The organism is Mycobacterium sp. AT1 (assembly GCF_002043095.1).
Lineage (GTDB): Bacteria > Actinomycetota > Actinomycetes > Mycobacteriales > Mycobacteriaceae > Mycobacterium.
In genome coordinates this window covers 1-115,343 of record NZ_MVOC01000010.1, presented here as the reverse complement: position 1 = coordinate 115,343, position 115,343 = coordinate 1, and the positions used below count along the sequence as shown (strand labels likewise).

At 64.3% G+C, this 115,343-nt stretch carries 110 protein-coding genes and 2 pseudogenes (1 of these 112 running past the window's edge); 48 read left to right on the top strand and 64 right to left on the bottom strand.

From position 1 onward, the window contains the following. A protein-coding gene (locus B1790_RS05895; RefSeq protein WP_079922277.1) for a succinic semialdehyde dehydrogenase crosses the window boundary here: on the bottom strand, nucleotides 1-345 show its start. Its footprint begins 1,209 nt before the window's first position; the window shows 345 of its 1,554 coding nt (coding positions 1-345); the start codon lies at nucleotides 343-345; its stop codon lies off the left edge, out of view. A 180-nt stretch (nucleotides 346-525) separates the two neighbouring features. On the opposite strand from B1790_RS05895, the gene pknB reads away from it, so the two are divergent. Beyond that, nucleotides 526-2,340, top strand: a complete 1,815-nt coding sequence (gene pknB / locus B1790_RS05890) for a Stk1 family PASTA domain-containing Ser/Thr kinase (RefSeq protein ID WP_079922276.1) — start codon at nucleotides 526-528, stop codon at nucleotides 2,338-2,340. Nucleotides 2,341-2,516: 176 nt separating this feature from the next. Here the strand turns inward: pknB and B1790_RS05885 are convergent, their stop codons facing one another. The 4 genes from B1790_RS05885 to B1790_RS35785 all read right to left on the bottom strand — a co-directional run bounded on the left by B1790_RS05885 (nucleotide 2,517) and on the right by B1790_RS35785 (nucleotide 5,585). Continuing rightward, nucleotides 2,517-3,266: a hypothetical protein gene (locus B1790_RS05885; RefSeq protein WP_079922275.1), complete on the bottom strand. Its 750-nt coding sequence runs from the start codon at nucleotides 3,264-3,266 to the stop codon at nucleotides 2,517-2,519. Between the two features lie 55 nt (nucleotides 3,267-3,321). Then, nucleotides 3,322-4,230 carry a spirocyclase AveC family protein gene (locus tag B1790_RS05880; protein WP_158083769.1) on the bottom strand — a complete coding sequence of 303 codons (909 nt, stop codon included), beginning with the start codon at nucleotides 4,228-4,230 and terminating at the stop codon, nucleotides 3,322-3,324. A 107-nt stretch (nucleotides 4,231-4,337) separates the two neighbouring features. After that, entirely contained in the window at nucleotides 4,338-5,063 is a 726-nt protein-coding gene (locus tag B1790_RS05875) for a hypothetical protein (protein WP_142271058.1), read from the bottom strand. Between the two features lie 180 nt (nucleotides 5,064-5,243). Beyond that, nucleotides 5,244-5,585: an oxygenase MpaB family protein gene (locus B1790_RS35785; RefSeq protein WP_369832293.1), complete on the bottom strand. Its 342-nt coding sequence runs from the start codon at nucleotides 5,583-5,585 to the stop codon at nucleotides 5,244-5,246. A gap of 122 nt (nucleotides 5,586-5,707) precedes the next feature. Between B1790_RS35785 and B1790_RS35780 the strand changes: the two are divergent. Beyond that, nucleotides 5,708-5,923 (top strand): annotated as a pseudogene (locus B1790_RS35780) (helix-turn-helix domain-containing protein); the annotation flags it as partial. A 24-nt stretch (nucleotides 5,924-5,947) separates the two neighbouring features. Beyond that, a complete protein-coding gene (locus B1790_RS35195) occupies nucleotides 5,948-6,352 on the top strand; it encodes a hypothetical protein (RefSeq protein ID WP_233164954.1) in 405 nt (134 codons plus the stop codon). 31 nt (nucleotides 6,353-6,383) lie between these two features. Here B1790_RS35195 and B1790_RS05860 read toward each other — a convergent pair whose 3' ends face one another. Genes B1790_RS05860 through B1790_RS05835 form a run of 6 tightly spaced genes read right to left on the bottom strand, consistent with a single transcriptional unit; the run spans nucleotide 6,384 to nucleotide 12,357 of the window. Continuing rightward, on the bottom strand, nucleotides 6,384-8,534 hold the full coding sequence (locus tag B1790_RS05860; RefSeq protein ID WP_233164953.1) for a molybdopterin-dependent oxidoreductase: 2,151 nt from the start codon (nucleotides 8,532-8,534) through the stop codon (nucleotides 6,384-6,386). Next, entirely contained in the window at nucleotides 8,531-9,343 is an 813-nt protein-coding gene (locus B1790_RS05855; RefSeq protein WP_079922269.1) for a hypothetical protein, read from the bottom strand. The genes B1790_RS05860 and B1790_RS05855 overlap by 4 nt, the downstream gene beginning before the upstream one ends. Before the next feature lie 53 nt (nucleotides 9,344-9,396). Then, nucleotides 9,397-9,684 carry a cytochrome C oxidase subunit IV family protein gene (locus B1790_RS05850; protein ID WP_079922268.1) on the bottom strand — a complete coding sequence of 96 codons (288 nt, stop codon included), beginning with the start codon at nucleotides 9,682-9,684 and terminating at the stop codon, nucleotides 9,397-9,399. A gap of 1 nt (nucleotide 9,685) precedes the next feature. Next, a complete protein-coding gene (locus tag B1790_RS05845) occupies nucleotides 9,686-10,270 on the bottom strand; it encodes a cytochrome c oxidase subunit 3 (protein ID WP_158083767.1) in 585 nt (194 codons plus the stop codon). Nucleotides 10,271-10,307: 37 nt separating this feature from the next. Next, complete coding sequence (locus tag B1790_RS05840; RefSeq protein WP_079922266.1) at nucleotides 10,308-11,402, bottom strand: hypothetical protein; 1,095 nt, start codon at nucleotides 11,400-11,402, stop codon at nucleotides 10,308-10,310. A gap of 25 nt (nucleotides 11,403-11,427) precedes the next feature. Next, nucleotides 11,428-12,357 carry a hypothetical protein gene (locus B1790_RS05835; RefSeq protein WP_079922265.1) on the bottom strand — a complete coding sequence of 310 codons (930 nt, stop codon included), beginning with the start codon at nucleotides 12,355-12,357 and terminating at the stop codon, nucleotides 11,428-11,430. A gap of 337 nt (nucleotides 12,358-12,694) precedes the next feature. Between B1790_RS05835 and B1790_RS05830 the strand changes: the two genes are divergently transcribed. After that, a complete protein-coding gene (locus B1790_RS05830) occupies nucleotides 12,695-13,702 on the top strand; it encodes an Lrp/AsnC family transcriptional regulator (RefSeq protein ID WP_079922264.1) in 1,008 nt (335 codons plus the stop codon). Between the two features lie 350 nt (nucleotides 13,703-14,052). After that, nucleotides 14,053-15,060: an Lrp/AsnC family transcriptional regulator gene (locus tag B1790_RS05825; RefSeq protein ID WP_079922263.1), complete on the top strand. Its 1,008-nt coding sequence runs from the start codon at nucleotides 14,053-14,055 to the stop codon at nucleotides 15,058-15,060. 12 nt (nucleotides 15,061-15,072) lie between these two features. On the opposite strand, the gene B1790_RS05820 is transcribed toward B1790_RS05825, so the two are convergent. The 11 genes from B1790_RS05820 to B1790_RS05770 form a co-directional block, all read right to left on the bottom strand. Beyond that, entirely contained in the window at nucleotides 15,073-15,477 is a 405-nt protein-coding gene (locus B1790_RS05820; protein WP_233164952.1) for a hypothetical protein, read from the bottom strand. Beyond that, nucleotides 15,474-16,112: a hypothetical protein gene (locus B1790_RS05815; RefSeq protein ID WP_142271057.1), complete on the bottom strand. Its 639-nt coding sequence runs from the start codon at nucleotides 16,110-16,112 to the stop codon at nucleotides 15,474-15,476. Before B1790_RS05815 ends, B1790_RS05820 begins: the two co-directional genes overlap by 4 nt. Before the next feature lie 24 nt (nucleotides 16,113-16,136). Next, complete coding sequence (locus B1790_RS05810) at nucleotides 16,137-17,093, bottom strand: MlaD family protein (protein WP_079922261.1); 957 nt, start codon at nucleotides 17,091-17,093, stop codon at nucleotides 16,137-16,139. Continuing rightward, entirely contained in the window at nucleotides 17,090-18,088 is a 999-nt protein-coding gene (locus tag B1790_RS05805; protein WP_079922260.1) for an MlaD family protein, read from the bottom strand. Before B1790_RS05805 ends, B1790_RS05810 begins: the two co-directional genes overlap by 4 nt. Beyond that, the gene (locus B1790_RS05800; RefSeq protein ID WP_079922345.1) at nucleotides 18,088-19,182 is read right to left on the bottom strand and encodes an MlaD family protein; all 1,095 of its coding nucleotides are present in this window, start codon (nucleotides 19,180-19,182) and stop codon (nucleotides 18,088-18,090) included. Before B1790_RS05800 ends, B1790_RS05805 begins: the two co-directional genes overlap by 1 nt. After that, nucleotides 19,176-20,135: an MlaD family protein gene (locus B1790_RS05795; RefSeq protein ID WP_079922259.1), complete on the bottom strand. Its 960-nt coding sequence runs from the start codon at nucleotides 20,133-20,135 to the stop codon at nucleotides 19,176-19,178. The genes B1790_RS05800 and B1790_RS05795 overlap by 7 nt, the downstream gene beginning before the upstream one ends. Next, nucleotides 20,132-21,139 carry an MlaD family protein gene (locus B1790_RS05790; protein WP_079922258.1) on the bottom strand — a complete coding sequence of 336 codons (1,008 nt, stop codon included), beginning with the start codon at nucleotides 21,137-21,139 and terminating at the stop codon, nucleotides 20,132-20,134. Before B1790_RS05790 ends, B1790_RS05795 begins: the two co-directional genes overlap by 4 nt. Further along, the gene (locus B1790_RS05785; RefSeq protein ID WP_079922344.1) at nucleotides 21,136-22,203 is read right to left on the bottom strand and encodes a Mammalian cell entry related domain protein; all 1,068 of its coding nucleotides are present in this window, start codon (nucleotides 22,201-22,203) and stop codon (nucleotides 21,136-21,138) included. Before B1790_RS05785 ends, B1790_RS05790 begins: the two co-directional genes overlap by 4 nt. A 12-nt stretch (nucleotides 22,204-22,215) precedes the next feature. Beyond that, nucleotides 22,216-23,022 (bottom strand): ABC transporter permease, encoded by an 807-nt coding sequence (locus tag B1790_RS05780; protein WP_079922257.1) that lies wholly within the window; start codon nucleotides 23,020-23,022, stop codon nucleotides 22,216-22,218. A 62-nt stretch (nucleotides 23,023-23,084) separates the two neighbouring features. Continuing rightward, nucleotides 23,085-23,903: an ABC transporter permease gene (locus tag B1790_RS05775; protein ID WP_233164958.1), complete on the bottom strand. Its 819-nt coding sequence runs from the start codon at nucleotides 23,901-23,903 to the stop codon at nucleotides 23,085-23,087. Between the two features lie 320 nt (nucleotides 23,904-24,223). Continuing rightward, nucleotides 24,224-24,784: a hypothetical protein gene (locus B1790_RS05770; protein ID WP_233164951.1), complete on the bottom strand. Its 561-nt coding sequence runs from the start codon at nucleotides 24,782-24,784 to the stop codon at nucleotides 24,224-24,226. Between the two features lie 178 nt (nucleotides 24,785-24,962). Between B1790_RS05770 and B1790_RS05765 the strand changes: the two genes are divergently transcribed. From B1790_RS05765 to B1790_RS05750, 4 genes are all read left to right on the top strand, one after another. Beyond that, nucleotides 24,963-25,547, top strand: coding sequence for a hypothetical protein (locus tag B1790_RS05765; RefSeq protein WP_142271054.1), 585 nt, complete (start codon nucleotides 24,963-24,965; stop codon nucleotides 25,545-25,547). Nucleotides 25,548-25,880: 333 nt separating this feature from the next. Next, on the top strand, nucleotides 25,881-26,369 hold the full coding sequence (locus B1790_RS05760; RefSeq protein ID WP_142271053.1) for a hypothetical protein: 489 nt from the start codon (nucleotides 25,881-25,883) through the stop codon (nucleotides 26,367-26,369). A 65-nt stretch (nucleotides 26,370-26,434) separates the two neighbouring features. After that, complete coding sequence (locus B1790_RS05755) at nucleotides 26,435-26,890, top strand: hypothetical protein (RefSeq protein ID WP_079922253.1); 456 nt, start codon at nucleotides 26,435-26,437, stop codon at nucleotides 26,888-26,890. Nucleotides 26,891-26,932: 42 nt separating this feature from the next. Beyond that, complete coding sequence (locus B1790_RS05750) at nucleotides 26,933-27,745, top strand: hypothetical protein (protein WP_079922252.1); 813 nt, start codon at nucleotides 26,933-26,935, stop codon at nucleotides 27,743-27,745. Nucleotides 27,746-27,750: 5 nt separating this feature from the next. Here the strand turns inward: B1790_RS05750 and B1790_RS05745 are convergent, their stop codons facing one another. Continuing rightward, complete coding sequence (locus B1790_RS05745; RefSeq protein ID WP_369832289.1) at nucleotides 27,751-28,377, bottom strand: TetR/AcrR family transcriptional regulator; 627 nt, start codon at nucleotides 28,375-28,377, stop codon at nucleotides 27,751-27,753. Between the two features lie 219 nt (nucleotides 28,378-28,596). On the opposite strand from B1790_RS05745, the gene B1790_RS05740 reads away from it, so the two are divergent. Further along, complete coding sequence (locus tag B1790_RS05740) at nucleotides 28,597-29,403, top strand: hypothetical protein (protein ID WP_079922250.1); 807 nt, start codon at nucleotides 28,597-28,599, stop codon at nucleotides 29,401-29,403. Between the two features lie 13 nt (nucleotides 29,404-29,416). Here the strand turns inward: B1790_RS05740 and B1790_RS05735 are convergent, their stop codons facing one another. After that, the gene (locus tag B1790_RS05735; RefSeq protein WP_158083765.1) at nucleotides 29,417-31,033 is read right to left on the bottom strand and encodes an NAD(P)/FAD-dependent oxidoreductase; all 1,617 of its coding nucleotides are present in this window, start codon (nucleotides 31,031-31,033) and stop codon (nucleotides 29,417-29,419) included. A 295-nt stretch (nucleotides 31,034-31,328) separates the two neighbouring features. Here B1790_RS05735 and B1790_RS05730 point away from each other — a divergent pair, with 295 nt between their 5' ends. Further along, nucleotides 31,329-32,510: an acyl-CoA dehydrogenase family protein gene (locus B1790_RS05730; RefSeq protein WP_079922248.1), complete on the top strand. Its 1,182-nt coding sequence runs from the start codon at nucleotides 31,329-31,331 to the stop codon at nucleotides 32,508-32,510. 75 nt (nucleotides 32,511-32,585) lie between these two features. On the opposite strand, the gene B1790_RS05725 is transcribed toward B1790_RS05730, so the two are convergent. The 6 genes from B1790_RS05725 to B1790_RS05700 form a co-directional block, all read right to left on the bottom strand. Further along, nucleotides 32,586-33,398, bottom strand: a complete 813-nt coding sequence (locus B1790_RS05725; RefSeq protein ID WP_079922247.1) for an SDR family NAD(P)-dependent oxidoreductase — start codon at nucleotides 33,396-33,398, stop codon at nucleotides 32,586-32,588. Continuing rightward, a complete protein-coding gene (locus B1790_RS34600; RefSeq protein ID WP_158083764.1) occupies nucleotides 33,395-33,862 on the bottom strand; it encodes an SRPBCC family protein in 468 nt (155 codons plus the stop codon). Before B1790_RS34600 ends, B1790_RS05725 begins: the two co-directional genes overlap by 4 nt. Then, nucleotides 33,859-35,364, bottom strand: a complete 1,506-nt coding sequence (locus tag B1790_RS05715; RefSeq protein WP_079922246.1) for an aldehyde dehydrogenase family protein — start codon at nucleotides 35,362-35,364, stop codon at nucleotides 33,859-33,861. The genes B1790_RS34600 and B1790_RS05715 overlap by 4 nt, the downstream gene beginning before the upstream one ends. Further along, a complete protein-coding gene (locus B1790_RS05710; protein ID WP_079922245.1) occupies nucleotides 35,361-37,142 on the bottom strand; it encodes a long-chain fatty acid--CoA ligase in 1,782 nt (593 codons plus the stop codon). The genes B1790_RS05715 and B1790_RS05710 overlap by 4 nt, the downstream gene beginning before the upstream one ends. Then, nucleotides 37,139-38,755, bottom strand: a complete 1,617-nt coding sequence (locus B1790_RS05705; protein ID WP_079922244.1) for an NAD(P)/FAD-dependent oxidoreductase — start codon at nucleotides 38,753-38,755, stop codon at nucleotides 37,139-37,141. Before B1790_RS05705 ends, B1790_RS05710 begins: the two co-directional genes overlap by 4 nt. 80 nt (nucleotides 38,756-38,835) lie before the next feature. Continuing rightward, nucleotides 38,836-39,948, bottom strand: coding sequence for an oxygenase MpaB family protein (locus tag B1790_RS05700; RefSeq protein WP_079922243.1), 1,113 nt, complete (start codon nucleotides 39,946-39,948; stop codon nucleotides 38,836-38,838). A gap of 311 nt (nucleotides 39,949-40,259) precedes the next feature. On the opposite strand from B1790_RS05700, the gene B1790_RS05695 reads away from it, so the two are divergent. From B1790_RS05695 to B1790_RS05685, 3 genes are all read left to right on the top strand, one after another. After that, nucleotides 40,260-40,895, top strand: a complete 636-nt coding sequence (locus B1790_RS05695; RefSeq protein ID WP_079922242.1) for a TetR/AcrR family transcriptional regulator — start codon at nucleotides 40,260-40,262, stop codon at nucleotides 40,893-40,895. Between the two features lie 156 nt (nucleotides 40,896-41,051). Then, nucleotides 41,052-42,041 carry a spirocyclase AveC family protein gene (locus tag B1790_RS05690; protein ID WP_158083763.1) on the top strand — a complete coding sequence of 330 codons (990 nt, stop codon included), beginning with the start codon at nucleotides 41,052-41,054 and terminating at the stop codon, nucleotides 42,039-42,041. Nucleotides 42,042-42,092: 51 nt separating this feature from the next. Continuing rightward, entirely contained in the window at nucleotides 42,093-42,680 is a 588-nt protein-coding gene (locus B1790_RS05685; RefSeq protein WP_158083762.1) for a TetR/AcrR family transcriptional regulator, read from the top strand. Here the strand turns inward: B1790_RS05685 and B1790_RS05680 are convergent. Further along, nucleotides 42,629-43,444, bottom strand: coding sequence for a hypothetical protein (locus tag B1790_RS05680; protein ID WP_079922239.1), 816 nt, complete (start codon nucleotides 43,442-43,444; stop codon nucleotides 42,629-42,631). The genes B1790_RS05685 and B1790_RS05680 overlap by 52 nt on opposite strands. 352 nt (nucleotides 43,445-43,796) lie before the next feature. On the opposite strand from B1790_RS05680, the pseudogene B1790_RS34965 reads away from it, so the two are divergent. Together B1790_RS34965 and B1790_RS34960 are read left to right on the top strand one after the other, a co-directional pair. Then, nucleotides 43,797-44,971, top strand: a pseudogene (locus tag B1790_RS34965) (acetyl-CoA C-acetyltransferase). Between the two features lie 4 nt (nucleotides 44,972-44,975). Beyond that, nucleotides 44,976-47,123 (top strand): 3-hydroxyacyl-CoA dehydrogenase NAD-binding domain-containing protein, encoded by a 2,148-nt coding sequence (locus B1790_RS34960; protein ID WP_198951922.1) that lies wholly within the window; start codon nucleotides 44,976-44,978, stop codon nucleotides 47,121-47,123. A 244-nt stretch (nucleotides 47,124-47,367) separates the two neighbouring features. On the opposite strand, the gene B1790_RS05670 is transcribed toward B1790_RS34960, so the two are convergent. Beyond that, nucleotides 47,368-48,825 (bottom strand): APC family permease, encoded by a 1,458-nt coding sequence (locus B1790_RS05670; RefSeq protein ID WP_142271051.1) that lies wholly within the window; start codon nucleotides 48,823-48,825, stop codon nucleotides 47,368-47,370. A 214-nt stretch (nucleotides 48,826-49,039) separates the two neighbouring features. Here B1790_RS05670 and B1790_RS05665 point away from each other — a divergent pair, with 214 nt between their 5' ends. Further along, on the top strand, nucleotides 49,040-51,442 hold the full coding sequence (locus B1790_RS05665) for an excinuclease ABC subunit UvrA (RefSeq protein ID WP_233164957.1): 2,403 nt from the start codon (nucleotides 49,040-49,042) through the stop codon (nucleotides 51,440-51,442). A gap of 141 nt (nucleotides 51,443-51,583) precedes the next feature. Further along, nucleotides 51,584-52,390: a DUF4239 domain-containing protein gene (locus tag B1790_RS05660; protein ID WP_079922235.1), complete on the top strand. Its 807-nt coding sequence runs from the start codon at nucleotides 51,584-51,586 to the stop codon at nucleotides 52,388-52,390. A 362-nt stretch (nucleotides 52,391-52,752) separates the two neighbouring features. Here B1790_RS05660 and B1790_RS05655 read toward each other — a convergent pair whose 3' ends face one another. Beyond that, the gene (locus B1790_RS05655) at nucleotides 52,753-53,244 is read right to left on the bottom strand and encodes a MarR family winged helix-turn-helix transcriptional regulator (RefSeq protein WP_079922234.1); all 492 of its coding nucleotides are present in this window, start codon (nucleotides 53,242-53,244) and stop codon (nucleotides 52,753-52,755) included. A 278-nt stretch (nucleotides 53,245-53,522) separates the two neighbouring features. On the opposite strand from B1790_RS05655, the gene B1790_RS05650 reads away from it, so the two are divergent. Both B1790_RS05650 and B1790_RS05645 read left to right on the top strand, forming a co-directional pair. Beyond that, entirely contained in the window at nucleotides 53,523-55,556 is a 2,034-nt protein-coding gene (locus B1790_RS05650) for a toprim domain-containing protein (protein ID WP_079922233.1), read from the top strand. An 8-nt stretch (nucleotides 55,557-55,564) separates the two neighbouring features. After that, nucleotides 55,565-57,703, top strand: a complete 2,139-nt coding sequence (locus B1790_RS05645; RefSeq protein WP_079922232.1) for a DNA gyrase subunit A — start codon at nucleotides 55,565-55,567, stop codon at nucleotides 57,701-57,703. A 20-nt stretch (nucleotides 57,704-57,723) separates the two neighbouring features. Here B1790_RS05645 and B1790_RS05640 read toward each other — a convergent pair whose 3' ends face one another. After that, nucleotides 57,724-58,182 (bottom strand): IclR family transcriptional regulator, encoded by a 459-nt coding sequence (locus tag B1790_RS05640; RefSeq protein WP_233164950.1) that lies wholly within the window; start codon nucleotides 58,180-58,182, stop codon nucleotides 57,724-57,726. A 53-nt stretch (nucleotides 58,183-58,235) separates the two neighbouring features. On the opposite strand from B1790_RS05640, the gene B1790_RS05635 reads away from it, so the two are divergent. Continuing rightward, a complete protein-coding gene (locus B1790_RS05635) occupies nucleotides 58,236-58,514 on the top strand; it encodes a hypothetical protein (RefSeq protein WP_233164949.1) in 279 nt (92 codons plus the stop codon). Nucleotides 58,515-58,529: 15 nt separating this feature from the next. Here the strand turns inward: B1790_RS05635 and B1790_RS05630 are convergent, their stop codons facing one another. From B1790_RS05630 to B1790_RS05620, 3 genes are read right to left on the bottom strand one after another with little or no spacing between them, the layout of a single operon-like run. Continuing rightward, nucleotides 58,530-59,909: an MFS transporter gene (locus B1790_RS05630; protein WP_079922230.1), complete on the bottom strand. Its 1,380-nt coding sequence runs from the start codon at nucleotides 59,907-59,909 to the stop codon at nucleotides 58,530-58,532. A 41-nt stretch (nucleotides 59,910-59,950) separates the two neighbouring features. Next, nucleotides 59,951-60,682: an enoyl-CoA hydratase/isomerase family protein gene (locus B1790_RS05625; RefSeq protein WP_233164948.1), complete on the bottom strand. Its 732-nt coding sequence runs from the start codon at nucleotides 60,680-60,682 to the stop codon at nucleotides 59,951-59,953. A gap of 1 nt (nucleotide 60,683) precedes the next feature. Next, the gene (locus tag B1790_RS05620; protein ID WP_079922229.1) at nucleotides 60,684-62,219 is read right to left on the bottom strand and encodes an aldehyde dehydrogenase; all 1,536 of its coding nucleotides are present in this window, start codon (nucleotides 62,217-62,219) and stop codon (nucleotides 60,684-60,686) included. A gap of 126 nt (nucleotides 62,220-62,345) precedes the next feature. Between B1790_RS05620 and B1790_RS05615 the strand changes: the two genes are divergently transcribed. Beyond that, on the top strand, nucleotides 62,346-63,041 hold the full coding sequence (locus B1790_RS05615; RefSeq protein ID WP_079922228.1) for a GntR family transcriptional regulator: 696 nt from the start codon (nucleotides 62,346-62,348) through the stop codon (nucleotides 63,039-63,041). A gap of 124 nt (nucleotides 63,042-63,165) precedes the next feature. Here B1790_RS05615 and B1790_RS05610 read toward each other — a convergent pair whose 3' ends face one another. After that, nucleotides 63,166-63,486 (bottom strand): EthD family reductase, encoded by a 321-nt coding sequence (locus B1790_RS05610; RefSeq protein ID WP_079922227.1) that lies wholly within the window; start codon nucleotides 63,484-63,486, stop codon nucleotides 63,166-63,168. A 381-nt stretch (nucleotides 63,487-63,867) separates the two neighbouring features. Here B1790_RS05610 and B1790_RS05605 point away from each other — a divergent pair, with 381 nt between their 5' ends. Then, nucleotides 63,868-64,497 (top strand): DUF2165 domain-containing protein, encoded by a 630-nt coding sequence (locus B1790_RS05605; RefSeq protein WP_369832288.1) that lies wholly within the window; start codon nucleotides 63,868-63,870, stop codon nucleotides 64,495-64,497. Between the two features lie 111 nt (nucleotides 64,498-64,608). Here B1790_RS05605 and B1790_RS05600 read toward each other — a convergent pair whose 3' ends face one another. From B1790_RS05600 to B1790_RS05590, 3 genes are all read right to left on the bottom strand, one after another. Continuing rightward, complete coding sequence (locus B1790_RS05600; RefSeq protein ID WP_079922226.1) at nucleotides 64,609-65,340, bottom strand: alpha/beta hydrolase; 732 nt, start codon at nucleotides 65,338-65,340, stop codon at nucleotides 64,609-64,611. A gap of 47 nt (nucleotides 65,341-65,387) precedes the next feature. After that, entirely contained in the window at nucleotides 65,388-66,230 is an 843-nt protein-coding gene (locus B1790_RS05595) for an alpha/beta fold hydrolase (protein ID WP_079922225.1), read from the bottom strand. 213 nt (nucleotides 66,231-66,443) lie between these two features. Beyond that, a complete protein-coding gene (locus tag B1790_RS05590; RefSeq protein ID WP_079922224.1) occupies nucleotides 66,444-67,403 on the bottom strand; it encodes a helix-turn-helix domain-containing protein in 960 nt (319 codons plus the stop codon). Nucleotides 67,404-67,943: 540 nt separating this feature from the next. Here B1790_RS05590 and B1790_RS05585 point away from each other — a divergent pair. After that, entirely contained in the window at nucleotides 67,944-69,014 is a 1,071-nt protein-coding gene (locus B1790_RS05585) for an aromatic ring-hydroxylating dioxygenase subunit alpha (RefSeq protein ID WP_079922223.1), read from the top strand. Between the two features lie 174 nt (nucleotides 69,015-69,188). On the opposite strand, the gene B1790_RS35775 is transcribed toward B1790_RS05585, so the two are convergent. Continuing rightward, nucleotides 69,189-69,485 (bottom strand): three-helix bundle dimerization domain-containing protein, encoded by a 297-nt coding sequence (locus tag B1790_RS35775; RefSeq protein ID WP_369832292.1) that lies wholly within the window; start codon nucleotides 69,483-69,485, stop codon nucleotides 69,189-69,191. 1 nt (nucleotide 69,486) lies between these two features. Next, nucleotides 69,487-70,083 (bottom strand): hypothetical protein, encoded by a 597-nt coding sequence (locus tag B1790_RS05580; protein ID WP_079922222.1) that lies wholly within the window; start codon nucleotides 70,081-70,083, stop codon nucleotides 69,487-69,489. Between the two features lie 147 nt (nucleotides 70,084-70,230). Here B1790_RS05580 and B1790_RS05575 point away from each other — a divergent pair, with 147 nt between their 5' ends. From B1790_RS05575 to B1790_RS05565, 3 genes are read left to right on the top strand one after another with little or no spacing between them, the layout of a single operon-like run. Further along, nucleotides 70,231-70,668: a nitroreductase family deazaflavin-dependent oxidoreductase gene (locus tag B1790_RS05575; RefSeq protein ID WP_079922221.1), complete on the top strand. Its 438-nt coding sequence runs from the start codon at nucleotides 70,231-70,233 to the stop codon at nucleotides 70,666-70,668. A gap of 57 nt (nucleotides 70,669-70,725) precedes the next feature. Beyond that, nucleotides 70,726-71,025: a hypothetical protein gene (locus B1790_RS34955; protein WP_079922220.1), complete on the top strand. Its 300-nt coding sequence runs from the start codon at nucleotides 70,726-70,728 to the stop codon at nucleotides 71,023-71,025. Further along, nucleotides 71,022-71,711, top strand: a complete 690-nt coding sequence (locus B1790_RS05565) for a hypothetical protein (RefSeq protein ID WP_079922219.1) — start codon at nucleotides 71,022-71,024, stop codon at nucleotides 71,709-71,711. Before B1790_RS34955 ends, B1790_RS05565 begins: the two co-directional genes overlap by 4 nt. Before the next feature lie 138 nt (nucleotides 71,712-71,849). Here the strand turns inward: B1790_RS05565 and B1790_RS05560 are convergent, their stop codons facing one another. The 5 genes from B1790_RS05560 to B1790_RS05540 form a co-directional block, all read right to left on the bottom strand. Next, the gene (locus B1790_RS05560; protein WP_079922218.1) at nucleotides 71,850-74,813 is read right to left on the bottom strand and encodes an aminotransferase class III-fold pyridoxal phosphate-dependent enzyme; all 2,964 of its coding nucleotides are present in this window, start codon (nucleotides 74,811-74,813) and stop codon (nucleotides 71,850-71,852) included. A 115-nt stretch (nucleotides 74,814-74,928) separates the two neighbouring features. Further along, entirely contained in the window at nucleotides 74,929-76,077 is a 1,149-nt protein-coding gene (locus B1790_RS05555) for an ABC transporter ATP-binding protein (protein ID WP_079922217.1), read from the bottom strand. Further along, entirely contained in the window at nucleotides 76,074-76,883 is an 810-nt protein-coding gene (locus B1790_RS05550; protein ID WP_079922216.1) for an ABC transporter permease, read from the bottom strand. Before B1790_RS05550 ends, B1790_RS05555 begins: the two co-directional genes overlap by 4 nt. Beyond that, nucleotides 76,876-77,775 carry an ABC transporter permease gene (locus tag B1790_RS05545; RefSeq protein ID WP_198951921.1) on the bottom strand — a complete coding sequence of 300 codons (900 nt, stop codon included), beginning with the start codon at nucleotides 77,773-77,775 and terminating at the stop codon, nucleotides 76,876-76,878. The genes B1790_RS05550 and B1790_RS05545 overlap by 8 nt, the downstream gene beginning before the upstream one ends. A 5-nt stretch (nucleotides 77,776-77,780) precedes the next feature. Continuing rightward, nucleotides 77,781-78,839 carry an extracellular solute-binding protein gene (locus B1790_RS05540; RefSeq protein WP_079922215.1) on the bottom strand — a complete coding sequence of 353 codons (1,059 nt, stop codon included), beginning with the start codon at nucleotides 78,837-78,839 and terminating at the stop codon, nucleotides 77,781-77,783. A gap of 163 nt (nucleotides 78,840-79,002) precedes the next feature. On the opposite strand from B1790_RS05540, the gene B1790_RS05535 reads away from it, so the two are divergent. Beyond that, the gene (locus B1790_RS05535) at nucleotides 79,003-79,593 is read left to right on the top strand and encodes a MarR family winged helix-turn-helix transcriptional regulator (protein ID WP_198951920.1); all 591 of its coding nucleotides are present in this window, start codon (nucleotides 79,003-79,005) and stop codon (nucleotides 79,591-79,593) included. Nucleotides 79,594-79,691: 98 nt separating this feature from the next. Here the strand turns inward: B1790_RS05535 and B1790_RS05530 are convergent, their stop codons facing one another. After that, complete coding sequence (locus B1790_RS05530) at nucleotides 79,692-81,014, bottom strand: aspartate aminotransferase family protein (RefSeq protein ID WP_079922213.1); 1,323 nt, start codon at nucleotides 81,012-81,014, stop codon at nucleotides 79,692-79,694. 40 nt (nucleotides 81,015-81,054) lie between these two features. Further along, nucleotides 81,055-82,533 carry an NAD-dependent succinate-semialdehyde dehydrogenase gene (locus B1790_RS05525; RefSeq protein WP_079922212.1) on the bottom strand — a complete coding sequence of 493 codons (1,479 nt, stop codon included), beginning with the start codon at nucleotides 82,531-82,533 and terminating at the stop codon, nucleotides 81,055-81,057. 185 nt (nucleotides 82,534-82,718) lie between these two features. Here B1790_RS05525 and B1790_RS05520 point away from each other — a divergent pair, with 185 nt between their 5' ends. Genes B1790_RS05520 through B1790_RS05495 form a run of 6 tightly spaced genes read left to right on the top strand, consistent with a single transcriptional unit; the run spans nucleotide 82,719 to nucleotide 89,037 of the window. Further along, nucleotides 82,719-83,669 carry a hydroxymethylglutaryl-CoA lyase gene (locus B1790_RS05520; RefSeq protein ID WP_079922211.1) on the top strand — a complete coding sequence of 317 codons (951 nt, stop codon included), beginning with the start codon at nucleotides 82,719-82,721 and terminating at the stop codon, nucleotides 83,667-83,669. Beyond that, on the top strand, nucleotides 83,662-84,441 hold the full coding sequence (locus tag B1790_RS05515) for an enoyl-CoA hydratase/isomerase family protein (RefSeq protein WP_079922210.1): 780 nt from the start codon (nucleotides 83,662-83,664) through the stop codon (nucleotides 84,439-84,441). Before B1790_RS05520 ends, B1790_RS05515 begins: the two co-directional genes overlap by 8 nt. Beyond that, nucleotides 84,438-85,625 carry a CaiB/BaiF CoA-transferase family protein gene (locus tag B1790_RS05510; RefSeq protein ID WP_079922209.1) on the top strand — a complete coding sequence of 396 codons (1,188 nt, stop codon included), beginning with the start codon at nucleotides 84,438-84,440 and terminating at the stop codon, nucleotides 85,623-85,625. Before B1790_RS05515 ends, B1790_RS05510 begins: the two co-directional genes overlap by 4 nt. Before the next feature lie 3 nt (nucleotides 85,626-85,628). Further along, complete coding sequence (locus B1790_RS05505) at nucleotides 85,629-86,441, top strand: enoyl-CoA hydratase/isomerase family protein (RefSeq protein WP_079922208.1); 813 nt, start codon at nucleotides 85,629-85,631, stop codon at nucleotides 86,439-86,441. Further along, on the top strand, nucleotides 86,438-88,057 hold the full coding sequence (locus B1790_RS05500) for an AMP-binding protein (protein WP_079922207.1): 1,620 nt from the start codon (nucleotides 86,438-86,440) through the stop codon (nucleotides 88,055-88,057). The genes B1790_RS05505 and B1790_RS05500 overlap by 4 nt, the downstream gene beginning before the upstream one ends. Then, the gene (locus B1790_RS05495; RefSeq protein WP_079922206.1) at nucleotides 88,054-89,037 is read left to right on the top strand and encodes a nitronate monooxygenase family protein; all 984 of its coding nucleotides are present in this window, start codon (nucleotides 88,054-88,056) and stop codon (nucleotides 89,035-89,037) included. Before B1790_RS05500 ends, B1790_RS05495 begins: the two co-directional genes overlap by 4 nt. A 209-nt stretch (nucleotides 89,038-89,246) precedes the next feature. Here the strand turns inward: B1790_RS05495 and B1790_RS05490 are convergent, their stop codons facing one another. From B1790_RS05490 to B1790_RS05460, 7 genes are read right to left on the bottom strand one after another with little or no spacing between them, the layout of a single operon-like run. Next, entirely contained in the window at nucleotides 89,247-89,582 is a 336-nt protein-coding gene (locus tag B1790_RS05490) for a hypothetical protein (RefSeq protein WP_142271050.1), read from the bottom strand. A gap of 26 nt (nucleotides 89,583-89,608) precedes the next feature. Beyond that, nucleotides 89,609-90,652, bottom strand: a complete 1,044-nt coding sequence (locus B1790_RS05485) for an LLM class flavin-dependent oxidoreductase (protein ID WP_079922338.1) — start codon at nucleotides 90,650-90,652, stop codon at nucleotides 89,609-89,611. Continuing rightward, complete coding sequence (locus B1790_RS05480) at nucleotides 90,652-90,876, bottom strand: tautomerase family protein (protein WP_079922204.1); 225 nt, start codon at nucleotides 90,874-90,876, stop codon at nucleotides 90,652-90,654. The genes B1790_RS05485 and B1790_RS05480 overlap by 1 nt, the downstream gene beginning before the upstream one ends. Before the next feature lies 1 nt (nucleotide 90,877). Beyond that, a complete protein-coding gene (locus B1790_RS05475) occupies nucleotides 90,878-92,371 on the bottom strand; it encodes an aldehyde dehydrogenase (protein WP_233164947.1) in 1,494 nt (497 codons plus the stop codon). Next, on the bottom strand, nucleotides 92,358-93,089 hold the full coding sequence (locus tag B1790_RS05470) for an alpha/beta fold hydrolase (protein WP_079922203.1): 732 nt from the start codon (nucleotides 93,087-93,089) through the stop codon (nucleotides 92,358-92,360). The genes B1790_RS05475 and B1790_RS05470 overlap by 14 nt, the downstream gene beginning before the upstream one ends. Nucleotides 93,090-93,103: 14 nt before the next feature. Further along, nucleotides 93,104-93,655 (bottom strand): amino acid synthesis family protein, encoded by a 552-nt coding sequence (locus tag B1790_RS05465; RefSeq protein WP_079922202.1) that lies wholly within the window; start codon nucleotides 93,653-93,655, stop codon nucleotides 93,104-93,106. Further along, nucleotides 93,652-94,272, bottom strand: coding sequence for an amino acid synthesis family protein (locus B1790_RS05460; RefSeq protein WP_079922201.1), 621 nt, complete (start codon nucleotides 94,270-94,272; stop codon nucleotides 93,652-93,654). Before B1790_RS05460 ends, B1790_RS05465 begins: the two co-directional genes overlap by 4 nt. Before the next feature lie 276 nt (nucleotides 94,273-94,548). Here B1790_RS05460 and B1790_RS05455 point away from each other — a divergent pair, with 276 nt between their 5' ends. The 8 genes from B1790_RS05455 to B1790_RS35615 all read left to right on the top strand — a co-directional run bounded on the left by B1790_RS05455 (nucleotide 94,549) and on the right by B1790_RS35615 (nucleotide 100,657). Further along, on the top strand, nucleotides 94,549-96,219 hold the full coding sequence (locus B1790_RS05455) for a BCCT family transporter (protein ID WP_079922200.1): 1,671 nt from the start codon (nucleotides 94,549-94,551) through the stop codon (nucleotides 96,217-96,219). Beyond that, a complete protein-coding gene (locus tag B1790_RS05450; RefSeq protein WP_079922199.1) occupies nucleotides 96,212-96,640 on the top strand; it encodes an ester cyclase in 429 nt (142 codons plus the stop codon). Before B1790_RS05455 ends, B1790_RS05450 begins: the two co-directional genes overlap by 8 nt. Beyond that, a complete protein-coding gene (locus B1790_RS05445) occupies nucleotides 96,640-97,143 on the top strand; it encodes a flavin reductase family protein (protein ID WP_079922198.1) in 504 nt (167 codons plus the stop codon). The genes B1790_RS05450 and B1790_RS05445 overlap by 1 nt, the downstream gene beginning before the upstream one ends. Before the next feature lie 18 nt (nucleotides 97,144-97,161). Beyond that, nucleotides 97,162-97,827: a GntR family transcriptional regulator gene (locus tag B1790_RS05440; protein WP_142271049.1), complete on the top strand. Its 666-nt coding sequence runs from the start codon at nucleotides 97,162-97,164 to the stop codon at nucleotides 97,825-97,827. A gap of 179 nt (nucleotides 97,828-98,006) precedes the next feature. Further along, a complete protein-coding gene (locus B1790_RS05435; RefSeq protein WP_198951919.1) occupies nucleotides 98,007-99,425 on the top strand; it encodes an APC family permease in 1,419 nt (472 codons plus the stop codon). Continuing rightward, complete coding sequence (locus B1790_RS05430) at nucleotides 99,422-100,282, top strand: universal stress protein (protein ID WP_079922197.1); 861 nt, start codon at nucleotides 99,422-99,424, stop codon at nucleotides 100,280-100,282. The genes B1790_RS05435 and B1790_RS05430 overlap by 4 nt, the downstream gene beginning before the upstream one ends. Then, the gene (locus B1790_RS34595; RefSeq protein WP_158083760.1) at nucleotides 100,279-100,419 is read left to right on the top strand and encodes a hypothetical protein; all 141 of its coding nucleotides are present in this window, start codon (nucleotides 100,279-100,281) and stop codon (nucleotides 100,417-100,419) included. Before B1790_RS05430 ends, B1790_RS34595 begins: the two co-directional genes overlap by 4 nt. A gap of 112 nt (nucleotides 100,420-100,531) precedes the next feature. After that, complete coding sequence (locus B1790_RS35615) at nucleotides 100,532-100,657, top strand: hypothetical protein (RefSeq protein WP_255407246.1); 126 nt, start codon at nucleotides 100,532-100,534, stop codon at nucleotides 100,655-100,657. Nucleotides 100,658-100,709: 52 nt separating this feature from the next. Here B1790_RS35615 and B1790_RS05425 read toward each other — a convergent pair whose 3' ends face one another. The 7 genes from B1790_RS05425 to B1790_RS05395 form a co-directional block, all read right to left on the bottom strand. Further along, nucleotides 100,710-101,159 carry a YiiD C-terminal domain-containing protein gene (locus B1790_RS05425; RefSeq protein ID WP_079922196.1) on the bottom strand — a complete coding sequence of 150 codons (450 nt, stop codon included), beginning with the start codon at nucleotides 101,157-101,159 and terminating at the stop codon, nucleotides 100,710-100,712. Nucleotides 101,160-101,236: 77 nt separating this feature from the next. Beyond that, the gene (locus B1790_RS05420; RefSeq protein ID WP_079922195.1) at nucleotides 101,237-102,727 is read right to left on the bottom strand and encodes a cytochrome P450; all 1,491 of its coding nucleotides are present in this window, start codon (nucleotides 102,725-102,727) and stop codon (nucleotides 101,237-101,239) included. Nucleotides 102,728-102,765: 38 nt separating this feature from the next. Further along, complete coding sequence (locus tag B1790_RS05415) at nucleotides 102,766-103,569, bottom strand: enoyl-CoA hydratase/isomerase family protein (RefSeq protein WP_079922194.1); 804 nt, start codon at nucleotides 103,567-103,569, stop codon at nucleotides 102,766-102,768. Next, the gene (locus B1790_RS05410) at nucleotides 103,566-104,543 is read right to left on the bottom strand and encodes an SDR family NAD(P)-dependent oxidoreductase (RefSeq protein WP_158083759.1); all 978 of its coding nucleotides are present in this window, start codon (nucleotides 104,541-104,543) and stop codon (nucleotides 103,566-103,568) included. Before B1790_RS05410 ends, B1790_RS05415 begins: the two co-directional genes overlap by 4 nt. Further along, nucleotides 104,513-105,148 (bottom strand): TetR/AcrR family transcriptional regulator, encoded by a 636-nt coding sequence (locus B1790_RS05405; protein ID WP_079922193.1) that lies wholly within the window; start codon nucleotides 105,146-105,148, stop codon nucleotides 104,513-104,515. Before B1790_RS05405 ends, B1790_RS05410 begins: the two co-directional genes overlap by 31 nt. A 23-nt stretch (nucleotides 105,149-105,171) precedes the next feature. Then, nucleotides 105,172-105,714: a nuclear transport factor 2 family protein gene (locus B1790_RS05400; RefSeq protein WP_233164946.1), complete on the bottom strand. Its 543-nt coding sequence runs from the start codon at nucleotides 105,712-105,714 to the stop codon at nucleotides 105,172-105,174. Between the two features lies 1 nt (nucleotide 105,715). Then, complete coding sequence (locus B1790_RS05395; protein WP_233164945.1) at nucleotides 105,716-106,513, bottom strand: enoyl-CoA hydratase/isomerase family protein; 798 nt, start codon at nucleotides 106,511-106,513, stop codon at nucleotides 105,716-105,718. 169 nt (nucleotides 106,514-106,682) lie between these two features. Between B1790_RS05395 and B1790_RS05390 the strand changes: the two genes are divergently transcribed. The 6 genes from B1790_RS05390 to B1790_RS05360 all read left to right on the top strand — a co-directional run bounded on the left by B1790_RS05390 (nucleotide 106,683) and on the right by B1790_RS05360 (nucleotide 115,327). Then, entirely contained in the window at nucleotides 106,683-108,320 is a 1,638-nt protein-coding gene (locus B1790_RS05390) for a class I adenylate-forming enzyme family protein (RefSeq protein WP_079922191.1), read from the top strand. 20 nt (nucleotides 108,321-108,340) lie between these two features. Beyond that, nucleotides 108,341-109,510 (top strand): acyl-CoA dehydrogenase family protein, encoded by a 1,170-nt coding sequence (locus B1790_RS05385; RefSeq protein ID WP_079922190.1) that lies wholly within the window; start codon nucleotides 108,341-108,343, stop codon nucleotides 109,508-109,510. A gap of 852 nt (nucleotides 109,511-110,362) precedes the next feature. Further along, entirely contained in the window at nucleotides 110,363-112,027 is a 1,665-nt protein-coding gene (locus B1790_RS05380; RefSeq protein WP_079922189.1) for an exonuclease domain-containing protein, read from the top strand. Between the two features lie 467 nt (nucleotides 112,028-112,494). After that, nucleotides 112,495-112,848, top strand: a complete 354-nt coding sequence (locus tag B1790_RS05370) for a type II toxin-antitoxin system RelE/ParE family toxin (RefSeq protein ID WP_079922187.1) — start codon at nucleotides 112,495-112,497, stop codon at nucleotides 112,846-112,848. Next, nucleotides 112,845-113,174: an XRE family transcriptional regulator gene (locus tag B1790_RS05365; RefSeq protein WP_079922186.1), complete on the top strand. Its 330-nt coding sequence runs from the start codon at nucleotides 112,845-112,847 to the stop codon at nucleotides 113,172-113,174. Before B1790_RS05370 ends, B1790_RS05365 begins: the two co-directional genes overlap by 4 nt. A 137-nt stretch (nucleotides 113,175-113,311) precedes the next feature. Next, nucleotides 113,312-115,327, top strand: a complete 2,016-nt coding sequence (locus B1790_RS05360; RefSeq protein ID WP_079922185.1) for an AAA family ATPase — start codon at nucleotides 113,312-113,314, stop codon at nucleotides 115,325-115,327. Nucleotides 115,328-115,343: the final 16 nt, after the last annotated feature.

Genomic DNA, 115,343 nt, shown 5'->3' with positions numbered 1-115,343 from the left:
CGCCGTCATCGCGATGTCGAGGATCTCCTCCTGGGCGGCGTTGCGTGACTTACCAGTCTCGGCCTGCGCCATGTCCATCAGCGAGTCGAGGTTCTTCAGCACCAGGTCGCGGTAGCGGTGGAAGATGGCGGCACGCTCTGCGACGGGCCGGGCCACCCACTCCTTCTGCGCCACCCGGGCCCGCGCGATCGCATCCTTGGCATCCTGCGCGGTGCCGATCGGAATGGTCGCCATCTGCTGGCCGGTGAACACCTCGACTATCGCGCGGGTGGGGCGCTCGGACGCATCCGGGATGGCGATCAGGTCGGCGAGACGCGCAAACGTGGCGGCGGACGGTGCGGGCATGATGCTCCTCGGACGATGGATCGTGGTGATCGGCAGTCACCGCAGTTCTACCCGATTCAACAGGTCGGCAAAGATGCGGTCACGGGCGAGGGTGGGGCGCGAATTCACTCGGAGCGTGCCGCTCGTCGTAGGATTCCATCGCCCGGCGACCGCCACGGCAACCACAGGACAGATAGCCCAATGACCACCCCTCAGCGATTGTCCGACCGCTACGAACTCGGGGAAATCCTCGGCTTCGGTGGCATGTCGGAGGTTCATCTCGCCCGTGACGTGCGGCTTCACCGCGACGTCGCGGTCAAGGTGCTGCGCGCGGACCTGGCCAGGGACCCCACGTTCTTCCTGCGTTTCCGGCGCGAGGCGCAGAACGCCGCCGGGCTGAATCACCCCGCCATCGTCGCGGTGTACGACAGCGGCGAGGCCGAGACACCCGACGGCCCGTTGCCGTACATCGTTATGGAGTACGTCGACGGCGTCACGCTGCGCGACGTCATCCACGACAACGGTCCGGTCGAACCCCGCCGAGCCATCGAGATCATCGCCGACGCCTGCCAAGCCCTGAACTACAGCCACCAGAACGGCATCATCCACCGCGACGTCAAACCCGCCAACATCATGATCGACAACGCGGGCGCGGTGAAGGTCATGGACTTCGGCATCGCCCGTGCGCTGCACGACGACGGTGTGAAGCTCACCCAGACCTCCGCGGTCATCGGCACCGCGCAGTACCTGTCGCCGGAGCAGGCCAGCGGTGAGACCGTCGACGCCCGCTCCGACGTGTACTCACTGGGCTGCGTGTTCTACGAATTGCTGACCGGTGAGCCACCTTTCGTCGGCGACTCCCCCGTCGCCGTGGCCTACCAGCACGTCCGCAAGGACCCACCACCTCCGTCGCGCCGCAACCCCGCGTTGTCGCCCGAGCTGGACGCCGTGGTGCTCAAGTCGCTGGCCAAGAACCCCGCCAACCGCTACCAGACCGCCGCCGAGATGCGCAGCGACCTGATCCGCGTTCGCGACGGTCAAGCCCCCGCCGCGCCGAAGGTGTACACCGACAAGGATCACGCCGACCTTGCCTCGACCGCACCCGGTCACCGCCGGGTTGCCCGCGGCGGCAGCAGGCGGTGGCTGGCCGTCGGAGCGGTGTTGGCCGTGCTCGCGCTCGTGGTGACCGTGGCCGTCAACGTGTTCGTCGGAGATCGCCAACGCGTCCCGGACCTTCACGGTCAGGGCCAGGCCGACGCCCAGGTGTCGTTGCAGAACCTCGGCTTCAAGACCATCGTCAATCCCGAGTCGAGTTCGACGGTGCAACGCGGGCTCGTCATCAGTACCGACCCCGGTGCCGACGCGACCGCCCGGGTCGACGACACCATCGCCATCAACGTCTCCAGCGGGCCGGAGCAGAAGCCCGTTCCCGACGTCGCAGGCCTGAGTCCGGTGGCCGCCACCAACAGGCTGAAAGAGAAGGGCTTCGGGGACGTCGGGCAGACCGAGCAGCCTCATCCCACCGCGCCCAAAGGGGCTGTTTACGGCACCACTCCCGCCGTGGGCACGTCGGCCGCGGTCACCGACGAGATCACCATCCTCATCAGTACGGGTCCCGGTGCCGTGTCACTGCCCGACATGGTGGGGCAGCCATTCGAGGTGGCGCAGGCCAACCTGGGCATCGCGGGCTTCACGAAGATCCTCAAGGTGCCGGTGGACGGACTCCCGCCGGTCGACCAGGTGGTGGCCATGGACCCACCGGCCAACACCGAACTCGCCGTCGACCAGCCGGTGACCCTGAAGGTCTCCAAGGGCAATCAAGTCTCGATGCCCGAACTGGTCGGGAAGGTGTATGCCGACGTCATGCAGACGCTGGCCGCCGCCGGCATCACCACAGTGCCCACGGTTGGGCCCGCCATCGACGCTGGACCCGATGGCAAGGTCGTCCAACAAGATCCCCTGCCCAACACCCCGGTGAACCGGGACGGCACGATCACCGTCAACTACGGCTCCTGACCTCCGCCGTTCGGAATCAGGCGACCTGCTGACCGCCGGCCTTCCTTCACCCCGCCGTTCACCGACCGCGAGCGTGAAGTGGCGGTGCGCTCGTCACGCAAGAATCGTCAGGCCGCCGAGTCGGTGTCGCTCTCTGTCCGGACAATCGAGAGCCACGTCCACCGGGCCGAGCTGAGTTACTGCCCGCGCTGTGCGTGAAGGGCCAGCTCACCCTGCCGCCACCGCGCGGCCAGTGCCGAGGTGGCCGCGACTATGACGGCAATGAAGGCCATCGAGGCGATTCCGGCAAGGTACTGAACAGGTTTCGACGGCGACGAGTGCAATGAGGCGTACATGAAGACGCACGATGACGCGAATACGGCCGGCAGCGCGAAGAGCGGCACGACGCCGATCAGGATCCGCTTCTTGCCTTTCAGCATCGTCCCCAGCAGGTAGATCAGTGCTCCGCAGACTATCGGTACACCCGCCATGCCGGGTGCCACCCCCAGGTACTTCAGCGGCGGTTCGCCGTAGTAGATCCACGCCTTGGTGAGGTTCCCAAACGTCTCGACGACAACCACCGATACGAATGACGCCAGCGCGATGAGGTGAATGGAGCGCCGCGACGCTCCGCGAGCCATCAGCTCGGAAACCCAGAACGAGATGCCGGCCACCCAGGGCACATATCCGACCACGAGGAACAACGGGATCTTGCGGTCGAAGGCCACGAAGGCCACCCACGAGTTCTCGGCGTAGACGAACTTCCCCAGCAGGTCGTAGACCGGCTCGTTTATCGCGCAGATCAGCGCACCCATGCACAGGGCGACCGGCGCGATATCCCGGCGTCGGACACCGAGCGCGATCATGACGAGCACCGTCACCACGGCCAGGCCACCAAAGATGAACAGCCACCATGTCGTATCGATACTGGACGTCGGTCCGGTCATCGCGATTGCCGCCTTTCCCGTTGCAGACCTTCACCTCCTCGGCGGATCGCTCGTGTCATGGCGTGGGGAAGTACGACGGCAATGGCACCGCGGGAACGCTGCGCATCATCGCAAACAGGTTGAAGGGCACGAAGTAGAGACCGATGTAGGCGACTTCGGTGAAGGCAAAGATGGCGAGGAAGCGGACGGCGCTCTGCGCCTTCGGCGAGGAGGTCAGTCCGTCGACGCCGCGCTCGACGAAGGAGAGTCCGTCGAAGCGCGAAGACCGGCGAAGGGCCGTCAACACCGTCCAGGTGGCGCTGAACAGGAATGGGTTGTAGACCGGCCAAGCACCCAAAGTCGAGTTCCACAAGGTGAACTCCTCGTAGGGCAGGATGTTCACGATCGCACCGATTTGCAGAAACACCAGTTCGGAGGCGGCGGCGATCACGGCGTTGACAAGGAACACCACCCCGTACTGCCGCATCCATCCCCACTGTGGACGGCGCCTCTCCAGGCCCTCGATGACGGCACATCCCGACCTCGCGGCCAGGAAGAACCCCCACGCGTAGGCGCTGAGCACCCAGGCTATCGGCACCACCCACAGTTCGGGGTTCGGACTCTGCCAGCCAGGGATGTAGCCGCCCCACGAGCCGACGTTGAGATGAAAGGCGTTGTACTGAAAGGCGAATCTTGCGTAGTTGTCGAGCGGGTCCCAGAAGTTGAGCAACACGGCCGCGAGCAGAAAGAGACCGTCGAAACCCAGCCTTTGGCGACGTACCAGCGGCCGAATGACGACCAACCACAACAAGGCGACGAAGACTCCGACCTGTCCCCACTCGACGACGTGCATCATCACGCGCTTCGCGGTGGGCATGGTGTCGGTGCCGGGATCGACCACCTGGATGCCGCCCGCCGCCCACAGCGTCAGGGCAATGACGATGTACACCACCGACACTGCACCGAGGGCGGCCCAAAATACCACCGGTGCAGAGACTTTCCGTGCGAGTCCATTCCCCGCCGTACCACTGCGAGCGATTGAGATCATCGGCCTTCCCTTCGTTGGTCGGCTTGGCTTAGGCGGCTCGTCGACTAGGACGAGACGTTGGCCGCTTCGCCTTTGACCGCCGCAGCGACACCGGCACGGGGCAGCATCTTGGTACGCAGTTCCGCCGCGACGAAAGCGGTCAAACCAAGCGACATCGCGATGGCATACACCGCAGCGATATAGCCAATCCCTTGCGGCGCATCGGAATGCAATGCCAACCACACCGGCCAGGCACACGCGGCATGGGTGGTTCCGAACGCGGTCGCCGGCGTCACCAGGAACACCGCGCGCCGCCAACCGGTCATTCGGTCCTCCAAGGTGAGCACCAACCAGACTCCGACCACCGCGGCCGCCGCGTTGACGAAGGCCCACCACAGCGGGAAGCCCCAGAATTTCAGCGGCGAGAAGTCGTAGTACAGACCAACACCTAGCACGCTGACGCCCAGATACTCGACGAAGAGATCCATCACGAATACTGCCGCGAACACCTTGTAGATCGATGTACCGTTGCGGACCAGTCGCGACGCGATGTACACCGCGCCACCCCAGAAGAGGGAATAACCCATCAGCAGGAATGCCGGCTGCGGGACACCCATCCCGACGTAAACCACCCACGGATTGTCATGGGCGTACCAAACCTTGCCCAAGGTGTCGACCGCAGGCTCGAGACCCATGGAGATCAGCCCACCAACGAGCATCACCAGGGGCAACGCGTCGCGCTGACGTACCACGTACACGAGACACCAAAGCACCGAGATCGCGAAGGCCACGCCGACGACCACGGTGTACGCCCATGCCGAACTCGAGGCCGTCACCCATTCGGGACGACCGCCCAACGCCACCACCGAAACCCCAGTCGGGCCAACCATGTCTACTCCAATCATCGTGATGTACTCGGTACTCACCCGACGCGGCGTACTCGTCGAAATAGTCCTCGAAAGCCGGCCACCTCAGCGGCAGCAGTGTGTCGTTGATTCCGAATCGCAAAGCAAGGCGCCGACATTCGCCGTGAGCAGCTGGATGGTCGTCGCCCAGACCCAGATGACGAGGTCTTGCTCGTTCGCCTGACACGGCTGGCCCGCGCGACCCCCGCCGATGTCTTCGGGGAGCATTCCAGTGACTTTGCCGTGGTAGCCGGAAATCCGTCGGGCAGTCGGTAGCGCGACGTCAAGGTCGCCGCGGAACCGGTGATAGAACGCAGCTGCGGTGCGATGAAGGCGAGGAAGCAGATCCGTTGCGGAGTGCGAGCCCATCGTGCCGAAGGCGGTGAACGGATGCGGGGCCTCGGGCAGGCTGCAGTTTCACACAGGTAGGCGTGGGCCCGATCAAGGTGGCAACGCCGCACCAACGACGCCGGTTCGCCCAGCTGAGGGCGGTAATTGCCATCACATGAAGATAATGTGAGTATTAACTCATGTCTACTCGCGTTCGTGAGGACGGCCATAAGCTGCCGGAGCGAGGTCTTCGACGCCCTACCCAGGCGAGATCACGCGCCACAGTCGACGCGATCCTGCGGGGAGCGGCCGACGTACTCACATCCCGCGGCTATTCGGCGACGACCACCAACCACATCGCCGAAGCCGCGGGCGTCAGCATCGGGTCCATATATCAATACTTCGCCGACAAGGACGACGTCATACGAACCGTCGCGACGATGTTTGCCCGGGACGCATTGGCATTCTCGGGAGAGCACATCCACGACGGGGACGACGAAGCAACACAGGTAGGGGCGTGGCTTGATGCCGTCATGACCCGTGCATCCGAGGATGCAGCGCTGATTCACGTGCTGTTTCGTGAGGTGCCCTTCATCTGGACCATTCCAGGTGTGCTTGCGGCCATGGACGAGTCGCTCGACGTCATCGAACTCCTCGGTCCGCTCAACCGCATCGACGGTGCCCGCAAGCGCGATCGGGCCTTCGTGATCTTCAAGTCCATGCTGGCGGTAATCATCGACGTCGCTGCCGATCCGTCCCTCCGATCGCGACGGGAGAACATCATCGATGAGCTGAAGCAAATGATCGAGTGCTATCTCGTGTCGACTCGACACCGGCCGGAATGAATCAACCGGGTCCCGCAACAATGTGGGTCGATCAACTACCGGCCAGCGGCTCGATCTTCACCGGCACCGAATTCATCGCCGCATTACCGGACAACACGTCGTACACCGCCGGATCGTTGATGTCGTTGACACTGGCGCCCGGCTTGGCTGCCGCCAATTGCCAACCGACGCCGGGCCGGTCATGCCCGTAGCCATGCGGAATCGAGACCACGCCGCGGCGCATCGTCTCGGTGACCTGCAGGGGAAGATCGATCGACCCGATCGTAGAACTCACGCGAACCACGTCACCGTCGCCGAGGCCACGCCGCGCTGCGTCTTCCGGGTGCAGCATCGCGGTGCAACGATCGGCACCCTTCATGAGTCGCGGCGAGTTGTGCATCCACGAGTTGCAGCCGCGCAGTTGGCGACGGCCGATCAGCGTCAGGTCAAAACCGTTGCCGGCCGCGGCCACATCCTCGTCGGCTCGCTTCGTCAGCTGGGCCACTTCCGCCAGCAGCAGCGGGGCAGCGAGATTGATACGACGGTTCTTCGTCCCTAAAGCGCCCGGTAAACAGGGTTCCAGTGCACCGAGATCGACACCATGCGGCGCCGCTTTGATGCGTCCCAAGGTCAGGCCCCGCTTGCGCCCGGCCCGAAGGACGCCGCGCGGACTGGTCGCAATGATGAACTCGACCAGCCGCTGCGGGGACATGCGTCCCATGGTGTGCGCGATCAGCCTTCCGCGCGTCCCACGCCACAACCGCTGTGTAAGGGCGTTCAGGATTTCCCAATCTTCACGTCCGTCAGGACTTTTCGGTACCGCAGCCGAGCTGTATCGGATGTGATTGCGCACCGACATGGCTGCGAAGACCAAGTCCAGGTCGTCACGCTCCAAAGCAGACACCGGCGGCAGGATGACCTGCGCGTGACGTGACGTCTCGTTGACGTACATGTCGACGGCGACCATGAAGTCCAACCGATCCAACGCCGCATCGAGCTGTCTACCACCGGGCGCGGAGAGCACCGGGTTGCCCGCATGCACGATCAGGGCACGCACCCGCCCTGCGTCGATCTGCCGAGGAAGGGTCGCCACCGGAAACTCGCAGTTGACAATCGGCTGACCTGAAATCGCATCCCGCGCCGAGCTTTTCAGGCCGATGATGCCCTTGCGGGTGCCCAACCGGCCGGCAAGCGTGAGATCGACGGGCGGCTTGGCGAACATGAAACCGCCCGGTGAATCGAGGCGCCCCATGACCACATTCAGCGCAAGGATGAGCCACTGGGTGATACTGCCGGTTCGCGTCTGACATACCCCCACCCGGCCATAGGCAACGGGCGCACTGGCCGCGGCGAAGTCGCGGGCCAGCCGTTGAATGGTCTCGGCCTCGACACCGGCGTGCAGAGCTGCGCGCGATGGCGGCCACTCGTCGGTGACCGCCCGCAACTCGTCTATGCCGTCAGTGAAAGATGCCAGACGACCGGGCTTTATGAGGCGTTCGACAAACAGCACATGCAGCATCCCGAGTAGCAGGAACGGATCTCCACCCGGTCGCACCCCGACGTGTTCGGATGCCAGGTCGGCGGTCTCCGTCCGGCGAGGATCGACCACGACGACCGCACCGCCCCTGTCGATCACATCGCGCAGTCGGCGGCGCATACCGGGGGCTGTCATCGCCGAACCGTTCGAAGCTGCGGGATTCGCCCCGAACATCAGCATGTGGTCGGTGCGGTCCAGATCGGGCACGGGAAATACGGCAGCATTGCCGAGAACCTCGCCATTGACGACCTGTTGCGGGCTCTGGTCCAGTGATGACGCCGAACAATTGCTGTTGGTGCCCAGCGCTGCCCGAAACGCGAAGAACGCATAGAAGCTCCAGTTGTGCGCGCCGGGATTACCGAGATACGTTCCCACGGAGTCGTTTCCGTATCGCTGCTGTACCGTCCGTATTCCGTTGGTGACGTAATCTAACGCCTCATCCCAGCTGATCCGTTCCCACCCCTCCCCTACTCGCCGGACCGGGTGGCGGAGCCGATCGGGATCGGTGTACAGGTCGGCAAGCGCCGGGCCCTTCGGGCAGATATACCCGCGGGAGAATTCGTCATCCTTGTCGCCGGCGATGCGCCCTACTTTGGTGCCGTCGACTTCGACTGTGATTCCGCAATGGGCCTCACAGAGGTTGCACGTGCGGTGAACCGTTGTCAACGGGATTCCCCTTTGCTCTGTTCGCCGACGAACTCGGCGATGGACGACGGGATTGCGCTTCTACGATCATCGGCATCAATCGGTGAATCCCCGACGTCGATGCGAAAATCGCTGCGGGCGTTTTCATTTGCGATGTGAAGCTGCGAGAGCATGATGGCGAACCACGCGAAGTACACCGGGGCCGCTACCCAGAATCCGATCACACCGTTCCACGCAAGAGGACCGCTGACGACGAACGGTATGAGCGAACCCGTCAGGGAGCCGAAAGCCATGAAGAGGCTGTACCAGGCAGCCCAGCGCGGGAAGACCGGTACGGGTGACTTGTCGCTGAAGATCGCCACGGCGGTGACGACGGCCTGCAACGCTCCGGGCTGCCAGAGTCCGGCCCACGCCATCCACGTCACGTGGTTGAGCAGTTGATAGCTGGAGTCTGGCATTTCGGGGCGTTGCAGGCCAACCAGCAACATCGGTCCGAAGACCATCATCAACGTCGCGGTGGCAATGGATGCACCTAGCTGGCACATCGCCAACACGGGGCCCACACCCTCGACGCGACGGATCCGGTCTGCGATGGCAGCCCCGAAGGGGACGAACATGGCGCCGCCGACGATCAGGCAGATCACGGCGAACCGCTTGAGGTCGACATTCTGGTGGAAGTAGGCGGCGGTCGTCGCGGCATCGTAGGGACCTGGCGGGGGGAGGAAGTCGCCGAGCAGGAATCCGGTTCCCATGAGGGCGATGAGCGCCCACCCCGCGATGATGCCAACCCTGGTCGCACCGCGAGAAGGTCGATCCGTCGAGGTCACCATTGTTGCGCTCCTTGTCATCTGGGTCCGATCAGCACCCGCGACGGGATGCACGGTCATGGCACGACATAGAGTCCGACCACCAACAAGCAGGTCGCGACGATCCAACAGTTGACGATGGCACCGAGCCATCTCGGTGCGTGTCGGACATCCATGAAGTACGAAGTGACCAGCCATACCTTGATGAAGGCGATCACCAGCACGACCGCCATCGCCGCATGCGAGAAGCCCAGCAGGTGATCGATGCCAAGCACATAGGAGCCCAGCGTCAGGAGCAGTAGGCCGCAGCCGACGTACAGTGCGGTGGCCGACGGCCCGCGCGACCGATCGTTGATCGTCGTCATCTCAGTTCACCAGATAGAAGAGCGGAAAGATGACTAGCCACAACAGGTCCACCAGATGCCAGTAGCAGGCGGCCGAGAGGAACAGGTCTCGGTCACGCGATCCGGGTAGGCCTTTCGCCACGGCCCTACGGGCCAGCCCCAGCACCGTGACACCGACGAAGACGTGCAGTAGGTGAGCGCCGGTGACGGCGAAGAACAACAGCCAGAACACGTTGGTGTGGATCCACATTCCGTGCTGTAGCACTGATGCGTATTCAATCCCCTTGATCACCGCGAACGTCACACCGCACGCCATCGCCACGGCCATCAGGCGGGCCGCCTTGGAGTGCCGCTGCTGCTGCTGCACCTCCGCAATCGCAAGCATCACCAATACCGATCCGCCGATCAACACACAGGTGTTGATCAGACCCAAGGGCGTATTCAGCACCTGCTGGGCGACGGCAAAAGCCATCCGATTGTGGCTTGCGTTGAAGGCGATGACGCCGAAGAGTGCTGTGAATACAACCATTTCGCATATGAGGAACACCCACACGCCCGGCTCTCCGGGGATCCGATCGGTCCGCGACGTCGCGGACCGATCGGACACGGACGAGATCATGAACGTCAGGCCCCGTCGAATCGGTTCACCGCTGCGCGACTGTCGAACGAACTGCCAAGTCGGCCAGCGACTTCGCGGCGTAGGACGGTGTGTCGAGGTACACCACCCCCGGCGGTGCCGCGCACACCGGAACGATCGCGGTCACCAGGGGTGCCGCGGTCAGGTAGGTGGTGGCAGCGATGTGGTCGTCGGGGTCGACTGTCGCATCGAAGTTCATTGCGATATCGGTACCGGCGGCCTTGATGGCGATTTCGTAGTGCGAGCCGCCGGCTGCGCCGCTGGCGAGGGGATAGTTCTGCTCCCCGAGGTACCAGTACCAGTCTCCACGAAAGAACTCGCGATCCCCCATCAGTCCGCGATAGGTGTTGTGTAGCAACAATGTCTGACCCGGTTCGATGATGAGTTCGGGGCTCGCCTCGAACCTCTCGGTGGCGGGGATGCCACGGAAGGTCGTTTCGATCTCGTATTCGTCAGCATTGAGACCAAATATGCGCCGCGCGACGTAGGCGACGCTTTGGCAGTAGTACCGCTTCTGCACGTCGGTCACCGCGTTTCCGGCAGCCACGACGTCGGGCGCCTGTCCCCAACCGGCGAATTGCAACACCATGGGGCTCAATGCGCGCATCCCGTCGGCGGCCTCGACGATGGTCACGTGGTCGACCTCGGTGACACAGCCGGTCAGCCCGACGGCGAGCCGCTCGACGAAGCCCGGGTAGATACCGCTGCCGTGGAACGACACACCACCGCGCTGACAGGCTGCTTCGAACTTGTCGCGGTAGTCCTCGCCGAAGAACTCTGGGGCGGTATAGGACACCGCAGAGACCACGTTCTTGCCGGATTCGAGGAGCCGGATGATCTCGGCGTCGGTGTCGGAAATGTCGAACGGCAGCATCGGTGTGTGGACCACGCAGTCGGCATCCAGCGCGATCAGCGCCTCGGTGTCGGTCGTCGCCAACACTCCGATGGGGTCACCCCCGGCCAATACTCCGACGTCGACGCCGTCCTTGGCCTCGCTGTACACCTTGCAGCCGACGATCTCGATTTCCGGGCGCTTCAACATCGCGCGTAGCGCGGTGCCGCCGACTTCCCCGGGTCCCCAGCTGATGACCTTGTACGTCATGACGTGCTCCTCTTATCTAGTCTCGTCAGTGGCGAATCGGTTGGGGCGCAGAACTTGCGGAGGTACTGCCCGCCGTATCGCGGGCACCGATTCCCACCCCGATCTTCGCCAGCAGGACTTCACGCAAAGTGACACTGCCCGTTACGTCGATGCCCGCCCGACGCTGAGCACGGCCGATCTCGCTGATCAGAAGCCACGTGAGTCCAAGGCTCAGCACGACGGTCGCCCCACCTCCGAGGTACACCAGTGCCGTGGAGCCGTTCCCGTTGAAATCGGCATCGAAGTTGCTGTTCAACGCGGTGAACGTCGGCCACCCGAGGGCGCCGTTGAGCCCTGCGTAGAGGCCCGGCAGGATCGGGATGACGATCAGTTGACCCCAGCCGACCAGGCGATGGCGCAGCAGGAAGAAGACGAATCCGGCGGTCAGCTGCAGGGTGGCATCGATGGTGTACCACCAGGCCGGCGCACCGAAGAACAGAAACGGCTGCTGACCGTAGTACTTGTACAGACCGAACTGAGCGCCCGTGATCTGCAGGGCGGCATCGAAAGTCCACGAGAGCGCGTAGGCGTAGACGAAGAACTTCGCACCCTTGCCCAACAGGATGGCGCGGTAGATCACGTAGGCCTGCAAACCGAAGAAGAACGAGTAGCCCAACACGACGTAGAGCGGTATGTGCCGCTGGAACAGGTTGACGGTGACCGCGACGTTGTCGGTGGCGAACCACAACAAGCCGAGGTAGTCGAGATACGGCTCGAGAAGCCCCATGCACAGGCCGCCGATGAGGAACACCAATCCCAACCTGTCCCCGCGAATGGCCAACCGCACCACCCAGATCAGCGCGAGCGCCCAGAAGATCAGGCAGATGACGGTGAAGGCCATGCTCCACACGTGCGGAGCGGATAGATCGGCGGGCGGTACCGGATACGTCGGCCCCTGACTGAGCACCTGGGTCATTCGGGTGGCGTCCTCTCGTAGTTCTGCATGTCGGCGCATTGTGCGCTAGGCCACATATGATGTATCTCATATATGCGTACGCAAATACAAGGTCTGTTTTGCATTATGGACCGTATGCCCGTGGTTTTGACCTAAATGCTTGACTTTTTTGCTAACTCGCATCGAACCATCACATGCCCGGCCCAGACCATCGCATCCCTACTCAAATCCCACATCCGACGGCACATCAGCCCGTGGGAAACGCAAAGTGGATATGCTCCGCATATGCCAATCCGCTTTGCGTACGTCTGGCGCACATTTCGATGCCTAGCCGAGGCGGTCCCGTCGTGGAGTCGCCATGCGGCCAGCTGAAGCGGCCGCCGAAGTGCCCAACAGAGCCCGCCGGGCACAACGACATCCGGATCCCGAGGTTCCCGACGCGCTCGACGGCATGCTCGTCGACTGTCTGCGGCGCAACGGCAGGGAGACCCACCGCGCTCTTGCGCTGCAGCTGGGAGTCAGTGAGGTGACGGTGGCCGCGCGCCTACGCCGATTGGAGGAATCAGGACGCCTTCGCGTCACCGCCGTCACCGACATCCGACTGCTCGAACACGGCCACCTTGCGTTTGCGATGGTCGACGTTTCAGGGAGATCTGCATACGCAGTGGCCGCGGATCTGGCTCGGATACCCGAGACGATGTCGGTCACGGTCTGTACCGGACGCTTCGACGCGGTCGCGACAGTGCTGGGCCGCGACCACCGCCATATCAGCGAGTTGTTCGGATCGACGCTGCCGGCTATCCCAGGAGTGGCCAACATTCACGGCTGCGTGGGACTCGAAGTGCTTAAGTTCGAATCGAATTGGGCGGTGTTCGCAGACACGGACGCCACCACCCCTCCGCCTCGGCCCGGCCCGCACGTCGACGAGATGGATCTGGCCATCATCGCCCTTCTCCAAGTCGACGGACGCCGAAGCAATCGCGATCTTGCTTCCGAGCTCGCGGTCTCCGAGGCCACGGTGCGGGGGCGAATCAAGCACATGCTTGCTCGCCGGGTCTTCCGCATACAGGCGGTGTGCGACCTCGATACCGCAGGCATGGGCGCACACGCCATCCTCGGAATCAAGGCGGCCCCCGGAAGCGTCGATGCACTCGTCGAGGTCTTGACTCCGCGCGACGACATCACTCAAATCGATCGCGTACTGCACGGGTTCGACCTCATCGCCGTGATGATCGCCCCTGACCGCACGTCGCTCTTGGCCACGGTGGTTGACCAGATCTCGGTGCTCCCCGGAACGCTCGGGGTGCAGACTCTGTGCAGCTCCAAGACGGTCAAGCACGCCTATGCGTGGACCTGGATCGTGTAGCGCCGAACCTGGTGACCGCAAACCCATTGCCAGTGAGCACATTCCGGCGTGGTGCCGAGTACCAGCGCTTTGCCCGCCTCCAGAAGCTGCGGGAGGTATTCAACTTGCGTTTCGAATCGATGTGTTCTTTCAGCAATCTGCACAAACGGTGGTCCACGATGTTTGCAGTGGACATGGGGAGGCAAAGCGCCTTGGGTGCCACCCGCCCCCGAGGTCAGCTGATACGGTAAGCCCTGCACGAGGCTCTCTAGCTGCACCGTTTGGCCCTACGGACCACGTACACAGGTGCGCCTCCACGTGGGCGGATCACCGCCGCGCACGAACTTCGGTGAACGGATGAGGACGGGGTAGTGGCGAAGTCGACTAATCGGGCGGGTCAACAGAACACCCCGAGCATTCCCGCCGTAGCGCCGACAGCCATCGAACTGGACGACTTGGACAGGGCGTTGCTCGAGCTTCTCCGTATCGACGGGCGAGAGAGCAATCGCTCGCTGGGATCCAAGCTGAAGGTCAACGAGGTGACCGTCGCGGCGAGGCTGCGGCGACTCGAAGAGTCGGGGGTGATGCGCGTCGTCGCCATCACCGACATCCGGTTGTTCGGCCATCGCGAATTCGCGTTTGCGATGATCAACGTCGGCGGTAGATCCGTCTACGACGTGGCCGCAGACCTGGCCAAACTCCCCGAATCGATCGCGGTGACGGTGTCCACTGGCCGGTTCGACATCATCGTCCCGATCCTGGGACGGGATCGTCTGCACATCGCGGAACTGTTCGGAGCAGTGCTGCCCAAGATCAAGGGTGTTCGTTCGATACATGCCAGCATGGCGTTGGACGTCCTGAAGTACGAATCGAAGTGGTCACTGTTCGGCGCCGACGCCGGCTCCACCCCCATGGCCCAACCCAGTGAGACCGTCGATGAGATGGACCTGACCATCATCGCCTCGTTGCAGGTCAACGCGCGCCGCAGCAACCGGCAGATCGCTGCCGACCTAGGTGTCTCCGAGGGGACGGTGCGCGGTCGCATCAAACGCATGCAGGCCGACCGCGTCTTCCGCATTCAGGCAGTGTCCGACATCGTCGTATCCGGCTTGGGCGCCCACGCGTTCGTCGGCATCAAGGCAGCGCCCGCGAAGGTGAACGCCGTCGCAAAGCTGCTGGCCGAGCGCGAAGACGTCGCTCAGATCACCCGTGTCCTCGACCGCCTCGATCTGATGGCGGTCATGATCGCCCCAGATCGCCAGTCCTTGATCTCGGCGATCCACAACGAGATCGCGTTGCTTCCCGGCGTACAGAGCGTCGAAACCTTCGACACCGTAGGAACACTCAAACACACCTACCTCTGGACCTGGATAGTCTGACGCCCGTCCGCGTCAGGAGAAGTGGGGCGTGTTGCCGTAGCAGGTGACGTTGCCGACGTCGAGAGTGCTCTCACACAATGCGCGGCCGGCCTGAGAAATGCGGACGGTCACCCACTTGTAGGGAGCTCGTATCCGCCGCCAGTCCGCCCGCACCTGCGCGCCCTGCCCCGTAGGTCCTTCGGCGTCCGCGATGGGCACGTCGATCCGCCACGGCAACGGAATCGATGTGATCAACCTGCGCCCATCCTGGTCGACGTACTCGATGTCGGCGATTCCGATGCTGTTCGAAATGACCTCGTAGGTAACGGTTTCGGCGGCTCGTGCCGACGGCACTCCGTAACCCGTAAAGGCGACGGCCAGTAGCAAGACCGAAGCTCCGACACCCGCGCGTCGCATCCCGAGGAGGCCGAACGTCATTTTCCGCCGACGACGGCGCCGATACCGCCGACGTCGGTGATCAGCCAGTTGTCGTTGCTGTCGATGGTGATGCTGTACGTCGCGGTGGACTGCAAGTTGTCCGGAGCCTGCGTGGTCTTGGTCAGGACACTCACGAAGGTGTCGACGACGTATACCCCGTTGGTGTCGGTTCGGACCTTGGCGGTCAGCGGCTCAGCCGTCGACGTCCACTGCAGCGGAATCAGGAGCTGTTCCATCGACTTTGCGGCCTTGGTCAGCTTGTCGGTGAGTTCGGGCGAGGTGCCGCCGACGAGGTGGTTCTTCCAGGTGTTGATGTCCTGGAAGTTCATCGCTGCGGCCTGCACCGCGTAGTCCAGCGCAATCTGCTCGGCATGCTTGCGTCCGTCGGCAGCATTGAGCTGGGCCTCAACGGTGGTGCGCTCCCCCATGTACAGCCAGGTCATCACCCCTAAACCAACGGCCAGCACGACGATCACGAGGCCCGTGAGTAGCGTGCGAACGCTGAGTGACACGTTGCGTCCGGCGGGGCGGGATTGACTGCCGCCGCTCGGGCTGGTCGTGCCTTCAGCGCCGACGGCCCCCTCGGCGTCTTCGGCGATCTCGACGGGTTCTTCGGTCACTACGGCTTCATTCACCCGGACCACTTCCTTTCCTAATGGTTACGGGGGCGGAGTCTTGACCCGCAACGTGATGGTTCCGTCCTCGGGAATTGCGTTGAGCATGTTGGACAGAATCTGGCCGGTGTCGACGTTCATCGCCGCCGCCGCGACGGCCTTGATGTTCGGTGTGAAGGCTTCGGCGAAGACCTTCAGGTCCGGGGCGCGGTCGTCGAGGAAGCCCTGGACGCGGTTCATCAGCCGGCCCACGTTGCGAATGCCCTCTGGAGAACCGGTCTCGGTCACCAGGTCCTGGGCGTATCGGTGCAGCCAGTGGATCGGCGGTCCCAGGGCATAGAGACTTGGTGCGATCTCGGCCAGTCGGGGCCCGACGAACCCGGCATTCTCCAGCAGGGTCTGCATGTTCTCCAGTACGCGGCCGCCCGCGCCATTCATCCCCATGACCGTGTTGCGCAACAGCATGCTGGCGCGCTCCAAATTGGGCAGCACCATCTTGTCGCTGGGCAGTGCGCCGTCGAGTTCCCCCACGAGACGGCTCAGAGCAGCGGGATCCATCTGGTTGAGCACACGAGTAACGCTCGTCGCCAATTCCGAGATCGAGGCCGGCTGGCGCACGTCCTCGGTGGCCACCTGCTGACCGTCATAGAACATTGGGCCCGTCGACGTGCGCGGCAGCAGTCCGATGTAGGACTCACCCAGCGCCGAGAGGTTCTCCAGTCGCACTTCACTATTGACGGGGACCGGATAGTCCTGGTCGATGTAGAAGCTGACGGTGGCCACGTCCAGTGTGGTGTGGATGCCGGTTACCTTCCCCACCTGCACGCCTCGCAGTAGCACGTTGGAATCCACCACGAGGCCGTTGATGTCCGGCACCTGCATGGTGACGTTCACGCGCTTGTCGGGCGGCCCGATCCGGACGCCGAGCGCCGCGATGTAGTAGACGCAGGACACGACGATGACCGCAAACGCGGTAAACGACAGAACGTAACGAAACTTCACGGCATTGCCCCCAACATGCGCAACACGTCTTCGACGTTGCCGGAGATCTCTCGCCCATCCGAGGTCTGTACGGAGGTGATGTTCATGGCCGGGTACTTGTCCTGCGGCAGAAAGACATCGGTGAAGAGTTGGCGCCAGGGCCGGTATTCACCCTCGACCGCCCACTTCGACTTCTGCACCTTGTCCAGCGCGATTCCCAGTGAATTGAGAAAGGGCACCAACCAGTAGCCACCGGTATAGATGCTGCCGACCGACGGAACCAAGGTGCCGATCGCGATACCGGTCTCCGACATACGATCCCACTGCGTCATACCGGCCGGCGAGAACCAGTAGTTCAGCTTGGGAGTGCTCGCATCGATGACGCTTGCCGTGTCAGCGACGCCGTTCAGCCATAGATCGACGGTGTCCACGTTGCGCGAGAGATCCTGCAGGTCGACCGATACCCGGGAGGAGATGGCGCGCACCTCGTCCAACTTCTCCGGGGTGACGTTGTTGATCCGGATGATGCTGTCTTGCACCCGCTGAATGGACCCACTGGTGACGAACGCCGCCATGTTGGCAATGGTGTCCTCCAACTGTGGTGGTGATGTCGTATGTGCCAACGGAATTCGACCATCGGGGGGCAACGTCGACTCGTCGGTCGTCATCTCGGGCCCGCGCTCGAGGGCAACGTAGATGTCACCCAACACGGTGGCTTGCTGCAGCATCGCCCGCGAGTCGCTGGGAATCATGATCCCGCGGTCTATTCGTGCGGTGACATCCACAGCCGTATCCGTCACCGCCACGTTCTCGACCACACCGATGGTCGTTCCGTCCATGACCACCTTGGCGCGTTCGGGCAGGTTCAGCACATTCGCGAACTCGAGAACGACGTCATAGCCGTCGCTGTAGGTCTTGCCCGGCTGGGGCAGGTCGTCCACGTTGACGGACGCACACGACGACAACGCCAACGAAGCGATGGCGGCTGCGGTCAGCGCACGGAACTTGCGTGTCATCAGCGGGTCGCATTCAGGAAGACATACTGCAGGAGATTGACGTCGACGCCGTAGGGCTGACCGGCCACGTTGGCACAGCTTCCCGGCATCGAGGCGTTCATGACGGCGCACACGTACGGCCCGTTGGGTGATCGGACGCGGTACAGCGGTGGTCGAAACGACATGACGAAGTCCCGGTTGTTCAGATGATTGGCCGCACCGTTGATCCACCTGGGTAGCGGATCGAGCAGACTGGCCAGACCCGCGGCGTGCGGTGAGTTGATCCGAATGGCGTCGGACAACGAGTCGAGGGTCAACTGAATTTCGTCACCCGCATGGACCTCTATATCGGAGATGGCGGTGATGATCGTGACGAGCGGCTGAACCATGTCACGCGCACCTTCGATGGCGTGGACGACGTCTGGAGTAGTCGTCGCGGCGTCGTTCAGGACCCCCTTCATGGGGCTGCGCATCTGAATGAGGGTGTCGGTCACCAAGCCGAGGTTCGTCACGATCGAGCTCATGTCGCTGATCGCTGCGTCGGGACTGTCCACGATCCGTGACGAGGCGGTGAGTATCTGATTGACACCGGCGCCATTGCGCTGGGTCGCCTGATCGAGCTGGGCGATGACATCGCCGATGTTGGACGATGTTTCGGGGTTGATCCCGTTGATGAAGGTATTGGCCGATCCGATGATCTCCGAGAGGCTCTTGGGTGTCACCGATCGGTCCAACGGCACGCACTGCCCGGCGTCCATGGTGGCGCCGCCCTCGTAGTTGCCCACCAACTCCAGGGCGCGGTCGGCAAGGATCGACGTCGATCGCACGACCGCCTTGACGTCGCCGGGCAGCGTGCGCTGCTGATTCAAGGTGAAGTCGACGCGCACGCTTTGCGGGCCAGGCAATATGTCGTCGATAGTCCCTATCTTGTAACCCATTTGGGTTACGGGGTTGCCCACGTAGAGCCCGACGGAATCGGGAAGGATCGCGCAGTGATGCGCCGCCGTCGGCCCCGAGACTCCGCGCCCGTCGGACGTGCCACAGGACGTCGCGGAAACGGCAACCACGCCGGCCACCAGGAAATGCACGCCGACGGCCAACCGTCGCGTCAGCATGGTGTTCCCGGCACCGGGATGCACACGTCGGTCGCCAGTAGTTCCGGTGGCGAATTCTGTCGATCCAGTGCTGCATCCAGTCGGCCACGGGTGCGCTTGAGAATGCGGATCACCAAGCCATTGCGGTCGGCCCAGGTGCGGACGATTTGTTGCCAGCGAATGATCTTCTCCAGGAAGTCATCTCGATGGTTCATGTAGAAGGTGCCGAGCGGTCCGACGCCTTGCAGCACCTGGCCCATGCCCTGCAGAGCACCGGCGAAGCCCTTTCCGTAGAGCACCAACGTCTGCTCGAGGATCGCGACCTTCTCGATGATCTCCTTGAGACGACCACGGTAGTTGCTCAGTTGAGCGATGTACTCGTCGGACATGTCGAGGATCTGCGTCAGCTGCCCGCGCTGGCGTTCCAGCGTGTCCGTCATCGTCGTGCCGGCATCGACGATCGAGCTGATCGTCTCGAGGTTGGGACCGGTCAAACCTTGTTGCACCTGGTTCAGCGACTGGTCGATCGGAGCGGTCGCGACCCGATCGGTGATCTTGGTTGCGTCGGTCAACGTCCGAACGAGGCTGTACGGCAACACCACTCGTTCCTTGGGAATCGGACGATCGCCAAGCGGCCGGTCCCCGAGGGAATCCAGGCTGACGTAGTAGCCGCCGACGACGGTAAGCATCCGCACCTGAACGGTGGATTGGTCACCGACGAACGCATCGCCCTTGACCGACGCTTGCACGCGTACTTCGTTGGGTTCGATCGAGAGGTCCTTGACCTGGCCTACGGTGATTCCGGCGATGCGCACGTTGAGCCCCGGGCTGATCGACGACGCGTCATCGGTCAAGAACGTGACGATCTTGTTGCCGGGCGGGCTGATGTACACCATGGCCGCGACGACCCCGAGGATCGTCACGATGGTGACCGCTGCGGTGCCAAGCACTTTCGGATTCCGAAGAACGTTCATTGCTTGCACAGCACCACCTTTTGACCGTTCATCAGTACGTCGACCGGCAACGGAAGCTCGGCACGCCCGTTGGAGCACGCCAACGGCTGCCCTTCCTGCCCCGGCGGCGGAATGTTGTCCCACACCACCGGCACCAACTTGATGGAATCCATCGTGTCGTCGAAGTTCGTGATCGCCTTGTCCAGCGCGGCATCGATGTCGATGCCGGGCTTGAATCCAGCGCCGTTGAGAACCTGCACCACCGACCTGGTGAATTCGGGGCCGTAGATCTGAGATTTGCGGAACTCGTCCAGCACCGTCAGTGCGGCGTCGATGGGGCGGTTGAGCCATTCGATGATCTGGACGAAGTCTCGGCTATGCCCAGCCATCGTGTCGGCAACGTTCTTGAGGTTCTGCATGAGTGTGGCCACGACCTGCTGTCGATCGGCAAGGAATCGCGTCAACGTATTGACGCTCTCCAACACCGGACCGAGACCGCTTCCGTCTCCCGACAGGAAGGTGTCGACGTTGGCCGTGAACCTGTTCAGATCATCGGGGCTCAACGTGGCAAGTACCGGCTGCAAGCCATTGAACAGTCTGGTGATGTCGAACGAGGGCACGGTCATCGAGGTGGGAATTGGATTGGGCACCGGGTCAACCGATCCCGATCCCTCGTGCGCGTTCTGGACGTCGAGGTAACGCAGGCCGGTGAGAGCCTGGTACTTGACCGCGAGGCGGGTATTGGGGTCGATGCGGTACTGATCCTCGAGGGTGAGGCCCACCTCGGCGACACTCTGCCCGTCGCGCCGACGCAGGTCGATCGAGTCGACCTTGCCCACTCGCACACCACGCACCCGGACGTCCGCGCCGTTGCGCAGCCCGGACACATCGGTGAATTCGGCCGTGTAGGAAGCCAGTTTGGCGTCGACGGGCTGGCGAATGACGTTGATGACGAGGGTCAGCAGAAGGACCGTGATGGCGAACGCCAGGATCAGACGCCACAGGGCGGCAACGGGTTTCACTATGGGGTGCCCCCAGTCGACGATGGCTCGGTATCGGGTGGCGGGACAGCGCCGACCGCGTCGAGCGGTGCAGCCACCCCTGGCAGGCTGTCCAAGATGATCCGCACGTTGACGGCGCGACGGTCGGGAGGACCGCCGAAGAGCAATTGCAGGCGCTCACGGTATTCGCGGGCGGTGTCGGCGATGGCATCGGGTGGGATGACCCCTGGCGCAACGTCGGTGAGGATCTTCAGCATGTTGGTCAGGGGGGCAAGGTCGGTGCTGTGGCTTCCCACTAGTCGTCCCGCGGCACCGAAGAGATCCGTCGAGGCAAGTTTGATCGTGGGCTTGAACGTGTTCTGGAAGAAGTCCTCGGTGGCCCCATCGAGGGCGCCGTGCAGGAAGTAATCCCCCGTACTGATGGACGCATTCACGAACCCCGGGAAGGCGACGCTGATGCCCGTGGCATTTCCCATCAACTGCTCGGTGCTGACGGTCTGCACCCGGGCAGTCGTCTCGGCGACGACCAGCATCGTCTCCAGCAACGGGTCGAGGCCGTCGAGATAGGTGGTGGATCGTTCGATGACGTCGACGAGCTTCGGGGTGAACACACCGTGGGAGATCTCGCCCAAGCGTTGCAGCATCGCTTGCAGGGTGAAGTTCCCCGTCGGGGTGACGTGAATCAACGAGCCGTTGGTCAGCGGGCGACCGCCTTGACCCGGGCGAACGTTGATACCGGTGACACCAAAGTAATTGGCTGGCCGAAAGTCCAGGCCCATCGTGTCGGTCAATCCGGCGGTCGGCCCGGCCTGCAATGCGGTCACCAACCGAATTCCGCCATTCCGCAGGCTGGTGACTTGACGCACCTCCCCGACGTTGACCCCGTGCACCATCAATGGCGTGCCGGGTTGGACTCCTTCACCGACATAGGGCGATTCGACGACCACGTTGATCAAATCTGCCGGGCGGCTCGCGAAGGGCTTCATGATCACCAGGGCGGCGACGGCGCCGATGACGGTCACCACCGCCACGCCCACGACCACGAGCAGACGAGCTTCCTGCTCCTCGGAGTACTTCCGGAATAGCATCTGTGCTGCCACCTACCCCTTGAACACGAAGACGGGCTCCAAGCCCCATAGGACGATGGTCAGCAGCACGTCGAGAGCCATGATCGCGACCAGGCTGGCCCGCACCGCTCGTCCGGACGCCCGGCCGACGCCGACGGGGCCACCGCTGGTGAAATAACCGTAGAAGCAATGGATCAGCGTCACCGCGGCACAGAAGACCGTCGCCTTCAACAGCGAATACGCAATGTCGCCGAAGGGTAGGAATTGGATGAAGTAGTGCTGATAGGTACCACCAGGCTGATCATGGAAGACCCTGATCACGGTGCTGGACACGTAGAAACTGGTGACGAGCGTCAGCAGGTAGCCGGGGATGACCGTGACCATCGCCCCGACCAAGCGGGTACCGACCACGAATGGGATGGCCCGCAACCCAAGGGCTTCCACGGCATCGATCTCTTCCGAGATGCGCATCGCCCCGATCTCGGCGGTCATCCGGCAGCCCGCCTGCGAGGCAAATGCGATACCGGCGACCAGTGGAGCCATCTCACGCACGTTGGCCAGACCGCCGACGATGCCGGAGAGCGCGCCGAATCCGATGAGGTTCAGCGTCGAGTAGGCCTCCACTGCCACGGTGCCGCCGATCGCAACACCCAGGATGACCAGAACACTGATCACTCCCCCGTCGACGATGATCGATCCACGGCCCCAGGCAAGGTCGTTCATCGCATGAAGTGTCTGGCGGCGATACCGTCGCAACGTGACCGGTAGCAACCACAGCGTCACTCCCGTGAAGACGACGAATTGACCGATCTGACCAAACACGCTCTGCGCGAGTGTCATTGACGTCAGGCGGCGGAGAAGTCTGATCCCCTGCGAGGAGGGACGGGCTGCCGGTGGGGCCATTACGACACTTCCATGGGAAAGAACATGGTCTGCAACTGGGTAATGGCGAGGTTGACGATGGCGATGCACACGACGTTGAGCACGACCGACGAGTTGACGGCATCGGCAACCCCACGCGGGCCGCCCTTGGCTTCCATCCCACGCAAGCACGACACCACCGCCACGATGGCAGCGAATATCAACGATTTACCGATCGTGAACCACACGTCGGTTACCGACGCGAAGGTGCCGAAGGATTGCCAGAAACTTCCAGCGGTCACGCCGCTGACGCCTACGGCCAATGCAAACGACGCCGCAACCGCCGAGGCGATGATGATCGAACACAGCATCGGGGCGATGATCAGAAGCGCCAGGAACCGGGGAACGACCAGGTGGCGAACCGGATCGATGCCGAGCACCCGCAGCGCGTCGAGTTCCTCGCGGATCGCCCGGGCACCGATGTCCGAGGCAATCGCCGACGCCGCTGCACCACCCATGAGCAGACCCGCAGTAACCGGAGCGCCCTGCCGAACGATGCCAACGCCGCTGGCTGCCCCCACGAGCGAACTCGCGCCCACCTGGTTGACCAGGCCGGCTGTCTGAATGGACACGATGGCACCGATGGGGATGGCCATCAACAAAGCAGGCGTGGCAGTGACTTTCAGCAGCGCCCAGGCCTGAACCAACATCTCCCCGACGGGTAGCTGGAATGTCACCGTATCGAGGATCGTGTATCGCAAGACCGACACCGCAACGAGTACCCCACGGCCGATCGTGGCGGTGCTGCGCACCGGAATGGAGACGAGGTGGGCTCCGGCGCGCGTGGTTCCTCGCCAGATTTTGTTCGCTAGCGTCGGCCCCACACTGCGCCGGCCGTGCCGCTGCGAAGCTGGCGGTGGCGCCGTGGGCGAACGATCCTCGGTTACTAACTGCAAGGTATTTCGCTCCCGATCACTACGCACATTGCCGTTCCATTCCCAAGGTCTGCATGGATATGCATGTCTATAGACCTCTGTTCCTACGGATGGCATCGGCGGGCCTATGATTCCTACCACACCTTACTGACTACTTGTCAATCTTCGAGGCCGGGGCGCTTCGTTTGCCAGTTCGCTCCGGGGCCTCAGCCGAGCCGCGTTGGCGGACGCGGGTCGGCCACAGCTCAATCGCACACGCCGGAGCGGTGAATCCTGCTACCCCACCGCTTCGCGCGCTGCAGCGATGGGCCGACGAACCAGGCTGGTTGCCGACCGTGGATACCGGCACTGACGTTTGAAAGCTGCTGCCATAGCCAGTAGAACGTTTCGCCCTGATACACCGGAAAGTACTGATCGCCCAGGTAGTCCTGGTTCATCGTCAACGACTGCGCACGAGGCGTCAGAAAGGCCAAGGATTGGTCGAGGTTCGCCAAGACGGCGTCGGCGATCTGCTGGTTGCCTGCCGCGCCGTAGTCACCCTTCACACGGCTGAGGCTGTCGTCGAACCGCTCGATCTGAGTGATCAACGGATCGTATTGCGCCAGGTACCACTGACACATCTCGCGCTCGGCGGTGATGTCGGCGGGGGTGACCTCGTTTCGGGTCTGGTCGTACGGATACGGAAATTTCGGCTGCCAGTCGCTCGCCACCGGAACGATGACAGGAAGCGGCGGCGCAATCTCATCAGCGGTGGGTTCGGCATGGGCCGGCACGCTCACCAGCGAGAAGCCGAGGCACACCGTCACCGCTATCGACAGCAATGGCGGCAATGGTCGGCGCATATTTAATCCCCTCGCTCGCTCACGCGGCATAGCGCGTAGGAATCCAGCTAGATCAATCTGCATGACGGTACTCAGCGGCCACCGAAGATGCCACATTCCAAGTACTTACGCTTGCGCAAGTGATAACGTACGTCACCACACGATGACAGTCAGCATCGCCATCAGGCAACAATCCTTACGCAATCTGGCGGGAATCCCGCGCGACTACGCTAGCGTGGTCATTCCGCGGCCGGCTCCAGTCGCGCGTTCGACGAGTGAGGTCACGATGCGCAAAACCCCGATACTTGCCATCATCACGATGATGCTTGCGGGACTTGCAGTTTCCGTTCAGACGGCCGCGCCGTCGCGCGCGGAACCACAGTCGGCATTGGGACAGGCCATCATCGCGGCCCGGGCGACATCCGCCTGTGCGCCGCTGCAGTCCGATCCGCTCGTCGAGCGGACTGCAGCCATGGCAAACCAATCCTCCAGTGACTACATGTCCTTTCGCAGCGCGGCGGTCCCCTTCACCGACCCACTGCCGGCCTTGTCCACGATCGGCTATCACGCCGCCAAGGCCCTGCAGTTGACCGGTTACGGCGCGACACGAGCCGAGGCACTACACGGCCTCATGCTCCAGTGGCAGGCGGCCCCACCCGACTGCTCCTACACCCAGTTTGGGACGAGTACCTGGCACGACGACTCGGGCTTCGAGTTGGCATCGGCCATCCTGACGACGCCGGCATAGCACCGGATCCCGCAGCGCTACGGAGCAGTGCAAAGTCAGCTCTTCTGCAACATTGAGGGATACTTTCTGATCGAACATGACTCTGCGAGTACGCATCCTTGACTTAAGAAGTTCGACCACAGTACGGTGAGCGGAGTGCGCGGCATCACATCACTGCCGCACCTGCAGGCGTTGGACGTCAACGTTGCCTTTCGTCACCGTGACGATTCTCGTGGACGCGACACACAGCCCTCACCCACCACTCGTCGAAGAACACGGAGTCCGCGAATGGCACGCTGTCCGCGCATCCGGGCTGCCGGTCCTCGGTGGTCGCGTTGGGCACGGGCCCTTCCCGTGGCAGTAAGCCTCGTGATGCTGGCGACGCCGGGAATCGCTGGGGCCGAACCCCCGTCGGCAGACCAGACCCCACACCCCTATCCGGATCTGCGCTACTTCACCGAGATCGACGCCGCCCCCTATGCGATGTCCGATCCGCCCGGGGCATCGCTGCCAAATCAACCCGGCTATTGGTTCACCACGGCCCAGGGACTCAATTGCGGGATCTGGTTCCGCGGGGGCTTTGGGTGCACGGGCGCCATCCCCGGAGCTCCGCCGGGCATCGACAAGATCGGCTGGATCACCGGTGACACACGAGTTCACTACGACTGGACGCTGGCAATCCGGTTTCCGTCACCCCGAGGGTCGAATCCCATTCCGCCGCTTTCCTTCATCTCCGTAGAGGGGACCCGGTGCGGAACGACGGTCGACCTGAGCACGTACTGCGAACGCGGCCCGTTCCGCTTTCTGATCACCCCCACCCACACGTGGTTGAACGGCACATGACACCACACACTCCCACCCACTCATTGCTACGACTCGTAGCGTTCATCGCAATTGCCTGTGGGACGATGACTTTCGCGGCCCCGGCACAGGCCGCGCCGGACACGAGTCTTTATCCGGACGGCAGCCAGTACCGAGCTGTCACGAGTACCTGGATCTACCGGGTCGTCGATGAAGACGGAGTCTGGTTCACCAGCCCGGTGGGCCTGCGTTGCGGCATCGCCGATGACGGCAGCTACGGCTGCTCGGGCAACCTGCCGGGTGTGACAGCCGGTGAGAACGAAGTCGCATGGTTCGTCGGCGATCCGTTCCCCCGGCTCTATCAGACGTCGGAGCCACGGTTCTCCTCGCCTGCTCCACAAACCCTCCTGCGCGAACGTACCTACATCGAGCACCGAGGGTCGCGCTGTTCGACCACCCGCGACTCTGGCGTGTACTGCATCCACGGCAACGATCTCACCAGCCAACTCATGGTGACGACCACGATGACGTGGCGCGGGGCCGACGCACTGCCGAGCAGCTAGCGCAGCACCCGAACACAAGACGACCCGAAGAGTGGAGCGCCCGTGAACTTCTCAGATCTGCCCGATCCACCATTCGACGCATTGGCAGGGACGACGGCGGCCTGGATCTTCATGGGCGCCAATATCATCGCCGCATCGATCGCACTGATCTGGACGCTGATCTGGGTTGCCCGCAATCGCGATGCAATGCCAGTCTTCTGCATGCTTGGCGGCTTCCTCGCCATGTTCGCCAACGAGCCCATCCTCGACCGCCTGATGCTCGTCTGGTACCCGGTCAACAGCCCGTTGATCACGATGAACCTGTACGGCACCTCGATGCCGCTGTATTTGTTGATCGGATACCCGTGGTACGTCGGGTTGGGCGCCTTCGTCGTCCACCGCGCGCTCAAGGGTGGGATCTCGTCGGCAGGCTTGTGGCGCATCTTTGCCGCAATTGCCGTGTTGGACATAATCATCGAGCTGCCATCGACATTGGCTGGCGTGCACGTCTACTTCGGCCCACAACCGAACTTCTTCCAGTACGGATTGTCAGTCACCATCCCGTTCGTGATGTCCGCCATCTCCTTGGGGTGTGGGTTCGCCGTCCACTGGGTGCTCAGTTCACCGAAGAAGCCGTGGACCCCCTTGGGTGTCATCGCGATAATCCCTGGCTCCGCGGTCGGCATCTTGGTTGGCACGCAATGGCCGGTCATGCTGGCGCAGAACTCCACGACGTCGTTGCCGATCGTCTGGTTCGCCGCCGCCGTCTCCATTGCCCTGGTCCTGGCCGGCATGCAGGCGGCCATTTCGACGGCGGTGACGCTGCGCGATCGGTACGAGTCATCCGTTCCAGCCGGCGTGACCGCCATGGCATAGCGTCGCTAATTGCCCACCATGGTCTTGCCCACCGTGATGAAGAGCTCGACACAGCGATCGACCAATTGATCGCGCGTGTACGGCACGGAACCGCCCAGCCATGCCGCCATCATTTCGGCGATGCCCGCGACGATCACCAAGAACGCAAGGTGCGCTTCCGCACGGTGATCTTCGGCGCCGTCCCAGAACAATCCCGCATGTGGAGTCAACGCATCACTGACCACTCGAGTCACCGCCGTGCGGACTCGGCTGAGCACGTCGTCCTTCTGGCCTTGGATCGTGATTTCACTCAATCGCGGATCGCCGACCAGTTCCTCGAACATCACCGTCACCGCGACGCGGGCGCGCGCCGACGGATGCGGTGGCGCCGCCTCAACCGCCGCCATGATGACATCGGCCGCCCGAGTGGCTTCGCGATCGAATATCGCCAGCATCAGATCATCACGGTCGGAGAAGTTCTCGTAGAAGTACCGTTCGGTCAGTCCGGCGCGGGCGCATATCGCCGTCACCGTCAGCTTGGCCGTCCCCACTTCAGCAAGCAGATCGAGTCCCGCCGAGAGCAGCCGCACACGGCGTTCCGCTTGCCGCTCCTGCGCACTGACACCGCCGTACGCCCTCGCCAAGGCACTCACCACATCTCGTCGTAGGTCCGTCCTTTCACGAGTCTTTCACACAGACCTTTGCAATCTGACAGAACTCCTGTCAGAATCTGCGCAATGGGGCACACCACACCGCGCCGTGGCTGTGACACCGGACCGGGGCCGAGTCCGGCGGCCAAGCTCTTTTGCCCTGCTAGCCACAGACATCCAAATCGCCTGTAGAAGAGCGAGTCTCACCATTGGAGAAATGCCATGACGTTTGACGACGGTTCGATCCCGCAACCACCGGTCGACATGCTGGCGGGTTCGACGGCAGGATGGTTCTTCACCATCCTGGTCGCTGTACCGGCGGCGGCCTGCTACATCTGGGCAATCTGGTGGGGCATCCGCCGCAGAGATCCCCTGCCGCTACTGTGCATGCTGATCGGCTTCGCATCGTCGTTCATCGAACCCATCGTCGACGTCCTCGGGCACGTGTGGTGGCCCGTCGACCTCCCGCTGGAGCTGTTCACCCTTTACGACCGCCACATCTACCTGTTCGTCGCTCTGGGGTACTCCTTCTTCCCCGGCCTGGCGACCTGGCTGGTGTACCGGTACTTCCTGACGAAGCCGACAAAGCGCGACATGCTTGGTAAGTTCATCCCCTTTGCCGTCGTCACAACGGTTTTCGAGATTCCCGGCATCTTGGCCGGCGCCTACGTGTACTACGGCGATCAGCCGTTCGAGGTCTTCGGCTATCCCCTGTGGTGGCCGGTCATCAACAACGTCGCTCCACTGCTCGGCGGCGGCCTCATGCTCTTGGCCGCTCCGCTGCTCACGGGCTGGCGCAAGATCGCGCTGGCGCTTGCCGTACCGATCGGATACGGCGGCGCGTATGGGGCCGTGGCCTGGCCGACCTTCGCGGCGCTGAATCTTCCTGTCCCGGCGTGGGTTCAGTGGATTGCAGCGGTCATCACCATGACCATGTGCGCATTGATCGGTCTGGCAATTGTTCAGCTGGTGGCCCGAGACGCCCTCGTTGGTACGCGACAGGCGTCCGCACCGACCGCGTCGCGGTAGCGCCGACGGGCGCCTACCTCAGAGCCGCACGGAGTCGGCCTGCGATACCGCGGCCACCGCGCAGGTCATCGAGCACCGCTGTGGCACAGTGCTTTCCCGGGAGACCCGACACACCACCACCGGGATGGCAGCTGGCCGATCCGAGATAGAGGTCGGGAACCGCGGTGCGGTATCCGCCGGCCCCGGCAGCCGGACGCAGCGGTCCGATCCGGGTCGGCAGGTTGTCGATGTGGTAGATGCAGCCGTTCTCCGCACCCGTCCGGGTAGCGAGGTCCTCGGCGGTCTCGACGTAGGTGCCGATCTGCAGGTCGATGAAGTCGGGTGCGGCCTGGCTGACCTTTTCCAGCAGGCGCCGCTCGGCTTCCCCACGCCATTTGTCCCAGCCACCGTCGGGACGCACCGGGGCCGGACCGTAGAGCTGGACGACATCCTGCCCGGCCGGGGCCTGGCTCTCATCGATGGCCGACAGAATGCCCAAGCAGAACGGCATGCTGTCGGGCAGCTCACCCCGTGCCGACTGCGCACCCGCAGCCACGACTTCTTCGAGGGTGCCCATGTAGATCGCCGGCCTACGCAAGTCGACGCCATCCTGGCGATTCGGCTGATGCCGCGACAGTTCGATCCGGCCGGACAGCGCCGCGTTGACGGTGAAGGTACCCAGACCCGTCGAATTGGCCGGGGCACCGCGGAGCCGCTCTGCGATGTCCGCAGGCAGCGCATCACCGACCATGTCGGGCAACCGTTGGACCGGGCACGCCGCGATGACAGCACGATCGGCGTGCAGCACGGTTCCGTCGGTCAGCTCGACGACACCGCCGGCAGGGGCGGTCATCCGGATGTCGGCCACCTCCGATGACAGCCGCACCTGGCCGCCGTGCGCCTCGAAGCACCGTTGCAGCGCCGCGACCAAACCGCCCATCCCACCCACCGGCCGTACCGCGCCGTGGTGGTGGATCATCGACGGCGCCAACAACGCAATCGCGCTACCGTCGACGTCCAGTGGCGCCAAGATCGAACCCGTACCCGCGAAAACCCCACGCAGCGCCTCAGATTCGAACAGCGCTTCGATGCCGTCGGCCGCCGTCGTCGTCAGCAGCGATCCCAGCAGGCTCCTGATACGTCGGCTGCTTGCGACAGCACGCACAGCTGCGGCCACCGTGGCCAAGCTGGGACGCTTGGGGCTCGACAGGCCGTACTCGTCCTGGATCTTGAGAATCTTGATGCCGGCTTCGGTGAGCTCAGCGTAGGTGGCGGCATCCTTTGCCGAGAATCGGCGGATGTCTGCCACGGTGTCGGCCATGCTGGCTTGCAGCACCAGGGATTCGCCGCTGTTGCCCAGCCACGCCCAGCCGGCGGCGGGCAGATCACGGTGACCGAATTCTTGCAGCTCGAGTTCATCTCCCACACCCCCGGCGCGGAAGTAGACGTTCTCCCACGCGCCGGGACTCAGGATGTGCTCGGGTGCCTCGGCAACGAATGCGCGCGAGGCCGCCATCCCTCCCAGCCATGGAGCCTGCTCCACGATCAGCACCCGCAGGCCCGCCTTGGCGAGGTAGCACCCGGCGACCAGGCCGTTGTGACCACCGCCGACGACGACGATGTCGGCGCGCTGTCCGTCTTGGTCGATCATGTTGTCTCCGTAAGCCATTCGTCAACACTGATAGTCATGCCGAGAGCGGAACCCCGTCCAGCTGCGTTCGCGGTTCCGTGCGGCCACCGCGTCCACGCAGTGACCCACGCCACCTTACGAGAACGAGCTGCACTGGTCAATTATGCGTATATAATTCTGTGTTCTACTGTGCATACACCAGTCTATTGCTTACCCGGCCTGCATTCCACGAATCGCCGGACGGGTCGCGATGACCAGTCCGCGTCCAGTCGGTCCGGTCAGACGGCTGACTACATCCGCTGCGGAAAGGACGACAATGACATCGACTTTGGAAGCCCCCGGCCAGGCCTCGTCGTGGATGACCGACGACGTGGCCGCGGTTGCCGACCTGGCCCGCGACTTCTTCACCCGTTACGTCTGTCCGGAAGCCGAGAAGTCGGCCCACGAGGGTCGCCCCGACCGCGAACTGTATCGACGGGCCGGCGAGATGGGCCTGCTGTGCATGTCGATTCCGGAGGAATACGGCGGCGGCGGAGGCACATTCGCCCACGAGGCGGCATTTCTGACCGAACAGACCCTTGCCGGTGACTCGTCGCTGCATCTCGGCGTGCACGCCGTCATCGTCCCGCACTACATCTTGGCCTACGGCACCGAAGTTCAGAAGAAGCGCTACCTGCCAAAGCTCGCCTCCGGCGAGTGGATCGGTGCAATCGCGATGACCGAACCCGGCGCTGGTTCGGACCTGCAGGCGATGACGTCCCGTGCGGTGCCCACCGACGACGGCTTCTCCCTCACCGGTACGAAGTGCTTCATTTCCAACGGGCTCAACGCCGACATCGTCATCGTGGCCGCCAAGACCGATCCCAACGCCCGGGGCGCGGGAATCTCACTGTTGATCGTCGACGTCACGGAGCGCTCGGCAGGCAGCGAGCCCGCCGGGTTCTCTCGCGGTGCGGCGCTGAAGAAGATCGGCCAGAAGGGCCAGGACACCGCGGAGTTGTTCTTCGAGGACTTCGCCGTGCCCTCCGATGCCGTCCTCGGACCGCTCAACGGTGGATTCTCCTGCCTCAAGACGCAACTGGCCACCGAACGCGTGATCCTCGGTATTGCAGCCGTGGCGTCGATGGAGCGCGCCGTCGAGCTCACCGTCGATTACACGAAGCAGCGCAACGTGTTCAACGCACCGTTGTTCGCCATGCAGAACACGCGGTTCGAACTCGCCGAGTGCGCCACGCTCGCTCACGTGTCACGGGTCTTCATCGACCAATGCATCATCAAGCTCATCGACGGCACCCTCGACGTGACCACCGCGGCGATGGCCAAGTACTGGCTTGCCGATCAGCAGTGCGCGGTGATCGATCGCTGCCTGCAACTGTTCGGCGGCTACGGCTACAGCCTGGAATACCCGATCGCGCAGATGTATGCCGACGCCCGCATCCAGAAGATCTACGCCGGCGCCAACGAGGTCATGAAGGAACTGATCGCCCGTACGCTTTAGCGCAAGAGGGCAATTCGACCTAAGTGGGGCCCGTCCGAGAGGACGGGCCCCACTTACGTCGGCCTGCATGATTGGCTAGTACATCGTCGGCGCCACACCACCACCGTCGATCATGACCCGTTGGCCGGTGAGGTATTCCCCGCCGGGACCGGCGAGGAAGACCACGAGTCGAGCGATGTCGGCCGGCTTGCAGACCCGGCCGAACGGCGAATTGGTCTCGGTGGCTTCCATCGTCTCGCCGGGCGTGGTCGCGTTGACGAGTCGTGCGCCCATGTCGGTGTCGATCAGGCCCGGTGCAATGACGTTGACGCGCACACCGTGCTCGCGCTCCTCGCGTGCCAGCACCCGGCATGCCGCTTCCATCGCAGCCTTGGCCATCGCGTAGGGCGCGGTGTTGGCCGGGCACGCGTCGACGACGGTGCTGGAGATGACCACGATGTCCGATCGCCCCTTGGCCCGCATCCCCGGAAGCAGCTGGCGAATCAACGCCAACGGGCCCAGCGTGTGCACACCGAGCAATTGCAGATACTCCCGTGGATCGGTGTCGGCGATCGACAGCCCCCGACTGGCCACGCCCGCATTGCTCACCAGCAGGTCGACGTCGCCGAATCGCTCGTGGATCGCAGCTACGGCGTCGGACCACGACTGTCCGTCGGCCGCCGAGGCGTAGACCGACATCGCCTGTCCGCCCGCGGATTCGATGTCGGCGACGACCTCGTCGGCGGCCTCGGGAGATCGCATGTACGTCAGGGCGACCTGCGCCCCGGCGGCGGCCAGCTCCCTGGCGACGCCGGCACCCACGCCGCGGGACCCACCGGTCACCAACGCCACTCGGCCGTGCAGCGGTTTCGTCGCGTCAACAGTTCGCACTGCGAGTGCTTCGCTCATCTCGGTGACCTCTCCTCTCGGGCGGACTTCCGCTCGGCCGCCTTCACTAGCCGCTTCAGCAGTCCCGCGATGGTCGTCTGCAGGACGGTGTTCAGCACGGGGCCCGCGATACGGCGCCGGGCGACGAACTCGACGCGCCATTCGACGTCGACGCCACCTGAAGCCAACGGCCGCAGCGTGACCGAGCCCAGGTAGTGGGTGAACGCCGACGGACTGATGACGGTGTAGGTCTGTCCGGTGTCGTCGCGGGTCAGGATGAGTTCGCGGATCCAGACCGGCCACGCGCCGACCTTGCGTATCGCACCTGCACCCGCCGGTGTCGAGTCACCCCAGCGCTCCCAGCTGGTGTGCATCACCAGGGGGCGCGCCCAGGCAGACCAGCCGTCGACGTCGTCCAAGAGCGCCAGCACGGTCTCGACACTGGCGCGGCATGGACTGGAGAATGCGAACTGGCGGGTCGTCACTGGCTGCGCCGTCCTGCGCGGAACCGCGCCCGCGTCATGGCGCGAAGCGCGAACATGGTGAAGGCGGGTCGTTGCAAGAGCATTCCGTTCAATCCCGGCGGGTCGGCGAACTTCGTCGAGATCGACTTGGTGCGGCTGAACTCGCGCAATCCCTCGGCGCCGTGGATGCGGCCGTAGCCACTTTCCCCGACTCCGCCGAACGGCAGCTCCGGGATGCTGACGAAGGCGATCACGGAGTTGACGGACACCATGCCGCAACGCAGGGCGGCCGACAGCCGCGGGCCGTCGGACTTGGAGAACACGGCTGCTCCGAGCCCGAAGTTGGTGCCGTTGGCCAACCGAACGGCCTCCTCCAGGTCCGCCACCGTGCGTACCGTGACCATCGGTCCGAACGTCTCTTCCTGCACCGCAGCACAGGATTCGTCGGGGTCGACGAGCACGATCGGCTCACCGGTGCGATCGCGAATGCGTTCCGCACCGCCCAGTGGTGCGCTTGCACCGTGGCCGATGGCGTCACGCACCTGCTCGGCCACGGTCGCGGCTTGCGACGCAAGCATCATCGGTCCGTAGGTCGCACCGGACTCTGTTCCCACCCGCACGTCACGCAAGCGACGGCCAAGCGCCTTGCGGAACCGCTCGGAGACGGCCTGGTGGACATAGATTCGTTCCACCCCGACACACGTCTGACCGGCATTGCTGAAACCGCCCCAGGCCGCGGCGTCGGCGGCAGCCTCGACGTCGGCATCGGCGGCGACGATCATCGCGTCCTTGCCGCCGCATTCCATCACCACCGGCGTCAGCGTGTCCGCACACGCGTGCAGGATCTTTCTGGCGGTGCGCGGCGAGCCGGTGAAGGCCACCTTGTCCACTCCCCCACTGATCAGACCGGCACCGGCCTCACCATCGCCGGTGATCAAGGTCAATACATCCTGCGGCACAGAGGGATTCGCGCGCGCGAAAGAAGCGACGAGCTCGGCTCCGACGGCAGTGGTGTGCTCACTCGGCTTGAGTGCAACCCCGTTGCCAGCCGCCAACGCCGAAGCCAGCGGCGCCACCGGAGCGAAGAGCGGGTAGTTCCACGGGCTGATGATGCCGATAACGCCGAAGGGTTCGGAGTCGATGACAGCTCGATAATTGGCCATCAACACCGTCGGAATCACCCGACGCCTGCGTAGCACCCGCTCGGCATTACGTGCCGCCCACCGGATGTGTTCGACGGCGATGACGAGCTCCATGTAAGCGTCGTCGACCGGCTTACCGCTCTCGCGATGAATCAGCGAGACGAAATCATCACTGTGCGTGACGATATCGGCGGCCCAGGCCATCAGGCAATCGCGGCGACGGCCGAAACCCATGCCCTGCCAGATGAGGCCGGCGACCCGGCACTCGACGATTCGCGCCGCCACCTGATCGGCGTCCATTCTGGTGAACTCGGCGATGGCCTCACCGGTGGTGACGTCGCGGGCGGTAAAGGACTGCTTGGACGTGGCCGGGGCGCTCATCGGGCCACCGCCTCGACGGCATAGAGTCCGTCGATCTCGCTTCGATACAACTCGGCGATCACCCGCCGCCGCAATTTGAGGGTAGGTGTCAGCTCTGCACTGTCGGGCTGCCAGAACTGCTGCAGCACGGTGTAGCGCTTGATCTGCTCGACACGTGCCAAGTGCTTGTTGGCCCGCTCCACGGCGTGCGCGACAGCGGCGCTGACCGCGTCGTGCGTGCACAGCTCTTCGGGCTCACCCATCGGGATACCCGCCGATACGGCGAACTGGGTCAGGGCGTCCGGATCCAAGACGACCAGCGCCGCCAGATAAGGGCGTTCGTCACCGATCGCCACCACCGAGCCGATCAACGGACTTTCGGCCTTGACTGCTGCTTCCACCTTGGCGGGGGCGATGTTCTTGCCGGCAGCATTGACGATGATCTCCTTCTTGCGGCCGGTGATGGACAGATAGCCGTCCGCGTCGAGTTCGCCGAGATCCCCGGTGCGCAGCCACCCATCGGCGGTGAATGCTTCGGCCGTTGCCTCCGGTTCACCACGGTAGCCGCGCATCACGATGGGACCCCGCACCAGGATTTCGCCGTCCGCGCCAAGCTTGATCTGCACATCGCGCAGTGGTCTGCCCACCGTGCCGAACTTTTGCGCACCGCAAGGGTTGACCGTGGCGACGGCGCCCAGTTCCGACATTCCCCACACCTCGACCACCTCCAGGCCGAGCGCCGCCAAGTAGGACTGAATGTGCGGAGCAGTCGGAGCCGCACCGACCATCAGCCAGCGCAGATTGCCCAATCCCATTGACTTGCGGATCGCCGCCAAGACCGGCTCGACCACCTGGCGCTGCTCGACGAGCGACTGGGGCGGTTGCTCCCCGGCCACCCGTGCTCGTTGCGCCGCAGTCGCATATCGGTGCCCGACGTCGACCGCCGCGCTCAGCAATTGTGCTTTGGCCACGTCGGTCTCGGCCTCCAATCGGGAGCGCACGGCGGCGACCATCTTCTCGAGGATGCGCGGCACGGTGCCCCAGACATCGGGCTGGATGGCAACCAGATTCGCCGCCAAGGTAGTGAGGTCGTCGATGCACACCACGTCAAGACCGAAGGCCATGGCGTTGTAATGCGTTCCCCAGCGTTGCGCGGCGTGGGCCATCGGCAACGCCGATGGCACCCTATCTCCCACCTTGAATTCGAGCACTTCGGCGGTCAGCTGTACTTCGGCGACCATCGAGCGATGAGTCAGCTCAACCGGTTTGGGTGATCCGGTGGTTCCCGAGGTGTAGATCAGGGTCAGGACGTCATCGGGTTGCACTGCCCGCCAGGTGGTTTCGAAGTTGAATTCGACGCTGCGGGGCAGGTCGCTCAACGCTGCGACATCCTCTACTCCGGAGTCGGTGCACACGATTACCAGTTCCGGTGCCGCATCTCGCAGTCGCTGCACGAAAGCGTCTTCGCACAAGGCGATTCGAGTTCCAGAACTGGTGATGATGTGCGCGATGTCGCCGACGGGAGACGTGTTGTAAATCGAACAGCTCGCCGCGCCAAGATGCATCACCGCAGCGTCGACGACGTGGAACATGGGACGGTTCTCGAACATCAGCGCCACCACGTCACCGCGCCGCACGCCTGCCCCGTACAGCGCAGCCGCGGTGTCGGCCACAGCCGCCCGGTAGGCCGCATAGGTGTAGCTCTGCGTGCCCTCGGCGTTGCGCAAGGCGATCAGGTCGGGGTGGCTACCGACAGTGCGGTCGAACAGATCGCAGAGAGTTGCGTCGGCCGCGCTCATCGGCGGATTGCCCGATCTTCAGTCGGCTGCCGGCCCGACGACGAAATGGGTTGTGCAGCGGCCCACGCGACGAACTCGTCTGGCTTGAATCGGCGGGTCGCCCGCGCATAGGCCAGGTGGGAAGCGGGCCACATCGCCGTCACCTTGCCTTGGGCGTTGGTGTACCAGCCGGGGCAGTTGTCGGTGAAGACGGTGCGATCGAGCTTGTGGTCCAGCCATCCCTGAAATGTCTGGTAGGTGGCATCGCTCACCTGCAGCCAGGCCAGCCGGTTGCGTTCCTTGTGTTCGAGCGCTTGCCGGATGTACGCGGCCTGACGTTCGAGGAGGAACACGATCGTGTTGGTGATGCTGTTGGTGTTGGGACCGAACAGCATGAACATATTGGGAAAGTTCGGCACCGCCATTCCGAGATATGCCGACGGCGTCTGGGCCCACTGCTCGTGTAGGTCGACACCCCCGCGGCCGCGAATGGTGATGGGCGCCAGAAACTCGCTGGCCTTGAACCCGGTGCACCACACGATCACGTCAGCGTCGACGTGACGGCCGTCGGCGGTGTTGATGCCGGTTTCATCGACGCTCTGCATGGCAGAGCCGACCAGATGGACGTTGCCACGGCCGATCGTGGGATACCAATCGTTGGACAGCAGCAACCGGTTGCACAGCAAGCGGTAATCGGGAATCGCCGCCGCGACTTCCACAGGATCCTTGACGTGACGCTTCAGCCGCTGAATCAGATACCACTGGGAAAGTCGGCGAACGGGTTCGGCACCTCGGGTAACCAGCGGATAGCGCGTCTCATAAGACAGGAACAGCACGTTGTGGTGCAGCTTTCGCAGCCACCCGAAGCGACGCATCAAGGAGGTCTGGAACGGCCCAGGCACACGCCGGCTCTTCCACATGACCCAGTTGGGTGAGCGCTGCACGACGGTCAGATCCTGAACCTGGTCGGCGATGGCGGGCACGACCTGAATGGCGCTGGCACCGCTGCCGACGACGGCCACCCGCTTGTCCGTCAGATCGACGTCGTGATCCCACTGCGCCGAGTGGAATGCCCGGCCTGCGAAGGTATCCAAGCCCGGGACCGAGGGCGTCTTGGGCCGGCTCAGCTGCCCGGTGGCCATGATCAGGACATCGGCCTCGACGGTGTCGCCGCTGGACGTGGTCACCGTCCAGGTGCCCGCGTCCTCGTCGAATTCCGCTGCGCGGACCTCGGTGTTGAAATGGATGAGCGGCGTGATGCCGAACTCGTCGGCCACCTCGGCAAGGTAGTGGTGGATTTCGGCTTGCTTGCCGAACAGCGCCGACCAATCCGGTTTGAGCGCATAGGAGAACGAGTAGATGGCCGACGGCACGTCGCAGGCCGCACCGGGATAGGTGTTGTCACGCCACACTCCGCCGACCGACGGGCCCCGTTCGAAGATCGTGATGTCCTCGAATCCGGAACGCTTCAACTCGATCGCAGCAGCCAGCCCCCCGAACCCGCATCCGACGATCACGGCGGACGTCTTCTTGGTAACCCGCCTTCCGACGGCTTTGCCCACCATGGATTGGAGACCCACGAATTCCTGCTTTCTATAAGGAGATGGCACCGCGGACGGCACCTGAACCGTCATCCGCTCACCGGAGCCGCGACCTTGCAATTACCGACGCCTTGTCCGGGTCGGCTGTCGCGCAAGCGTTTAAGGCGCCAACGTCATGACGACACGGCAGTGCTGCGCAGTACCGGCGGGGTCGGCTCGGCCTCGGCGACATTACGTCCTTCTGCACCAAGCACATACTCGTCGGTCGACCCCGGCCAGTTGCTGTAGAGATCGGCCAACCGGTGGAAGCACGGACGCGGGTCAGGCACGACGAATTGCGCCTCGCGAGTCCGTGCACCCGGCGCCGCGTCGGCGGCGATACCCTTCCGGTAGATCGGAGCGATGCGCTCGCCGAGGAAGTCGTCGAAGACCTCGAGGCCCTTCTCGCTGAGGAACCACTTCGACAACAGCCGCAGCGCAATGCCGGTCGCAAACGTGGATCCGAGCTTCGGACGCCGGTTGATCGCGATAAGTTCGCGCTCTTCCCACGACATCGTCAGCATCGCCATGTCCGCGAAGGTCCGCAGGACGAACATCGCCGGTTTGCGGTAGGCCGGACGCAGATCGCCGATCACCGTGCCGGTGGGATATTCCCCTGTCGCAAACGGCGAAAGAGTCTCGCGCGCCTGCAATCCGGTGGCGAATTTGTTGCGGGCGTGGGCGATGAAGTCGATCAACGCGCCATAGGTCGACGGCAGGTGGTCCGGGTTGGTTCCCAGCAGCGCGGCCGGCACCTGCTGTTCGCGACAGAATTGATCCCGTTCGGCACTGGTCAGTTCACCGTGGAGCCGCTCGAAGGCCGCCAGGAAGGACGCCGACAGCATGGCTTGGGTGAGCGCGAGCTCGTATTCGGCATTGGCTTGGTACGGCAGCGCAGTCAGCGGTTCTAGGCCGACGATGGTCGAATGCCGACGGCGCACGATGCCGCTGACGTATTCCGCGTCATCCGGGGTGCCGTACGTGGCGGCGTAGGTGTACCAGGCGACGTGCTTGAATCGCATCACCGGATCGTCGCCGAAGCTGTCGTGATCAGCGGCGGCCGCGGCGAAGGCGGGGTGCAGCGTCAGCAGCAGCGCCTCGCGCAGCAGCCCGACGATGAACACCGTCGGATCCTTCATCACGCGCCAGGTAATCGACCCTGGCCCCAACGCCCACTCGACGGCTTCGTCGCCATCCGGTTGGGTCGTAGTCGTCGGAACCTTGGTCTTCACGGCCGCGATCTCCATCTGCGAAATCCTTTCCCCAACATACAATTTGGCCTGGCGTTGTCCTGGCGGTAGACGATCTACACCGGCCACCGACGCTCACGAGATACTGCGGCGACGATCCATGACTTCAACGCATTCTATTTACCTGACAGTGATCGAGTCAACATTTTGCGCAATACTTTGACGAATATGCACTGCACGCTTGATCCGATCCGAGGTCGTCCGTCCCATTACGGCCGGTACGACACCGCCCGGTCTAGCATCAATCCATCTCGACACCCCGAGCCGCCGCGCCGGAGCGGCAGCCGTCCCCACCAGGAAGTCCACACATGACTGGCGATAGCGCGCCCGCGAGACAGCGTCTGGATTCCGAGCGGCGACGCGAGCAGATTCTGGCAGTGGCCGCGCGGCACTTCGAGGAACGTCGCTACAGCGACGTCTCGACCGGCGCGATTGCCGATGAAGCCGGGGTTGGGCGCCCCTTGATTCACTACTACTTCGGCACCAAGCGCGAGATGTACCTCGAGGTCGTCCGCCGCTTCGCTCTCGTTCCGCCGCATGTGGTCGCGACCGCCGTACAGGGGATCGCACCGGATGCGCTGGAGGACCGGATCCGCGCGAGCATCGACTACTGGCTGTCGGTGACGTCCCGCCACAAGTCCATGTGGACGTCGACGATCAGCGTCGACGCCCAGGACGACGACATCCAACGCATCATCGAACAGGCCGACGACGTGGCTGCCGACCGCATGCTCGAGGCCCTGGGCCTAGACGACCATCCTCAACGAGACCGGTTGCATGCGATGTTCCTGGCATTCGGCGGAATGGCCCGTGCCGCCGGGAGACAGTGGTTGGTACGGCACACGCTGAGTCGCGGCGAGGTCACCGAATTGCTTACCAAGTCCTTGCTCACCATCATCTGCGACGTCGTCCCCCTTTTCGAGGATCAGCAACCCGCCGAGTAGACGCTCACTGCCTTCGACGGCAGTGGGTGATCCGTCGCATCGATGAATATGCGTATGAGAACTATCGAGTTGCGACGCAAAGCCGGTAACGGCGCGGTCGTCGACCGATGTCCTCGGATCTTGCATCGGCTTAAGTGCGACGATAATGTCGCACTTATGGCCGAAGCGATACGTGGTGACTTGCCGCCGGACGTCGCGGACTCGTCTGACGCGGCGACTGCGCTCCGCAAGCGAGTCACCCTTGGACTGGTGACACTGGGTGCGGCTCTGATGGTGTTGGTTGTTGCAGTTCTGTTCCAGTGGCTTGCCGCAGGTCCGCAGTCGGTCCCACCTGGGACTGATCACTTCGGCGGGATCAAGCTTCTGCTGCTGAGGGCCCTGGAGTGGGGTCAGTTCGCCGTCTTCCTCGCACTATTGGGCTGGTTCGTGATCAAGCCAGCCGTGGAACGACGAAGCATGGGCTTCGACGGGCTGCTCATCCTGGCCTCGTTCGCGATGAACATCTGGGATCCGCTCGACAACTACTTCGTGTTCGCGTTTCAGTACAACGCCAACTTCATCAATCTTGGCTCGTGGGGCGGGTTCATCCCCGGCTGGCAGGGCGACGCCCCCGAGCTATGGGCGGTACCACTGGGGTTCATCTTCGGCTGCTACACGTGGTCCTGGTTCGCCGCCGTCCGACTCGGAAGCTATGTCCTGCATCGCCTTTCAGAGTCGCAGCGAGCGTGGCCGCGGTGGATTCAGTACCTGGTCGTCTACCTGGTGGCAGCAGCGCAGTGCGCCGTCAGCGAGGTCGTCTTCATGCGACTCGGCCACTGGGTGTATCCGACTACGGTGCCGGGATTCACCCTGTGGGAGGGCCAGTACGCATGGCCGTGGTTCAACCCGTTCCTCTACGGACTTACCTGGCTCGCCCTGATCTGGCTGCGAGAGACGGCGATGAACAACCGCGAGGGCCTCTCCGTCATCGAACGCGGTATCGACCGACTACCCGTCTGCCGATGGCAGCAGACCGCGATGAGATTCCTGTCGATCTTCTCCTTCAGCAGCGTCGTGTACATCCTCACGTACTTTCTGCCGTTCAACCTGATCATGATGCACGGCACGCTCAACACCCACCTGCCGTCGTACTTCCCGGTCCCCTAACCAGTCGGGGCTGGTCAGCTGACCCCAGCGGAACTGGGCCACAATGGGAACGTGCCAGCATCGACTCGCCCCCGCCGCGCCGATGCCCGCCTCAAGAAGGAACAGATCCTTGCGGCCGCGGTGAGAACACTCAGCGCAGACGCGAGCGCGACGCTCGAACGTGTGGCACAGGTGGCTGGGGTCCATCGCGCCACCGTCTACCGGCACTACCCATCGCGGGATCATCTGATCCAGGACGTACTGTCACATGCGCTGAGCGAGGGCATCGAAATAGTCACTCGCGCAGCAGAACTCGAGACTTTCGACGATGCGGTCCACACTCTCGCCGTCGACACCGCACGGTTCGCCGCCCAGTACGCGTTTCTGTTGGGAACCGCCGAACTCGCGGCAGCAGGACCAGATCCGATCGGGCTGTCCGCACTGATGGCGGCCTGGCAGTCGTCAGGTCTACTACGCAGCGATGTGAGCGCCGAGTGGCTCGCGGCAACATTCATCGCCTTGGCTCGGGCGCTATTGACGCCCGGTGCGATCGCGCCTGATCAAGAGCCCCACGAGGTACTCGCCGACATGTTCCTGAACGGAGCCGCTCAACTCACGCGCTGGCGAACTGCCGGTGGCTCAGAGGATTCCGTCGACTGAGCCACGCGCTGGGCATAAGCGGCGCAGTAGACGATCAGGCCCACCGCCATTGCGATACTCAACAAGGCACCGAGATGGACCGCGGCAGCTGGAATCGCCGCGTTGAGTGCAACTCCAACCGGCATCGCCACACCAAGGGTTACGAAGGACGCCAACGGTGCGCAACCCGCTACCCGCAACAACATTCGCCTGCGGTCAGTGCGACTGTTGATTGCCAGCCACATCAGCGTCCCCGATACCACCGGAACCATCGCGTTGATCAACACCCAATGGACCGGGAACCCCAGAATCTGAAACGGCTGGGGACCGTAGTAGGTGTACATACCCCAGCGCAGGAACGGCAGTTCATAGACGAGGTCCGCGACGCCCCAGACCAGCGCGACTCCGTAAACCGCACGGGCGCCCCGCCCGCTGTCGATCAACCGATAGCAGCTGTAACCGCCGAGACCGAAGAAGAGCGCGTAACCGAGGTAGTCGAACAAGGGGTCACGCATGCCAAACGCGCTGATGTAGGCGAGCGGGATGTTGTCCGGAAACCACACCAGGGTCAACCTGTTCAGCACCGGCGGCGAGAAGTACGCAACCACCAGCGCCCCGCCCAAGGCCGCCAACGGGATGACAGTTCGGTTGCGCCACGCCACATAACCCAGCCACACGACTGCACCGGCCACTTGGGCGAAGAACAACCAGTAGAACGCGGTGTAAGCCGCTACCGGGGACTGCATGTCGGACGGCATGACCACCAAATCGGCGGTGGTTGGCATCGTTTGAACCTCCCTGTGTGACGCAGGCCCCGCGGACGAGCCTGGCAGCAGTGTGTCACAGGATTGCACGACGCTGACACTGCCCCCATCTGCATAGTGCAAGACATTGAGAGCTTTCTTGCCACTATGCGCACACAGGATTCGGCCCCAACCAGCGGGACCGAACCGGGGCCCGCCCGCCACACTCAGACCTGAGTCATTGTTACGCATAGTTGCGCCAATGGGTGTCAATAGATTAAATACGCATAGCTTAGATGCGCTCATGCTAGGCAAATCACGTCATCTGATCGCTGCTTCCTGCAGCGCGCCGCAGCGCGTATCCAGCACAACCCGGCTATCCAGAAAGGCGACGATGTCCGAAGAAGCGTTTATCTATGAGGCGATCCGCACACCACGCGGCAAACAGCGGGGCGGGGCCCTCAACGAGATCAAGCCCGTCAGCCTGGTGGTCGGCCTGATCAACGAACTGCGAGCCCGTTTCCCCGACCTCGATGAAGCCCTCATCAGCGACGTCATCCTCGGCTGCGTCTCCCCCGTCGGCGATCAGGGCGGCGACATCGCCCGCACCGCAGTGCTGGCCGCCGCGATGCCGGACACCACGGGCGGATTCCAGCTCAACCGGTTCTGCGGCTCCGGCTTGGAGGCCGTCAACCTGGCCGCGCAGAAGGTCCGCTCCGGCTGGGACGACCTGGTGCTGGCCGGTGGTGTCGAGTCGATGAGCCGCGTACCGATGGGATCCGACGGCGGAGCCTGGGCCAGCGACCCCGAGACCAACTACTCCGTCTCCTTCGTTCCGCAGGGCATCGGCGCCGACCTGATCGCCACCATGGAGGGCTTCTCCCGCGAAGACGTCGACGCCTACGCCGCACGGTCGCAGGAGCGCGCCGCTGCGGCATGGTCGGGCGGCTACTTCGCCAAGTCCGTGGTGCCGGTGAAGGATCAGAACGGTCTGATCGTCCTCGACCACGACGAACACATGCGGCCCGAATCCACCGTCGAAAGCCTCGGCAAACTCAAGACTGCATTCGACGGCATCGGCGCCATGGGCGGATTCGACGACGTGGCCCTGCAGAAGTACCACGCCGTCGAGAAGATCAACCACGTCCACACCGGCGGCAACAGCTCGGGCATCGTCGACGGCGCCGCCCTGGTGCTCATCGGTAGTGAAAGCGCAGGAAAGGCGCAAAATCTCACCCCGCGTGCCCGCGTCGTGGCCACCGCCACCAGTGGCGCCGACGGCACCATCATGCTGACCGGTCCCACCCCGGCGACCCGCAAGGTGCTCGATCGTGCGGGCCTGACGGTCGACGACATCGACCTGTTCGAAATCAACGAGGCCTTCTCGTCGGTGGTGCTGAAGTTCCAAAAGGACCTGGGCATTCCCGACGAGAAACTCAACGTCAACGGCGGCGCCATCGCGATGGGCCACCCGCTGGGCGCCACCGGCGCCATGATCACCGGAACCATGGTCGACGAGCTTGCATCGGCGGCGGCATGGGCGTGGCCACCATCATCGAGAGGGTGTAAGGCAATGGCTCAGAACACGATTCAGTGGGACAAGGATGCCGACGGCATCGTCACCCTGACGTTGGACGACCCGACCGGTTCGGCCAACGTGATGAACGAGCACTACACCGAGTCGATGCACAATGCCGTGACACGGCTCGTAGCGGAGCAGGATTCGATCACCGGTGTCGTCATCGCCAGCGCGAAGAAGACCTTCTTCGCCGGTGGCGACCTCAAGGCAATCTCGCTGGTAACCGCAGACAGTGCCGGCGAATTCTTCGCCACGGCCGAGGCGATCAAGGCCGACCTGCGCAAGCTGGAAAAGCTGGAGAAGCCCGTCGTGGCCGCCATCAACGGCGCCGCGCTCGGTGGTGGCCTGGAGATCGCGCTGGCATGTAACTACCGCATTGCCGCCGATACCAAGGGTGTGGTGATCGGCCTGCCCGAGGTGACGCTGGGTCTGCTGCCCGGTGGCGGTGGCGTGGCCCGCACGGTGCGCATGTTCGGCATCCAGAAGGCCTTCACCGAGGTGCTCTCACAGGGCACCCGGTTCAGGCCGGCCAAGGCCAAGGACCTCGGTCTGATCGATGAGCTCGTGGGCTCGGTCGAGGAGTTGGTGCCCGCCGCCAAGGCGTGGATCAAGGCCAACCCCGAGGCGCACACCCAGCCCTGGGACGCCAAGGGTTACAAGATGCCCGGCGGCATCCCGTCGAGCCCGGCACTGGCCGCCGTCCTGCCGTCGTTCCCCGCGTTGCTCAAGAAGCAACTCAAGGGCGCCCCGGTGCCGGCACCACGGGCGATCCTGGCTGCCGCGGTCGAGGGTGCGCAGGTCGACTTCGACACCGCCAGCCGTATCGAGAGCCGCTACCTGACGCAGCTTGCCGCCGGCCAGACCTCGACGAACATGATCCAGGCCTTCTTCTTCGATCTGCAGTCGATCAACGCCGGCGGTTCACGTCCCGACGGCATCGGCAAGACGCCGATCACCAAGATCGGAGTGCTGGGTGCGGGCATGATGGGTGCGGGCATCGCCTATGTCTCCGCCAAGGCCGGGTTCGAGGTCGTCCTCAAGGACGTCACCATCGAAGCGGCTCAGCGCGGCAAGGCCTACTCGGAGAAGATCGAAGCCAAGGCACTGCAGCGGGGCACGACGACGCAGGAACGTAGCGACGCGCTGCTGGCCCGCATCACCCCGAGCGCCGATCCGGCAGACTTCGCCGGGGTCGACTTCGTCATCGAAGCGGTCTTCGAGAACCCCGAGCTCAAGCACACGGTGTTCCAGGAGATCGAGGACATCGTCGAACCCAACGCGCTGCTGGGATCGAACACCTCGACGCTGCCCATCACCGGTCTGGCGACCGGGGTGAAGCGCCAGGAGGACTTCGTCGGGATCCACTTCTTCTCCCCGGTCGACAAGATGCCGCTGGTCGAGATCATCAAGGGCGAGAAGACCTCCGACGAGGCGCTGGCCCGAGTGTTCGACTACACGCTGGCCATCGGCAAGACCCCGATCGTCGTCAACGACAGCCGCGGTTTCTTCACCAGCCGCGTCATCGGGACCTTCGTCAACGAGGCCATGTCGATGCTCGGTGAAGGTGCCGAACCCGCCAGCATCGAGCGCGCAGGAACCCAAGCCGGCTACCCGGCCCCGCCGCTGCAACTGCTCGATGAACTCAACCTGGAGCTGCTCAAGAAGGTCTCGGTGCAAAACCAGGCCGGCGCAGAGGAACTGGGACAGGTCTACAACCTGCATCCCGGCGAGCTGATCGTGGACAAGATGCTGGAGATCGGTCGTCCCTCGCGCTTGAAGGGTGCCGGCTTCTACGAATACGTCGACGGTAAGCGCACCGGCCTGTGGTCGGGCCTGCGGGAAGCCTTCAACTCCGGTTCGACCACGATTCCGTTGCAGGACATGATCGATCGGATGCTGTTCGCCGAGGCACTGGAAACCCAGAAGTGCATCGACGAAGGCGTGCTGATCACCACGGCGGATGCCAATATCGGCTCCATCATGGGTATCGGTTACCCGGCCTGGACCGGTGGCTCGGCGCAATACATCGTCGGCTACGAAGGCCCGCTGGGCACCGGCAAGGCCGCCTTCGTGGCGCGCACCGAGGAACTGGCCGCCCGCTACGGTGACCGCTTCACCCCGCCTGCCTCGCTGACCAGCTAGTACGAGCAGATCGAAATGTCCCCGGAAAACCAAGTTTTCCGGGGACATCTTCGTCTGGTCAGCTCACCGAACGTTCGACCAGCCCCACGGATTGGGCACCCACAACGGGGAGACGACGCGTCGTGACCGGCACACCGTCGAGATGCGAGGCGCCGGACAACGCTCGGGTATCGCCCAGGAACGCTGCGACGCACTGCTGGCCCGCTCCTGACAGCCGGACCGGTCAGATGCGAAGCGGCGCCGACTAGTTGGCGACGGGTGTGACCGGAGTCGGCTCCTCGCCGGGTTCGTGGTCGAGCACGTCACGGTGAAAGATCATCAGGTAGCCGAAGTAGACCCCGCCTGCGGCGACGAGACCGATGACGATGAGCACCGACGTCGACGCATCTCCCGGCGTGACGAGCGCGAACAAGGCAACCGCCACCCAGATCAACGCGGCGACGGCGACCGGTATCTCGAACCGTCCCAGACTGAATCCGCCTTCCTGTCGTTCCAGGTTCTTGCGCACCGCCAAGTAGAGGATCACCGTCGCGCCGTAGATCAACGCCGGCAGGATCGTCGATCCGATGATGAGTTGGAGAAGGGCTTGCCCGGGCAGCGCGACCATCAGGACGACACCCACGACCAGAATCAGAATCGTTGCCGCAATCGGTGTTTGAGTCTTGGGGTTCACGCGGCGCATCAGCTCGTGCGCGGGGAAGCGCTCGTCGCGGGCCATGGCGAACACCTGCCGCGAGCACGCCGCCATCACCACCATCCCGGCGCCAAACATCGCAAAGGCCAAACATGCCAGCAGAATTCGCTCGGATATCGGGCCGAGCTGACTGCGAATGATCGCCGCGACCGGTGAACCGCTTGCCGTCACGGCCGGGATGTCCTTGATGGCGGCGGTGAGCGCGATCAGGAAGATTAGACCCAACCCCGCGGCCGCGACCACCGAGGCCACTATCGCGCGCGGAACGCTCCGGAACGGATCCTTGGCCTCCTCGGCGAGGTTCGCGGCCGAGTCGAAGCCCACCAGCGTCGTCAAACCCATGATCATTCCGGCCGTCAAGCCACCGCCGATGGCGAAGTAGTTCGGGTCGGCGACGGTGACTCCGCGGGACGTCAAGTTCTCCAGGGTGCCGCTGCCGGTGAACACCATCACCGCCGCGAGCGCGAGCACCAGCACCACGACGATGGCGAGCTCGACCCCCACCGCGCCGGAGGTGATCATCCCGAGCAGACGGGTGGATGCGATCACCAGCACCGCCTGGACGACCAGAATCACCACGGTGAGCACCCGCGCCGTGTCCTCGTCACCCGACATGCCCAGCAGCGGCATCAACGCTTGGCTGGCCAGTGCGTTGTCCATGGCCACCACCGCGATCGCCAGGTACCAGAAGGTCAGCCAACCAAACAACCAGCCGACCTTCGGGCTGGCGAGTCGCGACGCCCACTGATAGGACGATCCGCTGAGTGCGATGCGTGCTGCGAACTGTGCGACCACCAACGCCACCAGGGTTTGGCCGACAGAGGCGACGACCCACAGCCAGATGCCGGCGGGGCCCGCAGTGCTCAGTACGGCGCCATAGGTGGCGAAGATGCCGACCGCCACCGAGATGAACGCGAAGGATATTGCGAATACCTGGAACCCGCCGAGGGTGCGTTTCAGCTCGGGCTCATAGCCAGTCGCGGGGCCTGCCACGTCGTCCGCCGTCACGGCTGACCTCTCTTTCGAAAACTCGCTGATGGCTCATTGTGGGGCACGCGAAGCACTATTCGGCGCCAATGGGCACCAGTCGAATAGGCTTCCGCCGTTCGTCCGATGCAAGGGGTGCGCAGTGTCCAGCGAAGAGCGGCCAACCACGATCGAGGTGCGGGGCGCTCGCGTCCACAACCTTCTGAACGTCGACGTCGACGTTCCCTTGAACCAAATGGTCGCCATAGCAGGGGTTTCCGGCTCCGGAAAGTCGTCGCTGGCAATGGGCGTGCTCTACGCCGAAGGGTCCCGCCGCTACATCGAAGCACTCTCGACCTACACTCGCCGCAGGATGTCGCACGCCACCAGGGCCACAGTCGACGAGGTCCGGCACGTCCCGGCGGCGCTGGCCCTACGACAGCGACCGGGCGTCCCCGGGGCGCGGAGCACGTTCGGCACGTCGACGGAACTCCTCAACGTCCTTCGCCTGCTGTTCTCCCGGCTCGGCGAACACCTCTGTCCCAACGGGCACCGTCAGCAGCCGACGATCGACGTGGCGGCCGGCCTCGACCTGACCTGCCCGGTCTGCGACGTCACGTTCACCCCGCCGGGCGCCGAGGCGCTGGCCTTCAACTCCGACGGGGCGTGCCCGACCTGCGGCGGCCTGGGCGTGGTGCGCGAGATCGACGACGCCCTGCTGGTCCCCGACCCCGCGAAGACCATCGCCGACGGCGCGGTGGCGCCGTGGAAGATGATGGGGCTCACCGTCATGCCGCAGATGGTCGGCGAACTCGGCGTCCGCACCGACGTGCCGTACCGCGACCTCACCGACGCCGAGCGGGACGTCGTGTTGCACGGCCCAGCCGAGAAGCACCTCATCACGGTTCCGTCGAAGAGCGGCAAGCTGTTCGAGGTCAACTTCACCTACCGCAACGCCCGGCTTGCCGTGCAGGAGGCACTCGACAAGGCCGCCAGCGAGGGCGGCCTCAACCGGGTCAACAAGTTCGTCCACACCGGGACTTGCCCCACGTGCCACGGCACCAGGCTCAGTGACCAGGCCCTGGCCCCGCAGGTCATGGGACTCAACCTGGCCGAGGCCACCGCACAGATGCTCGACGACGTAATCACTTGGGCACCAAGGGTAGTGCACACACTGCCGAGTGCCATGCGCTCGATGGCCACCGCGATCGTCACGCAGTTGCTCGAGATGGCGGAGCGCCTCGTCGAACTCGGCCTCGGCTATCTCGGTCTTGACCGCCCCAGCGCCACGCTGTCCACCGGTGAGCGACAACGAGTTCAGCTGGCCCGCGCCGTGCGCAATCAGACCACCGGCGTGCTGTACGTACTCGACGAACCGTCCATCGGGCTGCACCCGTCCAACGTCGACGGTCTCAACGGCGTCATCCGAGACTTGTTGCGGGACGGCAACTCCGTGGTGCTGGTCGACCACGACGTTCAGGTCCTGCGCGAAGCGGATTGGTTCGTCGAGATCGGACCGGGATCGGGCAGCGAGGGCGGCACCGTCGTCGCCGAAGGCACGCTGGACGATCTGGTGGCCAACCCGTCGTCGCTGATCGCCGGATTCCTGGACGGCACCGAGCCGATTCGCGTGCGTGAGACCGTGGCGTCCGGGCAGCTGTTCGACCACGGCCGGATCCGGCTGGCCACCCGCCCGCTGCACACGGTGCATGCCCTCGACGTCGAGATCCCCAAGGGCAGACTCACCGCCGTCACCGGAGTGTCTGGCTCGGGCAAGACCACCATGGTCTTGGAGAGTTTGGTGCCTGCTCTGCAGAGCGTCTCGGCCGGTGAGCCGATGCCGTCGCACGTCGCGGCGGTGGAATCCTCGGGCGTCGAGCGCGTCAACGTCGTCGACGCCACCCCCATCGGCACCAACGTGCGGTCCACCGTCGCCACCTACAGCGGTGTGCTCGACGACCTCCGCCGCGCGTACGCCGCCCTCGAGGAGTCGACGCGGCGCGGCCTGACCGCATCGGACTTCTCGTACAACACCGGGTCCCTGCGATGCCCGCGCTGCGAGGGCACGGGCCAGATCTCCCTCGACGTGCAGTTCCTTCCCGACGTCGAGATCGACTGCCCGGTATGCGACGGCACCCGGTACGACCCGGCGGCGAAGGACATCCGACGACCGGCAGGCCCGTCGCTGCCCGAACTGTTATGCCTCACCGTGAAACAGGCCCTGCTCGACACCGAGGACTTGCCGAAGGTTCAGAAGAAGCTGCGGACCCTGGTCGACCTCGGTCTCGGCTACCTGACCCTCGGCGAGGACACCCCGGCGTTGTCGGGCGGCGAGGCCCAACGGCTCAAGCTCGCAACCGAACTCGGCCGCAAGCAATCCGATGCGTTGTTCGTCCTCGACGAACCCAGCGTCGGCCTGCACCCCCTCGACGTCCGCGTACTGCTCGGGGTGATCGACCGTCTTGGCGCGAAGGGCGCCACCGTCGTCGTCATCGAACACGACCTCGACATGATCCCCAACGCCGACTACGTCGTCGACATGGGACCCGGCGGTGGCGCCGAGGGCGGAACCGTCGTGGCCACGGGCACGCCGGCCGAGATCGCCGGGTCCGCGGCGAGCGTCACCGGGCGCTATCTCACTCCCCCCGTATCTCAGTAGCGTGTTACCGCACCCAACGGGCCGTTCATCCCCGACAATCGGCAGGCGGTGATTCGCAGTGATCCACCGCCCTCAACGATGGGTGTGTATGGACCACGCACGGCAAGTCGTAGAAGTGGTTGCTCGGCTGGGACTCGGCCCGTGTTGAGCTGGTTGGCGGCGGCGGCGCTCATCACCGTGGTGACGGTCGCCGTCGTGGTGAAGCTGCTGGCGCGCAGGCGCGCACCGGACCCCGGCTGGTTCATCGACAGCACCCGCGCCGCAGGAGCACTCACGGTGATCGGCACCATGTTCGCGGTACTGCTGGCGTTCACCATCTTCTACGCGCTGCAGAACTACCAGCGGGCTCGCGACGGCGGCACCATGGAGGCCATCTCGGTCACCGAATTGCACAACGTGGCCGACGTTCTCGAAGGGCACGCGGGAGAACGATTGCACGGCGACCTGATCTGCTACTCACGAGCGGTGGTCGCCCAGGAGTGGCCGGCCATGCAACGCGGCGAATCGTCTCCCGTCGTGCAGCATTGGGTCGACACCATGGTCACCGACTTCGCGGCCTTCAATCCGACGAACGCGCGGCAGGAAGCGGCCTACAGCCAATGGTTCGACCAGCAGGCGCAGCGCCGCGACGGCCGCCGCGCCCGCGCCGCCGAGTCCGCCCCCTCGGTGCCGCCGCCGCTGTGGATCGTGCTCGGCATCGGAGCGACGGCCATCCTCAGTTACATGTGCGTGCAGGCCGACCGCCGCGAAAGTGCCGTCATCCAAGCTGTTCCCATCGCGTTCGTGTCGGCGTTGGTGACCTCGGCGCTGCTCGTCGTGGCGTTCCTCGACCACCCCTACGACAGTTGGTCGGGCAGTATTCAGCCCGATCAGATGCGGGTGACGTTGCATCTCATCGACGACGGGCACGACGCGCCGTGCGACGCACGGGGTGATCCGACTACGTAGGACCGGACGGCGCGTAGGAATGTCGTCAGCAAGTCCGGCTCTGGCCGTATGTATTCCGTCAAGACACTGGCAACGGCTGCGCGACAACGGTGCGATGGTTGCATGAGTGCTTACGCCGAGCCGGCTTCGTGGAGCGATCTGTTGCAGCTGTTGGCCATGATGTCCGTCCCGGCAAGCGTCTTCATGGCCGTGAGATACCTCAACCGCCGCGGCGAGCGGCGAGATCAACGCGTCGACGCCACGCGCCCACCAATGACCGCGTCTAGATGACCCTCACCGCAACCGCATGGGAGGAGCGATCATTGGGTCGCGGAATCAACGGTGAGATTCGTCCCCACGTAGTGGCTCGTCGACCGTGAGGTTCAACCGTTGGCGCGACGCTTGCGCGGTGCGGCCGATCGGGGCGGCCGCGATCGCATGTGATCTCGCGCGTTCTCCATCATGTCTCCAAGGGTGCGAACATCGCTTGCGTCGAGGGAGTCGAACAGCAGCTCGCGCACGACCTCGACGTGGCCGGGCAAGACCTTCGCGACACGGGCGCGGCCCTCGTCGGTGACGTTGACGATCGTGGCGCGCTGGTCGTCTGGGGACGCCGCGCGCGCGATGAGGCCGTCCTTCTCCAGCAGGCCGGCCTGATGCGTGAGCCCCGAGCGGCTGTAAACCACGCCGTCGGCCAAGTCGGTCATGGTCATCGGACGGTCGGCGTTGGCGAGTTTGGCCAGAATCTCGAACTGGACGTAGCTCAGGCCGCCCTCGGCTTGAAGCTGATGCCGCACCGCGTACTGCAGCAGGCTCACCGTCTCCGTCAATGCGAAGTAGGCCCGCATCTGGGCTGGGTTGAGCTCATCGGCCATGCACCCAGCATAATGCTTCGACCTCGAAGTTCCGCTGAGGCCGTAGACCGCGAGGGTGTGACTACCCGAACATCGGCGCATGAGCGGCTCCGTCGGCGTCGACATTGTCCAGGCCGGTCGCCCCTGGTCGAGGGTGACGGCAGTATTGGTGATGGGAGTCAGTGTCTGGGCCGTCGAGGGTATGAGTCTGCTCATACGCCGCCGCGGTTGCACGACGATGTCCGATCGGCCGTCTACGATTCCTGCGGCACACCCAAGAACGATGGAAGGGGCGCGCAGTGAGTTACACCGCCGCCGACATCACCGAGCTCGACGATGTCCAACACACACGCCTGCGGCCGGCGGTCAACCTCGGTCTGGACGTGCTCAACACCGCGCTGCGCGAGCTGGTGGACAACGCGATCGAAGAGGTCGCCGACCCCGCCAACGGTGGGTCGACGGTCACCATCACCCTGCACGCCGACGGGTCAGTCAGTGTCGCCGACGACGGTCGCGGCCTGCCCGTCGACTCCGACCCGGTCAACGGCAAGAACGGCATCGTCAAGACGCTGGGTACCGCGCGGGCGGGCGGCAAGTTCTCCGCGCACGTCGACGCGGCCAGCACGGGCGCCGGCCTGAACGGAATCGGCGCGGCCGCAGCGGTTTTCATCTCCGCGCGCACCGACGTAACCGTGCGCCGGGCCGGAAAGACCTACCTGCAGAGCTTTGGCGGCGGCTACCCGGGAACGTTCGACGGCAAGGACTTCGATCCCGACGCCCCGTTCACCCGCGCCGACGCCCAGAAACTCCGCGGCGCAGGCAATCGCCAACCCGACGCCCACGGCACCACCGTGCGCATCCTGTTCGACGCGGCCGTGGTACCGGATTCGACGGTCGACGTCAACGAAGTCCTACTCAGGGCGCACGCGGCGGCCAGGATGTCCCCCGGCGTGCACCTGCTCGTCGTCGACGAGGGCTGGCCCGGCGACGACGTCCGGCCCGAGCTGCTCGAACCGTTCCACGGCCCGTGGGGCACCGACACCCTGCTCGACCTGATGTGCGTCGCGGCGGGCACCCCGGTGCCTGGCGTGCGCGCCGTGGTCGAGGGTCGCGGCGAGTACACCACCGGCCGCGGCGCGACCCCGTTCCGCTGGTCCCTGACCGCAGGCCCCGCCGAGCCGGCCACCGTCGCCGCGTTCTGCAACACCGTGCGCACCCCCGGCGGCGGATCACACTTGACCGCAGCGGTGAAGGGCCTGTCCGAAGCGCTGGCCGATCGCGCATCCCGCATCCGCGACCTGGGCCTGGCGAAGGGCGAAGACGGCCCGGAGGCACAGGACTTCGCGGCGGTCACCGCGCTCGCCGTGGACACCCGGGCACCCGACGTGGCCTGGGACTCCCAAGCCAAGACCGCGGTGTCGTCGCGCTCGCTGAACGTGGCGATGACCCCGGACGTGGCCCGCAGCGTCACCATCTGGGCCGCCAACCCAGGCAACGGCGACGCCGTGTCGCGATGGACCCAGCTGGCGCTGGAGGCCGCAAGGGCGCGCCGCAGTGCCGAGGGCGCGAAGGCCAGGTCCCGGGCGGCGTCGAAGGCCAAGGGCCTGGGCACGAACCTGTCGCTGCCGCCGAAGCTGCTGCCCAGCCGGGAGACCGGGCGCGGCTCGGGGGCCGAGCTGTTCCTGTGTGAGGGCGATTCCGCGCTGGGCACGATCAAAGCCGCCCGTGACGCCACCTTCCAGGCGGCCTTCCCGCTGAAGGGCAAGCCGCCCAACGTCTACGGATTCACCGTCAGCAAGGCCAGGATCAAGGACGAGTTCGATTCGATCGAACGCATCCTTGGCTGCGGTATCCGGGACAACTGCGACCCGGAGTCCTGCCGGTATGACCGGATCCTGTTCGCCTCCGACGCCGACCCCGACGGCGGCAACATCAACTCCAGCCTCATCTCGATGTTCCTCGACTTCTACCGGCCGCTCGTCAAGGCCGGCATGGTCTACGTGACGTTGCCACCGCTGTTCGTGGTCAAGGACGGCCAGGAGCGGATCTACTGCCAGGACGAGTCCGAGCGCGATGCTGCGGTGGCCCAATTGAAGGCCACCTCCAAGCGCAAGGTGGAGGTTCAGCGCAACAAGGGCCTCGGCGAGATGGACGCCGACGACTTCTGGAACACCGTGCTGGATCCGGAGCGGCGCACCGTGATTCGGGTGCACCTCGACGACGGCGATCCGAAGCTGCACCACACACTGTTCGGCGGACCGCCGGAGGGCAGGCGCACGTGGATGGCCGATGCCGCCTCCCGCGTCGACACCCTTGCGCTTGACCTCAGCTAGGAGAACACGTGACCGCCACCCTTGATGTTCCCGACCAGAATCCGGATCTGGTGCTCGAGCAGAGCGCCGACGACTACTGGAACCACTACCAGCTCACCTTCGCGCTCTACAGCGTCAGCGACCGCGCCATCCCGTCCGCGTTCGACGGGCTCAAGCCGGGCCAGCGCCGACTGCTCTATCAGATGTTCGACTCCCGACTGCTGCCCGGCAACAAGCCGCAGAAGTCCTCCAAGGTCTGCTCGGCCGTCACCGGCAACCTGCACCCACACGGCGGCGCGTCGATGTACGGGGCGGCGGCGCTGATGGCCGCCGAGTTCCAGCGCGTGAAGGTCATTGACGGACAGGGCGCTTTCCCCCGCATCCAAGGTGACATCCCCGCCGCCGATCGCTACACCGAGATGCGGCTGTCGGCACCCGGTGCCGCACTGACCGCCGAACTCAACGACCATGCGGTGCCCATGGTCCCGACCTTCGACGGGGAATGGGTCGAGCCGACGGTGCTGCCCGCGCAGTGGCCGGTACTGCTCTGCAACGGTGCCGTCGGCATCGCCGAGGGCTGGGCCACCAAGGTGCCGGCCCACAATCCGCGCGAGATCATGGCCGCCTGCCGGGCACTTCTGAAGACCCCGAACATGACCGACGACAGACTGATGAAACTCATCCCCGGCCCCGACTGGGGCTGCGGTTCCACCGTGGTGGGCACGGCCGGGCTGCGGGAGTACATCACCACCGGGCGCGGGCAGCTCACGGTCCGCGGGACGGTGTCGGTGGACGGGAAGAACGTCGTCGTCACCGAGCTACCGCCTGGCGTCGCGAGTAACACTGTGCAAGAACGCATCCGGGCGCTGGTCGAGTCGGGCGAGATGTCGGGTGTCGCCGACATGTCCGACCTGACCGATCGCCGCAACGGGCTGCGCATCGTGGTGACCGCCAAACGTGGCCACAGTGCCGAGACGATCCGCGACCAGCTGCTCGCCCTGACACCGCTGGAGTCGACGTTCGCGGCGAGCCTGGTCGCGCTCGACGAGGACCGGGTGCCGCGCTGGTGGACGGTGCGTGAGCTGATCGGCGCCTTCCTGCACCTGCGCGATTCAGTGGTGTTGCGGCGCAGCGAGTATCGGCTGGACAAGGTCACCGACCGGCGCCACCTGGTGACCGGCCTGATGACCATCCACCTCGACATCGACGCCGCCGTCGCGGTCATTCGAAACTCCGACACCGTCGACGAGGCCCGCCAGGGGCTCCAGGAGCGTTTCGGGATTGATGCCGTCCAGGCTGATTACGTTCTGGCGCTGCAACTTCGGCGCCTGACGAAACTCGACGTGATCGAGCTGCAGGCCGAAGCGGAGAAGCTGGACGCCGAGTTCGCCGAGCTGACCGAGTTGGTGGGCAACCCCGATGCGCGCCGGGTGGTGATCGACAAGGAACTCGTCGAGACCGCCAAACTGTTCAAGGGCCCCGAGTTCGACCGACGTACGGTGCTGGACTTGGAAGCGGTGCCGGTGACGTCCAGTTCGGACGAGGACGGCGCCCGCGAGCGCAAGGTCAACACCGCGTGGCGACTCGACGACCGCGGCGTGTTCTCCGACAGCCACGGCGAGCTGCTGACCTCGGGGCTCGGCTGGGCCGTCTGGACCGACGGACGAATCAAGTTCACCACCGGTGGCGGCCTGCCGTACAAGATCCGCGACATCCCGGTGGCACCCGACATCAACGGGCTCCTGCGATCCGGGGTGATGGCTCCCGGGTCACATCTGGCATTGGTGACGCGCCGCGGGAAGGTGCTGCGCGTCGACCCTGCCGCAGTGAATCCGCAGGGCGCGGCAGGAAACGGCGTGGCCGGCGTGAAGCTGGCGGCCGACGGCGACGAAGTGATCGCCGCCCTGCCGCTCACGTGCGAGAACGGCGAAGCCATCCTGTCGATCTCCGAAAAGGGTTGGAAGGTCACCGAAGTCGCCGACATCCCAGTGAAGGGCCGCGGCGGCGCCGGTGTCGGCTTCCACCCGTTCATCGCCGGGGAGTCGGCTCTGATGGCGGCCGCGGTCTCGGCGACCGGATTCATGCGTGGCACCAGGGCTGTCCGAGCCGAGAAGCGCGCCAAGGCGTCGATCAAGGGGTCCGGCGCGGATGTGACGCCGGCGGGGTGACCGGGTAGGGCGCGTACCGGTCAGCCGCTTGCGGGCGCAGGCGAGCCGAGGCGTAGCGAAACCCGACGGGCGGCGTCGGCGACGGCGCCTCCCAGTTGGTCGAGCATTCCGGCGGGAACCCGGAACCGGGGCGCCGAGAGCATGGCCGCGGCGACCAGGACGCCGCGGTGGTCGTGAACCGGTGCGGCGATCCCGACCTCCTCCAACGAGGTTTGGCCGTCGTTGACGGCATAGCCGCGTCGACGCGCCCCGTCCAGCTCGTCGAGATAGGCGTCCACGGCGTCCGCACCGTCCGGGCCGACGATCTGCCGTCGCTCGAACAGACGACGGACGTCCGCCGAGGGCATCTCCGAGAGGAACACCTGCACCGAGGAACTCTGGTGGGTGTCATATCGAGTCCCCACCGGGGCGGTGTGCTTGACCTGCTTGGGGCTCTGCACCTCCTCCACGACGACGGATTCGTGTCCGTTCCAGATCACCAATGCGGTCGTCTCCCCCGTGCGCTGGGTGAGCTCCCGCCAAGGTGCTCGAGATGTGGACGTTGGAGGCCGAGGCCCACCACCTCGAGGGCGGATGCTTCGTGCTGACCAACCACCCCTTCATCTCCGGGCGTCCGTCGAAGGCCGTGGCTCTTGAGCGACTGATCGAGACCGTCAAGGCGATGGACGGCATGTGGGTGACCACCCTCGGTGAGATCGCGGAGCACGCCAGGAACACGTGCGACCAGACCGTGGTGCACGCCAGATTCGAGGTGCCGACGTTCCCGGATGTGCGGGTCCGCCGGATGCCGCCTGCCGGCTCGGCGCACTAGAGCCGGACTGGCACCTCAGCTCTCGGTGCGCCCCGACACCGTCGGCGCACCGGAGTCGCTGACCGCGGCCTCGGGAGTTGTGATTTCGCCGTGGACGAACCGCCCGTGCGTCTCCGGCAGTCGCATCAACCCAATCAACGAGATGACGATCAGGGCCGAGACCACCGTGGTCGCCATCGCAATGCTCCCGCCGAACCAGCTCGTGGCGATCAGCCCGGCGACAAGAGGGCCGGCAGCGGTGCACAGCCTGCCGATGCTGTTGGTCACGGCCATTGCCGACGCTCGCACCGAGGGGCCGAACAGTTCGGGGAAGTACACGGCATTTCCGCTAAGGACGCCGAACACACCGAACCCGACGACGGGCAGCAACCACATGTACATGGTGAACGTGTGCCCGAACGGATAGAGGATGCAGACCGAGACGAGACCGACCGTGATGCTCATCAGGTAGGTCTTCTTGCGGCCGATTTTCTCCGCGATGAATCCCCATGTGGTGTAACCGATTATCCCGCCGACGTTGAGCATCGTGGTGCCCCAGGCCACCGCCGAGACGGCACCGGCGCCGGTGATGCCGTCGGCGGCCACCACCTCGCGAATGTTCTGTGGCGTCCAGGTGGTCACTCCCCAGAAGGCGAAGAGCGCTCCGATGCAGATCAGTGTGCACGCCAAAGTGGTGGAAAGGAGCGGCCGGGTGAACAGGCGGGTCAGCACGAATCGGTCGGCCTCAAGGCGCGCCGCCCCCGCGACGCGCTGCGCCTTACGTTCCTTGCGCGCCGCCTTCACGGCCACCATCGTCTCGGGCTCGTGCACGTTGCGGCGGATGTAGAGCACCAGCAGAGCAGGCAGCACGCCGAAGGCCATGACCCAGCGCCAGCCCAGAGAACCGGCGAGGCTGTACACGAGGGCCGCCAGCAGCGCGCCCCAGGCCAGGCCGGACATCATGATGCCGCTGGCCTTGGCCCGGTGCCGACTCCTCGACCACGCCTCCGCCACCAGCGCGGCGCCGATGGGGAGTTCGACGCCCGAACCGATGCCTGCGACGAATCGGAACGCCAGGAACAGTTCGTAATTCGGGACGATCACGGCCAGCGCCGTGAACACCGAGTACAGCAGCACCCCGGCGATGAGCACCCGGACCCGGCCGACGTAGTCGGCAACCACTCCGAGGGTGATCGCACCAAGCGCCCAGCCGACCAGGAACACGGTGACGGCCAGACCGCTGTGAAAGGTCGACGGTTGCCCGATGAGGTCGGCCGTGGCCGGCCCGACCACCTGGGTGAACAGGGTGTAGTCGAAGCCGTCCAGAGCCCAGCCCAACGTGGTGGCTGCGAGGACGGACCATTGGTAACGGGTGATGTCCCGGTGCCAAGGTTGCGCGGTCTTTCCGATGGTCACGAAGGCTCCTTTGCCCGATGTCGCGATGTGGTCAGGTCAGGTCAGGACGGCGTGCCGGCCGCGGACGTGCCCTCGTGCCGGCGAAGCGCACCCACCGTGAGGCGGTGAATGCTCGTCTCAAGCGCCTGGTTCTCGTCGAGCGCATTGAACGTGCGAATCATCGACTTGATCTCGGCGTGGATGCGCGGATTACGGGTGCGCAGAGCGGTGATCCGTCGGGTGACGGTCTCGGTGAGCGCGTTGGCGTCGGCGACGACCTCGTTGATCAGCCCGAGTCGTTCTGCTCGATCCGCCGAAATCCGCTCACCTGTCGCGGTGAGCCAGAACGCATCTCGGTCGCCCACCATTCGGGGCAGCCACGCGAGAACCAGAGCGGGAGCCAGGTTTATCCCCACCTCGGGGAACCAGAAGGCGGCATCGCGCACCGCGACCGAGACGTCGCAGGCGGCGATGAGACCGACCCCGAATCCTGCCGCGTCGGCGTGCACCTCGGCGATCGACACCAGCCGACTCTCCCGCAGGGCCCGATGTAGCCCGGCGAGCACGCGCGTCTCGGCGACGAGGTCTGCGGGATCGGTGCCGGCACGGTCGCGTCCACCGCAGAACATTCCTCCGATGGCGCGCAGCCGCAGGATGTGTGCGTCCGCTGGCGGATCCGTCGCCAATGCCGTTAGTTGCGCGCACATTTCGACGCTCATGAGGTTGTCCGGCGCCCGGTCGATCACCACGTCGACCACGCCGTCGCGGCATTCGTCGATCTTGAGTTCCGTCATCTCAGTTCAGCCGATCCGTGGCGACCCCGCCGTACCAGTCCACGTCGTCCGCAGCGATGCGGACGGTGACGGCACGCACGTGGGTGAAGTCGTTGAAGGACTCCCACCCGCCTTCCCGGCCGACACCACTTTCTCGCACGCCGCCCCACGGTGAGGACGGGTCCAGTCGGTGATGATCGTTGATCCACACCATGCCGGTCTCGAGCTGGCCGGCAACCCGGTGGGCGCGGGCGACGTCCCGGGTCCAGATGGCAGAGCCCAGGCCGAAGTCGGAGTCGTTGGCCAACGCGATCGCCTCGGCCTCGTCGTCGAAGGGGATGGCGACGACGACGGGACCGAAGATCTCCTCGCGGGCGATCCGCATGTCGTTGGACACGTCGGCGAGGACCGTCGGCTCGATGAAGAACCCGCCCGGAAGGCCGGGCACCGTGGCCGCGCGGCCACCGGTGACCAATCGTGCGCCGTCGCCGACGGCGGCGTCGACGTACCCCAGGATGCGTTGCCGTGCCCGCTCGGAGATCACGGGACCCAACTGCGTGGCAGCGTCGGCGGGATCACCGATGCGGATCGACGCGGCGACCCTGGCGAGTTCCTCGACGACGTCGTCGTAGATGGTTCGCTGGATGAGCAGTCGACTCCCGGCGATGCAGGTTTGTCCCGCACCGACGAAACCGCCGAATGCGGCACCTCGAGCGGCCACGTCGACGGGCGTGTCGTCGAAGATCAGGACTGGAGACTTGCCGCCCAGCTCGAGCGTGGCCTTGGCGAACCGTTTGGCCGTCGCGACGGCGATGGTGCGCCCCGGCTCGGTACCGCCCGTGAAGACGGCCTTCTTGACCAAGGGGTGCTCGGTCAGTGCGGCACCAGCGGTGGGCCCGAGACCGGTCGTCACGTTGAGGACGCCGGCGGGAATCCCGGCCTCGAGCGCGATCTGACCAATCATCAACGCCGTCAACGGCGTCTGTTCGGATGGCTTGAGCACCACGGTGTTGCCCGTCGCGAGCGCGGGCGCCAGGCTCTTGGACGCGATCATCAAGGGGTGGTTGAACGACGCGAGAATCGCCACGACGCCGAGAGGAAAGCGCGTCGTGTAGGAGTGGTAGTCACCGCGTAGAGGCACGACCGACGTGCGATCGGCCAGCAGAAGTGCCGCGTTGTAGCGGTACCACTCGGCGAGCCGGTTGATCTGGGCCTTGGTCTCGGTAATCGGTCGCCCGTTGTTGAGGGTCTCCAAGCGGTACAGCGTGTCCATGTTCGCCTCGATCCCGTCGGCGAAGCGGTGGATCAACCGCGCTCGGTCCTGGATCGCCATGGTGCGCCACGGCCCATCGCGGAACGCCTCGTGGGCGGCGTTGACGGCATCGTCGATGTCGTCCCGGCTTGCGCTGGCGACCTCGACGATCACCTCACCGGTGGCCGGATTGGTCACGGCGATGGGCTCGGCATGCCCGTCGACGATCCGACCGCCGATGAGCAACCCGGTGGGACCGGAGAATGCCCCTCCGGTTTCCGTGGCCTGACTATGCGTAACCGTCATTTCATCCTTCGTATACGAGTTTCTGTTTCGGTATACCGTGACGGTACATACGTGTGATGCGCGTCGCAAGTGGATACCAAAAGGTTTCGTTAGACTCACCTCAAGTTCAGAAGCGATTGGGGGATCATGACGGTCGAGTCAGCGGCGACGCGGGTTGCCGCCGACCTGCGGCAACGGGTCCTCAGTGGTGGCCTTCGCCCGGGAACCCGCCTCTCCCAACAGCAGATCGCCACCGAGTACGGGGTCAGTCGCATGCCGGCACGCGATGCCCTGCAGACGCTCGCCAACGAGGGACTCTTCGACGTCAGCGCAGCCTCGGCGGTGGTCCGCCGACTGTCCATCGGCGAACTGCAGGAGCTCTACGAACTACGCGGGGCAGTCGAGCCGATGCTGACGCGCCTCGCCGTGCCGAACGTCGGGCGGGCCGAGCTCACTCAGATGGCCGCCCTGCTCGACAGAATGGACTCCGGGTGCACACCCACCCAATGGCTGGAACACAATTCGGCGTTCCACGCCCTGGTGTTCACCCGGGCCAACCGTCCGACGATGGTGGCACTCACCGAGCAGTTGCGCCGACTCACCGACCGCTACCTGTACTTGCACGTCGGGGTGTTCGGCGACCAAGCGCACCTCCACGAAGAGCACCGCCAGATCTTCGACGCGGTCAGTCGAGGCGACGCCAACGCGGCGGCGGACCTGACGAGTGCTCATCTGGCCACGTCGCACGAGTTCATCCTGCGGTTTCTGCTCGACAGTGAGCTAACCTCGGCCGACCACATCGGGAGCCATCCGCTCGTCTCGTTCGGAACGTCGGAAGGCTAACGGAGCCAAGGGTAAATCCTTCAGCGGCCCAAGTCGGTCGTACGACTCCGGTGCCGGGTCGGGGTCGGCCCGGCACCGTCGTCATGTCGTCATTCGCCCGATCGCGGGTCAGGGAACCGTTGGCTCAGCCTCGTGCAACTTCAACATCGGACATCAGAATGCGCACACCACCGGTGGCGAGTCGAAACAGCGCTTCAATGAAGGCTCCGGCCTCGGGTGTCGTCACGGCGAGGCTCGCGGCGTCATAGTCGGCGAAGTACAGGTCAATCATCCGGTAAGCCGGTGTCGGCGTTCCATCCTCCTTCGGCCACACCTTCGAGGCCTCAAGGCGAACGTACCCAGGAATCTTGCGGGCGGCCTCCAGTTGTTCTGCCACATAGGCGGTTTCAAAGGAGCCCGGATCGACGGGGTTGTCGTAGATGACGGTGAGCTTGGTTTCGGACACGTGAATCTCGCTTTTCTGTAGGGGACTACGAGAAGGTATGGGCATACCCTCTCAAATGTCTAGCCCGTTACTGTGAAACTGCTGCCTTGCAGTCGTTTTCACTTCGGACGGATTGGCGAGCACTCGGTACGCTCATGGAACGACAGGAGACATCGGGTGCCAGACCCCATTCATCCTGTGCCAAAAGATGCCGCATCCTACGACTTTCGAGATTTGGTTTGTATGTTCTAGTTGCGACGCCGTGAAGGAACGGGCCGCCACCGCGGACGGCAGAACGGCACCTCGGGAGCACGCACATGTCATCATCGTCGCGCTGGTTGCTTGAGGGGCAACCAACGCCTGCACCAATTGACCTAGAATGCAAAGGAATTGAATGCTTGGGTGTCGGAACGCCGTGCGGGCCGAACACGTGCGGGAGCTGGCGGAGCAGCGACGACATGGGCCACGGAACGCGCGGTGAGCGCGAGTAGGCCGCCGCGTTGGACGGCACTTGGATCGCTGCCCGTCGTCATCGGTGTATTCGTATTCCTCAATGCCGGCTACATCATGCTCGTCGCCATTGGCAACATCACCGACTTCGCAACCAACCAGGCCTTTGTGCACCACGTGTTGGCGATGGACACCACCAACTTTGGCGCCGAACCCGGTACGGGTCTCGACCCGAATGTGTTGTGGCGCGCGGCATCTGCGTCGCCACTGCAGAACGCCGCGTACGTCTGCATAATCGTCTGGGAATCACTCGCGGGCATTGTGCTCATTGCGGCAACCGCCGCTTGGTTCATCGATCGCGGCACCTGCCACCAACGCGCGCGAGCTCTCTCCACGATCGGCCTGTTGATGATCATCTCGCTGTTCGTCGGCGGTTTCGTCGACATCGGTGGCGAATGGTTCCAGATGTGGAGATCGACCAGGTGGAACGGCTTGGACACCGCCTTTCGCAACATCGTGCTGGCAACACTGCCGTTGATTTTGATTCATCTACCGGTGACTTGCCGGTGTCCGGCGGCTTAACAGTTGCGCGACGACTCGTAGCCAGGGCCCCCTGCCAGCCCCCATGGACGAGGACGAACCGCATCCCGCCTCCATACTCACGTCGCGATGAAGCCGGTCTCCGTTCGTGTTTCAGTCCCGACCGGCGAGCTCCAACTTCGTCGCCAGTAGCGCTGGGTTGGTGTAGAAGACCTCGTGCGACCCTTCCATGGTCACCAATCTGAAGAGCCCGAGTCGTCGGGCATTGACGAGCCAACCTCGCTGCGGATCCCCCGGCGGAAAGGAACAATCGTCATGGCACAGAACATAGCTGCGGGGGACGGTCGTCAGCTCGTAAAATGCCTTCATGTCAAGCTTTTCGACAATCGGGCCAAGCGGCTCGGGAGTCAACATGCGGTAGGTCTCCCGAGCCCTTTCGATGTCGGCGTCGCCGACGAAGGCGTCTCGAAACACCTCGAAGGGCAGCATGACGGAGTTGTCTCCCGACTGCTCGGCAAGTATGGGAAATAGCTCTTGAAACGCGACGGGTGCGTTGTCCAACACGCTTGTCCCGTCCTCGGGGACGAAAGCGTTCAGAAACACCAGTCGCCGCACCCTTTCGGGTGTCTTCGCAGCGAGCCGGGCAATCACGCTACCCGCAAAGCTGTGCCCAACCAGAACGACGTCGGTGAGGCCGTGTTGGTCGATGTAGTCGGCGACGGACGCGACACAATCGTCGTGGCTGACGTCCCGATCGGCGCCTTCTCCGTGTCCCGCCATGGTCGGGCAATGGACCTGGTGCCCCCGTTGCCGTAGGTGCTCAGCGACATCTGCCCATGCGCCACCGTCATGACACGAGCCGTGTACGAGTACGTAAGTAGACACTGTGATTCCAATCGTCTTTGGACGGTTCGGGATTGAATGCTGTCGTTTCAGCGCACGGAAGCGATCGCGGAGTCGATGACCTGTGTGACTGCGTCGGGGTGCGAGACCAGGGTCAGGTGCGAGCCGCCGTCGAAGTGCGTGACTCGTGAATGTGCCCGTTCGGCCATGGCGGACTCCGAGCCCGGGGTGATGACCTGGTCTCCGCTGCTGATGAAGTACCAGGACGGAATGTCCTTCCACGCAGCACTCTTCGACGGAGCGAACAATGCGGCTGTGGAGGCGGACCGCTGGCTGGCCCAGGCTCGGGCGGCGAGGTCGGGCGGAAGGTCGTTGCCGAAGTGCTGCAGGAAGATGTCCTTCTTCAGGTAGAGCTCGGCTGCCCCGTCGGGCGCCCCCGAAGACGGAACGGGGTCGAACAGTTCGCCTTGAGGTCTGGTCAGCACCGAATCGGCTCCGCTGAGCGCGGCGGTCGTCTCGCCGACATCGGGAGCTGCCGCGTCGACGTAGACCAGCGCCTTGACGTTGGGATTTCCGGCGGCGGCGTTCGTGATGACCGATCCGCCGTAGGAATGCCCGACCAGCACGATCGGTCCGCTCAGGGTGGCAAGGAAGTCCTTCACCGATTCGGTGTCGGTATCCAGATTCTGCAACGGATTGGCGATCGCGCGAGCGTCATATCCCTGCTGCTGCAACGCCGCGACTTCGCCACCCCAGCTCGACGCGTCGGCGAAGGCACCATGGACCAGGACCACGGTGGGCTTGACGCCGCCCGGCGCAGGCGCGGCGGGTTCGCCGACGGCGACGGCCGACGGTCCAACTACGGCACACGTCATCGCAGCGGCACTCGCGAGTGCCGCCTTGGCGACGATCTTCCGAGAATGTCGAGTCATGTCGATGTCCAATCTGTTTGGGGTGTGCTCGGTCAGAATCCCTTGGCGGCGAACCAGTCGAGTACGACTCCGGCACGTCATCTCCAGCGCCGAGCCATGGCGAGGCGCTTGACTGCGACCCTAGGTCGAACTGGGCACGCCAAAACCGTTGGCGGATCGGTCATGCACACGGTGCACGAGTGTCGGCACACGGTGAGGCACGGGCTGTCGTGCTCAGGCGGGTAGCTGGCGGGACAGTTGTCGCCACTCGCCGGGGGACACACCGAAGGACGTTCGGAACATCCGCGCAAAACTGGAGGCATCCGTGAACCCCCACCGCCTGGCCACGACGGACACGGGATCGTGAAGGAATGCCGCGGCGAGCTCGCGCCGCGCTCCTTCAAGTCGCCGCGTTCGGATCCAGTCCCCCAGGGAAATGCCTTCGACTGCCAGGATTCTGTACAGCTGCCGCACCGATATGTGGTGTTCCGCGGCAATGCGTCCGGCGGCGAGATCTGGTTCCTGCACGTGCGATTCGACGTACTCCATGATCCTCAAGACAAGAGTGGCTTGGAGCGCCTCCTTGCCCAAGTCGACGGCGTCGAGATGGGTCGTGATGACCGCTCGAAGCAGGTCGACGCCAGGCTGACTGACCACTTCGCCGCCTGGGCGATCAAACGCCTCCGGCCGAGTGGCCAGTCGGTCGAAATAAGCGACGGCCATGTCGGAAATCGGGTGATCCGGACATAGCCGCACGGCGCCAACCTGCCGGATCACGTCAATCGGCAACGCCAGCCGATCCAGGGGTACACGAAACTTGTGTTGGGTCAGGCCGTCGTCGTCGGCGACGACGAACGGATTCGTCGAGTCCCAGACTGCCAGATCACCTGGGCGCAAGGTGATTTGGCGGCCGCGCTGATCCACTACGCAGGACCCCGCCTTCTGAAGACCCAGGAAGAGGCTCGGCCTGAAGTCATCGCGGGGCAACGCCTTGTACTTCACCTTGACGGCAGACGTGGTCACGGACCAGACGGTGAGCTCGGTGAGGTTCGTGATCTCCAAACTCGCCGAGGCCGGGCCGCGATCAGGCGAGAAGTCGATCTCGAGCGGGGCAAGTGTCCGCGCGACAGTGGCACGCACCGCCTCCTCGCGATCGGCCACCGGGACTTCCCTGGCGTCGAATCTGATCGTCACCGCGCCGTCCTTGGGTCAGCACGTGGAGACAGACCTCTGGCATGGGTGTCGTAGTGCAAAGCGCACCCCCAGCCTGGTTCAACGACGACAATCCTCACATTTTGCCATCAGCAGCTGCGGAAGAGAACAGCGAATGACAAGCCGCCGGAGCAGTCGAACACCTTTGGGTCCACGTTGCCCCACCTCGCCCACGTCGGTGGTCGCGCCCTCTTGGTCACGGCCGAACGCGGCGGGGCGCCGAAATCCTCATGTGCACAGGACGAGTCGACTGGGTCACTGGCTTCGCCGACTGCCGCCACGGATGACTGCTCGGCACCCACGTCCCTGACAACGGACCGGCAGCCGTTTCTCAGCCGGGACATAAGGGTCACCGTGTTAGCTTGAATTCGACACACCGACGGAGTCGACGTGGTAGTCCATCTGCTCGCCGGGGCACACCGTAGAGCTGCCGGAGGGCCCACTGCACGAGGCCGTTGCGATGCAACGGCACATCACGCCGCGCACCATTGTCCCCAAAACATCACGCCTGCGGAGGGCCTCATGACTGCCGTTGATTCAGATCCAAGATTGCCCGCCGACGAACTCCCCAGGGACTGCACCTTCGACGCGAGTGACTTCGCGATCATCGCCCGATATTGGTACCCGATCGCCCGCGCCGCCGAGGCCACCACGGCACCGCTGAGCGCAACTCTGCTCGACGAACGCTTGGTGGTCTATCGCGCTGGGGAGCAGGTCGTCGTCGCCAACGATCTCTGCCCGCATCGGGGCGTACCCCTCTCTGCGGGTGACGGCGACGGGCAGAGTCTGGCTTGCGCCTATCACGGCATCCGCTTCGGAGCAGGCGGCGCCTGCGTCTCCGTCCCCGCCCGCCCCAGCGCCAAGATCCCAGCCCGACTCACGCTTCGCACCTACCCGGCCGTCGAGCGATACGGACTGATTTGGACCTGTCTGCGGCCGGACCCGCATCACATCGCCGATCCGTCGACGGCGCCGATACCGCCGATGCCCGGTTGGGACGAACCCGACTACCAAAAGGTCACCTGCCCGGCCTTCGACGTCGCGGCCTTCGCCGGCCGCCAGGTCGAAGGGTTCCTCGACGTCGCACATTTCGGCTTCGTTCACGCAGGCACTTTCGGAGACCCCGACAACGCTGAAGTCCCCGACTACAGCCCCGTCGCCACGGCCTTTGGCTTTGAAGTGGACTACTGGAGCACCGTGTCGAATTATCCTCACGGCATGAAGATCGGCGCGCCAGATTTCAAGTGGCTGCGGCACTTTGAAGCGCACCTGCCCTTTACGGCAACCTTGGTGGTGCACTTCCCCAATGGAGGACGGCTCTGCATAATGAACGCCGCCTCACCTGTCTCGGCCCGACGCACCAGGATGTTCGCTCCGATCGCCAAGAACTTCGGCACCGATCAACCCGAGCAAGAGATCTTCGACTTCAACCTGAGAATCTTCGAGGAGGACCGGGCGATCGTCGAGATTCAGAAACCCGAGAACCTCCCCCTCGATCCGCGCATCGAAGTCAACATTGCCGCCGACCGCAGCTCGGTGGCCTACCGGAAGGGCCTGCGCTCACTGGGGCTGACCCAGTTCTTCACCGCATAGACGAACCTCGGAACACGTGGCAAGACGGTGTGAGCATTCCCTCGAGCATTGATGCCACCCCATCAAGAGGAGAGTGCATGACAAGGCTGTCGGTCATCTACTACTTCTCTCCAACATTTGGCCCGACGGGTCGTGGCGATCTCCGGCCGTCTCGCACGTGGGTGACACCTGCCCCTACGCCGCATCACCTGTGGACGTCCCGTTGGTGACGTGGACCGGCGCCAAGTGCAAATGACGACCTGAGCAAGCCGATGCGGGGCCTGAAAGAAGTCGCCGACACCGGTTGACCGTCAACGGGATGAGGTGCGCGTGTATACGCGCATTCTCCCAGAGTCGTTGGTAGGAATCGTTTACCAACCGTTCGATCTCCCGCGGCGTGCGCTCGGGGAATCGTGCGCAGAGCATCGCCACCACGGACCCCAGCTCGTCCCGCACCAGGGGTTGGGCCAAGGCGGCGTCGACCGCATTCATGTCACTGCCCATGGCTCGCGCGTCCGTCGTCGTTGCCTGCCAAGGCGATCAGCTCGCGATCCCACGCGGCGTATCGCGCCCGGTTCAGCGCTCGACGAAGGGTGAACAGTCCGGCCGTCGCCACCCCCGCCAGCGCGATCCACGACAGGGCCGCCCCGCCGACCGCCTCGGCAGCCGCCTGCCCTGGTGGAGACGGCGCTCCCACGTCGTTGCCGTTACGGTCGATCCACACGCCGACGTGATCCCCGACTCGCACCATGTCCGGCACGGCCACGGTGCCGACGTGGACGCCGTCGTCGGCGATCCACCTGGTCTCGACGTCGAAAGTCTGACTGTCGCCCCGTACGTGCAACCGCGCATCCGCCAAGGCAGTGCCGCTCGTCTCGTGCCGCGTGATCGCCTGTTCGGCATATGCGTGCGAACGGGACTCCTTGATCGCGGTGCCGAATGCGGCAACGAAGGGAATGGCCAACAACAATGCCGACACGACGAGAGCGACGGCGAGCGTCTCCCACCGATCATCTCGGCGCACCAGTTGGTTTCGACCGACGAGGCGCGCGACGTAGCCGCGGCCCCAGCCGAGAGTGAAGGTGTCCATGTTGACAGCGTCGGTCGTAACGCCTCGGTTCGTGAGGGCCTAAAGGCATCACTACGAACGGGACGATGTCACGTCAGATCCTGCAGTCATGGCAGCGTGGGACGTTCGCCCCTAGATGGACGTCCTCGGGCGCGGGACGATCGTGTCATGTCCATCGAGAAGAGCGCGGCACGCGACTCCGTGCGCGTATTCAACAAGCACCTCCTCAATCCCGCCGTACTGCGCCTGGCCGGTAGCAAGCACTTCTACGCTTCGGCAATCCACCACACGGGACGGCGATCCGGCAGGCCCTACGTCACGCCGGTGACGGCCTTCCGCGTGACCGACGGCTTCGTCGTCCCTCTCCCCTATGGCACCCACACCGACTGGTTGCGCAACCTGCAGGTCGAACAACACGGCAGTATTCGGTTTCACGGCGAAACGTTCCCGATCAGCTCCCCCGTCGTCGTCGCCTCGGCGACCGCAAGTGCCGAACTCCCTCCGCATCAACGGAAGATCATGCGCAGACTCGGATTTCATGATTTCGTCCATCTGAACACTGCCGAGCGGGGCGACGATGCGAAGAAAACCACGTCCTCGCAATGACATCCGGGCAGCACCCACGACTTCCAGGTGAGAAGCAGGCGGCGACCGGTCACGGCCGTGGACGATTCCTTCGACGAGGCGAAGCCGTTCTACCTCGTGTTCGGGTGCGTGACGGTCGTCAGCGCGCTGATCGTCCTGATTCCCGGCGCGCCGTTGGTCACCATCCTGGTGGCCACGCAGATCCTTAACGCCGTTCTGCTGGTGCCGATCCTGTTCGCCATCCTCGGCTACGAACAACGCGGGCACGAGATGGCGCAGCGACAGCACTACGTAGCTCCAATCCGGACGTCGCTGACCGAAGCGGTGACCATCGGCCCTTACGGCCAGCCCGCAACTCGCCCACGATCGTCGGTATGACCACGCCCGAATCCACCTCGTACATCTTCGAATCGATGATGCCCAGGTACGACGCACTGATGCGACAGCACGTCGTGGTAGCCGCGGACCCGGCGACTACGTTCGCGGCGGCATCTGCGCTCGACCTGCTCACCGTGCACTCGCCCCTGATGGATCTGTCCATGTGGGTGCGGGAATTGCCAACCCGGTTGTCCGGCAGGACGGCACCTCGACCACCCGCGCTCGTCATCGGCCCGGAGATGAGCCTGCCGGGGTGGACCTTCCTTGGACAACGGCCTGATTGCGAGATCGCCTTCGGCGCGGTCGGACGGTTCTGGCAACCGACCATCGAATGGCTCGACGTCCCGGTGGGCGATTTCAAGGACTTCGACGAACCGGGCTGGGGCAAGATCGCCGCCAGCATCTCGGTCCTGCCCTATGGCCTGTCGAACACCCTACTCACCTATGAATGCCGAACGGTGACAACAGATCCTGAGTCAAGACGCCGATTCCTACGATACTGGCGTCTAGTCCGCCCCTTCGTCGGTCACGTCCTGCGAGCCACGCTTGGACAGATCGGCGTCAACGCCACGGCGGCCTCGCGCACAGGCGCAGCGGAACTGGGGCTTCGGCGATCCCGAGCCGCTGCTGCGAGTGCGGCGGTCAACGGAACGCCGGGACGACTCCTTGGCGAACAATTTGACTGACGGCGCTTCTCGTCCTGCGGGAGGCTGCTATCGCACCAAAAGCGAACCTCGCGCCGAGAGCGTCATGCGCGAGTCGCCGACACTCGTGCCGACGGCACGAGTGTCGGTGACTACCGCAGGATGTCGCTTGTCCGTCGGCTACCAACCCCGGGTCAGAACGCCATCCAGGGTCGCGACGAAGAGATCCGCATAGTCGCGCGTGAACGACAACGGTGGCTTGATCTTGAGGATGTTCCAATGTGGCCCAGTGGGATACACGAGAACCCCGTCGTCCTTCAGTCGGTTGCACACCACGAGCGTCTCTGCGCTCGCATGCTCCTTGGTGGTGCGGTCGGTGACGAATTCCACGCCGCTGTAGAAGCCCTGCCCGCGGACGTCTCCGATGATGTCATGTCGTTGGGCCAGTTGCCGTAGCCCCTGCCGCAAGTACTCCCCCGTCTGCTCGGCATTCTCTTGCAGGCCCTCATCCTCGAGAACCCTGAGAACCTCGTGGGCGACGACGCACGCAGTCGGGTTGCCCCCGTACGTGGAGAAGAAGCGCCCCGTTTCGTCGAACCGCTCGGAAAGTGCTCGGGTAGTGACCATCGCGGCCACCGGGAAGCCGTTGCCCATCGACTTACCCAAGGTGACGAAGTCGGGAACGACATCGGGACCCTGGGTCTGGAATCCCCAGAACGCCGAGCCGAGCCTTCCGAAGCCGACCTGAACTTCGTCGGCGATGGTCAAGATTCCGCGTTCGCGCGCTGCGGCGTGAATGGTTGCGAGGTAGTTGGGCGGAAGGACGACCTGTCCGCCGCCGGCCAAGAGTGCTTCGTAGATGAATGCGGCCGGCGGCCGACCCTCTGCGATCAGCCGATCGAACTCGGCGATGACGTCAGCTGCGTACTTGCGTCCGGCCTCGTGGTCGTCGTAACCGTATGCGCCGCGGTAGCGGTCGGGGTTCGGCACCGCATGAGTCGTGTCGGGCTTTCCGAAATGCTTGTAGCGGGAGGGGCTCACCTCGGCGACGACGGTCGTGTATCCGTGGTAGGCATCCTCGATGACGACGACGTCTTGACGTCCGGTGACGTAGCGCGCCATGTTCAACGCGAGATCGTTGGCCTCGCTGCCGGAGTTGAGCATGTAGACCACCTCGAGACCGGGGGGTAGCGTCTCGACGAGCGCGTCGGTGTAGTCGGTGAGCGAGTCGTAGACGAACCGGCTGTTGGTCTGGAGCCGTCCGAGCTGCCGAACGGCGGCGGCCGCCACCCGAGGATGGCAGTGCCCGAGGAGAGTGACGTTGTTGAGTGCGTCGAGGTACCGGTTGCCGTTCTCGTCGAAGAACCAACACCCTTGCGCGCGAACCATGTCCAGAGGTTGCTCGTAATACGTGGGGTGCGTTCGAGGGAGGTTTCGGGTTCGCGCCCGAAGGCTCCCAGGGAGCCGGGGCTCCCAACTGCGCACCGGCGAGCCGTCACCGAGAAGGATGCTGGCGTCCGGGGCAAACTGGCTCATCGCCTCAAACTCGGACTCAGAGCACAACCAGGGCACCGCAATCCGTCGCGGATCGACCGTCGTGACCTGCGCCAGGAGCGTCCCCGACGCTACCGTTCGACCGATGGCGTCACCGCGACGCACCAAACCCGTCGCTGCGCCGTCGATGCCGCGATAGCGCGTCCACACCGGTATGCCCGCCGCACTGTGGTCGACGATCACGTCACCTCCGTCGGTCACGGTGGCGGTGCCGTCAACCGGGGTCCGGACCACCGTGCCAGGCGGCGCGACGATTTCGATGGCAAGTTCGACACTCCTGCATTCCTGGCCGTGGCGCCGCAGTTCGCCGAGCGTGAATCGCGGCTCCGCGTACCGACCGACCATGATCGTCGAGACCGTGTTTGGGACGAGTTCCTTCGCTGCCAGCGCCTGAGGATCCACGAGGTCGACACCGTCGTAGCGGTCGCTGCGCACGCTCCGATCGAAGATCGCGACCGCACCGTCGACTATCGGAACGAAGTCCTTGGCAGCACGATCAAGCGAGGCCAGCGCTTCACGGGTCTCCACAGGCACGGGCAGACCGCACGCTGCCCGGAACGCGGCGGTAACCAGCTCTTCGTCGAGTTGAACGAGAGACTCAAGCCATCCGGTGCTCACGGAGGCGCGGTGGCGCGGGTCGCTTGCCGCGTGCCGGGCCGTCGTCGCCAGCACGGTGGCGGTGCGTAGCTTGACCAGAGGAAACAGCGCGCCAATCTCCGCGTCACCGAGGGAGACGACGCGATGGTAGGAGGCGACGAGTCGAGCTGCCCTCGCCACGAATTCGTCGGTATTGCGGCAGATCGACGCGATCAAGATGGCGAGGTCGTTGATACGGCTGGTGACGATCGCGTCACCGAAATCGATGACACCCGACACGCGCGTTCGGTTTCGACTGGTGGTGACAAGCAGATTGAACGCGTTGAGGTCGTTGTGTACGAGTGCCCGCGGCAGGATGCCTTCGCGTTGCCACGGTTCGGCCGCCTCGGCTACGTCGTCGAAGAGGCGCGCCCACCGTTCGTTCGAGTCGCGGTACGACCGCACCATCGAGATGCCATCGTCGAGATCCCAGTAGTGGGTGAGGGTTTGGTGCTCTGGCGGCAGATCGTCGATCGAGGCCAACGCCGCAGCCATGGCCCCCGCCACCGCGCCGACGTCGTCGATCGACTCGTCGGACAATTCACTCACTTCGCCGAGCGGTCGACCTGGCAGCCAGGTGAACACCCGCGCGATCACGTCGCGGCCATCAATTGTCACGGTCACCGAGTCGTCGCCTGTTGGCGTCTTCAGCACCCGCGGGGTCGCGAAGGGAAGCTGAGTGCTCGACAGATGGTGCAACACGTCGCGTTGAAAAACTATCCTCTCCCGCTCGGATGCGTTGGCGGCCTTCAACACATAGTCGGCCGATCCGCTTCGGAACCGATAATTCGCGTCGGTCTCCCCGGGCGCTCTCGTCACCGTGGCTGGGTCGATCGGTGCGTCCGAGCCAAGGAACCTGCCGATCAGGTCGATCACACTGCCGTCGTCGAGGACCGGCGGACCATCCTCGATTCGCGACCAGCGATCGAGAACGTCCTGGCTTTCAGATGTCACGAATCCTCCTGTTGTGTTTGCGGAAACGGAGATCCGCTACCGGTGGTCGAGCGCGCGCCCGAGGTGCCGCGCCGTATCGTCGTCGAATGACGGGTCCCCTGGTGCGACGGGAAGGTTAGGCGTCGTCGCCGTCGGCAGGAACGGGCACGACTGTGTGGTGCTGCGCCGACCACGTGACCGTCACGGTCCGTCCGACGTCGGGAACGGTCGCGGCTCCCACCAACTGCATCGATGATCCCGTGCAGCCGTCGCCGTAGTCGAGGCCAATTCGATGGCAGTTCCCCAGATACCTGATGTCGGTGACCATCGCCGTCGTCATCGGCTGGCCCAGCGGCACTGCGCCATCGCGCTCCACCAACTCCAGCCTCTCCGGCCGGACCACGATGGCGGCATGGGAACCGCCGCTTGCGGCATCATGCGCGCTGATGCCGGTGGCGAACGTCCCGCAGTCGATTCGGCCGCCTGACGACACTCGACCACGGAAGACGTTGGATTCGCCGAGGAACTCGGCGACGAACAACGTGGTGGGCCGCTCGTAGAGTTCGTGCGGAGTTCCCACCTGCTCGATCAGCCCCTCGTTGAACACGGCAATGCGGTCGGACAGCGTGAGGGCTTCCTCCTGATCGTGGGTGACGAAGATGAAGGTGATGCCCAATTCCTGGTGTATACGGGCGATCTGGCGTTGCAGGCCATCGCGCAGCTTCTTGTCGAGCGCTCCGAGGGGTTCGTCCAAGAGAAGGGCGTCGGGTTCGTATACGACGGCGCGGGCCAGGGCCACGCGCTGCTGTTGGCCGCCCGAGAGCTGGCTCGGCAGGCGGTCGCCGAGTGCGCCGAGGCTGACCAGCTCAAGCGCGTCGTCCACCTTGCGGGCGATCTGCGATTTGGACAGCTTGCGCTGTCGCAGCGGGTAGGCGATGTTCTGCCTGGCGGTCATGTGCGGGAACAGGGCATAGTGCTGGAAGACGACACCGAGGTTGCGCTGATGGGGCTTGCAACGGCTGATGTCCCTGCCGCCCAACAGGATCGATCCACTCGTGTTGGCGGTGAAGCCGGCGATCATCGACAGTGTCGTCGTCTTGCCCGAGCCGCTGGGCCCGAGAAACGTCATGAACTCGCCGTCGGCGATGTCGAGGGAGACTGCGTCGACGGCTGGACGCCGAGTGTCCGGGTACACCTTCGATACGTTGCGAAGACTGATGCCGTTCGACTGCTTCACTGCGCGGGACGTCTTGGCCGAGCTGGTCGTCTCGATCGAGTTGGTCATCGTACGACCTCTTTCCGGCGTCGGGGCGCCAATTGCCAGGCCAACAGGGCTCCGGTCGTCACGACGACGATCATGCTGGAGGCCGCCGCGATGGTCGGATCGATTTGGAGGGTGATGCTCTCGTACATCTGCACCGGCAGAGTTCGGAGCTTCGGTGTCTGCAGGAAGATCGCAATGACGACCTCTTCGAAGGAGGTCACGAAGGCGAAGATGAATCCGGACGCGATGCCGGGAAGCAAGAGTGGAAAAGTGATGCGGCTGAACGTGGTCCACGGTCCCGCCCCCAGGCTGGCAGACGCCGTTTGCACGGTGCGGTCGAAACCCGCCAAGCTCGTCGTGACACAGACGATCACGAAGGGTATGGCGATCACCGTATGCGCGACGACGAACCCCACGATCGTGCCGTTGAGGTGCAGCCGAAAGAATGCCACGTAGATCGAAACCGCGGCAACGATGCTGGGCACGATCTGCGGCGCCATGAAACCCGCACGAAGAACGGCTTTCCCACGAAATCGTCCGCGGTCAAGGCCCAGCGCGGCACCGATGCCCAGAGCCGTCGCCAATAGCGCCGAGAGCAGCGCGATCTGCAACGAATTCAGCAGGGACGACGTCCATCGTCGGTTGCTGAAGAACTCTGCGTACCACTTGAGTGACCAGTCGTCCGGTGGAAAGACGAAGGAGTTGGACGCTCCGAAACTGACCGGGATGACGATCAGCGTCGGAGCCAGAAGCAGGATGATGACCAAGGCAACCCAGATCTTCAATACCCAACCAATGGACGATTCGCGGGACTGCGGGTTAGCCACGTGCCCCTCCCTTCGTGGGCCGCCCGATCAGGGCGACGAGGCCGAGGACGATGAGGGTGATGGCGAGCAACACCATTCCCAACGCACCACCCGCACCGAAGTCCAGGAGCTTGGTGACGCGGGTCGCGATGAGCTGTGAGACGAGGGATTGTTGCGCCGAGCCCAGGATCGCCGGGGTGATGTAGAAGCCGAGGGACAAGATCAGCACCAGCGAGAACGCCGACAAGAGGCCAGGTCGCGACAGCGGCAGGTACACCGTCAAGAAGGCCCTCCCCTTCGGCGCCCCACAACTGGCCGCCGCGTCCATGAGTTTCGTGTCGATGGTGGATAGCGACGTGTACAGCGGAAGCACCGCGAAGGGAAGCATCACCTGGACCATCGCGATCGCCACACCGGGCAGCGTCCCGAGCAACACCACTCCGTGAATCCCGAATGCCGACAGGAATTGGTCGATGACGCCGTCGCGCTGCTCGATCAGGTACCAGGCGAAGTTGCGGGCCATGATCGACGTCCAAAACGGTATCAGCACGAGAATCGTGAGAAGCCCTCTCGCCCTTGGCGATACCCGCGTCATGGCGTAGGTGTACGGATACGCGATCAAGACGGTGACAAGAGCGATGAGGGCCGACGTCCACAGCGTCCGTGTCAACACCGTGACCGTGACTCCGTCGGTGAACAGCGCGACGTAGTTGGCGAAGCCGACAGATGGCTGAGTGAAGCTGAGGCGGACGATGTCGGCCAGCGGATAGAAGAAGACGACGATCAGCAGGGCAACGGCAGGCAGCAGGATCAACACCTGTTTGGGCCGGCGCGACTCGGTTCTCGCGACGACCTGCGCCGCGTCGCGCCCATCGGGCGGTGACGCCGTACCGGGTGTCAACTGGATCGTCACGGCACTCAGCCGACCTTCCAGGCGGTGAACTTCGCGGTCACCGCGTCGAGGTTCTGACCCCACCATTCCATGTCGGAGTAGACCAGTGAGTTCTTGTGCTGCGCCGCAAAGGGATCGAGCCGCTGCTGAACGGCGTCATACTTGGGCGTCACGCTGGTGTCGGTCGGTATCACCGAGGCGAGGCTGGCGAATTCGGTCTGCGGGGTTGGCTTCTGGACCGAGGCGATGAACTTCATGGTGTCGGCCACGTTCGGCGCTCCCTTCGGCACGGCAAGGGTGTCCCAGTTGACGATGACGTCGTCCCAGACCACGTCGTACGGAGCACCCTCGCGAATCGACAGCACCGTGCGTGAGGTCAGCGACAACGCCATTGCCACCTGCTCCCCGACCAGCGCCTGCTGCATCTGCCCGTAGGTTTCGGCGAAGACCAGATCGCCCTTCACGGTGTCCAACTTGGCCAGCGCCCGGTCGACGTCCAACGGGTAGAGCTTGTCCTTGGGCACACCGTCGGCCAGTAGTGCGAACTCGAGGATTCCGACACTGAGCTCCGGCGGCACCATCCGCTTGCCGGGGTAGGTCTTGGTGTCGAAGAAGTCGGCGGCACTCGTCGGCGGGCGCGACCCGAATTGCTTTGTGTTGTACAGGAACATCTGGGTGTAGTAGAACGCCGGTACGCCGCAGTCGTTCACGGTGTTGGCGGGATACAGCGACTTGTCGACTACCGAGAAGTCGAGCTTCTCCAAGTACTTGCCACAGTACTGGTAAGTCGGCCCGGAGCTGAGGTCCACCACGTCCCACGAGACGTTGCGTGCGTCGACCATCGCCTTGAGCTTCGCCTCGTCGAGGGCGTCGTTGACGAAACCGACCTGAGTGGCGGCGGTGAACGGCTGCTGCCAGGTCTTCGCCTGCCAGTCCTGTGTCGCGCCCCCGGTGCCGGCGAACGTTATCGATCCGCTTTCGGATCCCCCGCCAGCAGAATCGGTGTCGCTCACTGCGCAACCCGTCAGGAGTACGACGTTTGCCGACACGAGTGCGAGCGCGGCGAGTACTTTGTTGCGGGCCATGATGCCTCAATCAGTGGTTGGGGACTGGCCTTGACATCAAGGCCGGCGGAAGGTGTGACGCAGGTCAAGCTCTGGATCACATTCTGCCCCCAAGGTGTTGATTATGTCTACACCTAGAGGGAAAGAAATCGGAGATTTAACAATGCGAAGATCATCACCGAATGTGGGTGAAGACTCCTATGATCAGAACGTGACGGATACTGCCGACCCGGGCCACGACGACGACGAGACCCAGGTGCCACGATCCACCAAATCGGGCGGCGCCAACGCTCTACCCACCGACGACGCGGTGACGATCAGCGATCTCGTGTCCTACCGCCTGTCTCGGGTCGCGAATTCGCTCTCCCGGAGCGCGGGACTGACCTACCGCCGTGAATGTGACGTGAGCCTGGGCGAGTGGCGAGTCCTGGCACTTCTCGGCGAACGTAAATCCCTCACGTTGAACAAGCTGGCACGGCGATCCGCACTGGACAAGGCGCAGATGAGCAGGGTCGTGAAGGGCTTGGTCGAACGGGGGCTGATCAATCGGGATTACGGCCCCGGTCGCACGACCGAACTGAGCCTCAGCCCCGACGGGCAACAGATGTACGACAAGCTCTTGAGCCTGGCCAATGAGCGCGACCGGCGGATACGGCAGCACCTTGGCAGCCGCGACCAGGTCGCATTGGCACGCGCATTGGACACCCTGACCCGCCTGGCCTTCTTCATGGAGGAGGAGGAAGTCGTCGCCAAACAGTCTCAACCTATTGACTAAATCAACAGACTAGCCGCGGGCGACCTTGTCGCCGCAGTTGAATGACGCAACAATGGGCCGGAACTCGGTGAGGAGCTCCGGCCCGTCGTAGGCGCGCCTCACAGCGCGGGTGGGCGTCCGGCCAGCCGGATCTGATCACTGAGTACGGTCACAAGACGTTGCAGCTCCCCGTCGGTGATCACGAGTGGGGGCGAGAGTACGACGTTGCTGCCGGACGCTCGCACGATGACGCCGTTGGCTCGCGCACCGTACTGCACGGCCGAGGTGTCGTCGGTGGCCAACTGGATGCCGATGAGGGTTCCCACCCCTCGCACCTCCAGCACGTGCTCCAGCTCCTCCAGCGGCTTGAGCGCGTCGAAGAGGGTGCGGCCAACCTGCACGCCCCGAGCGATGAGGTCCTCGCGTTCGATGATCGCAAGGTTCTCCAGTGCGACGGCAGCGCCGACGGGATGCCCGTTGTAGGTGAATCCGTGAAGGAAGAGTGCACCTGTTGCCAGGTCCAGCAGCCGCTGTCCGACCAGTACGGCACCCATCGGAACGTACCCGCTGGACAGGCCCTTTGCGGTGACGATCACGTCGGGATCGATCCCGTAGTACTCACTGGCGAACCATCGGCCCGTGCGCCCGAACGCGGTCACGATCTCGTCGGCGATCAGCAAGATGTCGTGCCGACGCAGGACGTCCTGCACGCGTGCCCAATATCCCTCCGGCGGCGGGACCATCCCCCCGACACCCAGGATCGGCTCACCGATCATCGCCGCTATCCGGTGGGCGCCGATCTCGTTGATCCGCCGTTCGAGTTCCTCGATGAGAATGTCGGTGGCATCGACGCCATGCTCGAGCGCATGTGGCTTGGAAAGCCATTCGACGTCGGGCACCAGCGGTCCGTAACCGTGCGTCAGCCGCTCCATCCCGGTTACCGCCAGCGATGCGCCACCCATGCCGTGGTATCCCCCTTGACGGGCGAGAATGACGGTGCGCTCGGGGTTTCCGGCGTGGTGGTTGGCCAGACGGACGAGCTTGATCGCCGTTTCGATGCCCTCGGAACCGCCGTTGGTGAAGAACACCTTGCGCATCGACGCCGGCGCGATCGACAGCAGCTTCTCGGCGAGCGCGATGGACGGTTCGTTCGAATAGTCGCCGAACGACGAGTAGAACTCGAGCGTCCGAATCTGTTCGGCTGCGGCGTCGGCAAGCTCGGGACGACCGTGGCCGACCGGGCACTGCCACAACCCGCCCGTTCCGTCGACGTACTCGCGCCCGTCGACGTCCCAGAGCAATGCGCCACGACCCCTGCTGATGATCAGCGGCTCAGCGGGCGAACCGATCGTGGTGTGCGGATGAATGATGAGCGCCTTGTCCAGTTCGGCAAGCGCCACAGCGCGGCTCTGGGTCTCGGAGATGTTGTCCTGCAAGGTCATTGGCCAGCCTTTCGAATGCGCGAGGTAAAACGGAAGTGAACTAGGCGAAGCGGATCGACACGGATTTGGTCTCCAGGTAGGCGGAGATGCCCTCACTGCCACCCTCACGCTCCTGGCCGCTGTTCTTGGTGCCGCCGAAGGGAAGTTCCGGCCGCACGGGGAACGGATCGTTGACGCCGATTACGCCGAAATCCAGCGCCTCGAACGTGCGCCACACGGTTTGGAGATCCCGGCCGAAAACGTACGCCGCCAACCCGAATTCCAATCCGTTGGCAGCGGCGATGGCGTCGTCACGCTCGTCGTAGGCGAAGATCGGCAGCACCGGACCAAAAGTCTCTTCGCAGCTGATCGCCGCATCGGATGGAACGTCGGTCAACACGGTGGGCTCGAAGAAATTACCGGTCAGGGTGGCGTCATCGGACTGCCACACCCCTCCCCCGACATGCACCGTGGCACCCCGCTTTACGGCGTCGTCGACGTGGCGCTGCGTCTTTTCCAGTGCGGCCTCGTTGATCAAGGGTCCCACCGACGTCTCGGGGTCCAGGCCGTTGCCGAGTCGCAGTTTTGCGACCCGGGCAACGATCTCGGCGGTGAGTTCGGCGACGGATTCCCGCGGGGCGTAGACCCGGTTGATCGCCGTGCAACTCTGGCCGGCGTTGGCAAACTTCGCAGCGACGATTCCCGCCGCAGCGACCGAGAGATCGGCATCCCCGAGCACGATCGCCGGTGAGTGACCGCCGAGCTCGAGCGAGACTCTGCTCAATCGGCCACCGTGCGGACCCGCCAGTGTCAATCCGACCCGGGTGGATCCGGTGAAGCTGATCTTGCGTAGGCGAGGATCTGCCAGCAGCGGCGCCGTGACCTCGCCCGGTCTCGTGGTCGTGATCAGGTTGAGCGCACCGTTGGGCAGACCGGCATCGGCGATGATTCTGGTCAGCGCCACCGCGATCAACGGGGTGAGGTCGGCGGGCTTCGCCACCACGGTGCAGCCCGCCGCCAGGGACAGCGCCAGCTTCCGTACGAACATGCTGCCGGGAAAGTTCCATGGCGAGATGGCCAGCGTCGGACCGACCGGGGCCGTCAGCACCATCGACGGACCATGGGCGGCCGGCGGCAACACCCGGCCGTAGGCTCGCCGCGCCTCTTCGCCGCTCCACTCGAGAATGCGAGCACAGTTGGCGATCTCGCCCCGCGACTCGGCGATCGGCTTGCCGTTCTCGCGGGTCATCAGCTCGCTGAGCGGCTCCAACTCCTCGCGGATCCGCGCCGCGGCCGTCCGCAAGATCGTCGCCCGCACCTCCACCGCCGTGTCGCGCCATGCCGGAAACGCAGCCGCGGCAGCGTCCAATGCCCGCCGGGCGTCGTCGGGTCCCGCATCGGTCGCGAAACCGATGACCTCACCCGTCGCGGGATTCTTCACCGCCGAGACTGCAGCGCCCGTCTCCCATGAACCGTCGATGAGGACGGTGGCGATCGCAGAGGACGTACCGGTGGTGACGGGACCGACGAGCGTGGGCACGATGGCCCTCCTTTGCTTGAGGTTGAGAATTCCGACACCTAATTGTGTCGGCCAGCTGTTGATTTTGTCAACATCTGTGTGCAATCATATTTTCACCAGTATGGCTGATTATCGGCACTGCAGAAAGACTTGCCTGTTGATCGACGCAACGTTTTTGCGGCGCGATTCACCTGAAAGGGATTACCTTGAACGACACCTTGACGTTATGCGAGTGCTTCGCACGCGACGGCCTTCAGCATGAACCCGTCTTCGTGCCCACCGCCACGAAGCTGGCCGTACTGGACGCCGTCGTCGACGCGGGTTTCGTGCGAATCGAGGCCAGCAGCTATTCCAATCCCCGTCGGGTACCGGCCCTGGCCGACGTCAGCACCGTGATGGCGGGGCTCACCAGGCGCACGGGGGTGTCCTACAAGAACACCTGTCCCAACCCGCAGGCCGTTCTCAGGGCCGTCCACGACGACGACGCTGGCATCGGGCCGGACGAAATCAGCCTGCTGCTCTCCGCGTCGGACTCCCACAGTCGACGAAATTTGAACGCTTCCCGTGCCGACCAGTGGTCGAAGATCGCCGAGATGATCGCGTTGGCGCAAGGCCGCTTCACTCTCGTCGGCGTCGTGTCCGTCGCCTTCGGATGCCCGTTCGAAGGCGCCGTCGATCCGGGTTCGGTCGCTGCCGACGTGGCCCGACTCGTTGAACTCGGAGCGGACTACGTGTCAATCGGAGACACCACCGGCCTGGCAACCCCGCCTTCGGTGCGGTCGCTGTTCTCCCGGTTGCAGCGGGAGAACCCGGATCTGCCGATCATCGCGCATTTTCACAACACGAGGGGAACCGGACTGGCGAACGTCGTCGCGGCGCTCGACGCGGGTATCCGTCACTTCGACAGCGCGCTGGGCGGAGTAGGCGGCCATCCCGCCGACATTCAGTACGGTCAGGGCCTCACCGGCAACGTCTGCACCGAAGACTTGGTCAACTTGGTCGAGGCCATGGGTCTCGATACCGGCATCGACCTCGACGCTCTGATGGTCGCCTCCAAGCTCGCCGAAACCGCGCTCGACAGACCACTGCACAGCATGGTCGCACGGGCCGGTTACTCCACGATCGCGGCGGCGACGCACGAGGTCAGCCATGTCTGACCCAGCCCGCCCGTCGCCGTCGGACGCACGCGATCCACAGACCCCAAAGGTCTTGCTGACCGAGGACCTCGGCGCCGTCAGGGTGATCACGCTGCATCGACCCGACAAACTCAACGCGCTCAACACCGCACTCACGTCTGCACTGCGGGACGCCCTCCTGTCGGCCGACGCGGACCCGGGAGTGCGATCCGTAGTGCTGGCCGGTGCCGGACGCGCCTTCTGCGCGGGCGCGGACCTGGCCGAATTCGGCACGCTCACACCGGAGAACGGAGACCTCGTCGCTCGGCGCGCGGAGCTGACCGCTCAGACCCAGATGCTGCCGCAGCAGCTGTCGAAACCGATTGTCGCAGTGGTCCAAGGCGCTGCCGTTGGCGGCGGAGCCGGTCTGGCGCTGGCGTGCGACATGGTGATCGCGGCCGACGACCTCAAGTTCGGCTACCCCGAGGTCAAGCACTCCATCGTGCCCGCCCTCGTCATGACCGGCTTACAGCGTCACCTCGGCCGCAAGCTCGCCTTCGAGATGATCTCGACGGGCCGATTTCTGGACGCCGAGGAATGCCTGGACCACGGGCTGGTCAACGAAGTCTGCGGAACGGCCGCCGCGCTGCCACGCGGCATCGAGATCGCAAGCGGGTGGGCAGCGCTGAATCCACGCGCGATCGGCGCCGTCAAGGACCTCTTCTACCGGGTCGCGGACCTCCCGTGGGAGGCCGCGATGCGGACCGGGCGCGACGTCAACACCTTGATGCGCGGATTCCGGGAGGCGACGTGAAACCGTTGGCCGGCATCACCGTCGTCGACTTCTCCCGAGTGCTGGCCGCCCCGTCGGCCACGCAGGTCCTCGCCGAACTCGGGGCCCGCATCATCAAGGTGGAGCGACCACGAACCGGCGACGAAACCAGGCAGTTCGAGCCGCGCTACCCCAGCGGGGAAAGCGGCTACTTCTTCGCGTTCAACAGGGGCAAGGAGTCGATCACTCTCGACTTGAAGACCGAGGACGGTCAACAGATCGCACGTGATCTCGTGACCGGCGCGGACGTGGTAATCGAGAACTTCCTTCCGGGCGTGATAAATGGTCTCGGGCTGGGATACGACCGGCTCAGTGCCGATCGAGCTGACCTCGTCTACGTGTCGACGACCGGCTTCGGTCAGACCGGTCCCGATCGGCGAGAAAAGGGCTACGACACCATCTTTCAGGCGCTATCAGGAATCATGGCGATGACCGGCCATCCCGACGGTCCCCCCGCCAAGGCTGGAATCCCCGTGTCGGACCTCACCAGTGGACTCTGGGTCGTCATCGCAGTGCTTACCGGTCTGATGGGCAAGGCTCTCCATGGAACCGGTTGCTACGTCGATGTTTCCATGATGGACGTGCAGCTCAGTTTGCACGCATTGACTGCTGCACGCATCTTCGCCCTTGACGAAGAGCCCCAACGGACGGGCACCGAACATCCCGGACGGGTCCCGTCGGCAGCCTTCAAGGCTGCCGACGGCCACTACCTCCACATCAGCTGCAGCGACCAGCACTGGGCTCCGCTGTGCGCCAGCCTGGCCCTCCCCGAATTGGGCTCCGACCCTGCACTGTCCTCCAACGCCGGGCGCATCCGGCAGCGTGATCGCATCATGACCGAGCTAGCCGTCGCGATTGCCACCAGGAATGCCGACGACGTCGTCGCGACACTGAAGGACGTCGGAGTCCCGGCCGGCCGGGTTCGCAGTGTTCGCGAGGCCCTCGAGGATCCTCACGCCCAGGCACGACACATGGTGCAGAGTTTCAAGCATCCCACCGAGGGCGACGTTCGAGCACTGCGGAATCCGTTGCGCCTCAACGGGTGGGATGATCCCGACGTGCTACCCGCCCCACTGCTCGGCGCCGACACCGAGCACATCCTAGCCACGGAACTGGGCCTGACCGCTGACCGCATCGCCGAGCTCCGGCGTCAGAAAGTTGTGTGAACGATGACCAACACCATCGCCGCGGGCGTCGTGACCGTCTCGGTCGACGACGGAGTCGCCACCGTGACCCTCAACCGGCCTGAGGCACGCAACGCCGTCAACCTCGAGCTCTGCCTCGCCTTGCGCGAAGTGTTCGAAGACATCGATTCCGACGACGCAATACGCGCCGTGCTGATCGCCGGCGCCGGGTCGTCGTTTTGCGCAGGAGCCGACCTCAAGGAACGTGTGGGCCGCGACAGCGCATGGGTGCGGCGCCGCAGGATTGCCTCGTTCGCGGCCTACGAGGCAATCGAGCGGTGCGCCAAACCCGTTGTGGCACTGGTACATGGCGCCGTCGTCGGTTCGGGTGGCGAGATCACCATGGCCGCCGACTTCGCCCTCGCTGCAGCCGACGCGTCATTCCGGTTTCCCGAGGCGCACTGGGGAACCGTGGGCGCCACCCAGCGGCTCCAACGGGTGATCGGCAAACGCCGAGCCAAGGAACTCCTCTACACCAATCGCGCACTGTCCGCCGAGGAGGCGAATCGCCTGGGCCTCGTCGTTAGGGTAGTCCCGGCCGCCGAGTTGCTCGCCGCGGGAATCGCCATGGCAGCCGCCATCGCCAAGGCCCCGCCGGACGCCATGGCGCTGACCAAGAGATCCGTAGACTTGGGCGAAGAGACCACACTCGAGATGGGAATCCGCATCGAGATGGCTGCCATCGAACAGAACCTCGCCGTCGGCGGCTGGCGCGCCGGCGTGGCCCGGTTCGCCAGCGGAGAATCGCCCGACGGCGAGAGCTCCACTGCGATCGACACCTCGGGGCAGCCGGCATGATGCTCGATGGGTTGTGCCCCCTGACAACTGGGTTGGCCCTGGACCGGGCCAGCGCAATCGTTCCAACCAACGAGGCGCTCGTCACGGGTGACTCACGGATCACCTTCGACGAGTTGCGAACGGCCGTCGACGAAACCGCCGGTGCGCTACTCGCATCGGGCGTGGACAAGGGCGACCACGTCGCCATCTGCCTGGGCAACGGGATCCCATGGGCCACTTTGTTCTTGGCCATCACGTCGATCGGCGCCGTGGCGGTGCCGGTCAACACCAGATTCCAGGCAGCCGAGCTCGAATATGTTCTGCGGCAGTCCAAGTCACGGATGCTCTTCGTCGCCGACAAGTTCCTCAAGGTCGACTTCATCGCCATGCTGCGGCAGGTCCTTCCTGCCATGGACGACCGCTGCGGCAACGCGCGCGAGGGCGCACTGCCGGACCTCGAGCGAATCGTGGTACTCGGCGACGACATACCAGCGGCGGCGGAAGGCTTCGCCGACTTCCTTCAGGCAGGGTCGGCACGGACCTCCCCTCGAGGTGCTTCACCGGACGACGTGGCGCTCATCCAGTACACCTCCGGCACCACCGCGTTTCCGAAGGGCGTGCTGCTGACCCATCGCAGCCTCTGCGCGGACGCGTTCTTCTCCGGCGGCCGGATGGGGTTGCGTGTCGGCGACCGCTATCACAGCGCCCGCCCGTTCTTCCACGTCGCGGGCACGACGTTGTCGTTGCTGTCCTCGCTGCAGCATGCGGCGACCCTGATCACCATGGACAGATTCGAGCCCGGCGCGGCCCTGACTCAAATGGAAGTCGAGAGCTGCACCCACTTTTCGGGCAACGACACGATGGCGTTGATGTTGCTCGGACACCCGTCCCTCTCGGCGCGTCGACTCAACCTGCGCGGGGCGTGGCTGGCCGCCTCCCCCGCCATCGTCGCGCGTGTCATCGACGACCTCGGAGCCACCGAGGCAGTCGTCGGCTATGGGCTGTCCGAGGCCGCCCCAAATGTCGCCCAATCCGCTTGGTGGGAGCCCCGAGAGCTGAGGGTCGGTGGGTGGATGGCCCCCGAGCCCGGAGTACGCGTCCGCATCGTGGACCCGGATGGCGGCGACTGCCCCGCAGGCATGGTCGGTGAGATCTTGGTGTCCGGCTGGAATGTCATGCGGGGCTACTACGCGATGCCGGAGCAGACGGCCGCCGCGTTGGACGTCGACGGCTGGCTGCATACCGGTGACCTAGGCGTCCTCGACGCCGACGGGCGGTTGCGATTCGTCGGACGCGCCAAGGAGATCATCCGCGTCGGGGGCGAAAACGTCTCGCCCGCCGAGGTGGAGGATGTACTGCACTCACACCCAGACATCAAGCAGGCCGTCGTCGTCGGCGTGGCGGACGAGCGACTCGTCGAAGTGCCTTTCGCATTCGTCGCCGTGGGCAACGGCGCCGAATTGGACGAGCAAACCGTCATCGCATGGTCCAAGAACATGATGGCGGGATTCAAGGTTCCCCGGCACGTCATGTTCGTCGACGACTTCGAGGAAATCGGGATGACCGCAAGCGGCAAGGTGCAAAAGACGGCAGCCGCCCGGGTCGCGAACGATCACCTCTCCGGCAGCAGCCGATGAGCACCCCGACGGTGGAGATCGCCACGAGAATCACTCAGTTGCTCGGCATCCGGGTGCCCGTCGTACAGGCCGCGATGTCCTGGGCATCGTCGAGTTCTGCTCTGCCCCTTTCGGTGACCAACGCCGGTGGGCTGGGCAGCCTCGCGGCCGGGCCGATGCGCCCCGCGGACCTCGACCGTGCTCTGGACGAGTTGGCTGACGACGCACGGGGTCCGTACGCGGTGAACCTTCCGCTGTCGCGCCCGAACGCCGACGACGTGCTCGACACCCTCGCGAAACGCGCCGTCCCGGTGTTCATCGGTTCACAGGGCGGCCCCCGACGGTACGTCGAGCGCATGCACGGCGTCGGCTCGAAATGCATTCACGTCGTCGCCAGCGTCGAGCACGCCGAGAAGGCCCAGGCGTCCGGTGTGGACGGACTGATCGTCGTCGGCGGGGAAGCCGGCGGCCACCCACCGCCACAACTCGTGTCCAGTCTGGTGATGCTGCGCGCCGTCAGAAAGGCGCTTCCAGATTTCCCGATCATCGCCTCTGGTGGCTTCGTCGACGGTGCGGGTCTCGCGGCGGCGCTCACCCTGGGCGCCGATGCCGCACAGTTCGGCACACGGTTCATCGCCAGTGACGAGTCGAACGTCCACCCCTCCTATCGTCAGGCCGTCGTCGACGCCGGCGTGTCCGACACCCGCACCGTCGGAACCGAACTGGGCGTGATTCGGGCTTTGCGCAATGACTTCACCGACCGCATGGAGATCCTGGAGGCTAAGGGCAGCTCGATCGAAGAACGCCGTGGCGTGTTCAACGCGGCGTCATTGAAGATGGCCGCGTTCGATGGGGACGTCGACGGCGGCAAGATCGAAGCGGGTCAGTCCGCGGGCCTAATCGACCGAGTACAGCCTGCAGCCGACATCGTCGACGACATCGTGGCCGAGTACCGCAGAATCGTCGAGGGACTGCCCGTACCGCGACGAGTTCCGTCGTGAACTCTCATTCAACCTGAACGATATCCGAAAAGGGTTGGAAAGTAACCGAAGCCGCCGACATCCCGGAAAATGGGCCGCGGCGGTCTCCGTTACCGGATTCGTCCGTGACACCAGGGCCGACCGGGACCGAGAAGCACGCCAAGGCGTCGACCAGGAGGCCCGGCGCGGATCTGACGCCGACGGGGTGACCGTTGGCCCGCTGCGGCCGCTCAGGACGCCTTGAGGCCCGGCGCCAATTCGTCGAGCATCAAGTCGGCAACCTGGTGCTCCGACCGGGTCAGCAGAATCACGCCGTCGGCGATCCCGAGCCGTTGCACGTCGGAGATCAGTCCGGCGAGGCCGCGCGGCGTGCCGACGTAGCGCACCGACTCCCGCTCGTGGTCCCCCAGCGCGCGCAACGCCGCCTTGGCGTCGCGGTCGATGTGCACCTCGACGTCGAGGAACACCTCCGGTGCCGCTTCGCCGCGCTCATGGGCTTGGGCGCGGATCGCCGAGGACTTTCGGGCGGCGTCACGAAGGTCGACCGCCGAAATGCGTACGGGCATGGCTACTCCTGAGGTGGGTGCGGCGGTCACTGGAACGCCGGGACGACTTCCTTGATGAACAATTCGAGTGACCGGCGCTTCTCCTCGTGCGACAGGCTGTTGTCGCACCAGAAGCTGAACTCGTCGATGCCGAGCTGCTGGTAGTAGCGGAGCCGCTCGATGACTTGGTCCGGTGTGCCGATCATCGCGGTGCGGTGCAGGGACTCCAGCTCGAACTCGGGCCGACCCTCGAACTTGGATTCGGGACTGGGGTCGAGGAACCCGTCCACGGGCGTCGACTTGTTGCCGAACCATGCGTCGAACGTGCGGTAGAACTTCGAGATTCCCTCGGCGGCGGGACGCCAGCCGTCGGGGTCCTCGGCGGCGTGCACGTGGGTGTGGCGCAGCACCATGATCTCGGGCCGGGGCACCTCGGGGTGGTCGGCTACCGCCGTGTCGAACTTGCGCTTGAGGTCGGCGACTTCCCCGTCACCCTTCATCAGCGGCGTCACCATCACGTTGCAGCCGGACTTGACCGCGAAGTCGTGCGAGTCGGGGTCGCGGGCGGCGACCCACATGGGTGGCGTCGGCTCCTGGATCGGCTTCGGCACGCTGGTCGAGGTGGGGAACTGCCAGATCTCGCCGTCGTGGGCGTAGTCGCCCTGCCACAGTTTGCGCACCGCGGGAACCAGCTCACGGAGGTGCTTCCCACCGTCGGTCGCGGGCAGCCCACCTGCCATCCGGTCGAACTCGAATTGGTATGCGCCCCGGGCCAATCCGATTTCGGCGCGTCCGTTGCTGATGACGTCGAGCAGGGCACACTCACCGGCGGCGCGGATGGGGTTCCAGAACGGCGCGATGATGGTGCCCGCGCCGAGCCTGATGGTGGTGGTCTTCCCGGCCAGGTAGGCGAGCAGCGGCATGGGGTTGGGTGAGATCGTGTACTCCATGCTGTGGTGCTCGCCGATCCAGATGGTGCCGAAGCCGCCGGCCTCGGCCATCAGCGCGAGCTCCGCGAGGTTCTCGAAGAGCTCACGGTGGCTGACTTGGTCGTCCCACCGCTCCATGTGGGCGAATAGCGAGAATCTCATCACTGCTCCCTGACTTGTTGGCTGGCGGAATTCTGGGCGTCCATTTCGGACAAGGTGAGATCACCTGTGGCCCAGTGCGTTCGGGGCACCTCGCGGACGATGACGCGGATGTGCTCGGACTTGGTATTGACGGTGCGCAGCACTGCTTCGTGCACTTCGCGCATCATGGCGCGAACCTGATCGGCGGACCGACCTTCGGCGAGGGTCACTTCGACGAGCGGCATGTCAGCTCCTCAGCACGAACGGGTCGGGCACGGGACCTTCGTCGGTGTTGATCCAGACGCTCTTGAGCCGCGTGTACTCCCGAATGGTCTCGGTCCCGTGCTCGACGCCGACGCCGCTGCTCTTGAAACCCTGCCGCGGTGACATCGGGGACATCGCCCGGTAGGTGTTGACCCAGATCGTGCCCGCCTCTAGTCGCCCCGCAACCCGGTGCGCCCGAGCGAGATTCGAGGTCCACACGCCGGCCGCGAGGCCGTACTCGGTGTCGTTGGCGAGCCGGATGACCTCGTCCTCGGTGTCGAACGGCATGATCGCCGCGACGGGCCCGAAGATCTCCTCGCGGACCACCCGCATGTGGTTGTTCACGTCCACCAGGACCGTCGGCTCGTAAAAGTATCCACCCAGTCCGCCGTCGGTGGCCTGACCGCCGGTCAGCACCCGGGCGCCCTCGGAGCGACCGAGGTCGACGTAGGAGGCGACCTTGTCACGCTGATCCTCGAAGGCCAGCGGGCCCAGTTCGGTCGTCTCGTCGAGCGGGTCGCCGATGCGGATGCTGCGGGCGCGTTCCGTGACGCGTTCGAGCAGCTCGTCGTAGACCGCGCGGTGCGCGAACACGCGGCTGCCTGCGATGCAGGTCTGTCCGGCGGCGGCGAAGATGCCTGCCACGACTCCCGTTGCGGCATTGGCGACGTCGGCGTCGTCGAAGACGATGTTCGGCGACTTGCCGCCGAGTTCGAGGGTGGAGCCGATGAACCGGCCCGCTGCCGACGACGCGATCCGTGACCCGGTCGCCGTGCTGCCGGTGAACGAGATCTTCGCCAGGGCGGGGTGGTCGACGAGCGGCTGGCCCGCCTCGACGCCGAAGCCGGTCACCACGTTGACCGCGCCGGGCGGGAACCCCGCCTCGATCGCGAGCTCGGCCAACCGCAGCACGGTGGCCGAGGTGTACTCCGACGGCTTGATCACCACGGTGTTACCGGCGCACAGCGCCGGTGCGAGCTTGCTGGTGGTCAGCGTCAGCGGCGAGTTCCACGGGGTGATGGCCCCGACCACGCCCAGCGGCTCCCTGGTGGTGTAGTTGAGCACCCGGCGATCGGAGGTGGGGATGACGTCGCCGTTGATCTTGTCGGCCAAGCCGGCGTAATAGTAGTAGTACTCGGGCAGCGTGGTGAGCTGACCGCGCATCTCGCGCAACAACTTTCCGTTGTCCAGCGACTCCGAGCGGGCCAGCTCCTCGGCGTTCTCGGCGACCAGGTCGCCGAGGCGGCGCAGCAAGTGCCCACGCTTGGTTTGGCTCAGATCGCGCCAGCGCGGATCCTCGAACGCCCGGCGGGCGGAGCGGACGGCGGCGTCGACGTCGGCGGCGTTGCCGCGTGCCGCCTCGTAGAGCACCTCACGGTTGGCCGGGTTGGTGCTCGCAAAGTACTGACCCGAATCGGGTTCGGTCGGCTTGCCGTCGATGAAGTGCTGCAGGGTTTTCCGCTCAGACACGGGCATACCTTCCAAGGAAAGTGGACAGGATTCGGACGAGTTCGGCCGGCCGTTCGACCGGGAGCATGTGACGGGCGTCGGGCACGACGACTGCCTCGCAATTCGGGATCGCGGCGGCGAGCCTGCGGGTCATCTCCGGGGTGGAGCCGGGATCGCGCTCACCGGTCACGGCCAACGCAGGCACGGCGATGCGGCCCAGGTCCGGCCCCAATTCGGCATCCGCGGTTGCGAACACCCGGTAGCTGTTGACGAAGCTGTCGGGGTCGTTGGCGAGCAATGTGCGCTCCGTCCGAGCGATCAGCTCAGCGTCGACGTCGGTGCCGTCATACCAACGACGAAGGGACGCTTCGGTACTGGCACGCACGTCGGTGTCGGCGGTGCGCAGCCGCTCCAGCACCGCCGCCCGCTCGGCCGGTGTACGCAGGCACACCGAGCTCACCGAGGTGAGCGTGGCGACGAGTTCGGGACGGTGGATGGCCAGGTACTGGGCCACCATCGCACCGAGCGAGAAGCCGACCAGGTGGGCGCCGTCGGGGATGTCGGCGGCCACCCCCTCGGCCAGATCGGCCAGCGTCACCCCGGGGCTGACGGGCGGCCGGGCGCCGTGGCCGGGCAGATCGGGCGCGACCACCCGGACGTCGTCGCCCAACAGGGCGGCCACCGGCTCCCACACGGAGTGGTCGAGGCCTACTCCGTGCAGGAACACGAGCGTCGGGGTGGTCACCTGGATCTCCTGCGTTACTGCTCGGTGGACAGCGGAGCGAGGCGCTGCTGCGGACGGCCCTGCGCGGCGGCGGCCAATGCGATGACGATCTCGTCGGCGTGCGGCGCGTCGGCGATGCGGACTTCGACCGTCTGGTGGTGAGACCGGATGGTCGCGTCGGTGATGTGCTTGAGCGGGATGTCGAACAGGACGCCGGCGGGGCCACGCTTCTCGACCGCGGGCAGCAGCGTGGTGGCGTTGGCGGCCTTGCGGAAGTGGTCACCGAACTTGAGCGTGTGGATCAGCCCGGAGCCGTGCTCGATCTCGCCGTCGAGGCCGACGATCGCGGCCTTGCCGTAGGCCTCGGCGGTCTCGCCGAGGGCGTCGAGGACCTGCGGCGCCAGCAGCGAGCCGAGATCGGATGCGCTCGCGTCGATGCCGGGGTTCAGATCCTCCACGAAACCTTGACCGGCCCAAGGGTTCTGGATGACCGCCGCGACGATGGCAACGCGGGCGGGCGGGTTGACCTCCCGGCCGCCCTCGGTGCGGATCTCCTCGACGATGGTGACGATCTTGCGGATCTTCATGACAGCACACTCTCCAGGCTCTTGACGGTAACTGCAGGATCGGTCTTGCGGTCCCCGATGCGGGGATGTGGCCGCGGGCCGGTGGAGCCGGCGGCGACGATCACGAGCTCGTCGGCCCTGGGGGCGTCGGAGATGCGGGTGGTGATCGTTTGATAGTGACTGCGGGTCGCAGCCTGGGTCTTGTGCCAGAGCGGGACGACAAGCGCTTCCCCAGCCTCGGCACGGGTGTCGGCGAAGCAGATGATCGACTCACCGTCGAGAAACTCGCGCATCAGGTTTCCGAAGTACGGGGTGTGGATCAGGGCACCTCCGTGCTCGATCTCCCCCGCCGTTCCGACGACCGCGGCCTTGCCGAACGCCTCGACGGCGTTGACTCCGCCCAGCGCGTCGACCAGCTTTGCGGTGAGCAGCCTGGCCAGCGCCGGCGCGATCCGCTCGACCTCGGCCGACAGATCGCGGCCGGCGCCGGTGCCCACCCACGGGTTGGCGATGACGGCGGCCACGCTGGCCTGGCTGGCCGGCCGGGCAGGCCGCTCCCCGCCCTCGGTGACGACGAGCTCGCGGTAGACCACCACCTTCCGGAGGCCCAGATGTGGCGTCAGATCATCTTGTTGCATGCAACAGACGCTAGGTCATGCCGGGCTAGCGGTCAAGAGCGCCCGGTCAATACCCGTCGCTACGACGCAGTGGGTTACCTTCACGTTAAGTGATCGTTGCAGCTAGAGCGGCTCGTTGCTCCCCTTCTGCTCCATGAGTCGTCCCGCCATCAGAAACACCCACCAAGTATGTTGGCGAGCTCCATTGACAATGGCTTGTGATCGTGGTTACTTTCTGTTGCATACAAGCGGTCCTCGGCAGTGCCGCCGACCCACATGCCACGACGAGGAGCACTCATGCCGAATGAACTCACCACCGAGCCGACGCGCGTCGGCGTGGCAGAGATGGAAGAGCCAGGCCCCACCCCGGTGCTCGACGAGGCGGCGGACGTCCCAGAGACCGACTCTCCGTCCCGCTCGAGCGGCCGCCTCGGCTCGGTGTTCTGGACGTCGGTCGGCGTCTCTGCCGTGTTCGTCGTCTGGGCGGTGTTCTTCACCGAGAACCTGAGCACGGTGACGACGGCGTCCCTGAACTGGGTGACGGGTACGTTCGGGTGGCTCTACCTGGTGGTCTCGCTGGGGATCCTGATCTTCCTGGTGTTCCTTGCCTTCAGCCCGTTCGGCGATACCCGACTCGGCAAGGACGACGACCGACCCGAGTTCGGCACGATCACCTGGCTCGCCATGATCCTCAGCGCCGTCATGGGCATCGGCCTGGTGTCCTACGGTGTGGCGGAACCGATTTCGCATCTCGCGACACCACCACACGGACTCGCCGCTCCGAACACGCCGGAAGCCGCGGTCCGTGCGCTGCAGTACTCGTACTTCGACTGGGGCCTGCACGCCTGGGCCATCTTCGCGGTGTTCGGGTTGGCCATCGCCTATTCGACGTACCGCAAGGGCCGTCGCACGTTGGTCAGCCAGCTGTTCGTCCCGCTGCTCGGTGACCGCGTGAACGGGCCGATCGGCAAGACCATCGACGTCCTCGCGGTCTTCGCGACGCTCTTCGGCACCACGACGTCCCTGGGTCTCGGCGCGCTGCAGGTCAACAACGGCCTGGCGTCCCTGTTCGGGATTCCGGTCACCAACGTCACGCAGGTGCTGATCATCGCAGCAGTCACAGCCGTGTTCACGATGTCGGCGGTGACCGGCGTCAGCAAGGGCATCAAGTTCCTGAGCCAGGGCAGCGTGGTGCTCGCCGTCGCATTGTTCGTGTTCATGCTCGTCGTCGGGCCGACGGTGTTCATCGCCAATCTCTACATCGAGGCCCTGGGCACCTGGGCCACCGACTTCTTCCGAATGAGCTTGCAGGGCACCGCATTCGGTGGCCTCGAATGGATGCAGTGGTGGACCTACTTCATGCTGGCCTGGTGGGTGTCGTGGGGCGCCTTCGTCGGTGTGTTCCTGGCCCGCATCTCCAAGGGCCGCACGATCCGCGGATTCATCATGGGCGTGCTGGTCGTCCCCAGCGTCGTGTTCTTCACCTGGTTCACGGTCTTCGGCGGCACCGCCATCCACGTCGACATGTTCGAGGGCGGCGACATCGCCCAACGCACCGCCCAGGACATCAACAGCGCGTTCTTCGCCACCCTCGAGCACTTCCCGCTGTCCACGGTGACGTCCGCGATCGCCATCCTGCTGGTGGTCATGTTCTTCGTATCCGGCGCCGACGCCAACACGTTCGTGCTCGGAATGATGACCAGTGACGGGCATCTGGCACCACGCCGCTGGGTGCTGATCCTCTGGGGTGCGCTCACCGGGTTGACCGCGGTGGCCTTGATGCTGGGCGGCGGGCTCAATGCCCTGCAGAACACCGTCATCGTTGCGTCGCTGCCGTTTCTGATCATCATCGCCGGCCTCGCGGTCTCGTTCTGGATGGAACTGATCGCCGACCGCCGGGCCGACCTCACCACCAGGAACGCCGCCGCGTTCATCAAGACTCCCCTGGAAGGAAAGACCGATGTCTGACAACGACACTCGCCGCAACCGCATCAACGACGCCTGGGTGGCCGCCTGGGACCGCGGGGAGGTGGACGCACTCGACGCCCTGCTGAGCGCGGACTACCAACGCATCAGCGGAACCGGCACCGCACAGGGCCTGACGGAATTCAAGGCGTCCATCGTGGCGACCCGCTCGGCCTTCCCCGACCTGGTCACCGTGGTCGACGAGATCGTCGTCGAGGGCGACAGCGCCGCCATCCGCTGGCACAGCTCCGGAAGCCACGAGCACTCGTTCCTCGGAGTTCCCGCGACCCGACGCCAGGTCAACGTCAGCGGCGCGACGTTCGCACGCTTCGACGGCGACTCCATCTCCGAGGAGTTCGTCACCTGGGATCCGCGCACGCTGCTCACCGCGCTCGGCATCATCTCCGTCGGTCAGGACAGCTGATGGCCGTCACGCAGGTACAGCCCGATCTCGACGTGATGAAGCAGGTCAACCGGCAGTTCGTCACCGGCGTCACCGTCGTCACCGCCATGGACGACGGCACCCCGCGCGGCCTGGCGGTCAACGCCTTCGCCAGCATCTCGCTGGACCCGGCGACCGTGATGGTCGCGGTGCAACACACCTCGTCGACGCACGACTGTCTGTTCCGGGCAGACCATCTGGCGATCAACATCCTGTCTACCGACCAGCTCGACGTCGTCAAGCGGTTCGCCGTGAAGTCCGACGACAAGTTCGCCGGACTGGATTGGGACGCCGGACCTTTCGACAGCCCGCTGATCGCGCGTAGTGCGGCGGTGATGGAAGTAGAGATTCGCGAGCGGCTCCGCGCCAGCACGCACACCGTCTTCATGTGCCGAGTGGTACACGCCGAGGTGAGCAACCGGCATCCGATGGTCTACAGCGCGGGTAAGTTCTTCGATGGCGGTACTCTCACCGACCTTGTCTGACGTGACCAAGAGGATGGCGTGAACGCGAAGAACGGCAACGGTTCGATTCAGGGCCGGCTGATCTCCGAAGTCCGGCGCCGCATCATCGCCGGGGAGATCTCGCCGGGGGTCAACATCTCCGAGATCGCGATCGCCGAGGAATTCGGCGTCAGCCGCACCCCCGTCCGAGAGACCTTCAAACAACTGCAGACCGAGGGACTCGTCGAAATCCGGCCCAGGGTCGGCACATTCGTGACGACGCCGTCGCGACGCGAGATCACCGAGCTCTTCGAGATGAAGGAACTGCTCGAGGGTGCGGCGGCACGGCTGCTGGCCCAACGCGGCCGCGTGCCCGAAGTCGAACTGCTCGAAGAGAACCTCCGGCAAGCCGACCAGGCGGTGGCCGCCGACGACAAGGCCCGCTACGCCGAACTCGTCGAAGAGTTTCACAACTTGCTCATCGCCGGCGCGGACAACAACAAGCTCGAGGCGCACTACCGGACGCTGATGAATCAGCTGGCCTACGCCCGGCTCGTCAACACCTCGTTGAGCCAGCCGGGCAGGCCGTTGCAATCCGACCGCGAACACCACCACGTGCTGGACCTCATCGTCGCCAAGGATGGCGACAGCGCCGAACGCGTGATGCGCGAGCACGTGCGCGCCAGCCGGCAGGCTCTGCTCGCCGGGCTCGAATCCGCCATCTGAGGCTGAGGGCGCGTTCTTCCGGCGCCAGCGCGCAGGGATTCAGGCCGCCCCGTAATTCGGAAAGTCTTCCGAAACGTTCGGCCAGTGTCCCCTAGTGGATAGGGTGTCCGTCTGGGAACCCGACCGCCACCCCCGGGGGCGACGCGGGACCTTCCCGATGGTCGACGAAAGGTTCTCGCGTGCAACAGAACACGGCACCAGCCGCAACGTCTCACCTGTCGCGATCACTCGGACTTTGGGCGATCGTCGGGCTTGGCCTCGGCTACATGACCCCCATGACCGTCTTCGACACGTTCGGCATCGTGTCGGAGGAGACGAACGGCGTCGTTCCGCTCGCCTACATCGTCGCGCTCGTCGCCATGGTGTTCACCGCGCTCAGCTACGGACGGATGACCCGAGTCTTCCCCTCGGCGGGGTCGGCCTTCACGTATGCATCGGAGGTCATCCACCCCAACGTCGGCTTCCTCGTCGGGTGGTCCTCGTTGCTCGACTATCTGCTGTTGCCGATGGTCAACGCGGTCATCGGGCGGATTTACTTCGAGTCGTTCTTCCCCGACGCTCCGTCCTGGATCTTCGTCCTCGTCTACGTGGCAATCGTCACCGCGCTCAACTGCTGGAGCATCAAGGGCACGTCGAACATCAACGGAGTGCTCGTCGTCTTCCAGACGGTGCTCATCGGCGCGTTCGTCGTCCTGACGTATCTGTCGTTGTCGCGCGGCCTTGGCCAGGGCACCGCGCTGACGCTCGAACCGCTGTATCACGCCGGCGTGGACATGGGGGCTGTCATCGCCGGCGCCACCGTGGTGTGCTTCTCGTTCATCGGGTTCGACGCGATCACGATGTACAGCGAAGAGGCGAAGACGCCGAATACCGTCCCGAAGGCCATCGTTCTGGCCCTCCTCATCGGCGGCGCGATCTTCCTGGTCGGTGCGTGGTTCGCCCAGAGCGCCTTCCCCACGCTCGACGGCTTCGAGGTCACCGACGACACACTGCCGGAGCTCGCACTGAAGGTGGGTGGAGAGTTCTTCAAGATCCTGTTCGTCTCGGCTGCGTTGGCGGCCATGTTCGCGTCGAGCCTGTCCTCCCACGCCAGCGTCTCCCGCATGATCTACGTGATGGCCCGCAATCAGACGGGGCGCATCCCACGCTTCCTGTCCTACATCCACCCGAGGTTTCTCACCCCGCTGCACGCCGTGCTGATCGTCGGGGCCGTGTCGCTGCTGGCATTCAGGTTCACGCTCGAATTCGTCTCGGCGATGATCAATTTCGGCGCCCTCATCGCCTTCACCGTCGTCAACCTGACCGTGCTCCTGTACTTCGCCGTGCATCTGAAGAAGCGGAACACGCCGGTCGAGATCTTCACCAACATCGTGCTACCCGTCATCGGCATGTCCCTGACAGTGGTGCTGTGGCTGAACCTGCACTTCGATGCCCTTCTCTACGGCGCCATTTGGTTCGTCATAGGCCTCGTACTGCTGGTGTACGTCACCCGCGGGTTGCGCAAGCCGCTCACGATTAGAATCGAAGAGGAGACCCTGGCCGAGGAGGGCACGCCGATCGAGCACGTCGAGCACCGCAGGAGAGGTGGAGACAAGTGAAGCTCGTCGTCGGTTATCTCGCGACCGCTGGCGGTGCCGATGCCCTGGCACTTGGGGTCCGGCTCGCCCGCACCCTTGGCGCCGAACTGGAACTGCGGATGGTGCTGTCCCCCGACGACGTGACCACTCCCCGCGTGACGGCCGACAAATTTCACGACGTGCTCGCCGGACAGGGCTCGGCATGGCTCGACGACGCCATGCGCCTGGTGCCCGAGGACGTCACGGCCGGGGCCGAGGTGGTCATCGGAGAGTCGGTCGCCGAAACGCTCGGCGAGGAAGCACTCAAGCTGGGCGCCGAGGCACTCGTCGTCGGTGGATCCGGTGGCGGTCTGGCCGGCAGCTTGGCGCTCGGCTCATTCGTCGACGACCTCCTGCACTCTGCGCCCGTGCCGGTCGCGGTGGCGCCGCGAGGTACCCGGCACTCCGAGGTTGAGCGCATCCAACGCGTCACCTGCGCGGTCGGGGATCGCCCCGGCGCGGCTCGGTTGCTCGACACTGCGGTGTTGGCGAGCCGGGCTACCGGGGCACCTCTACGACTGGTCTCTCTGGTGGCGCTCGACGAGCACGGCGAGAAGGGCCTCGAGGCTGCTCGCGAACACGCCTACGCCACACTGGAATCCGCGAAGTCAGTACTACCGGATGGCGCCGCCGTCACTGCGGTCGTCGCCGACGGCGACACGGTAGAGGCAGCCGTCGAAGGGCTCGATTGGGAGCCCGGCGATCTGCTGATGCTCGGGTCGAGTCGACTGGCCCCGCCTCGCCGACTGTTCATCGGTTCGACCGCCGCCAGGATCCTGCGGGTCCTACAGGTTCCGATCGTGGTGACGCCAGGCGAGGACGCCAGCCCGTCGGCGTGACTTCTGGTCATGGCCGGGCGTCTGCTCGGCTCGGCGAAGCCAAGACCGCTGGGGCGAGGGTCATGACGGAGCTGGGCCATCAGCTGCCCGCGGCGGCGGCGGCGGCGGCGGCCGGCTTCCGGGCGGTGGCATCGTAATGCGCGCTGACGCGACCCGACGTCTTCCGGGCCGTCGCCGCCCCAAGCGGCCCGGACCAGGCGCAATCGTTACCCCTGCACAGCCAATGGATCCAGGCCCGCAGGGTGGCCGATGCCGACCGAGCTCGCGCGTCAGGCCTGCGACCGCACGACGGCGGACGTGTACAGCGTCGCCCCCGCCCTGAAGATCAGCGGAATGCGTCACGAAACCCGCGCGACCCGCCTGTTCGCTACCTAGACGCTCAACTCCGAGCCACGTGATCGACGTGGACGTGGGACAGGCACGTACGTCATCGGTGAGAACGCAGTTGGTATCGGCCCAAAGTCGTCGCGACCACTTCGTCATTCGAATCCTTCACCACCGCCGTCAGGGTGAAGTCGGCCCTTCCTGTCAGCTCGGCAGTCGCCTCGACATCGGCGATGACGGACGGATCGAGTGACGCCTCGGCATGTAGCTCGCTCTTGGCCATCGATGTGAATTCGATGTCGAAACCTTTGACCAAGGGGAAGAACTTCGCGGTGTCGAAGGTCGCAAGCGCGATGATCCCACCCAAGATCTCGGCAACCGTGAACTGGACACCGGCGTACACGACACCGAAGTGATTACCGTTTCCTTCCAACGGAACCGTGGCGGAAGCGAAGCCGCGCCGTGCTTCAACCACGTGCACGCCCATCTGGAACGCGGTGGGTATCGTTTCTTCCATCGCAGTGTTGATGAACTCGGCTAGATCATCGTTCATTCATATTCCATTGTCTCGCGGCGCCACGCAGAATCACTGTTGTTCAACGGCTTTCAACCAAATCGATCGCTGACATACTAGCGCGATCGACTTAACGGCTTCAGGACGACGGGCATGCCGTCCTTCGGAACGGGCATGCCGCCGTAGTCCCACGCCGCTTGATACCCCGGGCGTATGAGCTCGATGCGGTAGCGGCGAAGGAGGCGGTGCATCACCGTCTTGACCTCGAGTTGGCCAAAGACCATTCCGATGCACTTGTGCGAGCCGCCTCCGAATGGCGCAAACGCATACCGGTGTCCCTTGTGTTCGTTGCGGGGTTCGGCGAAGCGGTCAGGATCGAATGCATCGGGATCGGACCACAACTCGGAAAGCTTGTGATTCATCGACGGCCATGTCACGACGTTGGTGCCGGCTGGGAGATAGTGGCCGAGTAGTTCCGTGTCGCGGACGGTTTGACGAACGTTGAGCGGCAACGGCGTGACCAAGCGCAGCGACTCGTTCATGACCAGATCGAGCGTCTCCAGCTTTTCCAACGCCTCGATGTCCAGGGGCCCCTCACCAAGACGATCGGACTCCTCGCGGGCGCGATCTTGCCATTCCGGATGGGCGGCAAGGTAATAGGCCATGGTCGACAGGGTGGACGTCGACGTGTCGTGCGCGGCCATCATCACGAAGATCATGTGGTTGACGATGTCCTCGTCGGTGAAACCGTTGCCGTCCTCGTCCTGGGTATGGCAGAGCACGGTGAGCATGTCGGTGCCCTCGGCGTTGCGCCGCTCTCTTACTCGCTCGGCGAAGTACGTCTCGAGCACCTTGCGCGCTCGAATTCCCCTCCACCACTTGAACGGTGGGACGCTGAAGCGTAGAACGGCGCCACCCGAGCGGGTAGTCGTCGTGAACGCACGATTGACCGTCGACAGCAGTTCACGGTCGGTTCCTGGTTCGTGACCCATGAACACCATCGATGCGATGTCCAGGGTGAGTTCCTTCATCGCCGGATGGAAGAGGAACCGCGGATCGTCGGCCGGCAGATCGTTCGCCACCGCCTTCGAGACGACGGCGTCGATGAGCTCGACGTACCCGGCCAGGCGGGTCCTGGTGAACGCCTCCTGCATGATTCGGCGGTGCTGCATGTGTTCATCGAAGTCCAGCAGCATCAGCCCGCGTGTGAAGAACGGACCGATGACGTACTGCCAACCCTTTTGGGAGTAATCCTTGTTTCGGTTGGAGAACACCGCTTGGGTGGCGTCGGGCCCCAGCGCCACGACGGCGGGAAGGGCGGGCGAGGGCAGGTAGAGAACCGGGCCCTTCGTGCGATAGAGGTGCAGCGCATACTCGGGGCCTCCGCGGAACATCTCGATCAGGTGGCCGAGCACGGGAAGTCCCGTGTCGCCGCGCACCGGTTCCATGCCACTTCCCGGAGGTGGGTCCGCCAGGACGATCTCCTTCCACTCGCGTTTGAGTAGCTGCTTCTCGAGCAGGCCCATCCCGGGGATGGTGTTGATCGTCGGCAGGAGCCTTCGCTGGGCCTGATCGAGCAGATACTCGGAGGTGCGAATCGATGCCATGTGCGGTCCTGTTCGGGTGGCGATGGGTGCGGGCAAGTTCAGTCGGCTGCCGGTCTCGGGTGTGGCGTTTGGGCCGCTACCCCGGACTTGGTCACCCTGGCGAACGCTGCGTTCATCCGCTCGGTGACGTCGGGATGCCAGATCACCTCGCGATACATGCTGGTTTCGAATGACAGCGCGCTGATCGGGTCCATCGCCGGTGAGCGCAGCATCAGTTCCTTGTTGAACATCGCGGACTTCACGGTGGTCTCGGCGATCTCGCCGGCCAGGTCGGTGGCGGCGGCAACCGCGGTGCCGTCGGCGACGAGGCGGTCGACGAGACCGATGCGCAGTGCCTCGTCATCGTCGATCCGTTGCCCAGAGAGGGTCAGGAGCTTCGCTTGACTGAGGCCGACGATCTTCCACAGCGGCGAAAAGTATGGTGTGAGGCCGAATTTGACCTGGGGATACCCAAAGAATGATCCACGGGCTCCGATGCGGATGTCGCAGAACACCGCGATGTCGAGCCCACCTCCGAGTGCGGGGCCCGAGATGGCGGCGATGGTCGGCTTGGGGTAGTCGAGGAGTTGACCGTAGGCGCGTAGACACAGGTCTCCGTAGTCGAATCGGGTGTCGTCGGTGAACGAGGACTGCAGCTGCAGATCCAGACCGGCGCTGAACCATCGATCACCACCGGTGACGATGACGACGGCAACGGTGTCGTCGTTGCGCCAATTGATGAGGCACTCGGTCAGATCTCGAAAGAGCTTGGGTGTCAGTGCGTTTCGACGGTCGGGGCGGTTGAAGGTGATGGTGCCGATTCCATCGGTGACACTCGTGGTGATGTCGGTGAAGTCCGTCATGGCTGCGACTTTCTTTCGGGGTTGGCCCTCGTGGGGCGTGGTTGGGGCTTCTGAGCCATCAGTGAACGCGTGAGGCTCCCGATGGTGTCGGGATGCAGCGGTGCGCGTTGGTCAGCCACCGCGCACATGGCAGCGTCGATCTGCGCCGCGGACCACGGCGCGCCATGAGCGATTCGCACGAGCTGTTCGGGGTGGCTCCAGAGTGCAAGTTCGGTGCCGTCGAACGCGATGACCTGCCCGGTGATCTGCGACGTGCGGTCCCCGGCCAGGGCGGCGACGACCTTGGCGACGTGAGCGGGATCGCCGAACGCATCGGTGAACGGGCTGTCCACTCCGCCGGTGGCATCGACCAGTGGCGTCGTCATGTCGGTGGCAGCAACGGGATACAGCGCGTTGACACGAATGCCGAAACGTTCGAGTTCGACCGACAGCGCGCGGGTGAGCGCGGTGACACCACCCTTGGCTGCCGCATAGTTGCTCTGGCCGACCAACCCGTACAGGGCGCTCCCCGAAGTCAGATTGAGGATCGCACCGCCGGTGTCCTTCATCGCCGACGCAGCAGCGCGACACATCAACCAGGTCCCTCGCAAATGCACCGCGACCACGGCATCGAAGTCGTCGACCGACATCCGCAGCAGACTCCGGTCCCGAGTGATCCCGGCATTGTTGACGACGAAGCCGACGCACCCGAAGGCGTCTTGGCACTGGCGGACCAGCGCCGCGGCGGTCGACTCCACCTCGATCCCGCCGACGACGTAGCGCACTGATCCACCATCGGGATCCAACTCCATGGCTGCCGCTTGGCACGCCGCCTCGTCCCTGCCGTTGATCACCACTTTGGCGCCCTGGTCGAGCAGGGCTCGGGCGAACGCGAAACCCAGGCCGCGGGTGGAGCCCGTGACGATGGCGCCAACGCCGCTAAGCTCACCCGACGAGTCGGCGTTCACGGCGACGGCGCGTACAGGGCGTGCCACACGATCGAGGCCAAACTCACCGCATGTCGCTGGAGATCCTTCTTGGCGGCGGGGCGAACCTGTTGGTACAGACCACGTTCGATCATCCACACCAACCATCCGGCGGTGGCCTGCGGATCGAGATCGGCGCGGGCGACACCCGCGCTCTGGGCGCGACGTATGTGTTTGGTCAGTTCGACGTGTCCGATGGAGAGCATCGCGTGGAACTCTTCCCGAACCCCGGCATCGTAGGTGGACGCGTCGGCCAGGGCTGCAAGCAGCTTGGCCCGCCGTCGGTAAGTGGCGATCAGTCCCGTGAAGATCACCTCCAACTGTCGTTGCGAGATGTCGGTGTCGAGATCCATCCATTGCCGTGCCGAGTCGACGACCTCGCCAACCACTCCCTCACCGACCGCACGAAGGACGTGCCCCATGTCGTCGAAGTAGGAGTAGAAGGTCGAGCGGGACGCTCCAGCACGCGAAATCACCTGTTCGACAGAGATGTCGGCGAAGTGGGCAGTTTCTGACATCAATTCTTCAGCCGCAGTGACGATCCGCGCAACCGATGCGGCGCGTTGCAATTCGCGGCGCGAGGTGGGCGGTGGTGTCACGTTCTGACTCGACATGGGACCTCGGATCGACACGTGGGTTATGAAGAAGGAGCGTTCAGCAAGGAGCGTAGATAGGTCCCGCCGATCTGGTTGTTCCGCGGTGGTAGCGCGCCATATTGGCGCATCATCTCGGTGATCTCGTACTGGGCGAGGTAGCGCGATAACCTGCCGCCGCGAAAGCCCAGGAAGATGTCGCACCCGTAGGCACGGAACCGCTTGTTCGTGCCGATTTTTGGCGGTGCGCTTCCGCTCTGTTCGAACAAGAAGAGTCCGCGGCCGTCTCGCGCCGCCGAGAAGAACTGGACTTCCTCGAATCGCACGTCGGGCATGACCTTCCAGATGGTGTCGACGTACTCACCCACCCCGACACGACCCTCGATCACCCGTGGCCAGAACACCGTGTCCTCCCAGACGATTTCGGGATCCAGGAGATCCAACACCTGGCCCGTCTCATGGGAGTTCCACGCATCCGACCAACGGTTTGCGAAGTCACGGAGAAACTCGTCGGTCACTGGTGTGGCGGCCTCTTGCATGGCGCTCACGCTCCTGTTCGAGATTGGTGACGGGATCGGATCGAACACGCTAGGTCCGGGTTAGTCGCTCCGTCGCCTTGCTGCTGCCGGACTTCAACCGCTGCAGACCATCGGCAATCTTGCGGGTGAACAACCCGCGCTGTACCAAGTCGTGGGTGACCCGCAGTTCGTACGCGGTCGCTCCGATGTGGTCCATGTTCTGGGTGCGCAGGGCGACCTCCTTGAGCACCGTGGTCAGCTCGGCGCCGTTCTCGGCGATCTGCTTGGCCAGCGTCAGCGCCGCATCTCGGAGACCACCGACTTCCACCAATTCGTCGACGAGACCGACCCGATAGGCCTCCTCGGCAGTGATGGGGTCACCGGTGAACAGCATCCGGCGCGCCCGCTGGGTATTCGTCTTGCTCAGCATCCCGTGGTAGAAGCCGTTCATCGCGTACTTCACCTGGGTGGACCCGAAGGCCGCGTTCTTCGACGCCACCGTGATGTCGCACATGTTCGCAACGTCCATGCCGTAACCGGGAGCAACACCGGCTACGGCCGCAACGGTTGGCTTGCGATAGTCGTAGATGGCCACCATCAGCTGTAGCGCCAGGTCGGTGAACGCAGTGCGATCCGAATCCGAGGTCCCCTGCAGCACATCCAGCGCCCAGCCCGCGCAGAAGTAGTCCTCGTTGCCGATGATCAGCACGGCGGCCACCTCGTCGTCATACGCCCATCCTGCGAGAGCATCGATGATCTCCCGGTGCAGCTCCCATCCCAGTGCGTTGCGCTTCTCCGGATGGTTCAACTGCAGGATTCCCACCCCGTCCTCGACGCTGGTGATCAGGTACTGGTAGCTAGACGGCACGGGTGTCCTCACTGACGGTGGTTGGCGGCGGTGCGTCGGGCCCGATTCCCGCAGGCCCCGCACCGCATAAACTAGTACACGATGTTCGGGTTTCTTTGTCAAGAAGTCGAACGCGATGTACGGTTTCTTCAGAGCGAACGCAGGTGCCCCCAACTCGAGGATTCCGGCCATGAATGACTCGGCGACGCGTGAACAGCTTTACCAGACAACGGGATTGTGGACCTCGGACCGAATCGGTGATCTGATCGACGATCGCGCCGCACAGTTCCCGGATCGCGAACTCTTCCGATTCGAGGACCGCCGGATCAGTTACCGAGATTTCGCAGCGTGGGTCACGTCGGTGGCCGAACACATGGTTGCGCAGGGGGTGGTGCGAGGCGACCGAATCCTCGTGCAACTTCCGAACAGGCTGGAGACGCTGGTCTTGCAGATCGCGGCCTTCCGAATCGGCGCGATCGACGTCCCGGTCATTCCCATCTATCGACAGCACGAGACGCGGCAGATCATCGCCGACGTACGGCCGGCGGTGGTCGCCGTGGCACACACCCTGGGCGATCGCACTCCCACCGCCGAGATCGACCGGCTTCTCGGCGAATTGGGCCATGAGCCAACCCTGAAAATCGTGGTGGGCGGTAGCGCCGCCGGATGGACTCAGATTCCTGATTCGGTATCAGATTGTCCGCGTGGACATCTCGTGCTTCCCGAGCCGGTTGACGCCGACGAGCCCGCACTGATCCTCTACACCTCGGGCACCACGTCGGCCCCCAAGGGCGCGCTGCTGACCTCCCGCGCTCTGTTTGCCCACCTCCGCAACATGACAGCAGTGGCAGATCTCGACGATCGCTCGGTCGTCGCCGCCGGAACTCCGCTGTCACATCTCGGCGGATTCGTCGCCGGGCTGATACTGCCGGCCTTCTTGGGCGCCCGATCGGTCATTCTGCCCGGGTGGAATCCGGATCAGGCCGTGGGCGTCATCGAGGACGAACGGGTCACCATGATGATGGGCGCCACCGTCTTCCTCCGAGACCTCGTGACCCGATATGCAGCGGGTAATTCACCGGTGCATCGACTCACGAACTATCTGTGCGCCGGGGCTGCCATTCCGCGGGAGCTGATTCGCGACGCCGAGGACGTCGGCGTGCACGCCACCCGCAATTACGGGATGACCGAGACCGCCGGAATCTGCACCGGCGCCAGGCGTAGCGACCCCCTGGACATGCGCGCCGATTGGGACGGACGAGTGCTGCCAGGCATGGAGATCGAGGCATCAGACGAACGTCGGCGCCCTCTGCCGGACGGCGCCGAGGGCGAATTGCGCATCCGCGGTGCGCAACTATTCGACGGATACACCGATCCGGCCGCAACGGCAGCACAGTTCGACGAGGACGGCTGGTTCTACCCCGGCGACATCGGAGTGGTGTCCGACGGATGGGTGCGAATGACAGGACGCAGCAAAGACATCGTCAACCGCGGCGGGGAGAAGTTCTCCACTCAGGACATCGAGCAAGCCCTACTCGGGCATCGCGACGTGGACTCAGCGGCGGTATGCGCGATTCCGGATGCGCGATTCGGCGAAGCCGTCGGCGCCTGGATTGCCTTGCGCCCGGGCGTGCCGTGGAACGGCCCGGAAACGTTCCTTAGCCACCTTGACGAACTGGGTCTGGCCAAGGCCAAACTTCCGACCGAATGGCATGTGGTCAAACGAATTCCGACGTCAGCCAGTGGCAAGGTCCAGAAGTTCGGACTGCAGGAACTGACCGACCTCGCGACCGCCACCAGCACCCGATTCATCCCGGCAAGACCCTAACTACGATTCGAAAGCAATCCATGACAACCACTTTCGGCGCAGACGCATATCGATCGTTGTTCAACGACGATCACCACCAATTCCGTGGCACCGTCGCCCAATTCATCGAGAAGTCGGTGGCGCCCAACTTCGAGAAGTGGGAAGCCGACCACAAGGTCGAACGTTCGATGTTCACCGAAGCGGGTACACACGGTCTGTTGCTATTCGCCACCCCAGACGAATTCGGCGGCGCAGGCATCGACGACTTTCGCTTCAATGCCATCGTCAACGAAGAGTTCGGTCGATCCGGGTTCGCCGGTGTCGGGCTTGGCATCGCCCTGCAGAACGACGTCGTCGGGCCCTACCTCACCGATCTGACCAACGACGAGCAGAAGCGTCGCTGGCTTCCCGGCCTGACGTCCGGAGAGCTGATCGCCGCAATCGCGATGACGGAACCGGGAACCGGCAGTGACCTGTCCAGCATCTCCACTCGAGCAACCCGGGATGGCGATCACTACGTTCTCGATGGCGCCAAGACGTTCATCTCAAACGGTCAGAATTGCGACCTCGTCATCGTCGCGGCACGCACCAGCGACGAACGGCACAAGGGGCTTTCGCTGATCGTGGTCGAGGCGGACACCCCAGGCTTTAGCAAGGGACGCAACCTCGAAAAGCTGGGGTTGCACAGCCAGGACACCAGCGAACTGAGCTTCACTGACGCCCGAGTGCCCGTCGCCAATCTGCTCGGCGAGGAGGGGACCGGCTTCTATCAGCTGATGAGAAACCTCCCACGAGAACGTCTTTCGCTGGCCACGACCGCCGTCGGTGCCGCCGAGGGAAACCTCAGCCGCACCTTGGAATACGTCACTGCACGGCGTGCATTCGGTAAACCCATCGGCAGTTTTCAGCACAATCGATTCCTGCTGGCCGAGCTCGCCACCGAACTGGACATCGCGCGGGTGTTCGTCGACCACTGCGTCGAATTGCACTCCCGTGGCGAACTCACCCCCACCCGGGCGGCCAAAGCCAAGTGGTGGACCACCGAACTGCAGGTCCGTGTTGCCGACCGTTGCCTGCAGCTGCACGGCGGCTACGGCTACATGCGCGAATACGAGGTCAGCCGCGCGTTCGTCGATTCACGCATCCAAACCATCTACGGCGGGACCACCGAGATCATGAAGGAGATCATCGGCAAAGACCTTGGGCTGTGAGGGCAGCAAGCGAACCCATGAAGTCTCGGGCGACGTGATCCTCAACCCCATGAGAAATTGCCAAATCGCCCGGAGCCCAACGGCTCCAAACGACCGGCCGGCTAGGCACTCGGTTCAACCAGTAGCGCGCAAGGAACAGCGCCAGCATCACCTCGAGCGGATTGCCGTCGGTGCGCGCCGGCAGCAATCGCTGAGCCTGCTTGACCCGATAGGCCGCGGGATTCGGGGCGATGTGCAGCTTCTCCGAGACAGCCCGGGGGCCTCGCGCGGAGGCGAGGTACGCCAACAAGGTTTCGCGCAGATCGTCGTCCTTGGGACGCGCTCCCGCTGCGCCTGCACTCCATCCACGGCACCTGGGGCCCGGAGCACGTCTTGAGTCTGTGAGCCGCGGGACCACCCAGCCGTCATTCGGCTTCGAGCACCGCAATCCGCTTCCCGAAACCGCCAGCGGTGCCGATATTCGCCATGTGGTCACGAGCGGCATGAAAACGGCTCCCGGAAAAATCTCCGGGAGCCGTTTACCTAGTAGCGGGGACAGGATTCGAACCTGCGACCTCTGGGTTTTGCGCCAGGTACCGGAAACTTTGCAATGTCCGACGTGTGGCATATATGCAGTTCAGACCACGCGCCCCGTACGTCCCGCATCCTCCCGTCGCAGTGTGTTCAAGCCGTTGCGCAGAGTTTCGTTCCCAAATCGGTTCCTAAACTGCGACTGCCTCCGCGGGTTGTTGCAAGTGCGGACGGAACCTCGGGGCGCCAGCGGATCGGACCGAATCCAGCCTGCCTGTCAGTGCACAGCAGTACCGTCGCATCGTCGAGCCGGCATAGGGGCTTGTTGTTCTTGGGGGTTCAATGCAAGGTTTTGGCGTTCTTGTCGCTGTACTCGTCGTTGTGGGTCTACTGATCAAGTACTGGTGGGTTCTCGCGATCATCGGAGCAATCGGTGCCGCGGTCTACTTCTTCAACAAGTACTCGAAAGACAAGACCGCAGCCCCACCGCCTTCTGAGCAGTCCGCCGGACGGCCCGTGACGCAGACGCAACGGCCACAGACTTATTTCGCCGCTCCGCAACCGAGGCCGCCGGCATCCTCGCGAGATATAGGCATTCGACAGGCAGTACTCACCAGACGCACCACGGGCTACCCCACTTCAAACGCCGTGTTCACTGCGATCGATCTCGAGACCACCGGCTTGGATCCCGACCTCGACCGCATCGTCGAAATCGGCATGGTCAAGTTCACCGCCGATGGCACTGTCATCGACGAATTCGCCACTCTCGTAAACAATCCCGGCTCACCCCGCGAGGCGCGCGACGTCCATCAAATCGACGACGCCGACCTCATCGGCGCGCCTCAAACCATCGACGCACTTCGTGAAGCATTCGCCTTCATGGCCGGAACCGTTCTGGTCGCGCACAACTTCGAGTTCGAGGAAGGATTCCTGACCGCTGCAGCACGCCGCGAAAAGCTCTCGCTCCCTGCGACCATCGGCGTGTGCACATTGCAGACCTCTCGACGACAACTCGACGGTCGCGCCTTCAGCCTGACTGTGATGTACAAGACGGCCACAGGCGAGTTTCCCACGAACAAGCACACCGCCTTGGGTGACGCGAGATCCATCCGAGAGATCCTGCTCTGGCTTCTCCGCAGTTCGCCCCAACCCTTGAACTTCAGCATCGCCCCACCGACGGCGGTGGCGACAGTCGCTCCGTGTGAGTGCAAGATCCGATGCCGGCCAGTGCCCTTGGCCGGTTCTTCAGTCGCGGAACTTCTGGCTTCGTTCCCCCAGTCGTCCCGGAATCGCGAGGGCGATCCCGTCGAAGTCGAGAAGTATCTCGCGCTGCTCGCCGAATCAGTAGAGGACGGACTGCTGACCTACGAAGAGGCCAGTTCTCTTACCGATCAAGCCTGCCGTACGCGGCTCACCGGCAACCAGCTGCGCGATCTGCATCGAGAAGCCTGGGACACAACGTTCCGCGATGAGCGGGACGCCGACTGGACAGTGTTGTCGCCGGTTCGGCGTCGAGAAATGTTTCTACTCGCCGATGCACTTGGACTGTCCCAGCTCGCTACTGAGCTGCACCAAGCGATCGACGCGTGTTCAGAACCCGAGCCCGCATCCGAAGCCAGATATCTGCGCAGCCTCCGTGTCGCGGTAGTCGGCGATGGCGCGGACTTCGAGCTGCTGTGCAAACGCGCAGAGTCTTACGGCGCAAAGTTGGCGGTCAACGTCACGAAGACGGTGGTGTGGATGGCGACCGAGACGCCGGATGCGACCGACGCGAAGCACAACTCGGCCCGCAAACTCGGCGTCCCGATGCTCCCGATCGAGCAAGCATCGGCCCGACTCGACGCCGCGATTCGCGACGCAGAACTCAAAGCCTTCGAACGGCAACGCGTCATCGATGAAAACCTGGCGCGCAACCGGCAATACGCTGCCGAGCGTGAGGCGTACTGGCGGCCAACCTGGCGGCCAGTGGAGCTAGACCGAGACCCCGATTACGCAGCGGGGTGGTGACCCACAAGCGTCAAATGCCTCGCTAGTATTCAAGCATCCTGTGATGATTTCACGGTGTCGTCGGACCGAACGTGCAGCTACGGCTTGCCATCACTGCGGACGGAGCCTTCTTCGTCGAGATGGCCCGCTACGCCTGCGTGATTGAAGATCGACCCCTTCCCGCCGCAGACTCCGAAGAAGTTCTCAGCCTCGTATCGGTCGTTGGCGGTAGGGCCATCGTTGCCGCCGATACTGGCGCGGTTATGCCTCGGCGCGGTACGGACTTTTTTGCCACGACCCACCACTAAAGGTCGACGCCAACGCCGCCGCCCTACCGGAGATTTGTCTTGCTGTCGTGCCGCAGATGCGCGGAAGGGGCATCGGCACTTCACTTTTGACCGAGTTGATCGCGCAACGCACAGGGGCGATCTCGACGACTGAGCCTCGGCTCATCAACCCGTTGCATATAATGCAGGAGTTATATTACAGTGACGACGTGGGACGTCATCCTGACGGAAGAAGTCGAGCATTGGTACTTCACGCTCGACGCGAGCGCGACGGCCGCGGTGACCGGCGCGATCGACCTGCTCGAAGTGGAAGGCCCGACGTTGGGCCGCCCAACGGTGGACAAGGTCAGCGGATCGCGGTTCCACAGCATGAAAGAACTGCGGCCCGCAGGCACCAGCATCCGTATCCTGTTCATCTTCGATCCGCTCCGACAGGCGATCCTGTTGCTCGGCGGAGACAAGGACGGGAACTGGAAGCGCTGGTACGACAGGAACATTCCCGTGGCTGAGCGACGGTACGAGAACTGGCTGGCCACGATCCAGGAAGGTGAATGACCATGGCACGCAACTGGCGTGACGTTCGCGCAGACGCGGTCACCCAGGGCCGGGTAGATCCGGCGCTCGCCGACGCAGCGCGCAAGGATATGCACGACGCGGTCCAAGCACAACGCCTAGCCGACATCCGCAAGGCCCATGGGCACGCCCGTCAGGCCGACGTCGCCGCCCACATGGGTGTATCGCAGGCGCGGGTGTCGCAGCTCGAAAGCGGCGACCTGTCGCACACCGAGCTCGGCACCTTGCAGTCGTACGTAGCGGCGCTGGGTGGGAGCCTGCGCGTAGTTGCGGACTTCGGGGACAACGCTGTCGAGCTGTCGGCATGACGAACTGCGTCAGCTCCGATTGAGCAAGCGACCCGCCCGGCGAGCGGACCCAAACCGCGTGGGAAATTCACAAATCACTCTCTAGCCTGACGCGTGCCGACGCAGAAGACGGCGCAACGCGGCGCTAACGTGGCTGGGTGCGCCTGATTACCTTCACCGCAGAGAACTTCCGTCGATTTGTCGACCGGACGTCGGTCAAGCTGCATGGCGACCTTATCGCCCTAGTCGGACCGAACGAGGCCGGAAAGAGTTCCATCCTGGACGGACTCGCGATGCTGGGGTCTAACGACGAATTTGCTCGCTCTGATGAGCACCGCCGCAGCGGAAAGTCACCGACACTAGTGTGGGGCTTTCAACTCGATAACGAAGACAAGATCGCGTTGGCAGAAATTCCCGAAGCGGCCTCCCTTCAGCGCGCAGTCCTGACGAAACATGAGAATGGCACCCGGACTTGGACGTTGCATCCGGGCTTCCCCGTCCGCGATCGGCAGCGCCGCCACACTGTTACGGACTTAATCGCTGACTTCATATCGAAGGCAGACACCGCGGACATTCCACTCGATGAGGATGACAACTATCAAACCATCCTGGAAAACTTTTCGAGATCCCTGAATGCAGACGTAAACGACCTGTCTGACGAAATCATCGCCTCACTGACGGATGCAGTCGCGGTCTTATCTGCGGTGAGCTTTGGCTTCTCCGAGGAGGATGCTACAGACGACAAGACCGCCACTGGCGAAGCACAACGAGACTTGATCGTTTCTCGCCGTACACTTATCGAAACTCTGCGCGAATTGCAACGCTACGAAATCGGGCCTAATCCGACTCGGCGAGCCTTGGCCGTCATTAATTCTCGTTTACCTGAAATGCTTCTGTACACGCAGCTCGATCGAGAGCTCCTAGGCGCGTACGAGCTGGAGCAAATCCCCGATAATCCCCCTCCTGCTCTGGATCATTTGTGCAACCTTGCGAGCCTTAATCTGATTGAGCTCCGCCGCGAGGTGCAGGAGACGCGGAGGGCGGACTCGGCTACTCGCGTTCAGACCGCCAACGACACCCTTAGAAATGCGTTTGATCAGAACTGGAATCAGCAAAAGGTCGCGCTTCAGTTTGTTCTCGATGGAATGACCTTGTCGATTCAAGCTATTTCTTTGACAAACCGTGCTGCCGGTTATTCTGAAATAGCTGAGCGCAGCGATGGGATGCGTTGGTTCGCGTCACTACTCGCTTTCGTCAACGGACGTGACGGAAAACCAATTCTTCTCGTCGACGAGATAGAAACTCATCTGCACTATGACGCACAGGCTGACCTCGTCAATGTGCTGGCCAACCAGGGACTAGCGGCAAAGGTCATCTACACAACTCACTCGTTTGGTTGCTTGCCCCCTGATATCGGAACCGGTATCAGAGTCGTTGAGCCAGTGGACGACACGACTTCGAAATTGGTGAACGGCTTTTGGCGCACCGGGGGCCGAGCCGGGTTCTCCCCGTTGTTGGCAAGCCTGGGTGCGGCGGCAGTTTCATTCACCCCGAGTCGACACGCGGTGATTGCCGAAGGACCCGCAGACGCAATCATTCTGCCAACACTTTTGCGTCAAGCATCGAAGGAAGACCTTCCTCTGGGGTTTCAGATCGTGCCGGGGGTTTCAGAGGTAGCGGCTGCGAAGTGTGCTGGCCTTCAGAGTGAGGCTGGGCGAGTCGCCTTCTTAGTAGATGGTGACCAGGGCGGGCTTGACAACAAAGCGAAGCTCATCGCCGGCGGCGTCCCAGTTGGGCAGATAGTGGTGCTAGTCGCTGCAGCCACCTCAGACGATGGACTCGACGAAGTTGTGCCGCTCGAGACGGAAGACCTGATTGATGTCGCCGCGTACCTCGCCGCTGTGAATCAAGAGCTTAGATTGTGGAATGTGAGTCCTCCTGAGATCACCTCTGCGGACATTGGGCCATCACTTCGGACGAAGGACGTCGCGAAGTGGTGCGCTGAAAACGAAGTCGCATGCCCCGATAAAGTGGCGATCGCAGAGCGGGTGCTTGACGCGACCTTCAAGTCTGACCCAGACGCTTCTGGCGAGGCACAGGCGTATGCGGCCACTCGTCGTGACGTGATCCAGAATCTGCGCGCAGAGCTTGTCGGTCGCCTCGGGTTGATCTAGTTGTAATGGCCAGGCA

Coding starts and splice junctions, on each gene's coding strand:
- B1790_RS05795 (WP_079922259.1), bottom strand. CDS start 20,135: ATGAACGTTCTTCGGAATCCGAAAGTGCTTGGCACCGCAGCGGTCACC.
- B1790_RS05710 (WP_079922245.1), bottom strand. CDS start 37,142: ATGAGCGCGGCCGACGCAACTCTCTGCGATCTGTTCGACCGCACTGTC.
- B1790_RS35615 (WP_255407246.1), top strand. CDS start 100,532: ATGCCGACCGAGCTCGCGCGTCAGGCCTGCGACCGCACGACGGCGGAC.
- B1790_RS05500 (WP_079922207.1), top strand. CDS start 86,438: ATGATGCTCGATGGGTTGTGCCCCCTGACAACTGGGTTGGCCCTGGAC.
- B1790_RS05755 (WP_079922253.1), top strand. CDS start 26,435: ATGACTTTCGCGGCCCCGGCACAGGCCGCGCCGGACACGAGTCTTTAT.
- B1790_RS05780 (WP_079922257.1), bottom strand. CDS start 23,022: ATGACACTCGCGCAGAGCGTGTTTGGTCAGATCGGTCAATTCGTCGTC.
- B1790_RS05700 (WP_079922243.1), bottom strand. CDS start 39,948: ATGGAGATCGCGGCCGTGAAGACCAAGGTTCCGACGACTACGACCCAA.
- pknB (WP_079922276.1), top strand. CDS start 526: ATGACCACCCCTCAGCGATTGTCCGACCGCTACGAACTCGGGGAAATC.
- B1790_RS05830 (WP_079922264.1), top strand. CDS start 12,695: ATGCGGCCAGCTGAAGCGGCCGCCGAAGTGCCCAACAGAGCCCGCCGG.
- B1790_RS05585 (WP_079922223.1), top strand. CDS start 67,944: ATGACTGCCGTTGATTCAGATCCAAGATTGCCCGCCGACGAACTCCCC.
- B1790_RS05615 (WP_079922228.1), top strand. CDS start 62,346: ATGACGGTCGAGTCAGCGGCGACGCGGGTTGCCGCCGACCTGCGGCAA.
- B1790_RS05730 (WP_079922248.1), top strand. CDS start 31,329: ATGACATCGACTTTGGAAGCCCCCGGCCAGGCCTCGTCGTGGATGACC.
- B1790_RS05495 (WP_079922206.1), top strand. CDS start 88,054: ATGAGCACCCCGACGGTGGAGATCGCCACGAGAATCACTCAGTTGCTC.
- B1790_RS05450 (WP_079922199.1), top strand. CDS start 96,212: ATGTCTGACAACGACACTCGCCGCAACCGCATCAACGACGCCTGGGTG.
- B1790_RS05515 (WP_079922210.1), top strand. CDS start 83,662: ATGTCTGACCCAGCCCGCCCGTCGCCGTCGGACGCACGCGATCCACAG.
- B1790_RS05695 (WP_079922242.1), top strand. CDS start 40,260: ATGACTGGCGATAGCGCGCCCGCGAGACAGCGTCTGGATTCCGAGCGG.
- B1790_RS05365 (WP_079922186.1), top strand. CDS start 112,845: ATGACCATGGCACGCAACTGGCGTGACGTTCGCGCAGACGCGGTCACC.
- B1790_RS05555 (WP_079922217.1), bottom strand. CDS start 76,077: ATGACCAACTCGATCGAGACGACCAGCTCGGCCAAGACGTCCCGCGCA.
- B1790_RS05465 (WP_079922202.1), bottom strand. CDS start 93,655: ATGAAGATCCGCAAGATCGTCACCATCGTCGAGGAGATCCGCACCGAG.
- B1790_RS05705 (WP_079922244.1), bottom strand. CDS start 38,755: ATGACGGTTCAGGTGCCGTCCGCGGTGCCATCTCCTTATAGAAAGCAG.
- B1790_RS05735 (WP_158083765.1), bottom strand. CDS start 31,033: ATGATCGACCAAGACGGACAGCGCGCCGACATCGTCGTCGTCGGCGGT.
- B1790_RS35195 (WP_233164954.1), top strand. CDS start 5,948: ATGTTTGCCCGGGACGCATTGGCATTCTCGGGAGAGCACATCCACGAC.
- B1790_RS05380 (WP_079922189.1), top strand. CDS start 110,363: ATGCAAGGTTTTGGCGTTCTTGTCGCTGTACTCGTCGTTGTGGGTCTA.
- B1790_RS05665 (WP_233164957.1), top strand. CDS start 49,040: ATGGTCGCCATAGCAGGGGTTTCCGGCTCCGGAAAGTCGTCGCTGGCA.
- B1790_RS05415 (WP_079922194.1), bottom strand. CDS start 103,569: ATGACGGACTTCACCGACATCACCACGAGTGTCACCGATGGAATCGGC.
- B1790_RS05485 (WP_079922338.1), bottom strand. CDS start 90,652: ATGAGATTCTCGCTATTCGCCCACATGGAGCGGTGGGACGACCAAGTC.
- B1790_RS05690 (WP_158083763.1), top strand. CDS start 41,052: ATGGCCGAAGCGATACGTGGTGACTTGCCGCCGGACGTCGCGGACTCG.
- B1790_RS05445 (WP_079922198.1), top strand. CDS start 96,640: ATGGCCGTCACGCAGGTACAGCCCGATCTCGACGTGATGAAGCAGGTC.
- B1790_RS05595 (WP_079922225.1), bottom strand. CDS start 66,230: ATGACTCGACATTCTCGGAAGATCGTCGCCAAGGCGGCACTCGCGAGT.
- B1790_RS05840 (WP_079922266.1), bottom strand. CDS start 11,402: ATGACGTACAAGGTCATCAGCTGGGGACCCGGGGAAGTCGGCGGCACC.
- B1790_RS35775 (WP_369832292.1), bottom strand. CDS start 69,485: ATGAATGCGGTCGACGCCGCCTTGGCCCAACCCCTGGTGCGGGACGAG.
- B1790_RS05805 (WP_079922260.1), bottom strand. CDS start 18,088: ATGACACGCAAGTTCCGTGCGCTGACCGCAGCCGCCATCGCTTCGTTG.
- B1790_RS34960 (WP_198951922.1), top strand. CDS start 44,976: ATGGCTCAGAACACGATTCAGTGGGACAAGGATGCCGACGGCATCGTC.
- B1790_RS05885 (WP_079922275.1), bottom strand. CDS start 3,266: ATGACCGGACCGACGTCCAGTATCGATACGACATGGTGGCTGTTCATC.
- B1790_RS05530 (WP_079922213.1), bottom strand. CDS start 81,014: ATGACCTTGCAGGACAACATCTCCGAGACCCAGAGCCGCGCTGTGGCG.
- B1790_RS05420 (WP_079922195.1), bottom strand. CDS start 102,727: ATGGCATCGATTCGCACCTCCGAGTATCTGCTCGATCAGGCCCAGCGA.
- B1790_RS05405 (WP_079922193.1), bottom strand. CDS start 105,148: ATGTCGAGTCAGAACGTGACACCACCGCCCACCTCGCGCCGCGAATTG.
- B1790_RS05725 (WP_079922247.1), bottom strand. CDS start 33,398: ATGAGCGAAGCACTCGCAGTGCGAACTGTTGACGCGACGAAACCGCTG.
- B1790_RS05835 (WP_079922265.1), bottom strand. CDS start 12,357: ATGACCCAGGTGCTCAGTCAGGGGCCGACGTATCCGGTACCGCCCGCC.
- B1790_RS05680 (WP_079922239.1), bottom strand. CDS start 43,444: ATGCCAACCACCGCCGATTTGGTGGTCATGCCGTCCGACATGCAGTCC.
- B1790_RS05620 (WP_079922229.1), bottom strand. CDS start 62,219: ATGACGGTTACGCATAGTCAGGCCACGGAAACCGGAGGGGCATTCTCC.
- B1790_RS05625 (WP_233164948.1), bottom strand. CDS start 60,682: ATGACGGAACTCAAGATCGACGAATGCCGCGACGGCGTGGTCGACGTG.
- B1790_RS05850 (WP_079922268.1), bottom strand. CDS start 9,684: ATGACGACGATCAACGATCGGTCGCGCGGGCCGTCGGCCACCGCACTG.
- B1790_RS05580 (WP_079922222.1), bottom strand. CDS start 70,083: ATGGACACCTTCACTCTCGGCTGGGGCCGCGGCTACGTCGCGCGCCTC.
- B1790_RS05565 (WP_079922219.1), top strand. CDS start 71,022: ATGACCACGCCCGAATCCACCTCGTACATCTTCGAATCGATGATGCCC.
- B1790_RS05855 (WP_079922269.1), bottom strand. CDS start 9,343: ATGGTGACCTCGACGGATCGACCTTCTCGCGGTGCGACCAGGGTTGGC.
- B1790_RS05655 (WP_079922234.1), bottom strand. CDS start 53,244: ATGGCCGATGAGCTCAACCCAGCCCAGATGCGGGCCTACTTCGCATTG.
- B1790_RS05715 (WP_079922246.1), bottom strand. CDS start 35,364: ATGAGCGCCCCGGCCACGTCCAAGCAGTCCTTTACCGCCCGCGACGTC.
- B1790_RS05475 (WP_233164947.1), bottom strand. CDS start 92,371: ATGCCCGTGTCTGAGCGGAAAACCCTGCAGCACTTCATCGACGGCAAG.
- B1790_RS05385 (WP_079922190.1), top strand. CDS start 108,341: ATGACAACCACTTTCGGCGCAGACGCATATCGATCGTTGTTCAACGAC.
- B1790_RS05540 (WP_079922215.1), bottom strand. CDS start 78,839: ATGGCCCGCAACAAAGTACTCGCCGCGCTCGCACTCGTGTCGGCAAAC.
- B1790_RS05765 (WP_142271054.1), top strand. CDS start 24,963: ATGACAGTCAGCATCGCCATCAGGCAACAATCCTTACGCAATCTGGCG.
- B1790_RS05635 (WP_233164949.1), top strand. CDS start 58,236: ATGTGGACGTTGGAGGCCGAGGCCCACCACCTCGAGGGCGGATGCTTC.
- B1790_RS05785 (WP_079922344.1), bottom strand. CDS start 22,203: ATGCTATTCCGGAAGTACTCCGAGGAGCAGGAAGCTCGTCTGCTCGTG.
- B1790_RS05390 (WP_079922191.1), top strand. CDS start 106,683: ATGAATGACTCGGCGACGCGTGAACAGCTTTACCAGACAACGGGATTG.
- B1790_RS05425 (WP_079922196.1), bottom strand. CDS start 101,159: ATGAACGATGATCTAGCCGAGTTCATCAACACTGCGATGGAAGAAACG.
- B1790_RS05575 (WP_079922221.1), top strand. CDS start 70,231: ATGTCCATCGAGAAGAGCGCGGCACGCGACTCCGTGCGCGTATTCAAC.
- B1790_RS05505 (WP_079922208.1), top strand. CDS start 85,629: ATGACCAACACCATCGCCGCGGGCGTCGTGACCGTCTCGGTCGACGAC.
- B1790_RS05800 (WP_079922345.1), bottom strand. CDS start 19,182: ATGCTGACGCGACGGTTGGCCGTCGGCGTGCATTTCCTGGTGGCCGGC.
- B1790_RS05740 (WP_079922250.1), top strand. CDS start 28,597: ATGACGTTTGACGACGGTTCGATCCCGCAACCACCGGTCGACATGCTG.
- B1790_RS05490 (WP_142271050.1), bottom strand. CDS start 89,582: ATGCCCGTACGCATTTCGGCGGTCGACCTTCGTGACGCCGCCCGAAAG.
- B1790_RS05460 (WP_079922201.1), bottom strand. CDS start 94,272: ATGCAACAAGATGATCTGACGCCACATCTGGGCCTCCGGAAGGTGGTG.
- B1790_RS05820 (WP_233164952.1), bottom strand. CDS start 15,477: ATGACGTTCGGCCTCCTCGGGATGCGACGCGCGGGTGTCGGAGCTTCG.
- B1790_RS05455 (WP_079922200.1), top strand. CDS start 94,549: ATGCCGAATGAACTCACCACCGAGCCGACGCGCGTCGGCGTGGCAGAG.
- B1790_RS05480 (WP_079922204.1), bottom strand. CDS start 90,876: ATGCCGCTCGTCGAAGTGACCCTCGCCGAAGGTCGGTCCGCCGATCAG.